Consider the following 115,343-nt stretch of genomic DNA (forward strand, 5'->3'; position numbering starts at 1 on the left):
GTCGATCCCGCCGAGCCGCTTCAGCGGGCCGGCCACCGGCGAGCGGGCGACCAGGTTGGCCGCGGCGGGCGCGAGCGCGACGGCGCGCAGCCAGAGCGGCAGCCAGCCCATCGAGTAGTGGGCGACGGGCCGCGGCCGGTGCCGGTAGTGCTGGTACAGGAACTCGGTCCGGTAGGTGGCCATGTCGACGTGGACCGGGCAGTCGCTCGCGCAGCCCTTGCAGCCGAGGCAGAGGTCCAGCGCCTCGCGGACCTCGGGCGAGCGCCAGCCGTCCGGGACGGCCTCGCCGCGCAGCATCTCGGCGAGCAGGCGGGCCCGGCCGCGGGTGGAGTGCCGCTCCTCGCCGGTGGCCATGTAGCTGGGGCACATCACCCCGGTGGCGGTGTCGACGCAGGCGGCCACGCCGACGCAGCGGCGCACCGCCCGGACCAGGCTGCCGCCGTCCTGTTCGTAGGGGAGGGCGAGGGGCAGTTCGCGCACCGGGCCGGCCTGGCGGAGGTCGGCGTCGAGCGGGCGCGGGTCGACCAGGGTGCCCGGGTTGAGCAGGTTCTCCGGATCCCAGATCCGCTTGAACTCGGTGAAAAGGCCGATGATGTCGGGCGGGTACATCCGGGGCAGCAGCTCGGCGCGGGCCTGCCCGTCACCGTGCTCGCCGGAGAGCGAACCGCCGTACGAGACCGCCAGATCGGCGGCCTGCTCCATGAACTCCCGGAACACCAGGACGCCTTGGGGTTCGGCGAGGGGAAAGTCGATCCGCAGGTGGATGCAGCCCTCGCCGAAGTGCCCGTACGGGACGCCGCGCAGGCTGTGGCGGCGCAGCAGGGCCCGCAGGTCGCGCAGGTAGTCGCCGAGCCGCTCGGGCGGGACGGCGGAGTCCTCCCAGCCGGGCCAGGCCTCGACGCCGCCCGCCCCGGCCGGCCCGCCCGCCTCGGCGGCGGCAAGGTCGGAAGCCGGTCCGGAGCCGGACCCGGTGCCCGCGTCGCCCGCCCCGGCCGGCAGACGGGTGACGATCCCCGCCCCCGCCTCGCGCACCGCCCAGAGCTGCCGCTGCTCGCCCGGGTCGGTGACCACGGCGACGGTGGCGGAGCGCTCGCGCCGGACGGCGTCCGCCAGCCCCCGGGCGGCGTCCAGGGCCTCGGCGGCGTTGTCGCCGCCGGCCTCCAGGAAGAGCCAGCAGGCACCCTCGGGCAGCCGGTCCAGCGCGGGCGGCCGAGGCCCGGCGGCCAGCAGGGCCGCGATCAGGTCGGCGGCCATTCCCTCGGCGGTGAGCGGGCGCAGCGGAAGCAGAGCAGGGACGGCGTCGGCGGCAGCGGTCTCGTCGGGGTAGCCGGCCACCACCAGGACGCGGGCGGCGGGCTCCGGGACCAGGCGGACGGTGGCGCCGAGTAGCAGCGCGCAGGTGCCCTCGGTGCCGGTGAGCGCCCGGGCCAGCTGGTGGCCGCGCTCGGGCAGCAGGGCGTCCAGCGGGTAGCCGGAGGTGCGACGGGGCAGCTCCGGCATGCCCCGGCGGATGGCGGCGAGGTTGCGGTCGGTGAAGTCCTGCAGCTCCCGGTGGAGCGCGCCCGCCCGCCCGGGGAGCTCGCGCAGGGCCGCGCGCTCGGCCGGCCCGAGCGGCCCGCCGACGGTCAGCTCGGTGCCGTCGGCGAGCAGCAGGTCGAGGGACTCGACGTTGTCGGCCGTCCGGCCCCAGGCCAGCGAGTGGGCACCGCAGGCGTCGTTGCCGATCATGCCGCCGAGCGTGCACCGGCTGTGCGTGGACGGGTCAGGTCCGAACCGCAGCCCGTACGGGCGGGCCGCCCGCTGCAGGTCGTCCAGCACGGCGCCGGGTTCGACCCGGGCGGTGCGGCGCTGTGGGTCGACGTCGAGCACCGCGCCCAGGTGGCGCCGGAAGTCCAGGACGACGGCGCCCGGGCCGACCGCCTGCCCGCCGATGCTGGTGCCGGCCCCGCGCGGCACCACCGGCACCCGGTACTGGCGGCAGAGCGCGAGGGCGGTGCGCACGTCGTCGAGGTCGGCCGGCTTGACCACGCCGAGCGGCAGGTGGCGGTAGTTGGAGGCGTCGTGGCTGTAGACGGTGCGCTCGGCGGCGCCGAAGCGGACGTCGCCGCGCAGGGTGGTGGCCAGCTCCCGGGCGAGGTCGGCGCCGGGCGTGGCGGACGGTCGGCTCACGTGGGTCCTCCCGGTACAGGGCGGGGCGAGCGTTGCGGGGCGAGCTCGGACGGGGCGAGCGCGGCGAGCGGGACCGGGCGGTGCTGCGCGGTGCCGCGTACCGCCGTGGTCCCGGCCGGTGCACCCCGCGATCATCGCAGCCGGGCGGGTCCGCGCGGTACCGGCACCCCGGTGTGCACCCGACGGGGCGTCATATGGCACGCTCGGCCGACATGACGATCACGAACCCGGCCGGCGGCTCCGCCGGAGCCGACTACGTCGCCGGCCTGCCGATCGGCGAGCGCCCGCCGTTCCCGGCCGACGGCGCGCCGTCCTGGGACATCTTCCCGTACGAGGGGGACCTGAAGGTCCGGGTGCTGCAGGCGCCCGAGCTGCCCGAGCCGCCGCGACAGGGCGAGGACGGAGCGGAGAGCTGCACCCAGTGCGCCCGCCCGGACGCGGACTTCCTCTGGACGGACGAGCACTGGCGGCTGAGCACCATGGACGAGCCGACCGGCCTGCCCGCCGTCGTGCTGCTCCAGCCGCGCGCCCACCACGACCTGCTCGACCTCCCGGCGGAGCGCTCCGCCGAGCTGGGCCCGATGCTGCAGCGGGTGGAGGCGGCGCTGCTGGCGCTCGGCGGCATCGGCCGGGTCCACGTGAACCGCTGGGGCGACGGCGCCGCGCACCTGCACCTGTGGCTGATCGCCCGGCCCGAGGGCATGGCGCAGCTGCGCGGCTCCACCCTGCCGCTGTGGATGGACGTCCTGCCGAAGCCCTCCGACGAGGCGTGGGCCGCGACGGCGAGCCGGATCGCCGCCGCGATGGCCGCCGACGGCGGCACGGCCCACGTCTGAGCGGCGGACGGACCCGGGCCCGGGCCCGGGGTCGGAACGGCGCCCGGCCCCGGATGCGCCGCCCCCGACGTCCGCGCGCCCGCGCCCGGCCGCGGCCGGGCGCCGGGGCCGTCTCCCTCAGGCAGAGGCCTTCCTCCGGGCCGAACCGGTGAGCGTGCCCTTGGCGATGTGGGAGAGCTTGGCCACCTCGAACGCCGGGTAGGCGCCGCCGGCCAGCAGCGAGAACTTCACGCCCTCGCGCCCGCCGGGCCGCCGGTGCCCGGCCGGCAGGAACCGGCGGTGGTGCTCGGCGGCGCGGTGGAAGAACTGCGGGCGCTCGGCGCGTGCCACGCACCCGGCGAGGTCGAAGACGAAGAGGTAGTGCCGGATCATCCGGGTGAACAGCGTGTCCCGGACGGCATCCGCGTCGGGGAGCTCCTCCAGCAGTGCGAAGCTCCGCTCGTACTGGTCGAAGATGTCGAACACGCCGCTGCCGGGCGAGCCGGTGGGGTGGACGGTCTCCCGGCGGCGCAGCTGGACGCAGGCGCGCGGCAGCGCGGCGATCCGCCGGGCCGTCAGCATCGCCGCGTGGACCACCGGGACCTCCTCGTACCGGCCGTCGGGGAAGGCCAGGCCCTGGGCTCGCCAGTGCTCGCGGCGGACCAGCCGGTCCCAGATCAGCGCGGGCGCGCCGAACACCTCCGGCCGCTCCAGCGGCCCGAACGGCTCCGGCCCGGTCTCGGCGAGCAGTGCCTCGGCGCCGCCCGGCCAGTCCCGTCCGCCGTGCCGGCGGGTGTGCCCGAACAGCAGCACGTCCACCGGCCCGGTCTGCCCGAGCCGGTCGGCGAGCGTCTGCAGGGCGTCCCGGGCGAGCAGGTGGTCGGCGTCCAGGAACAGCAGGTACTCGCCCGCGGCCCGCGCCGCGCCCGCGTTGCGGGCGACTCCGACCCCGACCGCCGCGTCCAGGTGGAGCGAGGAGACCTGGGGGTACCGGGCCGCGTAGGAATCCGCGATCCCGGCCGGGGAATCGGCGGAGCGGTCCGCGACGACGATCACCTCGAAGTCGCGGAAGGACTGGGCGAGCAGCGAGTTTAGGCACTCCGAGAGCTGTTTCTGCTGGTCATAGGCGGGGACCAGGACGCTGAGCAGGGGTGAGGGCATGAGGCCGGAGCGTAGGAGCGCTCGCCGGAGGTGGCAAAGCCTTGACAGCCCGTAATTCTGAGCAATACCCGTCAAATCGTACGGGCGTGCGCCATATCTTCACGTGTCGTTCCGGACGCGTCCACGTCAGTGCGGGTGTACGCACGGTCCCGACGTCGCCCCGCCGCCCTCGCCCCGCCGCCGTCGCCCGGCGCAGTGGCCGGGCGACGGCGGACGTCCGAGGAGGGGTGCCCCCGGCGCCCCCGGCGCCGCCGGCTCAGCGGTCGCCGGCCGAGGGCTGCGGCAGCTCGGCCACCACCCGTAGGTCGGCCGCCGGCTCGGCCGGCCCTCCCGCCGACCGCCGCAGCAGGACCGCCACGGCGGCGGCCGCCAGCAGCGCCGCGCCCGCGCCGGTCAGCAGCGTGACGTGCATGCCGTCCACGAACGCCGCACGGGCGTGCTCGGCCACCGGCCCGCCGAAGTGGGACGCCGCGGCGAGGGAGGACCGTGCCGCGTCGGCCACCTGCGGCGGCAGCCCGGTGACGTCGAGTCCGGCGCGGTAGCCGGCGCCGAGGACGCTGCCCAGGACGGCGATGCCGAGGGCACCGCCGAGCTCGCGGGAGAGGTCGTTCATCGCCGAGCCGACGTTCTGCAGGGACTGCGGCAGCGCGTCCGTGATCGCGGTGGTCGCGGGCGTCATGGCCAGCCCGGCCCCGGCGCCGAGCAGCAGCAGGCCGCCGGCGAACAGGGCGTACGGGCTGTCGGCGTCGAGCCCGCCGAACGCGGCCATCGCGGCGGCGATCAGCACCAGGCCCGTCACCCAGGGGCCACGGGCGCCGAACCGGTCGGTCAGCCGGGGGCTGAGACGGGACATCGGCACCATCGCGAGGGCCATCGGCAGCACGCTCACGGCCGCCACCAGGGCGGTGTCCCCGCGGACCAGCTGCAGGTACTGCATGATCACGAAGATGTAGCCGAAGAAGGCGAAGAACTGACAGGTGATCGAGAGCGAGCCGGCCGCGAACCGGCGGTTGCGGAACAGCCGCGGGTCCAGCAGCGGGTGACGCCGCCGCAGCTCCCAGCCGACGAAGCCGGCCAGCACGGCGAGCCCGACCGCGATCCCGCCGAGGGTGAGCGGATCGCCCCAGCCCCGGGTCGGGGCCTCGATCACCGCGTACACCAGCAGGCCCAGGCCGGTCGCGGCCAGCACGGCCCCGCCGACGTCCAGCCGCGGTGCGTCCCGATCGGCGGACTCGGGCACCACGAGCACCGTCCCGGCCAGCGCGACCACCGCGAGCAGCACGTTCAGCAGGAACACCGAGCGCCAGGACCACAGCTCCAGCAGCGTCCCCGAGGCCAGCAGCCCGACCACCGCACTGGCCCCCGCCACGGCCGCCCAGACGCTGACCGCCCTGGTCCGCTGCGCCCGCGGGAAGGTGCCGGTGATGGTCGACAGGGTGGCCGGCATGACCAGCGCCGCCCCCACGCCCAGCAGGCCGCGCAGCGCGATCAGCGCCGTGGCATCGGTGGTCAGCGCGGCCAGCCCCGACCCGGCGCCGAACAGCGCCAGACCGACGAGCAGCGCCCGGCGCCGGCCGAACCGGTCGCCGAGCGCCCCGGCGGGCAGCAGGAGGGCGGCGAACACCAGGCTGTAGGCGTCGATGATCCAGGAGAGCTCGGTCTGGCTGCCGTGGGTCGCCCGGGCGATCTCCGGCAGGGCCACGTTCAGCGAAGCCATCGCGGCGACCACGGTGGCCAGCGCCAGGCAGGTCACCAGGAGGACCAGGTTGTGGCGGCCGGCCGGCCCACCCGGCGCCGCGGATCCGGCGGACCCGCCGGCGCCCGGGGGCTCGGTGGCGGCTCGCGGTCCGGCGGCTCCCGGCGCGGCAGCGGCTCTGGGCCCGGCGGCTCTGGGCTCGGCGGCGGTCATGGCAGGCCTTCTCTCCCTCGCGTCCTCCCACCCGCCGCGGACCGGTCCGGCCGTCCGGGGGTGGCTCGATGCCGCCAGACTGGGCGCGCCGCCCCTAGGATTTCAACCATGATGAATAACCCGCCGCGCCGGGGCCGGCGGGCCGGCAGCCCGGACACCCGCGCCCAGATCCTCGACGTCGCCCGCCGCCGGTTCCTCGCCGAGGGCTACCAGGCCGTGACGATGCGCTCGATCGCCGCGGAGGCGGACGTCGACCTCGCCCTGATCAGCTACTTCTTCGGCTCCAAGAAGGGCCTCTTCGGTGCCGTGCTCGCCCTGGCCACCAACCCCGCCGAGCGCCTCGCCCTCGTCCTGGAGGGTGAGGTCGAGACCCTGCCGGACCGCATCCTGGCCGAGGTCCTCGACGTCTGGGGGAGCCCGGTGGCCGCCGACCCGCTGCGCGCCATGCTCGGCAGCGCCGCCCAGGACCCGGCGGTCGGCACCTTGGTGAGCGAGGTCCTGCAGCGGGAGATGGTCGACCGCATCGCGGCCCGGATCGGCGGCGCGGACGCCCGGCGCCGCGCCTGCGACTTCGCCGCCCACCTGGCCGGCCTGATCATGGCCCGCTACATCCTGCGCCTCGAACCGCTCGCCTCGCTGCCGCCCGATGAAATCGCGCGCACCCACCTCCCCCTGCTCCGCCTGGTCCTCCGCCCCCGCCCTGCCTCCCCCCGCCCGGGGAGATAGCCGGCCCTCGCCGTGCGGCCGGGTGCGGGGCTCCGGCCTCCGGTCCGAGGAGAGGGGGTCGGAAACGGCCGGAGGCCACCCGCGCGGTTTCGCGGGTGGCCTCGGACGAGTCCTGGAGCGCTCGGGGCGGCTTCAGGGACGGCTCAGTACCAGTGGTGGGCCTGCCAGAAGGACCAGGCGGCGCAGGGGCTGCCGTAGCGGGAGTTCATGTAGTCGAGGCCCCACTTGATCTGGGTGGCCGGGTTGGTGCGCCAGTCGGCGCCGGCCGAGGCCATCTTGGAGCCGGGGAGGGCCTGGACCAGGCCGTAGGCGCCGGAGGCGGCGTTGACGGCGCGCGGGTTCCAGCTGCTCTCGTGGGAGACGATGTTGCTGAAGCACTGCAGCTGCCCGGCCGGGACGATCTGGGCGGCGATCTCCCGCGGGCTGCCCGAGTAGCTGGGCTTGGCGTTGAGGGCGGACCGCTGCTGCGAGCGGGAGGCGGCGGCCTGCGCGTCGGCCTTCGCCTTGGCCTCGGCCTGGGCCTTCGCCGCGGCGTCGGCCTGCGCCTGGGCGGCCTGGGCCTGGGCGGCCGCAGCGGCCTCCGCGTCGGCCTGCGCCTGGGCGGCCTTCGCCGCGGCATCGGCCTGGGCGGCGGCAGCGGCCGCAGCGGCAGCGTCGGCCTGGGCCGCCTGATCGGCGACCGGCTGCCCGTCCACGGAGACCCCGGTGGTGCCGGTGACGCCGGCCACCGGGGCGGCGGCCTCGGCGACGCCGCCGCCCTGCGGGATGGCGAGGGCGGCGGTGGCCGCGCTCGCCACCACGAGGGTGGTGATGCCGGTGATCAGGGAGTTGCGGCGGGCATGGCTGAGCTGCATGGAGCGGGCAATCCTTTTCCGTCGGGGGCCGTGTCGGGAGCGCGGGGCATCCGGCACGCGGGGGCTCGGGTGAGCAGGCCCGCAATGCCGTCCTGGACGGCCATGGCACCCCGGCGGCGACGACGGGGCGGGCGGGATGCGCGGCGGGGGACAGGTCCGCAGCGCTGCCTGGCGACGGGCCATTCTTGGCAGGGCGCGGCACGGGCGGCAAAGCCGCCCGGTACTACGCGGGGTAGTGGGTCAGCGGGCGGAAACGACGAAGCGCCCGGCCGGAGCCGGGCGCTTTCGTCCGTTTTGTTCCATTTGTCCAATCGCTGGCCGGATCGGCCGTTCCGTCGACGAACGATCGGCCGCAACCCGCCGACGGCCTGCGTTCTTCCGGGTCGGCGGGGCCGTGGGCGCCTGCCGCGCCGCGGGCGCGGCCCTCGTCGCGGGCGAGCACGCGGGGGCGCCCGCCGCCCGTCCACTATCGAGGACAGTAGGACGAAAACCCCGTGTGGGCGGCTTCACATCCCGGCGGACGGGCAATGGACGCAGGGTGAACGGACGGTTACCTCCGCCGCCCCGTGTCAGGTGCGGTACGGGTTGTCCGCGTACGGGTTCTGCGCGTACTGCCCCTCGGGGGCGTGGACCCCGGGGTGCTGGCCTCCGGGGTACTGGCCCCCGGACTGCTGCCCCTCGGGGGTGTGGCCGGCCTTGGCGTAGGGGTTCTGCGCGTACGGGTTGCCGGGTACCGGCTGCGGGCCGCCGTGCGAGGGGTGTCCGGACTGCGACGGGTGGGAGGGGGCGCCCGGTGCGGCGGCGGACGCGTCCGCCGGCTCCGGTGCGTCGTCCTCGTCGGCCGGCTCCTCCTCGACCGGGACCAGGTCGCGGGCCAGCAGGGTCGCCCCGGCGACCGCGCCGGGCATGGCCAGGACGGTCACGAACGGGATCAGGAAGGCCAGGACCAGCGGCACGCCGAAGCCGAGCGCGAGGCCGAGCCGGGCGCGCAGCAGACGGATCCGCTCGCGCTGCGGCACCTCGCGCCGCTGCAGGGCGACGGCCGTCAGCTCGACCGCGAGGAAGAAGCCGGACACCAGGAACCCGGCCACCGGCACCAGGGTCTGCCCGACCACCGGGATGAAGCCGCAGGCGAACAGCAGGATGCCGAAGCCGGCCACCCGCACCAGCACGAAGAGGCTGTCGCGGGCCGAGACCACCAGCTCCCGCCAGAGCGGGACGTCCGGCGGGGTGGGTGCGCCGCCCTCGGACTCGTCCACCTTCTCGCAGAGCGACTCGTAGAACGGCTGGCCGACCAGCAGCGTGACCGCGGTGAAGGTGATCAGCGAGATCAGCAGACCGCCGCCGAAGACGATCGCGGCGAGCGCGGTGCGCAGCATGCCCTGCCAGGGCGAGCCCCAGTCGTCGGCGAACGGGGTGACCCAGGTGGCGAGGTCCTCCGACCAGCCCCCGAGGAACACCAGCGCCACCACGTATCCGATCAGGGTGATCAGCGCCGGGATCATCCCGAACGCCCACCAGCGGCCGTGCCGCGCCACCCACTTCTGGCCCTTGGCCAGGTACCCCGTCCCCGCCACAAGATCTCGCATAGGGGGAAGGGTAGGGGTTGGCCGTCAGCAGGTCATATCGGTGCCGTCGGGGTCCGGTAACCGGCCGCACGGAACCGCGCGGACGTGCGCGGACCCCGCCCGGGGACGCCGGACCGGGCCCGGCAGCGCGCGTGCGCCGGGCCCGGAAACGCCGCACCGGGCCCGGGAGCCTCCGCAATGGCTCCCGGGCCCGGCGTTCGCGGCCGGTGTGCCCCGGATCAGGCAGCCGGTTCCACCGCCGCGGCCCGCCGCCGTCGGCCCACCACGGCCGAGGCCGCCAGCACGATCGCTGCGGCGACCAGCGACAGGTACATCTGCTTCCGCCCGTCGGCGTCGGTGAACATGTACGCCACCACGAAGCCGATCATGCCGATCGCGGTCCAGGTGAGGTAGGGGTACAGCCACATCCGGACGGTCAGCCGCTCCGGCATCTCACGCTCGATGATCTTGCGCATCCGCAGCTGGGAGAAGCAGATCACCAGCCAGACGAAGAGCGCGACGGCGCCGGAGGAGTTGAGCAGGAAGGAGAAAACGGTGTCGGGAGAGGTGTAGTTGAAGAAGACGGCGATGAAGCCGAACACCACCGAGCACAGGATCGCGACCCGCGGGACGCCGCGATCGGTCACCGAGGCGAAGACCTTGGGGGCGTCGCCGCGCTGGCCGAGCGAGAAGGCCATCCGGGAGGCGGTGTACATCCCGGAGTTGAGGCAGGAGAGCACGGCGGTCAGCACGATGACGTCCATCACCTGGCCGGCGCCGGGGATGCCGATGTGCTCCAGCACGGCGACGTAAGGGCTGCCCTTGACGGCCGCGGAGTCCCACGGAAGCAGGGTGACCACGAGCAGGATCGAGCCCAGGTAGAAGACGCCGATGCGCCAGATCACGCTGTTGGTCGCCTTGCTGACCGCCTTCTCCGGGTCCTCCGACTCGCCGGCGGCCAGGGTGACGATCTCACTGCCCATGAAGGCGAAGACGACTGTCAGCATGCCGGTGAAGACCGCTCCCACGCCGTGCGGGAGGAAGCCGCCGTGACCGACGAGGTTCTCGGTGCCCACCGCGTGGGTGCCGGGCAGCAGGCCGAACGCGGCCAGGGTGCCGATCACCAGGAAGGCGGCGATCGCCACCACCTTGATCCCGGCGAACCAGAACTCGAACTCGCCGTAGGAGGCCACCGAGAACAGGTTGGTCGCGGTGAGCACCGCCATCACGATCAGTGCCCAGCCCCACTGCGGTACGCCGGGCACCCAGTGGTTGAGGATCTTCGCGCCGGCGGTGGCCTCGACGGCCAGCACCACGACCCAGAAGAACCAGTACAGCCAGCCGATCGTGAAGCCGGCCCAGCGGCCGAGCGCCCGGTCCGCGTACGCGGAGAAGGAGCCGCTCTGCGGGTCGGCCGCCGCCATCTCGCCGAGCATCCGCATCACCAGCACGACCAGCACGCCGGCGAGCGTGTAGGAGAGCAGGATGCCGGGGCCCGTGGAGGCGATGCCCGCACCGGAGCCGACGAACAGACCGGCGCCGATCACGCCGCCGATCGCGATCATCGACAGGTGGCGGTTCTTGAGCCCGGCCTTCAGGTGGCCGTCGCCACCGTGACCGGGCGCGCCGTGCTGGAGCTGCTGCTTGGTGGCGGCGTCGGCCGGGGGAGAGCCGGCCGACGTGGTGGTTTCCGCACTCATGGAGGGTGTCCTGTTGCCTTTCCGGCGCGGCCTGCCCCTCGGCTCGTTCGCCCGAGGGTGGGGGACGGACCCGCGCAATGCGGTGCAACTTAACTTCTACCTACGAGTATCGGAACAACGTCCCGGAAATCGTTCGCTGAGCGGACACGAAAGCCCAGGTCAGCGCGGGTGAAGAGCTGTCGTGGAAAGCTCAAATCTGACACATCGCCAGGCGTTTCCGGCACCTTCGAGGCGATCCCGCGGGCGCGTCCGACCCGGCGGCGGACGGGTCCGGCCGGGCGGACATACTGTCCGCGTGATGATCGTCCTCGTCCTGCTCGGCCTCCTCGCGGTGCTCGCCGTGCTGGCCCTCGCGCACTGGTACCTCTGGCGGCGCCTGGTGCGCGACGTGTCCGCGCCCGGCGGGTGGTGGCGCCGGACCGGCACCGTGCTCGCGGTGGTGCTGCCGCTGCTCTCGCTGGGGGCGCTACTCGGCGGGCGGAAGTTCCCGCTCTCCGTCGAGCGCTGGTTCGCCTGGCCCGGCTTCCTCTGGCTCGCGGTGCTGCTCTACCTGCTGCTGGCGCTCGCGGTCGGCGAGGCGGTCCGTCCGCTGCTGCTGCGGCTGCCGCGCCGGAAGGCGGCGGCTCCCGCCGCTCCCGCCGCCGAGAGCGGCGACCGGCCCGTGGCGGCGGTGCCGTCGCCCGAGCGCCGGCTCTTCGTCGCCCGGACGGTCGCGATCGGCGCCGCCGGCGCGGCGGCGGCCGTGGTCGGCAACGGCGCCTACGGCGTGCTGCGCGGACCGCGGCTGAAGCAGGTCACCGTGCCGCTGGCCAAGCTGCCCCGGCAGGCGCACGGCTACCGGATCGCCGTGGTCAGCGACATCCACCTCGGACCGATCCTCGGCCGCGCGCACACCCGGCGGATCGTGGACACCATCAACCGCACCCAGCCCGACCTGATCGCGATCGTGGGTGACCTGGTGGACGGGACGGTGCCCGAACTCGGCGCGGCCGCAGAGCCGTTGGCGGAGTTGCGGGCCCGCGACGGCGCCTTCTTCGTCACCGGCAACCACGAGTACTTCTCCGGCGCGGCGCCCTGGGTGGAGTTCGTCCGCGAGCTGGGCGTCCACCCGCTGCAGAACGCCCGGGTCGAGCTCTCCGGCTTCGACCTGGCCGGGGTGAACGACCTCGCCGGGACGGGCGAGGGCGACGGCCCGGACTTCGCCAAGGCGCTCGGCGACCGCGACCGGGCCCGCACCTCGGTGCTGCTCTCGCACCAGCCGGTCACCGTCCACGACGCCGTCCGGCACGGCGTCGACCTCCAGCTCTCCGGCCACACCCACGGCGGCCAGCTCTGGCCCGGCAACTACCTCGCCGAGCTGGCCAACCCGACCGTGGCCGGGCTGGAGCGCTACGGCGACACCCAGCTCTACGTGACGCGCGGCGCCGGGGCCTGGGGGCCGCCCGTCCGGGTCGGGGCGCCGTCCGACATCACCGTCGTCACGCTGGCCTCGCTCCAGGCCTGAGGCCTGAGGCCTGAGGCCCCGGGCCTGACGCCTGAGGTCGCGGCCGGGCAGGCGGCCGAGCCCGCCTCAGCGCTCGCGCACGTCGAGCAGGACGATCCGCCGCCCGTCGGCCGGGTTCCCGGTGAGGCGGGCGGCCAGGATGCGGGGGATGTCGCTCTCCTGCGAGTAGCCGGGCACCACCGCCACCTCGGCCCGGCGGACGGCTTGCTCCCCGGCCAGGGCGTACGCCACCCGGTACACCGTCCGCTCCGGCGGCGGGGCGGGCGGCGGTGCCGCCTCGGTCCTCGGCATGACGGCTCCTCCTCGGGTCCGCGCCCCCCGGGTCTCCCCGCCGCCCATTCTCCGCCGGTCGGGCCCGGACCGGATCCTGTGGCCGATCCGGGCAAACGCGGGCAGAGTGGGAATTCCCGGAGCGGGAGTCTCCGGACGGCGCGAACCCCGGGACGGCTCCGGAGAGGGGCGACCCCCATGCAGACCACCTGGAAGGGGACGATCAGCTTCGGGCTGGTCAGCATCCCCGTGCACCTGTACTCCGCCACCCAGGAGCACGACGTACCGCTGCACCAGGTGCACGCCAAGGACGGCGGCCGGGTGCGGATGAAGCGGTACTGCGAACGGGAGGAGCGGGAGGTCCCGTACGCCGAGATCGCCAAGGGCTACGAGTCGCCCGACGGCCGCACGGTCACCCTCACCGACGAGGACCTCGCCGACCTGCCGCTGCCCAGCAAGAAGATCATCGACGTGCTGGCCTTCGTCGACGCCGGCGAGATCGACCCGCTGATGTTCTCCAAGGCGTACTACGTCGGGGTGGCCGACAAGGCCGCCGCCAAGCCGTACGCGCTGCTGCGCGACGCGCTCACCGAGTCCGGCCAGATCGCGGTGACCAAGATCGCCCTGCGGACCAGGGAGTCCCCGGCGGTGCTGCGGGTGCACGACGGCACGCTGGTGCTGCAGACCTGCATCTGGCCCGACGAGGTGCGGTCGGCGGCCGGGATCGCGCCCGAGGAGGAGGTCGTCGTCCGGCCGCAGGAGCTGAAGATGGCGCGCTCGCTGATGGAGACGCTCTCCGAGGACTTCGACCTCGCCCAGCTCCACGACGACTACCAGCAGGCACTCCAGCAGGTCATCGAGGCCCGGCTGCAGGGCGTCGAACTGCCGCACGAGGAGGAGCCGGGCGAGGCGCCCGACAACGTCATCGACCTGATGGAGGCGCTGCGCAGCAGCCTCCGGGAGGCGAAGGGCTCCCGGCGCGGCCACCCGGGCGAACCGGTGGAGGACGCCCGGGAGGCGGCGGCCGAGCCGGAGGCGGCGAAGCCGGCGCCCCGCAGACGCGCCGCCGCGGCCGGGAAGGGCGCGACGGGCAGGACCGCCGCCAAGAAGGTCACCGCCAAGAGCCCGGCGACGAGCACCGCGAAGACCGCCGCGAAGACCACCGCGAAGGCCACCGCCGGCACCAAGACCGGCGCCAGGAAGTCCGCAGCTCCCCGCAAGGCCTCCTGAGGCCTCGTGAGCTGCTCACCGGCAGTCCCGACGACGTCCGGAGGCGATCACAGATGGACCTGCTCACCTACAAGGCACTCGACACCGGCCCCGGGGCCCCGCAGCACCCGAGCCTGGCGCACCGGGCCTGGCACGGCCTGCTCAGCATCACGCCCACGGCCGTGGTCTTCCTGGTCGGGCTCTCGCTCGGCCTCGGCGCGGTCGGTGCCCAGATCACCTCGCTGCCGTGGCTGATCGTCTTCAGCGTGATCTGGGGCATCACCCTGATCGTGCTGATGGGCATGGTCGCGCGCTGGGCGAAGCACGGCCAGGCCACGCAGCGGCTGGCCACCTGACCCGGCCGGGTGACGCGGCGGTTCGGCCCCGCGCTTGGCCGAACCGCCGCGCGGGGCCGAACCGCTCCGCTACGCGACCCAGACCGTGGTCACGTTGCAGAACTCCTTGATCCCGTGCCCCGACAGCTCCCGCCCGAAGCCGGAGCGCTTGACCCCGCCGAACGGCAGGGCGGGGTGCGAGGCGGTCATGCCGTTGAAGAAGACCCCGCCGGCCTCGATGTCCCGGACGAAGCGCTCCTGCTCGGCCGGGTCGTCGGTCCACACGTTGGAGCTGAGCCCGAACGGCGTGTCGTTGGCCAGCGCCACCGCCTCGTCCAGGTCGGCGACCCGGTAGACGGTGGCGACCGGGCCGAAGGTCTCCTCCTGGTGGATCCGCATCGCGGGGGTGATGCCGGTCAGCACCGTCGGCTCGTAGAACCAGCCGGCGTCGAAGCCCTCGGGGCGGCGGCCGCCGCACTCCACCCGGGCGCCGTGCTTCTTCGCGTCCTCGACCAGCTCCTCCAGGTCGTCCCGGCCCTGCCGGCTGGCCAGCGGGCCGACCTGGGTGGCCTCCTCCATCGGATCGCCGACCTTCAGCGCCCGCATCGCCGCGGCGAACGCGGCCGTGAACGGCTCGTACACGTCCGCGTGCACGATGAACCGCTTGGCTGCGATGCAGGACTGCCCGTTGTTCTGCGCCCGGGCGGTGACGGCCGTGCGCACGGCGGCGTCCACGTCGGCGCTGGGCAGGACCACGAAGGGGTCGCTGCCGCCCAGCTCCAGCACCGCCTTCTTCACCTCGTCGGCCGCGGTGGCGGCCACCGCGCGACCGGCCGGCTCGCTGCCGGTCAGGGTCACCGCGGCGACCCGGCGGTCGCGGATGACGCCGTCGACCGCGCGGGAGCCGATCAGCAGGGTCTGGAAGCAGCCCTCCGGGAACCCGGCCCGCACGAACAGCTCCTCCAGCGCCACGGCCGTCCGCGGCACGTTCGAGGCGTGCTTCAGCAGGCCCACGTTGCCCGCCATCAGGGCCGGCGCCGCGAACCGGATCACCTGCCAGAACGGGAAGTTCCACGGCATCACGGCGAGCACCGCGCCGATCGGGCGGTAGCGGACGTAGGCGCGGGCGGCGCCGGCGTCGGCGACGTCCGCGGGGTCGGGGTGCTCGTCGGCGAGCAGCGCCTCCGCGTTCTCGGCGTACCAGCGCATCGCCTTCGCGCACTTCGCGGCCTCGGCGCGGGCGGCCGTCAGCGGCTTGCCCATCTCCTGGGTCATCGTGCGGGCGACGGCCTCCCGGTCCTCGTCGAGCAGGTCGGCGGCGCGGCGCAGCAGCTGGGCGCGGTGGGCGAAGGAGGTGGTGCGGTAGGTGCGGAACGCGGCCTCGGCGCGGGCCAGCCGCTGCTCGATGCCGGCGGCGTCCAGCTCCTCGAAGGTCTCCAGGGTCTCGCCGGTCGCGGGGTTGACGCTTGCGATGGGCACGGTCGGGCCTCCCGGGGGTCCGTTGGGGTCGGGGTTGGGCTTCGGGGTCATGCTCGGGTCCTGCGTCGGGGTCATGCGTCGGGCTCTGCAGCGGTTCGGGCTTCGCGGGGTCGGGCTTCGGGCCGCGCGGTCGGATCCGAGGAGCGCGCTCCGGCGGCCCGACTCCACCCTGGCCGACGGCCCGGCCGCGGGCACGCCTCCACCGCCCGGCGTGTCCCGTCGGGCGGTGGACGAAACGGGGGACGCGACCTACTCCGGCAGCGACTCCACGCGGGCCGCCGCCTCCCGGGCGCGGGCGCCGGCCCTGGTCCGCCCGGCCGTGACCAGCCGGTTCGGGAACCGGTGCAGGTACTCCGCCTCCAGCTGCCCGGTGCGCAGGGTGTGCCGCTTCAGCGCCTCCTCCGACCCGTAGAGGAACGTCTCGTGCCGGGTCCGGTGCAGCTGCTCCAGCTCGTGTAGCAGTGTGTCGTTGCCGAGGGCGTGTGGCGAGATGCCCTCGGGCCTGATGTGCGGAGCGTCGGTCGGGTGCCGCATGTCCACTACCTCCTCGGCCGGTCCCCCCGTCTACCCGGTGCCCGGCCCCCGCCGCCGGTACACCCGTTCGAGTGCGGGGAGCTGTCCTCGCCGGCGGCCCTTCCGACCACCGACCGGTGATCGGATCGTACGACGCCCACCCCACCCCCGTCGCGACCAGAACGCACCCGGGGCGGAGCCCGGACCGGCGCCCCGGCCTGACCGGCTACGCGGGGACTGCGGCGTTCGCGGAGCTCACGGGTGTGCGGGCGTAGTGGAGGAGGACCACGCCGGTGGGGAAGGAGCGGGTCTCCAGAAGGGTGAGACCGGTGGACTCCGGGGTGGCGGGGAAGAGCAGCCGCCCGCGGCCGAGGCGGACCGGGTGGACGTAGAGCCGGTACTCGTCGACCAGGCCGAGGCGGAAGAAGGTCTCGGCGAGGTCCGCGCCGCCGAGTGCGAGGTCGCCGCCCTCGCCGGCGGTGAGCGCGGCGACGGCGGCCGGGGTCACCTCGGGGAGGACGGTCGTGTTCCAGTCCGCCCGGGTGAGGGTGCGGGAGAACACCGTCTTCGGCAGGTCGCGCCAGATCCGGGCGAACTCGACCACCGCGGGGCTCGCGTCCGGGTCCTGGTCGGCGGTCGGCCAGAAGTCGGCCATCAGTTCGTGGGTGACCCGGCCGCTGATCAGGCCGCCCAGCCGGGCGATCACGCGGTTGAGGTGGAGGTGCAGCCCCTCGTCGACGCGGCTCCAGCTGATGTCGCGGTCCGGGCCCTCGAAGTAGCCGTCGACGGACACGGACATGAAGAGGACGACCTTGCGCATGGTGGCCTCGCCGGGGGGTCGGGCGGCGCCGCCCCCGCGCCGCCGGGGTGCGGGGGCGGCGAGCCGGTCAGATCAGCGTGCTCCAGTAGTACCAGAACCGTTTGAGGATCAGCAGCAGGATCACCGCGTACCAGAGGGCGGGAACCACCCAGTGGTAGCGGGCGGCCTCCCGGACGACCGGGCGCAGCCGGCGCCCCACCGGGATCACCCCGGAGCGCAGGTTGTGCAGGGTGGTGTACCAGAACAGGGGGATCATGGCCGCCCAGACCACCATGCAGTACGGGCAGAGCGCGCCGATCCGGTACAGCGCCTGGTACATCAGCCAGGTCACGAAGCCGATCCCGAAGACCGTCCCGGCCTGCAGGCCGAGCCAGAACCAGCGCCGGTAGGAGGCCCCGGCCAGCAGTCCGGCGCCGACCGCGATCACCACGGCGAAGCCGACCAGGCCGAGCAGTGAGTTGGGGAAGCCGAAGGCCTCGGCCTGGTCGCTGCGCATGATCGAGCCGCAGCTGATGATCGGGTTGATGTTGCAGTTGGGGACGTACGACGGGTCCTTGAGCAGCCGGATCTTGTCCAGCGTGAGGACGACCGAGGCGAAGAGCCCGACCGCGCCGCCGATCACCAGCAGCAGGGCGAACGGCCGGCTCGCGCCGTGGCTGCGGGCACGGGGGGCCTCGGGGGAGGCCTCTCGGGAGGCGGGGGAGGCGGTGGTCATCCGGTCACCTGCTTGACCATCGCCGTGAACTGCTCGGGCGTGACGGGAGCGCCGTTGGTGAACACGTCGAGCTTCTGCCCGTCCAGCTTCACCGTCGGGGTGCCGGTGACGCCGCTCTTGTCGAAGGCCTTGTTCACCTGCTCGGCCCAGGGCAGGTAGGTGCCGTCCTGGACGGCCTTGACGAAGCCGTCCGTCTTCAGCCCGGGGACCTGGCCGGCCAGGTCGAGCAGGTGGTTGACGTCGGCGAAGCCGTCCTCTCGCTCGTCCGGCTGGTTGGCGTAGAGGACGTCGTGGAACTGCTTGAACTTGTCCACGCCCTCGTTGAGCGCGGCGCCCGCGGCGGCCAGCGCGGTGCGCGAGCCCTTGCCGCCGAGGCCCTGGTCCAGGAAGGTCGCCAGGTGGTACTCGACCTTGTAGGTGCCGGCGTCCGCCAGCTGCTGGACGGTCTTGCCGGTGGTCGTCTCCAGCCGCTCGCAGTACGGGCAGCGGAAGTCCTCGTAGACCTCCAGCGTGTGCGGGGCGTCGGCCTTGCCGTAGGTGACGACGGTGCCGTCGGCGCCGCTCGCGTTGGCGGGGACGACCAGCGGTCCGCCGGCGCCGCCGGAGCCGGACCCGCCGCCGACCGCGAAGGCGACGCCCGCGGCGAGGGCGAGGACGGCGGCGCTCGCGGCGCCGACGACGGTCCGGCGGCGGATCCGGGCCGAGCGCTCGGTGCGCTCGCGCTCCTCGCGCATCCGCTCGGTGGCGGCGCGGGAGGCGGCGTTCCCGGTGGGGCGGGGGGAGTGGGGCTTCTTGCTCATGGGGGTGTCGTCCTGTGCTCTCGATCGGGTGCTCGGGGCGCGGGGCAGCGGGTGCCCGTCGGCGCGGAGCGGGGCGGGCGCGCAGGGGCGCGCGGCGGGACGACCGGCGGAGAGGCCGCGGATGCGGGGAGCGGGGGTTCTCAGCAGGCCGGTGCGGGCACCGGCGGGCCGCGCCGGACGGCGGGGCTGAGCAGGACGTCCTCGACCGGGACGCGGATCCGACTGGCGCGCGGGAACGGCACCCGGGCCACCGGACGGGCCGGGACGGGCGCGGTGAGCAGGCGCAGCAGCCGGCGGCCGGCCGCGGCGGGGAGACGCCGGGCGAAGTCGGCGAGGATGCCCGCCGACCGGGCCAGGCCGGTCAGGGCGGCGTCGGCGCGGCGCAGCCAGAAGGCCGCCGCCAGCGCGATCGCGGTGTGCAGGGCCAGCAGCACGAGCACCCCGGTGGAGCGTGCGAGGCCGTGGCCCGCCAGCAGGCCGCCGAGCGAGCCGCCGCCGCAGAGCAGCGGTTCGAAGCCGTGGCCGGAGCCCGGCGGGAGGGTGGGACAGGTGCTCTGGGCGAGATCGAACAGCGCGCTCAGCCCGAGCTCCAGCGGCAGGAAGACCGCCGCGATCGCGGGGTAGCCGCGCTCGGAGCCGGCGAGGGCGAAGGCCACCGCGAAGACGGCGGCGCCGGCCACGGCCAGCGTGCCGAGCGGCAGCGGTCGGCCGGTGACCAGTACCTGGCCGAGCCCGGCGAGCAGCACGACCAGCGCGGCGAAGATCGCCGCGCGGAGCGTCCTGGGGGCCGGGTCGGTGGTCACAGCATCCGAGTCTGCCACAGGTTGAATCGTGGACGACCAACCCGGCGGCTCGCTGTGAAGATCCTCACCACCCGCTCTGACCTGCGCTTATGTGGTGCTTACGCGGCCCGCGCGGGAATGGCCCCGGGTGCCGTACGGCGGTCGGGCGGGGGTGTCGGGCCGGGGTGGTCAGGCCGATTCTCCGGCGTCCTCCGGCTCCTCCGGACCCGGGTCGGCGGCCCGCACCCGGGCCTCCACCAGCTCCCGGAAGTGCGCGAGGTCCGCCCGCACGGTCCGCTCGACGGCCCCCGCGAGCGCGAAGCCGCGCGGCCCGCCGAACGCCTCGTGGACCGTCTCCGGGTCGTACTCGACCCGGATCTGCACCCGGGTGTGCTCCCGGTCGAGCGGCAGCAGCGCGAACGCGCCGTGCAGCTGCGGGCCGTCCAGCGTCCGCCAGGCCATCACCCGGCCCCGCCCCCGGTCGGTGATCTCGGCCTCGACCTCCCACCGGACCCCGTCGACCTCCACGGCGAGGTGCGCGAGGTTGCGGCCGTGCGGCTGGGCGCTGCGCACCCCGTCGACGAAGGACGGGTAGTCGTGGACCCGGTGCAACTGCTCCCATGCCGCCAGCACGGGGGCGTCGACGTCGATCTGTTCCTCAAGCGTGCTCATGGCGGGGCCGGACCTCCTCGGACGGCCTGGAGCCGGACGTGTCGCGGCTCCCTCCAGCCTGCGCCCCGGGGCGCGCCCGGGCAATGGGCCGGCGGCCCGGCACCGGCGCCGGCGCCGTTCCCGGCCCCGGCAGGGACGGTGGGCGGAAGCGGCCGGGCTGCGCGAGACTGGGCGCATGCCGGAGCTGCCCGAGGTCGAGGCCCTCACTGCCTTCCTGTCCGAGCGGCTGTCCGGGCGGGAGATCGCCCGGGTGCAGCCGGTGGCGATCAGCGCGCTCAAGACCTACGACCCGCCGGTGACGGCGCTCGAAGGCCGCGTGGTCGGCCCGGTCACCCGGCACGGCAAGTTCCTGGACATCGAGGCCGGCGGCCTGCACCTGGTCGTCCACCTGGCCCGGGCCGGCTGGCTGCGCTGGAAGGACCACCTGCCCGAGGAGCCGCCGCGGCCGAGCGCGAAGAACCCGCTCGCCCTGCGGGTGCGGCTGGCCGGGGAGGCGGGTGACGGATTCGACCTCACCGAGGCCGGGACCAAGAAGGGTCTGGCCGTGTACGTGGTGCAGGACGCGGGGCAGGTGCCCGGCGTCGCCCGGCTCGGTCCGGACCCGCTCGACCCGGGGTTCACCCTCGCCGACTTCGCCGCCCTGCTGGAGGGCGAGCGGCGTCGCCTCAAAGGGGTGCTGCGGGACCAGAGCGTGCTGGCCGGGGTCGGCAACGCCTACTCGGACGAGGTGCTGCACGCGGCGCGGATGTCCCCGTACAAGCTGGCGTCGAGCCTGACCGAGGACGAGACGGCCCGGCTGTACGAGGCGCTGGGCGGCACGCTGCGCGAGGCGGTCGAGCGCTCCCGCGGGCTCGCGGCGGGGGAGCTGAAGGCGGAGAAGAAGCTCGGGCTGCGGGTGCACGGCCGCACCGGGCAGCCGTGCCCGGTCTGCGGGGACACCGTGCGCGAGGTGTCCTTCGCCGACTCCTCGCTGCAGTACTGCCCGACCTGTCAGACCGGCGGCAAGCCGCTGGCCGACCGCCGGCTCTCCCGGCTGCTGAAGTAGCGCGCCGGGCCGCGGACCGAGTCCCCCGCCCGGCCCGCGGGGCACGCCCGGGCCCTACGGCTTCCGGGCGACGGCGCCCCAGTAGTACGCGGCGTGCGGGTCGGCCGGCGGCTCGCCCTCCGGGTGCCAGGCCATCACCGGGGCGACGCCGGGCTCGATGAACTCCCAGCCGTCGAAGAACCGCTCGACCTCCTCGCGGGTGCGCGGCACCAGCGTCATCCCGCCGGCCCGGGCGGCCGCGGTGACCTTGGCGACGCTCTCCGGGTCGAAGTCCTGGGTGGGGTGGGTCAGCGCGAGGAAGCTGCCGGAGGGCAGCGCGTCGCGCAGGGCGGCGACCTTGCCCCACGGGTCGTCCTCGTCCGCGATCAGCATCAGAACGGCGATCATCAACAGGCCGACCGGCCGGTCGAGGTCCAGGGTGGCGGTGAGCGCCGGGTCGCCGAGCAGCTCCTCGGGCTTGCCCAGGTCGGCGTGGATGTAGGTGGTGCGGGCGGCCGGCGAGGAGACCATCAGGGCCCGGGCGTGGGCCAGCACGATCGGGTCGTTGTCCACGTAGACCACACGGGTGCCGGGGCTGACCGACTCGGCGATCTCGTGGGTGTTCGGCGAGGTGGGGATGCCGGTGCCGAGGTCGAGGAACTGGCGGACGCCGTACTCCTGAGCCAGGTGGCGCACGGCGCGCTTCTGGAACGCCCGGTTCTCCCCGGCCATTGCCTTGATGCTGGGGACGGCCTCCTCGATGGCCAGGGCCATGGCGCGGTCCGGCGGGAAGTTGGTCTTGCCGCCGAGCCAGAAGTCGTACACGCGGGCCGAGTGGGGGGTGGTGGTGTCGACGCCGAAGCGCTCCCACCGGCTCGGCTCGGCCTCCTGGTCGGCGGGACCGGCGGGGAAGTCCTGACTCGTCGTCATGGCCACGTCCTCTGGGCGCAGATCATCACATTGGGGATGGTCAGCGTAGCGGTCCGGGTCGGAGCGCGGTCACCGGGCGTGCGGGCGGGCCTGGCCGCTCGGGCGCCCGCGGCTGCCCGGTGTGGGCCGTCGGAGTGACGCTGAGGGCCGTCGGGGTTGCCCGTGGGAGGCGCGGAGCCGGACGGGGGAAGCATCGAAGATGTTGTCTGATCGTCAGATTACTTCGCGCAGGTTGCTGCTGGTCGCGGCCGGAATGTCGCTGTTGGGCGTCGCCGGCTGCCGGGGGGTCCAGGACGGGGACGGGGGTGGAGCGCCGGAGGCCGGGGCCGCGGGCACTCCGGAGACGCCCGGTGCCGCTCCCGGCCCGGCCTCGGGGCCACCGTCGCCGGCCGGTTCACCGCCGGCCGGCTCGTCGCCGGCCGGCTCACCGTCGGCGTCCGCACCCGCGTCCGCCCCGGTGTCGTCCGCCGCCTCGGCGCCGCCCGCCGCGGTGGGCGCGCCGGTGGCGGCGCCGCGGGTGCTGACGGCGGCCGAGTCCAAGCCGGTGTACGAGCTCGACGGCCAGAAGCGGGTGGTCGCGCTCACCATCGACGACGGTCCGGACCCGCGGCACACCCCGACCGTGCTCTCCCTGCTGGAGCAGTACGGGATCCGGGCCACCTTCTTCCTGGTCGGCGAGAACGCCGCCCAGCACCCCGACCTGGTGCGGGAGATCGCCGCCCGGGGCCACCACATCGCGAACCACACGTGGACCCACCCGGACCTTCGGCAGCTCACCGAGGGCAAGGTCCGCGACGAGCTGGAGCGCACCTCGGACCTGCTGCACCGCACGACCGGGAGGCAGCCGACGTGGTTCCGGGCCCCGGGCGGGGACTGGTCCTCGGCGTCGCTCAAGGTGGCCGCCGACCTCGGGATGCGGAACATGGCCTGGTCGGTGGACCCGCGCGACTGGGCCCGGCCGGGCACGGTCGTGATCACCGACCGGGTCCTCAAGGACGTGCGGCCGGGCGCGATCGTGCTCAACCACGACGGCGGCGGGGACCGTTCGCAGACGGTGGCGGCGCTGAAGGCGTACCTGCCGGTGCTGATCGACGAGGGGTACTACTTCACGGCGCCGCCGAACTGACGGTGCGTGAGGGGTGAGTGCGGTGGGTAGCGGGATTCAGGGCTAAACCACTCGAACGAGTGGATTGGAAGAACCGTTTCTGCGGTTTTTGGGCTTCTAGGGTGATCTCGCACCAATTCCACCGGTGCCGCTGAGCACCGCCCCGAAAGGCCCCTCCCCCATGCGTCTCCGCAACGCCACGATCGCCGCCGCCAGCGCGGTCGCCCTCGTCCTCGCCGTGCCCACCTCCGCGACCGCGGCGACCGGTGACTTCCTCTACAAGGTCGGCCCCGGTGTGCCGGCCGGCATCGCCGACCCGGCGAGCGGCGAGTGCATCAACCTGCCGTTCACCACCGAGGACGCGCCCGGCTTCGCTCCGCAGAACCTCACCGGCTCGACGGCCACCGTCTTCCTCGACTTCGATTGCAACGGCGACGTCTTCTACGTGATGAACCCGGGCAAGATCCTCGGTGACCGGCTCAAGCTGCGCTCCGTGGTCTTCTCCTGAGGCGAGCTCAGGAACAATTCCGGCGAAGCGCGGGACAGTTCGGCGATTGGTTGAGACCATTCCGGTGACTCGACACCGGGAGCGGCCTTGCCCTCACCAGTCGCCGGGCTGCCCGCCCGGGTGAGCAGACCGCTGATCCTGCGGCCCCCGGCCTGCGGCGTGCCCGGGCCGGGGCGGCGGCGTAGCGTGACGAGGGGAGGGTTCGTGAAGGTCCCGCCGGCGGAGGAGGCGCGATGTCCGTTCGGGAACCGGACCCGGCGAAACAGGAGGAGTTCGCGGGTCGCACGGTGCAGGTGCTCAACGACGCCTGCCTGGGATTCATGACGAGCATCGGCCATCAGACCGGGCTCTTCGACACCATGGCCGGGCTCGCACCGTCGACCAGCACGGAGATTGCCGACGCCGCCGGGCTGAACGAGCGCTACGTCCGCGAGTGGCTGGGCGGGATGGTCGTCGGCGGCTTCGTCGAGTACGACCCCGACGGGGCCCGCTACCGGCTGCCGCCCGAGCACGCGGCCTCGCTCACCCGGGCCGCAGGCCCCGAGAACATGGCCGGCCTGATGCAGTACCTCGCGCTGATGGGCGAGGTGGAGCAGCAGATCGTCCAGGCGTTCCGCAAGGGCGGCGGCCTGCCGTACTCGGCGTACCCGCGGTTCCAGGCCCTGCAGGCCGAGGAGAGCGCCCGGGTCTACGACATGGCGCTGGTGGACGGGATCGTCCCGCTGGTGCCCGGGCTGGCCGACCGGCTGCGCGCCGGCATCGACGCGCTGGACATCGGCACCGGCGAGGGGCACGCCGTCAACGTCCTGGCCCGGGCCTTCCCGGCCAGCCGGTTCACCGGCGTCGACATCTCGGAGCAGGGCATCGGCGCGGCCAAGGCCGAGGCCGCCCGGCGCGGCATCGACAACGCCCGCTTCGAGGTCGTCGACTCGGCCGGGCTGACCGGCGCCTACGACCTGGTGACGGCCTTCGACGTCATCCACGACCTGGCCCGCCCGGCCGAGACGCTGGCCGCGATCGCGGGCGTGCTGCGGCCCGACGGCGTCTTCCTGATGGGCGACATCGCCGCCAGCAGCCGGCTGGAGGAGAACGTCGACCACCCGCTGGGACCGGCGCTCTACACCTTCTCGACCTTCTACTGCATGACGGTCTCGCTCGGTGAGGGCGGCGCGGGGCTGGGGACGGTCTGGGGCGAGCAGACCGCTCGGCGGATGCTGGCCGAGGCCGGGTTCGGCTCGGTGGACGTCACGCAGGTGGAGGGGGACGTGCTCAACATGTACTACCTGGCGCGGCTGGACGGCTCCGCGGCGTGACCGATGCGGGGCGGCGGTGGCGGCGGCCGGGGGGCCGGTTCGGGGGCCGGCGCCGGAGGCCCGGCCCGGCGTGCCCGCGGGTGGCCCCGTCGGACGGTCGGACGTAGGTTCGAAGGTGTCCGAGCTCCGCGCGCGAAGGAGGGCGGCGATGACCGGCAGCGGCTACGCACACCCCGAGGCCCTGGTCCCCACCGAGTGGCTGGCCCACCACCTGGACGACGGGACGATCCGCGTCGTCGAGGTGGACGAGGACACCACCGCGTACGAGCAGGGACACGTCCCCGGCGCGGTCGGCTGGAACTGGACCACCGACCTGCACAGCCGGGTGGGGCGCGACTACACCGACCGCGACGGCGTGCAGCACCTGCTGCGCGCGGCCGGCGTGGAGGACGACACCACGGTGGTGCTCTACGGCGGCAACAACAACTGGTTCGCGGCCTACGCCTACTGGCTGCTGCGGCTGCGCGGCTTCGAGCCGGTGAAGCTGCTCGACGGCGGCCGGAAGAAGTGGGAGCTGGAGGGCCGCGAGCTCACCGAGGAGGTGATGGACTACCAGCACAGCGCCTACCGGTTGGAGGGGCCGGAGCACCCCGAGGTGCGGGCGCTGCGCGACGAGGTGCTGGCCAAGGCGGAGGTTTTCGCCAAACCCGGCTCGGACGCGGTGCTGGTGGACGTCCGCTCGCCGGCCGAGTTCCGGGGCGAGGCGCTGGCGCCCCCGCACCTCCCGCAGGAGCAGGCGCAGGTGCCGGGGCACATCCCCGGCGCGGTGAACATCCCCTGGTCGCAGGCGGCCAACGACGACGGAACGTTCCGCTCGGCCGACGAGCTGCGGGCGCTGTACGGCGGGCAGGGCGTGGAGTCCGAGCGCGAGGTGATCGCCTACTGCCGGATCGGCGAGCGCTCCGCCCACACCTGGTTCGCCCTGACCGAGCTGCTCGGGTTCCCGCACGTCAAGAACTACGACGGCTCGTGGACGGAGTACGGCTCGCTGGTGCGGGCGCCGGTGGCGCTCGGCGCCTGACGCGGGGCGCGCAGGCCCGGCGCGGGCCGTCGGGGCCCGGCATCGTGTGGCGGGCGGGCGGCCGCGCCATTTCGGCCTGTTTCTTCGCATGAACATTTCAGAAGACAGGAGTGCGCCCGGGCTCACCGGGACAGGGATCGTTGCGACCCACTGACCCAGTGACCCTGGAGGACCACCGTGCGCAAGAGGCTGATCGTCTCTGCTGCCGCCAGCGCTCTCGCTCTGCTGCTCGCCGTCCCCGCCTCCGCCGCCCAGGCCGGACCGGGCGCGGCGGGCATCGGCGACGCCTACTACCCGAACGCCGGCAACGGCGGGTACGACGTCTCGCACTACGACCTGCGCCTCAAGTACCAGCCCGCCACCGACGAGCTGGAGGGCACGGCGACCATCCTGGCCACCGCGACCCAGGACCTCACTCGGTTCAACCTCGACTTCGTGCTCGGGGTGAAGGAGGTCCTGGTCAACGGGCGCACCGCCAAGTTCGCGAGCACCGGTGAGCAGGAGCTGGAGATCACCCCGGCCCGGACGCTCACCCGGGGCAGCGCGGTCACCGTGGTGGTCCGCTACGCCGGCAAGCCCGGCGAGGTGGAGCGCGGCGGCTACTCCGCCTGGCTGCGCACCCCCGACGGCGGCGTCGCGGCGAACGAGCCGGAGGGCTCGGCCTGGTGGTTCCCGAGCAACGACCACCCCACCGACAAGGCCACCTACGATGTCTCCGTCCTGGTGCCCGACGGTACCCAGGCGATCAGCAACGGCCGCCTGGTCGGCCAGAGCTCCAAGGCCGGCTGGACCCGCTACAACTGGCGCGAGACCGACCCGCAGGCGACCTATCTGGCCACCCTGGCGATCGGCAGGTTCGACATCCGCACCGACACCACCCCGAGCGGGCTGCCGGTCACCACCGCCTACAGCAAGGACCTCGGCGACAACGACGGCGCGGCGCGGGCCAGCGTCGAGCGCACCGGCGAGCTGGTGGACTGGCTCAGCGAGTACTTCGGCCCGTACCCGTTCAAGTCGGCCGGCGGCTACGTGCCCAACGTGCCCACCCGCTACGCCCTGGAGACGCAGACCCGGGTCTTCTACAGCCCGGCCCAGTTCGCCGGCGGCTCCAACACCTCGGTGGTGGTCCACGAGCTCGCCCACCAGTGGTACGGCGACAGCGTCTCCGTCCAGCGCTGGAGCGACATCTGGCTCAACGAGGGCTTCGCCCGCTACTCGCAGTGGCTCTGGTCCGAGCACGAGAACGAGGGCACGGCGCAGGAGCTCGCCGACTACGTCTACTCCTCCTACCCGGCCGGCGACGCCTTCTGGACCGTCAAGCCGGGCGACCCGGGCGCGGACCACCAGTTCGCTGGCGCCGTCTACGACCGGGGCGCGGTGGCCGTGCAGGCGCTGCGCAACGCCGTCGGCGACGAGAAGTTCTTCCGGATCCTCAAGGGCTGGCCGGCCGAACGCCGCTTCGGCAACGCCACCATCCAGCAGTTCCAGGCGTACGCCGAGCGGATCTCCGGCAAGCCGCTCGCGGATCTGTTCCAGACCTGGCTGTTCACGCCCGCGAAGCCGCCCGTCTCCTCCGCGGGCGTCCCGGCGGCCGTCGCGGCCGGGGCGCCGGGTGCGGCGGGCCTGGCGCCTGGCGCCGGGGAGCAGCCGCGCGAGCCGAAGTCGTGGAAGAAGATCCAGGAGACCAACTCGGTGCACGAGCACGGGCACTGACCGGGTGACGGGTGCGGGGCGCCCCGCCCCGCATGCCCAGGGCTCGGACAGGCCTAGGGCGTGTCTGACAATTCCCGCCGGGCGTGCGACGCCGGGGCACGCACCTCGCGGCGTTGTCGTCGGTCGCCGATGGCCCCCAGCCTTCGGCCGGGAGGTGCCCCCACCGCATGGACTCCCTCCTCCGCCTTGCGATGCACGCACCCCGACGCCGCACGCTGATCCGACGCGAATTGTCAGACACGCCCTAGAAGGAGCGGGCCTCGGTGACGATCAGGTCCTCGATCCCGTAGAGGAAGCGCTCCATCGCGGTCCGGGGCAGCACCGAGCCGTCGGCGGTGAGCGCCAGCCGCAGCGCGTCCGCGGTCCGCAGGGCGTCCAGGGCGTAGGTGAGCCCGGGGCGTGGCTCGAACTCCCGGGGCCAGTCGAGGGTGGTCCGGGTGAGCGCCTCGGCCAGGGTCTCGCCGGCGGCCGCGTCCCCGGTGGGGGCGGCCTGGGCTGTCGGGAGCAGGTCGCGGGTGTCGTTGACGATGCACGAGCGGTCGGCGAGCGGGCCGTGCTCGGCGGTCAGCCGGGCGATCTCCTCGTCCAGCAGGCGCTTGTCGAAGTAGGCGTAGCGGTAGGTGGCGATGGTGGCGGCGTGCGTCCGCCGGACCAGTGCGCCGAACTCCTCCCCGGCGTCGGGGAGGTGGAGCAGGCCGTCGCCGGCCACCACGCTCACCGCGTGGGTGAGGCCGGGCAGGAAGCGGTTGTCGACGATGACCTGGAGGACGGCGTCCGACGACCCGGACAGGCGTGCCGTCATCGCCGCGACCGCGGCGAGCAGGACGGAGGAGCCGCTCACCCGGTGGCCGGCCGCGACGAGGTCGACGGCGCGCAGCAGCGCCGGCGAGTCGAGCACGGCGTTCGGGAAGGGCAGCGCCGCGTCGTCCGGGGCCGGCGGGAAGAGCCGCGGCGGGCCCGAGCGCAGCTTGCGCACCGCGTGCGCGCGGGCGTTGGCGTCGCGCTTCAGACCGCGCGGGGAGGTCTGGAACGCGGCCTCCTCCAGTGGCTGCTGGGTCGGCCGGCGGTCGCGGATCGCGGCCGGCGGCACACCCAGCGAGAGCTCGGTGAGGTCCGCCACCAGCAGGCCCATCCCGGCGCCGTCCACCGCGGTGTGGGAGAGCACGAGGGAGATGTGCAGGACGGCGCCGTCCTGCTCGACCAGGCCGACCCGGATCGGCCACTCCCGGGCGCAGTCGAACGGCAGCGCCGCCAGCTCGTCGTGCAGTACGGCGCCGGCCGCGGCCGCCCCGTCGGCGCCGCCGTCCGCGTGGCGCAGGTGCACCGCCAGCCGGCCCGCCGGGTCGACGGTCTGCCGCAGCCGGCCGTCCGCGTCCGGGTGGAGCCGGGTGTGCAGGGAGTCGTGCAGGTGGAGCAGGTGCTCCAGGGCGCCGAGCACCACCGGGAGCGGCAGGCCCGGCTCCAGCGGGGCGGCGGTGGTGATGTTGTAGCGCGGCGCGTCGGTGGGGGCGAGCCGGTGGACGGCGTCCCAGACGGCCTGCTGGCCCCAGGTGGCCGGCCCGGTGCCGGACCGGCCGGACGAGAAGGTGATCTCCAGCTGCTGACTCGTGGTCACGTGTGCTCTCCGATGTGCGGTTCTGGGCGCGTTCGGTGCCGGTGCGTGGGGAGCGCAGGTGTCGTCGGGGAAGAGTCTGGCGCACCACCCGCCCGGGCGTCGAGAGCGTTGCCGGCCCGCCCGCGGTCAGAGCCAGCCGCGCTCCTTCGCGCGCAGCGCGGCCTGGAACCGGGTGGCGGCGCCGAGCCGGCCCATCAGCTCGGCCACGTGGGCCCGGTACTTGCGCAGCGACATGTTCAGCGCCCGGGCCGCGTTCTCGTCCTTGTCCTCCTCGGCGAGCGTGCGCAGGACCTGTGCCTCGGTCGCGCTGAGGCCGAGCCCGTCGAGGTCGGCGGCGCGCGCCCACATCCGCTCGAACAGGTCGACGAGCATCGACACGATCCCGGGCTGGCGGATCATCAGGGCCGCCGTCTGGTCCGGCTCCAGCCGGACGAACGCCACCCGGCGGTCGACGACCAGCAGCGGGGAGAACGACTCCGCCGTCACCCGGTGCAGGTCGCCGAGCCCGTGCCAGTGCCGGGCGTAGGCCAGCTGGTCGGGCAGGTCCAGGGCCGCCGTGCCGACCAGCGTCCGGCTGACCATGCCGCCGGCCAGCAGCCGGCGGTAACGGCGCTCCCAGCCCTCCTCGTTCACGGGGCTGCGCGGCAGGAGCTTGGCGTTCATCGTCTCGGTGCGGTCGATCATCGCATTGACCAGCCGGTTCACCTCCAGACCGTTCTCGATGCGCTCGACGAGCTCGACCGGCCTCCCGCGGCGCGCCTCCTCGGCCAGGTCGCGCACGACGTCGAAGGCCGCGTCGATCCGGGCCAGTTCGCGGGTGGTGTGCTCCACCCGGCGGCGGACCAGCAGGTCGACGGCGGCCACCGGCGGCAGCGGGAGGCCGTCGGCGTCGACCACGCCCAGTGCCTGCAGCTCGGCCAGCGCCGCGCGCAGCACCTGCGCCGGCAGGCCGAGTTCGGCCGCCGCCGTGGGGGAGGCTGCGCCCGGTGTGCGCAACAGGTAGCGGTAGAGGCGTTCCTGGCTGTGCGTCAGCCCGAGGTGCTCCAGGCTCATCGATCCCCCGATCCGTGCAGTTTCCTGCACGGAGTCTTGCACCTTCTCCCCCTGCCGGGCGGCCCTGCGGGACCGCGACGATGGGGGACGGCACGCCGGGCCGGACGCCGTCCGGGCCCGTTGCCGGACAGCGCCGGGTCGCTCCGACCCCGAACGTACGTACAGCAGAGGAAGCACCGCCCATGGGTTACATCCGCAGCTTCGTCCCGTGGATCGCCGTCGCCGTGCTCACCGGCACGGTCGACATCCGCTGGGCCGCCCTCACCGGCCTCGTCCTGGCCGTCGGCCTCGTCGTGGTCCAGCGCCGGGCGGGCCGCGGCTGGGACGCCCAGGTGATCGAGGTCAGTGCCGTCGTCTACCTCGCCGGCTTCACCGCCGCGGCCGTCCTCGCGCCGCACTCCGCGGCCGTGGCCCACTACGGGTCGGCGCTCTCCTCCCTCTGGCTCGCCGCCACCGCCTGGGGATCGCTCGCCGTCGGCCGTCCGTTCACGCTCGGCATCGCCCGCACCCAGGTGCCCGAGCAGCTGTGGCGCAGTCCGCTGTTCCTCCAGGTCAACCGGACCATCACGGCCGTGTGGGCGGTCGCCTTCACGCTCTCCGGCGCCGGCGCCGCGCTGCTGCGCCACTACCGGCCGGACGACTCCTCGGCCCGGACGCTGCTGACGATCGCCGCGTTCGTCCTCCCGGTGATGTTCACCATGCGCTACCCCGAGATCGCCCGCACCCGCCACGCGGCCGGCCGCGGAGCCGCCGCGAAGTGACCCGCCCGGCGGGGGGGATTCAGCCCCGGTCGGCAGCCTCAGCCCCGGTCGGCCGTGACCAGGTGGTAGTCGATCAGGCCGTCCTTCCAGGCCGTCAGGAAGTGGCGGGTCCAGTGGCCGGGCGGGACGGTGTCCTCCAGGTAGCGGTCGAGGCCGGGCCAGACGTCGGCGCCGATGGATTCGGCGGTGACGCCGGTGAACCCGGCCGCGGCGAGGTCGGCGGTGAAGGGGCCGAGCGGGTGGGCGACGTCCAGGCCGTCGGCGAAGCTGCCGAGCAGGATGGCCAGCCGCTCGGCGGCGTCGGGGCCCTCGGCGGTGAAGAAGGTGGTGACGACCAGGCGGCCGCCCGGGCGCAGGACCCGGGCGGCTTCGTGGGCGAAGCCGGTGAGTTCGCGGAAGTGCTGGGCCGCCTCGACGGAGTGGAGGCCGTCGAGGGCGGCGTCGGGGAAGGGGAGTTCGTCGGCGGCGCCGAGGGCGTAGGCGAGCCGGTCGGGGTAGGTGGCCAGGGCCTTGGCGTTGACGGCCCGGGCGCGCTCGATCTGGTCCGGGTGGATGTCCACGCCGGTCACCGCGGCGAAGCGGAACTCCCGCAGCGCCAGGGCGGCGCCGAGCCCGCGGCCGCAGCCGACCTCGGCCAGTCGCAGCCGTTCGTGGGGCTCCGGGAAGCTCCGCAGCACCCGCCGGTAGAGCTGCTCCTGGCTGTGCACCCGGTCCTCGGGGCCGGGCGAGGTGAGGTCGATGCCGCTCCAGTCGCCGAAGTTGATGAAACCGCCGGCGAAGCTGGCCGCCTTGGACAGGTCGTCCACGCCGTAGGTGCGGCGCACGGCTGCGGGAATGCGGTCCTGGTTCATGGGCTGCTCGGCTTCCTCGTCGGTCGGTGCCCGGCCCCCGGGCGATGACGTACGTACCCAAACCGGTGCGCGTCCGAACACGTCCTGTGACGGGTGGGGTGCGAGCGGCGGGGTCAGCCGGCCGACCGGGCCGGTGGTGTCGGGGTTCCGGGGGTTCCGGGGGTGCGGGGGGTGTGCGGGGTGCGCGCGGTGCGCGAGGTGCGGGCCACGACGAGGAGGAAGAGTCCGCAGACCGCCACGAGCAGCCAGCCGGGGCGGGAGGCCCGGGCGAGGTCGGCCGGATCGGTGCCGGCGACCAGGGCGCCGGCGACGGCGATCCCGACCGCCGAGCCGAGCTGGCGCGCGGTCGAGGTGATCGCCCCGGCCACGCCCGCACGGGACGGCGGGAGGCCGCCGACCGCGGTGTTGGTGATCGGCGCGTTGGCGAAGCCGAAGCCGACGCCGATCAGCAGCAGGGCGAGCACCAGCAGCGGGGTGGCGGTGTCCGGGCCGAGGACGGCGAGGCCGAGCCCGCCCGCGGTGGTGAAGGCGCCGGCGAGCAGCAGCGGCAGCCTGGGGCCGTGCCGCCCCACCAGGGTGCCGGACCACGGGGCGCAGACGGTGGCCCCGAGGGCCATCGGCAGGGTGGCCAGGCCGGTGGCGAGGGGCGTCCAGCCGCGGGCGTGCTGGAGGTAGAGGGTGTTGAGCAGCAGGGCCGCGCTCAGCGCCGTGAACACGGCCACCGCGCCGAGCGCGGCTGCGGCGAACGGCGGCCGCCGGAACAGCCCGAGGTCCATCAGGGGTTCGTCGCGGCGCAGTTCGACCCGGACGAACCCGGCCGTCGCCAGTGCCGCGAGGGCGTAGCCGGCCACCGCCCAGGGCGAGGCCCACCCGAGCCGCGGGCCCTCGATGAGCAGGCCGACGACGGTGCACAGGGCCACGGTGAGGAGCGCCTGCCCGGGCAGGTCGAGCCGCCGGGAGCGCTGGCCGTGGGACTCCGGCACGTACAGCGCGACCAGCACGAGGGCGGCGACGACGACCGGGGCGTTGATCCAGAACACCGACCGCCAGCCGAGCGCCGCGATCAGCGCGCCGCCGGTGACCGGGCCGGCCGCCAGGCTCAGCCCGAACACCGAGGCCCAGATGCCGATCGCCCGGGCCCGCTCCTTGGGGTCGGGCAGCGCGGCCACCACGATCGCCAGGGCCACCGGGCTCAGCATCGAGGCCCCGATGCCCTGGACGGCCCGGGCCGCGACCAGGACGCCGAGCGACGGGGCGACCGCGCAGACCAGGGACGCGGCGCCGAAGACCAGCAGCCCGCACCGGAACACCCGGCGCCGCCCGAAGCGGTCGGCCAGCGCGCCGGAGACGATCAGCAGGCTGGCCAGGACCACCGTGTAGGCGTCCACGACCCACTCCAGGCCGCGGGTGCCGGTGCCCAGGCCCGCCCCGATCGCGGGCAGGCCGACGTTGACGATGGTGGTGTCCAGGCCCACCAGGAACATGCTGAGTGCGCAGACGGCCAGCACCGTCCAGCGCCGGCGTGCGTCCGATGCCGGTGGCGCAGCCGCGATCGTCGTGGTCAAGGGTGGTCCTCCGGTCCGTGACGGGGTGTCGCCCCATGCTCGGACGGTCCGGCGGCGTGGGCCCAGAAAGTTTGCCGCGGCAGCAAATCGGCTTCCTGGAACCGGGACCTCACGCGCCGCCGGCCACCGCGCCCGGCCGGGGCGGTCGGTCCGGCGGCCGGGCGGTCAGCAGAGGGCGTCCCAGTGGTGCAGGGCGGCGAAGGCGGCGGTGCGCTGGGCGGCCGTGGTGCTCCCGGGGGCGGCGGTCAGCAGGTAGTCGGCGACCGGGGTGAGCAGCACGGTGGCGTCGGGAGTGGGCAGCAGCTGCGCCTCGTCCCAGTCGTGGCGGATGACCGTGCGCCGCAGCAGGCTGCCGTGCCGGGCGAGTCCGCGGGGGGCGACGGCGGCCTCCGCGCGGCGGCGGTGCTCGGGGGCCAGCTCGGCCTCCAGGGCGGCGCGGACCGGGGCGAGCCGGCCGAGCGGGGTGTGGGCGGCGGCGAGGTCCAGCAGCGCGGCGGCCTCGGGGGCGACGCGGTAGGCGGCGATGACGGCGGCGGTCTCGTCCGGCTCGAAGGGCTGCCCGGCGAGCGCGGCGACGTCGACCACGTCGTCCGGGCGGAACGCCCGGGTGAGGCCCTCCTCGGCGAGCGCGATCAGGCACTCGACGTGGTCGTCGGCGACCAGGTACGGGCGGACCGGTACGCCGGCGCCGTCGCCGGCCAGCGCGGCGGTGACCAGGCGGACCCGGTACCACGGGTCGACCAGCGGGTCGTCGGCGGGCCACTGGACGGTGACGGCGGTGTGGTGCGGGCGGTCGCCGAGCAGGGTGACCTCGATCCGCTCCACGGGGTGCTCGGTGACCAGCCGGATCACCGCCTGCCAGAGCGCGGCCTCGCCGGGGGCGACGAGGTCGAGGTCGTTCTGCGGGCGGAGCAGGCCGGGCGGGTAGTACCCGGCGAGCGGCAGCCCGCGGATGGCGCGGATGCCGGTGGCGCGGGCGAGGTCGCGGGCGAGCCGGGCGTAGTGGTCGGCGCGGGCGCGGGCGCGGCGGAGCTCGGCGCGGGCGGGCTCGCCCATCCGGACGTCGTCGCGGGCGAGGGAGGAGAGCACCAGGTAGGGCAGGCGGCGGCTGGCGCGGGCGCGGCGGAGCAGTTCGGCCGGCCCGTCGGCCGGGTCGACGTCGAGCAGGTGGTACAGCAGTGCGGTGTTCACGGACGTCCGCCTCCGAAGATCTCGTCATGGCCCGATGCCACCGGCGGCCGACGGCGGGGCGGGCGGATCCGGGGCGCGGGCCCCCGGCCGTCAGGGCGGCGGCCGGGGCGGGGTGTGCCGACCCGCGGCGCAGCAGCCTTGGGCGGTGGGGGAGTTCGGGGCGCGGAGGTTCTCCCCGCGCCGGGGGTCAGGGCGGTGCCGGGGCCGGGCCGGACCGTCCCCGGCGGCCCCCGGCACGGTTCGATTCTGCCGGGTGGGGTTCAACGTCCGGTCACCGCACGCTCAACGGTGTCTCGACACCGGGCGTGACGCTGTGATTAATAGGTGGCACAAATGTGACGTGTGCACGAGCGGGGCGGGCACAGTCCGGGGTGGCTGGGGGCTGGATTTGGGCGATCTCCGTTTTTCGTTACTCGGTCTGATGCGCGCTCACCGCGGCGCGGCGGTGCTCAAGGTGGGCAGTCCGCAGCAGCAGGCCATGCTGGCCGTGCTGCTGTTGCGGCCCGGGCATGCGGCGAGTGCCACCGATCTGATCGCCGCGCTGTGGGGCGAGGAGCCGCCGAACGCGGCGATGACCACCGTGCGCACCTACGCCTGGCGTTGGCGCAAGATCCTCGACGAGGGCACCGAGGGCGGTGCCGGCGGGGAGGACCGGGCCGCGCCGAGCGTGCTGGTCTCGATGGGCGACGGCTACCGGCTGCTGCTGCCGAAGCTCGCGGTGGACGCGGCGCAGGCCGAGTCGCTGGCCGCCGAGGCCGAGCGGACCGCGGCGGCCGGGCAGCCGCTGCGCGCCCGCGACCTGCTCAACCAGGCCCTCGACCTCTGGCAGGGCGAGCCGCTGGCGGGCATCCCGGGGCCGTTCGCGGAGCGGCACCGGCAGCGGTTGGAGGAGCTGCGGCTGACCCTCCTGGAGGAGCGGATCGGCCTGGACCTCGGGCTCGGCCGGTACTCGCGCTGCATCCCCGAGCTGACCGCGCTCACCACCGAGCACCCGCTGCACGAGCGGGCGTACGGGCTGCTGATGCGCGCGCTCTACCAGGCCGGACGGCAGGCGGACGCGCTGGCGGTGTTCCGCGGCGTGCGGCAGCTGTTCCTGGCCGAGCTGGGCGTCGGGCCGGGCGCCGAACTGGAGCTGCTGCACCGGCGGATCCTGGAGGGCGACCCGTCGCTGGCCGCGCCCGAGCAGGTGCGCGCCGAGTCCGCGGCGGCGCGGAGCGCGGGGCCGCAGGCGCCCGCCACCGAGGCGGAGGGGCCGGCGGAGGCCGCGGCGGAGCCGGAGGGGGCCGGCCGGGCAGCCCGGCCGGCCGCCGTGCCCAGACCCGCCCAACTCCCGCCCGATGCGGCGGACTTCACCGGCCGGACGGTGACCGTCCGGGTGCTGGACGAGGCGCTCGGCACGCCCTCGGCGCAGGCCCTGGTGGTGGCCACCGTGGTCGGCATGGGCGGCGTCGGCAAGACGGCGCTGGCCCTGCACGTCGCGCACCGCGTCCGGGACGCCTACCCGGACGGTCAGTTGTACGTGGACCTGCGCGGCTCGGACCCCGTCCCGGCCGATCCGGAGGCGGTGCTGAGCGGGTTCCTGGTGGCGCTCGGTGTGGCCGCGGACGCGGTGCCGGACGGGCTGGACGCCCGCTCCGCGCTGTTCCGCTCGGTGGTGGACGGGCGGCGGCTGCTGATCGTCCTCGACAACGCCAAGGACGCCGCACAGATCCGGCCGCTGCTGCCGGGCGCGGTGGGCTGCGCGGTGCTGACCACCGGCCGCACCCGGCCGGCCGGGCTGCCCGCAACCGTCCAGGTCGACCTGGACGTCTTCCAGCCCGACGAGGCGCTGGACCTGCTCGGCCGCACCATCGGGGCGGAGCGGCTGGCCGCCGAGCCCGAGGCGGCGCTGGAGCTGGTGGTGGCCTGCGGGCACCTGCCGCTGGCGGTGCGGATCGTGGCCGCCCGGCTGGCGGCCCGGCCGGGCTGGACGGTGGCGACGCTCAGCCGCCGCCTGCAGGTGGAGCGGCGGCGGATCGACGAGCTGCGGATCGGCGATCTCGCGGTGGCCGCGGCCTTCGAACTGAGCTACCGCCAGCTGACCGCCGACCAGGCCAGGGCCTTCCGGCTGGTCGCCTCGGTGGACGGGCCGGACATCGGCCTGCCTGCCGCCGCCGCGCTGCTCGACCTCGACGAGTACGACGCGGAGGACCTGTTGGAGGCGCTGGTGGACGTGGCGATGGTGGAGTCGCCGTTCCCGGGCCGCTACCGCTACCACGACCTGCTGCGGGCGTTCGCGCGGCGGCGGCCGGCCGAGGGGGCCGGTCCGGCGGACGGCGAGGCGGAGGCGCCGGCCGCCCGGGACCGGCTGCTGGACCACCTGCTGGCCACCGCGTGCACCGCGTTCCAGCACGCCGTGCCGGGCGACCCGGCGGCCGGGGCGCTCGGGCCGGCCCGGTCGGCGGGTGTGCCGCTGGCCGGCCGGGAGGCGGCGCGCGAGTGGGCGGCGGCGGAGGGCGCGGGTGCGGTGGCGCTCGCGGCCCAGGTCGCGGCGCTCGCCGGTGGCCCGCCGGCGGCAGCTCCGCCGGCCGGGGCCGGGCAGGCCGGCGCAGCGGCGCCGGAGCAGGCCGGGCCGGGCGGCGCCGACGGGCGGGCACTGCGGGCGGCGATCGACCTGCTGATCGCGCTCACCCCGTTCGTGCTCACCCCGCCGAGCCGTCAACTGGCCGCCACGGTCGAGGCGCTGGCCGCGGCGGCGGCCGGGAACCAGGACGCGCGCGCCGAGGGGCGGGCGCACTTCCTGCGCGGCAACGTCGCGCTGGCCGCGACCCGGCTGGACGCCGCCGAGGCGGCCTCCCGGCAGGCGGCCGAACGGGCGCGGGCCGCGGGGGACACCGTGATCCTGCGGCAGGCGCTCAACGACCTGGGCCTGATCTGCCAGTTCCTCAGCCGCTTCGACGAGGCCGTGGACCACTACGACGAGGCGCTGCTGCTGGCCAACCGGCTGGGGCACCGGTCGGGTGCGCTGGTGACGACGGTGAACGCCGCGCTGGCCAGGGTCCGCAGCGGCCGGGCGGATGAGGCGGTGGCGATCTGCCACGAGGTGCTGGCCGAGCTGCGCACCCGGCAGGACGATCCGGGCCGGGCGTACACGCTGTACGTCCTGGGGCTGGCGCTGCACGGGCTGGGCCGGCACGAGGAGGCGGTCACCTGGTTCGGCGAGTGCCTGGCGGTGGCGGTGGCGGCCGGCCTGCGGGACCGGGCCGCGCACGCCCGCTACCGGCTGGCGGACAGTCTGCGCTCGCTCGGGCGGGCGGAGGAGGCGCTGGAGCAGGCGGGGCAGGCGCTGGAGCTCTGCGAGGAGCTGGGGGCGGAGCGGGACCAGGCGCAGGCGCTGGTGGTGCTGGGCCGCTCGCTGGCCGAGCTCGGGCGCGGGGCCGAGGCGGGGGCGCGGTTGCGGCAGGCGTTCGAGATCTTCCGCCGGCTGGGGCTGCCCGAGGCGGCCGAGGTGGCCGGGCTGCTGCGGGAGCCGGCGTTCGCGCTGGCCGATCCGTAGCGGCCGCACTGCTGGAGGGCGGACTGCGGACGGCGGACCGGGACGGGACGGACCTCGACGTGACGGACCGGGACGGCGCCGGGGCTCAGGACCCGGTGCTGTTCCAGTCCCCGTGGCCACCGCCGGTGCCCGGGTCGGTGGTGCCGGTGCCGGTGGACCCGGTGCCCGTCGAACCGGTGCCGGTGCTGCCGGTGGTCGTGGTCGTGGTCGTCGTGGTGGTCCGGCCGGTGCCGGTGGTGTCGTCCGCCGCCGCGGTGCCGGCGGCGCCGAGGGCGATCACCAGGCCGAGGCCGGCGGCGGCCAGGCGGATCCGGGTGCTGCCGAGGACCGAGTGCTTCGCCATGACGTCTCCCTAAGGTGTCTTCCCTGGTGGGAAGGGGTCTTCCGGGCTGATGGGACCAGCATGGCAAGGGGCGTTCAACGGCCGATCGACGCACGAGCACCGTGCGTCGATCGGTCTCGTTGATCGGCCCGTCGGCCGCCTGCCGAGGTGTCGGGCCAGGTGACCGGCGACCGGCCCGGCGCGCCCTCGCGGGGCCGGGCTACTCGCGGATCTCCAGCGTGCAGCACTTCACGCTGCCACCGCCCTTGAGCAGCTCGGAGAGGTCCGTCGCGATCGGCCGGAAGCCCCGCTCGCGCAGCCGGGCGGCCACCCCGGTGGCCGGCTCCGGGTGGATGACGTGCAGGCCGTCGCTGACCACGTTGAGCCCGAACGCCTCCGCGTCCGCCTCGTCCACCAGCACCGCGTCCGGGAAGAGCTGCTGCAGCACCCGCCGGCTGCCCGCGGAGAACGCGCCCGGGTAGTACATGATCTCCTCGCCGTCCAGCACGCTGAGCGCGGTGTCGAGGTGGTAGAAGCGCGGGTCGACGAGGTCCAGGCCGATCACCGGCCGGCCGAGGAACTCCTGCGCCTCGGCGTGCCCGGCGGAGACGCTGCGGAAGCCGCGCCCGGCGAGCAGGTAGCGGCCGGTCAGCAGGATGTCGCCCTCGCCCTCGTTGACGTGCGCCGGGTCGTGGGTGGCGAACCCCCGGGCGCGGAACCACTCCAGGTACGCCGGCCCCTCGGCGGCCCGCTCGGCGTTGCGGAACCGGGCGCCGAGCACCCGGCCGTCGACGACGGTGGCGCCGTTCGCCGCGTAGACCATGTCGGGCAGGCCGGGCAGCGGGTCGATCAGGTCCACGCGGTGGCCCAGCTCGCGGAAGAGCCGGTACAGCCGCTCCCACTGGGCCACCGCGAGGTCGGTGTCCACCGGCTCGGCCGGGTCCATCCACGGGTTGATCGCGTAGCTGACCTCGAAGTGGGTCGGACGGCACATCAGGTACCGGCGCGGGCGGGCGGCGCGGGCACCGGCGGCGGGAGCACCGGAGGCGGAGGCGTCGGTGCCGGCGTTCGAGCCGGGACGGGTCAGCGTGGTGGCGGTCATGGCAGGCTCCGGAGGACGAGGGTGGGAGGGGGTCAGGAGGAGGCGGGGCGCTCGGGGAAGTTCCGCAGGCCGCGCAGCGGGCTGGCCAGCAGCACCCCGCCGGCCGACATGAGCACGCCGGCCATGATCCAGATGGTGGTCCGGGCACCGAGCACCTCGCCCAGCCAGCCGCCGAGCAGGGCGCCCAGCGGGATCGCACTGAAGTTGACGGTCGAGGCGCTGGCCCGGATCCGGCCGATCATGGCGGGCGGGCAGTACGCCTGGTAGAAGCTGCCGGCGATGACGTTCCCGGCGATCACACCGCAGACCGCGACCGACCAGGCGACCGCGCTGACCGGCAGCGGCAGCCGCTCGCCGGCCAGCGGCAGCAGGAAGATGAACGGCGCCACCACCAGCTCGCAGAGCAGCAGTCCGCGCGCCGTGCCCAGCCGGCGGGCGATCCGCCCGGCGAGGGCGGCCCCGGCCAGACCGCCGATCGACACCACCGCGAAGACCGCGCCGACGCCGCCGGGCGTCACGCCCACGCTGCGGACCAGGAAGACGGTCTGCACCGCCTGGATGCCGTTCAGGCCGAGGTTGCCGACCGCGGCGAAGGAGGCGAGCGTGCGCAGGTACGGGTCGCGGACCAGGAACCGGACGCCCTCGCCGATCTCGCGCAGGATGCCGCGCCGCTCGGAGGCCGGCGGCGGCTTCTCCTCGGTCTCGATGGTGGCCACGCAGAGCGCGGAGACCAGGTAGGTGACCGCGTCGGCGAGCAGCCCGCTGGCCGCACCGAACGCCTGGGAGAGCAGGCCCGCCACACCGGGCCCGGCGATCTCGGCCGCGGACTCCCCGGAGCGCAGCTTGACGTTGGCCTCCAGCAGGTCGGGCTTGGCGACCAGCGAGGGCAGGGCGGCGCTGTACGCGGTGGAGAAGAACACCTTCACCGAGCCGGCCAGCACCGCCACCGCGATCAGGTGGGCCATCGTCAGGGCGTCGAACCAGCCGGCCACCGGCACGCTGCCGAACAGCACCAGCAGCAGCAGGTCGCAGACCAGCATCACCTTCAGCCGGGGCCAGCGGTCCACCCAGGCGCCGGCCAGCAGGCCGAGGAAGAGCCAGGGCACCCAGGCGGAGGCGGTCAGCACGCCGACCATGAACGGGCTGGCGTCCAGGGTGACGACGGCGACGAGGGCGAGCGCGACGTTGCCGACGGCGGTGCCGAGGCCGCTGGTGGTCTCACCGATCCAGAGCTTGCGGAAGTCGCTGTGCGCCCAGAGGCCCCAGCGGCTCTTCGGCCGGTCCTTCTGCGGGGGCGGCTCGACGGAGACAGTGGTCATGGCGGGCTACGCTCCAAGCTTCTCGGCGAGCACGGCGGCGATCCGTGCGACGGGCTCCGGCTGGGTCATCGCGCCGTGCTCGCACGCGACGCGGTGGTGCTCGATGCGGCCGTCGATGTAGGGCCGCCAGGCCTCCTCGTAGGGCCAGTCCGCGGGCTTGCCGACGGTGGCGCCGAAGAAGACGGCGTCCCCCCGGTAGCGGTCCGGCACGTGCTCGGCCATCAGCTTGCGGTGGTGCTCGAAGACGTCGGGCAGGACGGCGGCGGCCTCGCCGAGCAGGGCGGTGAGGTCGGCCTGGCCGCGCCCGTCCTCCGGGTCGTAGCCGAGCGAGGCGAGCAGCTCGGCGAGGGTGTCCACGGGCTCGTCGGAGGGCGCGGCGGGGAGGGCGGGCCGGGCGGCCGGTGCGCCGTCCAGCAGGGCCAGCAGGGCGACCTCGCCGCCCTCGGCCTGGAGCCGGACGGCCATCGCCTGGGCGACCACCGCGCCGAAGGACCAGCCGAGCAGGTGGTAGGGCCCGTCCGGCTGGACGGCCCGGATCTGCCGCACGTAGTCCTCGGCGATCTCGGCGACGTCGGCGGGGGAACCGCCGTGCAGGCCGCGGGCCTGGAGCCCGTAGACCGGCCGGTCGGCGCCGAGGTGGCGCAGCAGCCCGGAGTAGACCCAGCTGATGCCGGCGGCCGGGTGGACGCAGAACAGCGGGGCCTTGCCGCCGGTGCCGTCACCGCGGTGCGGTGCGCCGGTGCGCAGCGGGAGCAGGACGTCCAGGGCGTCGGCCGCCGGGCCGGCGGCGTCGAGACGGCGGGCCAGGCCGGCCACGGTGGGGGCCTCGAAGAGCGCCCGCATCCCGAGGTCGGCGCCGAGTGCGGCGCGGATCCGGCCGAGCAGCTTCATCGCCAGCAGCGAGTGGCCGCCGAGGTCGAAGAAGCCGTCGTCGACGGAGACCGCGGGCAGGCCGAGGACCTCGGCGAAGAGTCCGCAGAGCAGTTCCTCGCGGGCGGTCCGCGGGGCCCGCCCGGCCGGCGCGGCGGTGAAGTCCGGTGCGGGCAGGGCGCGGTGGTCGACCTTGCCGCTCGCGGTCAGCGGCAGGGCGGCGAGCGGGACGAACGCGGCCGGGAGCATGTACCCGGGCAGCGACTCGGCCGCGAAGGCGCGCAGGTCGGCCGGGTCGAGCGGGCCGTCGGCGACCACGTAGGCGACCAGCCGGGGGCCGGCCGTGCCGTCCTCGCGGGCCACCACGGTGGCGGCCCGGACCAGCTGATGGCCGGTCAGCACGTGCTCGATCTCGCCGGGTTCGATCCGGAAGCCGCGGATCTTGACCTGGTGGTCGGTGCGGCCCAGGTACTCCAGCCCGCCCGCACGGGTGCGGCGGACCAGGTCGCCGGTGCGGTACATCCGGGTGCCGGCCGCGAACGGGTTCGCGACGAAGCGCTCGGCGGTCAGGCCGGGGCGGCCGAGGTAGCCGCGGGCCAGGCCGGCGCCGCTCAGGTAGAGCTCGCCGGGGACACCGGCCGGGACGGGGTTCAGGTGCTCGTCCAGGACGAGGGCGCGGGTGCCGGGCACGGGCCGGCCGAGCGAGGGCCGCTCGGTGTCCGCGAACGGCTGGGTGAGGGCGTCGACGGTGGACTCGGTGGGCCCGTAGAGGTTGTGGCCGGCGGTGTGCGGGGCCTCGCGCAGCCGGGTCCAGAGTGCCTGGCCGACGGCCTCGCCGCCGAGCAGCACCAGCTGCGGCGCGGGGGTGTTCAACAGGCCCTCTTCCAGTAGCAGTTCGGCGTAGGAGGGGGTGACCTCCAGGACGCCGATCCGCTCCGTGCGGATGTGCCCGACCAGTGCGGCGGCGTCGCGGCGGACGTCGTCGGCGACCAGGTGCAGCTCGTGGCCGGCGATCATCCAGAGCAGGCCGTCCCAGGAGGCGTCGAAGCAGAGCGAGGCGGTGAGGGCGACCTTGAGCCGGCCGTGGGCGCGTTCTGCGGCCCCGATCGGGCCGGCCCGGTGCGCGGCGAGCAGCGCGGCGATCGAGCCGTGGGCCACCACCACGCCCTTGGGGCGGCCGGTGGAGCCGGAGGTGTAGATCACGTAGGCGGCGTCGGCCGCGGTGGCGCGCGGGGCCGGGTCGGCCGTCGCGCTCCCGGAGTCGGCGGAGCGGCCGTGGTCGGCGGGGTGGCCGGCGTCGGCGGGGTGGCCGGTGCCGGCCCGGTCGAGGCGGTGGACGGGCAGGCCGTCCAGCAGCTCGGGCAGCGGCCAGCGGTCGTCGGTGAGGACGAGGGCGGGCGCGGCGTCCGCCAGCATGGCGGCGGTCCGGTCGGCCGGGTACTCGGCGTCCAGCGGGAGCGAGGCGGCACCCGCCTTGAGCACCGCGAGCAGGGCGACCACGGTCTCGGCGGAGCGCGGCAGCGCCAGGGCGACCACCGCGTCCGGGCCGGCGCCCGCCGCGATCAGGCGGTGGGCGAGGCGGTTGGCGCGGGCGTTCAGCTCGGCGTAGGTCAGCGCGGCCGGGCCGGCGACCAGCGCGACGGCGTCCGGGGTGCGGACGGCCTGCGCCTCGAAGGCGGCGGGCAGCAGCGGCAGTCCATCCGGCAGGCCGGCCCCGGGGGCCAGCAGCTCGGCACGCTCGTCCTCGGCGAGCAGGTCGGCCCGGCCGATCGGCTGCGCCGGGTCGGCGGCCACCGCGGCGAGCAGGCGGCCGTAGCGGACGGCGATGGACTCGGCGGTCTCCCGGTCGAACAGGTCGGTGGCGAAGTCGATCGCGCACTCCAGGCCGGCGGGGGCGCCGTCGGCGTCGAAGGACTCGCCCATGCCGATGGAGAGGTCGAACTTGGCCGCGTAGCCGCCGACCGGTTCGACCTCGGCGCGCAGGCCGGCCAGGTCGAGCGGTTCGCCGCCGGTGCCGCCCTGGAGCAGCAGCATCACCTGGAAGAGCGGGTGGCGGGCCAGCGAGCGGGCCGGGTTGAGCTCCTCGACGAGACGCTCGAACGGCACGTCCTGGTGGGCGTGGGCGTCCAGCTGGGTCTCCCGGACCCGGCGCAGCAGTTCGGCGAAGGTCGGGTCGCCGGAGGTGTCGGTGCGCAGCACCAGGGTGTTGACGAAGAAGCCGACCAGGTCGTCCAGCGCTTCGTCGGAGCGGCCGGCGACCACCGAGCCGATCGGCACGTCGGTGCCGGCGCCGAGCCGGGTGAGCAGCGCGGCCAGGCCGGCCTGCAGCGTCATGAACATCGTCACCCGGTGCTCGCGGGCCAACTCGACCAGCGCGCGGTGGAGTTCGGCGCCGAGCGGGACGACCACCCGGTCCCCGCGGTGGCCACTGTCGGCGCGCCGGGGACGGTCCACCGGGAGCGCCAGCTCCTCGGGGAGACCGGCCAGCGCCTCGCGCCAGTGGGCGAGCTGGCGAGCGATCAGGCTCTCCGGGTCGGCCTCGTCGCCGAGCAGGTCGCGCTGCCAGAGTGCGTAGTCGGCGTACTGGACCGGCAGCGGCTGCCAGGCCGGCGGCTCGCCGCCGAGGCGCGCGGCGTAGGCCTCGGCGAGGTCGGCGATCAGCGGGCCCATCGACCAGCCGTCGCCGGCGCTGTGGTGCAGTACCAGGAGCAGCAGGTGCTCGTCGGCGGCGAGCGGGAGCAGGTGGGCCCGGACCGGCAGTTCGGCGGCCAGGTCGAACGGGAGGCCGGCGCAGGCGGCCAGGGCGGCGGCGAGGTCGGCCGGCGCCTCGGTGCGGCGCTCGAACGGGACGCGGGCCGCGGCGGGTTCGACGACCTGCTGGTAGGGCTCGCCGTCGTGCTCGGCGATCACGGTGCGCAGGCTCTCGTGCCGGGCGGCCAGGTCGTCCAGGGCGGCGGCCAGCGCGTCCGTGTCGAGGGCGCCGGTCAGGCGCAGGGCGAGCGGGAGGTTGTAGAGGGCGCTCGGGCCCTCCATCCGGTCGATCAGCCAGAGCCGCCGCTGGGCGAAGGAGAGCGGTACCCGCTCGGGGCGCTCGGCGGCCGCGGTGAGCGGGAGGCGGGCCCCGGCGCCGTCCAGCCGCTGGGCCAGGCCGGCCACCGTCGGTGCCTCGAAGACGTCCCGGATGTCCAGCTCGGAGCCCAGGGCGGTGCGGACCCGGCTGACCAGCTTGATGGCGAGCAGCGAGTGGCCGCCGAGGGTGAAGAAGTCGTCGTCGATGCCGACCGCGGTCAGGCCGAGGACCTCGGCGAAGAGGCCGCAGAGCAGTTCCTCGCGGGCGGTGCGGGCGGCCCGGCCGCCGGCGAAGAGCCCGAAGTCCGGGGCGGGCAGGGCCCGCCGGTCGACCTTGCCGCTGCCGGTCAGCGGCAGTGCGGCGAGGGTGACCACGGCGGCCGGGACCATGTGGCCGGGCAGCGTCTCGGCAGCGAACCGCCGCAGTTCGAGCGCGAGTTCGGGGCTCGGCGCGGCCGTCGCGCAGTAGCCGACGAGCCGGCGGTCGCCGTCGGCCTCGTGCAGCACGACCACCGTCTGGCGGACGGCCTCGTGGCGGGTCAGCACCTGCTCGATCTCGCCCGGCTCGATCCGGAAGCCGCGCACCTTGACCTGGTGGTCGGTGCGGCCGAGGTAGTCGAGGCCGCCGCCGCGGGTGCGCCGGACCAGGTCGCCGGTGCGGTACATCCGGGTGCCGGCCGCGAACGGGTTCGCGACGAAGCGCTCGGCGGTCAGGCCGGGGCGGCCGAGGTAGCCGCGGGCCAGGCTGTCCCCGGCCAGGTAGAGCTCGCCGGGGACGCCGACGGGGACGGGGTTCAGGTGCTCGTCCAGGACGTGGGCGCGGGTGCCGAGCACGGTGTGGCCGAGGGACGGCCGCTCGGAGCCGGCGTAGGCCTGGAGCAGGGTGTCGACGGTGCACTCGGTGGGCCCGTACAGGTTGTGGCCGGTGGTGTGCGGGGCCTCGCGCAGGCGGGTCCAGAGCGCCCGGCCGATCGGCTCCCCGCCGAGCAGCACCACGCGCGGTGCGGGCGCGTCCAGCAGGCCCTCGGCGATGAGCTGTTCGGCGTAGGACGGGGTGAGGTTGAGGGCGTCGACGCCGACCGCCCGCAGGTGCCGGACCAGGGCCGCCGGATCCCGGCGCAGGTCGTTGCCGATCAGGTGCAGCTCGTGGCCGGCGACCATCCAGAGCAGGCTGTTCCAGGAGGCGTCGAAGCAGAGCGAGGCGGTCAGCGCGGCGCGGAGCCGGCCGTGCATCCGCTCGGGCTCGCCGAACGTCTCGGCCTGGTGCGCGGCCAGCAGCCCGGCGATCGAACCGTGGCTCACCACCACGCCCTTGGGCAGGCCGGTGGAGCCGGAGGTGTAGATCACGTAGGCGGCGTGCGCCGGGCCGACCCGGACGGGGAGTGCGTCGGCGGGCTGCGCCGCCCACAGCTCCTCGTCGGTGCGCAGCACGCGCAGGCCGTCCAGGACGTCGGGCAGCGGCCAGCCGTCGGTGGTGAGCACCGCGGCCGGGCGGGCGTCGGCGAGCATGTGGGCGGTGCGCTCGCGCGGGTACTCGGCGTCCAGCGGGAGGAAGGCGGCGCCGGCCTTGAGCACCGCCAGCTGGGCGACCACGGTGTCCACCGAGCGGGGCAGGGCGAGCGCGACCACCGACTCCGGGCCGACCCCGGCGGCCGCCAGGCCGTGCGCCAGCCGGTTGGCCCGGGCGTCCAGCCGGGCGTAGGTCAGCCGGGTGCCCTCGAAGACCAGGGCGGTCAGGTCGGGGGTCTGCGCGACGCGCTCGGCGAAGGCTGCCGGGACCAGCGGCAGGCCGGCCGGCAGCGGCCGGTGGCCGCCCAGCAGGCCGGCGCGCTCGTCCTCGGCGAGCAGGTCGACCCGGCCGATCCGGCGCCCGGGCGCGGCGGCCACGGCGGTGAGCAGGCGCCCGAAGCGGGCCGCCAGCGACTCGGCGGTCTCCCGGTCGAACAGGTCGGTGGCGAAGTCGATCGCGCAGTCCAGCCCGGCGGGGGCGCCGTCGGGCCCGAAGAACTCCTCCAGGGTCACGTTGAGGTCGAACTTGGCGACCCCGGTGCCGGCCGGCAGCGCCTCGGCGCGCAGCCCGGCCAGCTCCAACTCGGCCTCGGCGTTGGACTGCAGGACCATCGCCACCTGGAAGAGCGGGTGCCGGGCGAGCGATCGGGCCGGGTTGAGCTCCTCGACCAGCCGCTCGAACGGCACGTCCTGGTGGGCGTAGGCGCCGAGGCCGGTCTCCCGGACCCGGCCGAGCAGTTCGGCGAAGGTCGGGTCGCCGGAGGTGTCGGTGCGCAGCACCAGGGTGTTGATGAAGAAGCCGACCAGGTCGTCCAGCGCTTCGTCGGAGCGGCCGGCGACCACCGAGCCGATCGGCACGTCGGTGCCGGCGCCGAGCCGGGTGAGCAGTGCGGCCAGCGCGGCCTGGAAGGTCATGAACAGGGTGACCCGGTGCTCGCGTGACAGCTCGACGAGGCGGCGGTGCAGTTCGGCGTCGATCGGCAGGGCCACCCGGTCGCCGCGGTGGTCGGAGCGGGTGCCGCGCGGGCGGTCCACCGGGAGCGCGAGCTCCTCGGGGAGATCGGCCAGCGTCTCGCGCCAGTAGGTGAGCTGACGTGAGATCAGGCTCTCCGGGTCGCTCTCGTCGCCGAGCAGGTCGCGCTGCCAGAGTGCGTAGTCGGCGTACTGGACCGGCAGCGGCTGCCGGGCGGGGCGCTCGCCGCCGAGGCGGAGCGTGTAGGCCTCGGCGAGGTCGGTGAGCAGCGGGCCCATCGACCAGCCGTCGCCGGCGATGTGGTGCAGGGCGACCACCAGCACGTGGTCCTCGGGCGCGATCCGGAGCAGGGTGGCGCGGATCGGGGCCTCGGCGGCCAGGTCGAACGGGCGCCGGGCGAGCCGGTCGACCTCGGCGTCCACCGACTCCGGTGCGCAGTCCAGCAGTTCGAGCGGCAGCTTCGCGGCGGGCGGCAGGATGAGCTGGTGCGGCTCGCCGTCGTGCTCGGCTATCACCGTGCGCAGGACCTCGTGCCGGCCGGCCAGGTCGCCGAGGGCGGTGGCCAGCGCGTCGGTGTCGAGTCCGCCGGTCAGGCGCAGGGCGAGCGGCATGTTGTAGAGCGCGCTCGGGCCCTCCATCCGGTCGATCAGCCAGAGCCGCTGCTGGGCGAAGGAGAGCGGCACCAGCTCCGGCCGGGCCCGGCCGGCGGTGAGCGGGAGGCGGGCCTCGGCGCCGTCCAGCCGCTGGGCGAGGCCGGCCACGGTCGGTGCCTCGAAGACGTCCCGGATGCCCAACTCGGCTCCGAGGGCGGCGCGGACCCGGCTCAGCAGCTTGGTGGCGAGCAGCGAGTGGCCGCCGAGGGCGAAGAAGTCGTCGTCGACGGTGACGCCCTCGACGCCGAGGAGTTCGCCGAAGAGCCCGCAGAGGATCTCCTCGCGCGCCGTGCGGGGGGCCCGGCCGCCGGCGGTCGCGGTGAAGTCGGGGGCCGGCAGCGCGGCCCGGTCCAGCTTGCCGTTGACGGTGAGCGGCAGCTCGGCCAGCGTCACCACGGCGGCCGGCACCATGTAGTCGGGCAGGGCGGCGCCGGCGTGGGCGCGCAGCGCGGCCGGGTCGAGGTCCGGGGCGCCGACCGCATAGGCGACCAGCCGGGTGCCGGCGGTGCCGTCCTCGTACGGCAGCACGGCGGCCCGCAGGACGTCCGGGTGGGCGGTGAGGACGGCCTCGATCTCGCCGAGCTCGATCCGGAAGCCGCGCACCTTGACCTGGTGGTCGGTGCGGCCCAGGAACTCGATCTCGCCGTCGGCGCGGCGGCGGACCAGGTCGCCGGTGCGGTACATCCTCCCTCCTTGCCCGCCGCCGGGCAGGAGGGGCCCAGTTCCCGGCGTGTGCGGGTTCGCGACGAAGCGCTCGGCGGTCAGGCCGGGGCGGCCGAGGTATCCGCGGGCCAGGCCGGCGCCGCTCAGGTAGAGCTCGCCGGGGACACCGGCGGGCACCGGCCGCAGGGCCGCGTCCAGGACGTGGGCGCGCAGGTTGGGAAGCGGGCGGCCGATCAGCGGGCGCTCGGCGCCGTCCAGCCGGTGGAACACCGCGTCGACGGTGCACTCGGTGGGGCCGTACATGTTGAGCGCCACGGTGTCCGGGGCGGCGGTCAGGGCGGTCCACAGGGCCTGGCCGACGGCCTCGCCGCCGACCATCACCAGCGCGGGCCGGCAGCGGGTCAGCAGGCCCTCCTCGACCAGCCGCTCGGCGTGGCCGGGGGTGAGGTCGAAGACGTCGACGCCGGCCTGCTCGGCGTGGCGCACGACGGCGGAGGCGTCGCGGCGCAGCTCGTCGTCGAGCAGGTGGAGCTCGTGCCCGGCGACCATCCAGAGCAGCGATTCGAGTGCGGTGTCGAAGGAGAGCGAGCCGACCTGGGCGAACCTGAACCGGCGGCCCGGGTGGGCCCGTTCGGCGGCGCCGACGGTCTCGGCGCGGTGGAAGGCGAGCAGGTTGGCCAGGCCGCCGTGGCGGACCACGACGCCCTTGGGGCGGCCGGTGGAGCCGGAGGTGTAGATGACGTAGGCGGCGTGGTCGGGGCCGATCCGCACCGGCGGGGCGCCGGCGGGCCGGTCGGCCCGGTCGTCGGCCCGGGCCGCGTCGTCGGCCAGGATGACCGGCAGGCCGTCCAGGACGTCGGGCAGCGGCCAGCCGTCGGTGGTGAGCACGGCGGCCGGGCGGGCGTCGGCCAGCATGTGGGCGATCCGGTCCCGCGGGTAGTCGGCGTCCAGCGGCAGGAAGGCGGCGCCGGCCTTCAGCACGGCGAGCACCGCGACCACCGACTCGGCGGAGCGGGGCAGCGCCAGGGCGACCACCGCGTCCGGGCCGACCCCGGCGGCCGCCAGGTCGTGCGCCAGCCGGTCGGCCCGGGCGTCCAGCTCGGCGTAGCTGAGCCGGGTCTCCCCGAAGACCAGGGCGACGGCGTCGGGCGTGGCCGCGGCCTGGGCGGCGAAGGCGGCCGGGACGAGGGTGTCGGCGCCCGGCCGGTTGGTGTCGTGCCAGCGGGCCAGGGCGGCCCGGCCGTCCTCGTCCAGCACCTCCAGGTCGGCGACCGGGCGGTGCGGGTCGGCGGCGACCTGGCGCAGGATCAGGGCGAGCGCGGCGGCGAGCCGCTCGGCGGTGCTCCGCTCGAACAGGTCGGTGGCGAACTCCAGGCCGCCGTCCAGGCCGGCCGGGGAGCCGTCCGGGTGGTGTCGCTCGGAGAGGTTGAGGGTGAGGTCGAAGGCGGTGGTGGGCAGGCCCAGCGGCTCGTACGCGGCGCGGGTGCCGGGGAACTCCGGGCCGCCGCCGGCGGTGTTGTCGAAGGCGATCATCACCTGGAAGAGCGGGTGCCGGGCCAGCGTGCGGGCCGGGTTGAGCTCCTCGACCAGCCGCTCGAACGGCACGTCCTGGTGCGCGTAGGCAGCCAGGTCGGCCTCCCGGACCCGGCCCAGCAGCTCGGCGAAGGCCGGCCGGCCGGAGAGGTCGGTGCGCAGCACCAGGGTGTTGGCGAAGAAGCCGACCAGCTCGTCCAGCGCCTGGTCCAGACGGCCGGCCAGCGGGGTGCCGATCGGCAGGTCCTCACCGGCGCCGAAGCGGTGCAGCAGGGTGGCGAAGGCGGCCTGGAGCACCATGAACAGCGTCGCCCCGTGTTCGGCGGCCAGCGCGGCCAGCCGGGCGTGCAGGGCCTCGTCCAGCTCCAGCGGGACGACGTCGCCGCGGTGCGAGGCGACCGGCGGCCGGGGGCGGTCCAGCGGGAGCGCCAGCTCGTCCGGCAGGCCGGCCAGGGCCTCGCGCCAGTGGGCGAGCTGGCCGCCGAGCAGGCTCTGCGGGTCGGAGTCCGCGCCGAGCAGCCGGTGCTGCCAGAGGGTGTAGTCGGCGTACTGCACCGGCAGCGGCTGCCACACCGGCCGCTCGCCGCCCAGCCGGGCCGTGTAGGCCTCGGCGAGGTCGCGGAAGAGCGGGCGCAGCGACCAGCCGTCGCTGGCGATGTGGTGCATGACCAGGAGCAGGACGTGCTCGTCCGGGCCGGCCGGGCGCAGGTAGGCGTGCAGCGGGACGTCGACGGCCAGGTCGAAGGTGTGGCCGACCAGCTCCTCGGCCGGGCGGTCGGTGACGGTGAGCAGCGGCGCGGGCGGGGCGGCCAGCACCCGCTGGTGGGGCACGCCGTCGTGGGCGCCGAAGACGGTGCGCAGGCTCTCGTGCCGCTCGGCCACGTCGCCGAGGGCGCGTTCGAGGGCGGCGGCGTCGAGCGGGCCGGTCAGCCGCAGCGCGAGCGAGACGTTGTAGGTCGCGGCGGGGCCCTCGGCCTGGCCGAGGAACCAGAGCCGGCGCTGGGCGAAGGAGAGCGGCAGCCGCTCGGGCCGGGGCTCGGGGCGCAGCGCCGGGCGGGCCGGCCCGGTGGACAGCCGGGCGGTGAGGGCGGCGACGGTCGGTGCCTGGAAGAGGTCGGCGATGGCCAGCTCGGCGCCGAGTTCGGCGCGGGCCCGGCCGACCAGGCGGGTGGCGAGCAGGGAGTGGCCGCCCAGCTCGAAGAAGTCGTCGTCGATGGTGATGCCCTCGATGCCGAGGATCTCGCCGAACAGCTCGCACAGGGCGCGCTCGCGCTCGTCGCGCGGGGCGCGGCCGGTCGAGTCGCCGCCGAGGTCGGGGGCGGGCAGGGCGCGGCGGTCGACCTTGCCGTTGGCGTTGAGCGGCAGCGCCGGCAGCACCAGCACGGCGGCGGGGACCATGTAGCCGGGAAGCGTGCGGGCGGCGAACTGCCGCAGCTCGGCGGCGAGTTCGGGGTCGTCGTCCGCTGCCGCGCAGTAGCCGACCAGCCGGGTGTCGCCGGGGCGGTCCTCGCGGGCGACGACGATGACCTGGCGGACGGCCGGGTGGCCGGAGAGGGCGGCCTCGATCTCGCCGAGCTCGATCCGGAAGCCGCGCACCTTGACCTGGCCGTCGATCCGGCCGAGGAACTCGATCGCGCCGTCCGCGCGGCGGCGCACCAGGTCGCCGGTGCGGTACATACGGACGCCGGGCGTGTACGGGTCGGCGACGAAGCGCTCGGCGGTCAGCCCCGGGCGGCGCCAGTAGCCGCGCGCCAGGCCCGCTCCGGCGACGTACAGCTCGCCGGGCACGCCGGGCGGCACCGGCCGCAGCCGGGCGTCCAGGACGTACGCGCGCATGTTGTCGAGCGGGCCGCCGATCGGGGCCCGGGCGCCGGCCAGGTCGGCCGGGACGAGGTGGTGGTGGGTGGCGAAGGTGGTGGCCTCGGTGGGGCCGTAGACGTGGGCGAGCAGCAGGTCGGGGCAGTGGTCGAGGACCCGCTGCATCAGGGTGCCGGAGGCGGCCTCGCCGCCGGTCAGCACCACCCGCAGGGCGCGGAAGGTCTCCGGCGCCTGCTCGGCGACCAGGTCGAAGAGCGCCTTGGTGAGGAAGACCGCGGTGACGCCGTGCCGGGTGGCGACGGCGTGCAGCGCGGCGGCGTCCAGCCCGCCGGGCGGGGCGACCACCACGCTGTCGCCGGCGAGCAGCGGCGTCCACAGCTCGTAGGTGGCGGCGTCGAAGGCGTGCGGGGAGTGCAGCAGGATCCGCTCGTGCCGGCCGTCCTGCCAGCGGCGGTCTGCGGCCAGGTCGACCACGTCCCGGTGCCGGACGGCGACGCCCTTGGGGGTGCCGGTGGAGCCGGAGGTGAACATCACGTAGGCGAGCCGGTCGGGGTGGACGGGCAGGCCGGGGTCGTGCTCGGGCGCGCCCGCCTCGTCGCCGGGGCGGACCACGGCGGCGGTGTGCGGGAAGCCCGGGTCGGCCCGGTCGGTGAGCAGCACGGGTGCGCCGGTGTCGGCGAGCAGCGCGGCCATCCGCTCGGGCGGCAGGCTCGCGTGCATCGGGACGTAGCAGCCGCCGGCCTTGAGCACCGCGAGGGTGGCGACGACCAGCTCGACCGAGCGCTCCATCAGCAGCGCGACCGGGCTCTCCGGGCCGACGCCGCAGGCGATCAGGTGATGCGCGAGCCGGTTGGCGCGGGTGTTGAGCTCGGCGTAGCCGACCGTGCCGCCGTCGTGGACCAGCGCGGTCGCGTCCGGGGTGCGGGCCGCCTGCGCCTCGAACAGCTCGGGCAGCGAGCCGGGGCGCACGGGCGCCGCGGTGGCGTTCCAGTCGTCCAGGATCCGGGCCCGCTCCTCGGCGCCGAGCACGTCCAGGGCGCCGATCGGGGCCTGCGGGTCGGCGGCCGCGGCCGCCAGCAGCCGGCCGAGCCGATCGAACAGGGTGGTGACGGTGGCCCGGTCGTACAGGTCGGCCGCGTACTCGACCGAGCCGGTGAGACCGGCCGGGGCGCCGTCGGCGGCGCGCTGCTCGGTGATGCCGATGTTCAGGTCGAACTTGGCGACCCGCAGGCCCAGCGGCTCGGACTCCGACTCCAGCCCGGGCAGGCCGAGTTCGCCCTCCTCGTGGTTCTGCAGCACGAGCAGGGTCTGGAACAGCGGGTGGCGGCCGAGCGCACGGGCCGGGTTGACCTCCTCGACCAGCCGCTCGAACGGCACGTCCTGGTGGGCGAAGGCGTCCAGCTGCGCCTCCCGGACCCGGTCGACGAGTTCGGCGAAGGACGGGTCGCCCGAGGTGTCGGTGCGCAGCACCAGGGTGTTGACGAAGAAGCCGACCAGGTCGTTCAGCGCCTCGTCCGAGCGGCCCGCCACACCGGTGCCGAGCGGGATGTCGGTACCGGCGCCGAGCCGGGTGAACAGGGCGGCCAGGCCGGCCTGGAGGACGGCGAACAGGGTGGAGCGGTGCCGGCGGGCCAGGCCGAGCAGGGCGGCGTGCAGCTCCGGTCCGTACGCGAAGGCGACGGCGTCCGCGGCGCCGGTCGGGGCGGGCGGCCGGGGGCGGTCCGCCGGCAGCTCCAGCTCCTCCGGGACTCCTGCCAGGGCTCCTCTCCAGTAGTCGAGTTGACGGCTCATCAGGCTGTCCGGGTCGGTCTCGTCGCCGAGCAGGTCGCGCTGCCAGAGCGCGTAGTCGGCGTACTGGACCGGCAGCGGCTCCCAGTCGGGGGCGGTGCCGGCCAGCCGGGCCCGGTAGGCGGTGGCGAGGTCGCGCAGCAGCGGGCCGAGCGACCAGCCGTCGCCGGCGATGTGGTGGAGCACGACGAGCAGCACGTGCTCGGTCGGTGCGAGCGAGAAGACCGTGACCCGGATGGGCAGTTCGGCGCTCAGGTCGAAGGTGCCGGCGGCGGCCCGGTCCCGCAGGGCGGGGTAGTCCGCCGGCGTGCAGTCCACCGTCTCGAAGGAGGGCTGCGCCTGCGCGCTCGGCAGGATCCGCTGCACCGGGACGCCCCCGTCCACCGGGAACACCGTGCGCAGGGCCTCGTGCCGGTCGACCACGTCCGCCGTCGCTGCGCGCAGCGCGGCGGTGTCGAGCGAGCCGCGCAGGCGGACCGCGAACGGCAGGTTGTAGAGCGCGGTCGGTCCTTCGATCTGGTCGATCAGCCAGAGACGCTGTTGTGCGTACGAAACCGGGATCACGGTGCTTCCTCTGCTCACGTCATGGCGCGGTTGGTGGTGGGGCGTCAGGCGGGCACTGCCGTGGGCAGCACGGTGGGGCGGCAGTCCAGGACGTCGACCGGGCGGCCCATCGCGACGGCGATCTTCCGGTCGCCGCGGTAGGGGTCGCGGCCGTGCGCGCAGAGCACGTTGTCGACCAGCATCACGTCGCCGACCTGCCAGGTCTCGCGGACGGTGGCGGCCTCGTAGGCGGCGTTCAGCGCGTCCACGTCCTCCCGGGAGAGCGGCTCGCCGTCCCCGAAGCCGGTGTTGAACGGCAGGCCGTCCGGGCCGAACTCGTCGACCATGGCCTCCCGGATGTCCGGGTCCAGCGACCACTCGTTCCAGAAGGCGAGGTGGTTGAACCAGACCTCCTCGCCGGTGTGCGGGTGGTGGACGGTGGCCGGCCGCAGCTGGCTGGTGCGCAGGTTGCCGTCCGGCTGCCACTGCCAGGAGATGCCGTTCTCCTTGCAGTACAGCTCCACCTCGGCGTGGTCCTCGGTGCCGAAGGCGGTCCGCCAGCCGAGCGAGACGTAGTCCGAGTAGTTGCGGGTGAGCGTCCAGCCGGACGACCGGCCGCGGGCCGCCAGGTGCTCCGGCAGGTGGGCCAGGACCTTGCGGACGTCGGCGGTCGGGGTGGCGCCGCCCTCCTCGGGGGCGGTCAGGCAGGCGAAGAGCAGCCGGCCGGGGAAGGTCAGGGTGTAGCTGTTCTCGTTGTGCATCCGGATCGACTGGGCCGGCGGCAGGTCGGTGGACGAGAAGACGCCGTCGCCGAAGTCGCTGCGCGGGGTGGCCTTCTCCCGGTACGGGGTGGGCTCGGGGATCAGCACGTCGCGGACGGCGGCGACGTCCTCGGTGGAGGCCACCGGCAGGCCGCGCAGGAAGATCGTGCCGTGCTCGTGCAGCGCGGCGGTCAGCTCGGCCTCGTTCTCCCGCAGCCAGGCGCAGCCCTCGGCGAGGCCGGCGCCGGCCGGCACCCGGGTGAGGGCGGGGCGGCCGGGGGTCAGCTCCCAGGTCGGCATCGTGCGCTCACCGGTCCAGGGTGGCCAGCAGGCCGGCCGGGCGGATGTCGGTCCAGTTGGTCTCGATCCAGTCGAGGCACTCCTGGCGGGACGCCTCCCCGTGGACGCTCGTCCAGCCGGCCGGCACGTCGATCCAGACCGGCCAGAGCGAGTGCTGGTTCTCGTCGTTGACCAGCACCAGGTAGCCGGCGTTGTCGTCCTCGAACGGGTTCGTCATGGTGCTCTCCTCGGTGGGGTGTGGACCGGTGGGGCGCGGCCCCCGGTGTGTTTCGAAGCTATCGGCGGCGCGGCGGCCGGAGCGGCACAAGGCCCGGCAGGTGGGCGGCAGTTAGCGCCTGCCGGTGCGCGCGGTCAGCGCGGGGTGAGGCGGACCGGGAAGCGGTCCAGACCGAAGTTGATGATCGAGCGGTTGTACTCGACCGGACCGGCCGGCTCGATGGCGGCGGCCTTCTCCAGCGCCGCCGAGTACAGCGCGCCGAGCTCGGCCTTGGCCAGCGGCGCGCCGATGCAGTAGTGGGCGCCGAGCCCGAGCGCCAGGTGCTTGTTGGGCGAGCGGTCGAGCAGGATCTCCTCGGGCCGCTCGAAGGCCTCCGGGTCCCGGTTGGCCGACCAGACCCAGACCGCGACCCGGTCGCCGCGGCGGATCTGCCGCCCGGCCAGCTCGACGTCCCGGCTGGCGGTGCGCAGCGTGTGCAGGCCGACCGAGGTCCACCGCAGCAGCTCGTCCACGGCGGAGTCCATGTCGACCTCGCCCTGCTGGAGGCTGCGCCACAGGTCCGGGCGCTGGACGAGGGTGTGCAGGCCCATCGCGGCGGTGTGGCGGACCGTCTGGACGCCGCCGACCACGATGTTGTCCAGGTTGAGCACGACGTCCTCGACCGGCAGCAGCCGGCCGTTGACCTTGTAGGTCGCCATCATCGAGATCAGGTCGTCGCGCGGGTCGCTGCGGCGCAGCATCACCTGGTGCAGCAGGTACGGGATGAGCTGCTGGTGGCCGGCCCGGCGCTCCTCGGGGGTGCGGCCGAGGAAGGCCACGTCGCAGACCCGGACCACCATGTCGCGGTCCTTCTCGGGGACGTCCAGCAGGTCGCACATGACCGCCAGCGGCAGCGCGGAGACCACGTCGACGAGGTCCACCTCGCCCTGCTCGACGGCCCGGTCGAAGAGCTCGCCGGCCCGCTCGGCGATCGAGCGGGCGGCGCCGCGCACCCCGCCCTTGGAGAAGAACGGGTTGGCGGGGGCGCGCAGTTCGCGATGCCGGGGCGGGTCGGTGAGGGCCATCATCCGGCCCGAGCCGACCGGCACCTTGCCCTGGCCCGAGCCCAGCAGCGAGCCGGACTCCGAGCTGAACACGGTGGCGTTGCGCAGCACGTCCGCGGACTCGCGGTAGGTCAGCACCGACCAGACCGGGCCGTCGTCCACGGTCTCGGTGCGGTGCACGGGGGCGGTCCGGCGCAGCTCGGCGACCAGCGCCGGGGTGTCGGGGCTGGCCCACAGGGCCGGGTCGGTGAGGTCGACGGAGGTGGTGGTGGTCGTCAAGACTGCTCCCTGGGGGCGGCCTCGGGCCCGCGCCCGAGGGTCAAAGTGGGCGGGGTGGGGCGGGGCCGGGTGCGGTCGGCCCTCATGGTCGGGGCCGGACGGCGGGCCGCAGCGGCGGCCGGGCCGGCGCCGGGGCGCGGACCCGGTCGGCCGCGGGCCGGGCCGGTGCGGCGGCCAGCAGCGAGGACAGCAGGGCCACCGGGCCGGGCCGGTCGACGGTGGCCAGCAGGTGCCCGCCGGGCAGGACGTGGTGGCCGAACGCGCCGCCGGTGAAGGCGGCCCAGCCGGTGAGGTCGGTGGTGCCGAGCATCGGGTCGTCGGCGCCGGCCAGCGCGTACAGCGCGGAGCCGATCGGCGGGTGCGGGCGGTGGCGGAAGGTGGCGCTCACCGCGAGGTCGGTGCGGATGCCGGACAGGGCCAGCTCGACCAGGTCCGGGTCGGCCCGGACCAACTCCTCCAGGCCGGTGAGGCGCAGGAGTTCGGTGGCGTCGAGATCCTTGCTCTCCCGCTCGGCCCACTCCGCGGGGCAGGGTGCGCCGGCGGCGACCACCAGGTCGGGGCGCCGGTCGGCGGGCAGCGCGCGGGCCACCTCGTAGGCCAGCAGGGCACCGAAGCTCTGCCCGTAGAAGCCGAACCGGCCGCCGGTCAGGTGCGGGGTGATCGCCTCGACGACCGCCGCCACCAGGGCGGCGAAGTCCGGCGGCATCCGGTCCCGGCTGCGGCCGCCGCGGGCCGGCGGGCGCAGCGCCCAGACCTCGGCGGCGGGCGCGAGCGCCCGGGCCAGCGGGGTGAAGGCGGTGGCGTCGCCGCCGGCGTGCGGGAAGCAGAACAGCCGTAGCGGTCGGTGGGGTTGGGGCGCGGGGACGAGGAACCAGTCGCCCTCGGTCCGCGGCCGCGCGGCCGCCGCGCTCATCGGGCGGCCCGGCGGGCGGTCAGGGCGGGGCGCGGCGCGGCCGGGCCGGCCTCGGCGGCCCGGCGGACGGCGGCGGTGAACGCGGCCAGGTCGGCGGCGTCCAGCAGGTGCCGCAGCTGGAGCTCGACGTTCAGCCTGCGGCGCAGCAGGTGGACGACGCGCAGCGCGGCGAGCGAGTGGCCGCCGAGCGAGAGGAAGTCGTCGGTGGGCTCGACCGCGGGGACGCCCAGCACGGTCCGCCAGACCTCGGCGACCTGCTCGTCGATGCCGCCGGCCGGCGCGGCCTCCTCGGCGGCGGCCGGGGCGGGCAGCGCGCGGTGGTCGACCTTGCCGTTGGGGGTGAGCGGGAGGGCGTCCAGCACGGTGACGGTGGCCGGCACCAGGTGGGCGGGCAGGGTCCGGCGCAGCGCGGCGAGCAGGGCGGCGGCGTCGGTCCCGGCTCCGGCGGTGGTGACGGCGTATCCGGCCAGCCGGAGGTCGCCGGGCGCGGCCTCGTGCACGGTGACCGCCGCGGCGGACACCCCGTCCAGGGCGGCCAGGGCGTGCTCCACCTCGCCCGGCTCGATCCGGAAGCCGCGCAGCTTGACCTGGCGGTCGACCCGGCCGACGTACTCCAGCAGGCCGTCCGCGGTGCGGCGGACCTGGTCGCCGGTGCGGTACATCCGGGTGCCCGGCGTGAACGGGTCGGCCACGAAGCGGCCGGCGGTCAGCCCCGGGTGGCCCGGGTAGCCGTGCGCCACGCCGGGGCCGGACAGGTACAGCTCGCCGACCGCGCCGGGCGCGGTGACCGGGGCCAGCCGGTCGTCCAGCAGGTGGGCGCGGACGCCGGGCAGCGGCTCGCCCAGGTGCGGGCCGGGGCCGGTGACCGGGGCAGTGATCGCGTCGACGGTGCACTCGGTGGGCCCGTACAGGTTGAACGCGTCGATGCCGCCGTCGGCCAGCTCGCGCCAGGTCCGCTCGGGGACCGGCTCGCCGCCCATGAACAGGCGCGGCACCCGGGCGCCGGCCAGCGGCTCGCGGAGCAGCTGCCAGTGCGAGGGGGTCAGGTCGAGGTCGGTGACGCCGTGCTCGGCCAGCAGGACGGCCAGGCGGGCCGGGTCGGCCCGGCGGGCGTCGTCGATCAGCACCAGGGTGTCGCCCCGGCAGATCCGGACCCACTGCTGGACGGAGGCGTCGAAGGAGACGCTGGCGTTCCAGCCGACCACGGCGGGCTCGGGGCGGTAGGCGCCGCTGCGCTCCAGCGCGGTGGCCAGGTGGGCGACGGCGCCGTGCGGCACCTCGACGCCCTTGGGGCGGCCGGTGGAGCCGGAGGTGTAGATGACGTAGGCGGAGTCGAGCGGGTCCGGGGTGAAGTCCGCCGCGGCGTCCGCGGCCTCGCCGTCCGGGGTGTCCGCCGCCGCGGCGTCCGGGCGGAGCACCGGGACGCCGGCCGGGACGGGCGGCGCGGCGTCGGTGCTGACCACGGCCGCGAGGCCGGCGTCGGCGGCCATGAAGGCGATCCGCTCGGCCGGGTAGGCCGGGTCGAGCGGGACGTACGCGGCGCCGGCCCGCCAGGCGGCGAGCAGCGCGACCGGCAGGTCGGCGGTGCGGGTCAGGTGGATGCCGACCCGGTCGCCGCGCCGCACGCCCCGGGCGCGCAGGGCGCGGGCCAGGTCGGCGGTCCGCCGGTCCAGGGCGGCGAAGTCGAGGCTGCCGTCGACGGCGTGCACGGCGACCCGGTCGGGGTGGGCGGCGACGGCGGCGCGCAGGCGGGCGAGCAGGTCGGCGGGGGCGGCCGCGGGGGCGGTGGGGCGGACGGTGGCGGCCGGTTCGGCGGTGGTGGTCATGCGGGGGTGCTCCTCGGTCGGGGTGAGTGGTGGCGCGTCGGGGCCGACGCGGTCGTACGGGGCCGCGGTGTGCGGCCGGGGAAGCGGGGCGGTCGGCCGGGCGCCCGGGGCGGGGGCCGACCCGGGCGGCCCGGCGTCAGACCGACGCCGCCAGGGCCGCCAGGGCCGCCGCGTAGGCGTCGATGAACTCCTCGGCGGTGGCGTCGTCCACCACCGCCCGCTGGTGGTCCACGGCCAGCAGCACCCGGTCCGAGACCGGGTCCTGGATCAGCGAGGCGCCGAAGGCGAAGCTGTTGGGCTCGTGCCGCAGGGTGGGCTCGCAGCCGATCCGGCCGTCCTCGATCCGCGCCGAGCTCAGCCGGCCCAGGGCGTGGAACCGCAGGTAGCCGAACTGGCTGTCGAGCGCGGTGTCGGCCATCAGCCGGGCCAGCCGGGCGAACGGCACCCGGCGGTGCGGCATCATGTCCAGCTCCTCCCGGTGCACGTGCCGGACCAGCGCGGCGAGGTCCGCCCCCGGTTCGGCCACCAGCGGGACGGTGTTGAGGAAGAGCCCGTAGACGTCGGTGCCGCCGAGCCGCTCCAGCCGGCCGTTCATCGCCAGGCCGGTGGTGACCCGCTCCCGCCCGGTGATCCGGGCCAGGGCGTGCAGGTGGGCGGCGAGCGCGACGGACTTGACCGGCACGGCGAGCGCGTCGGCGACGCCGCGCAGCTGCCGGGGGGCGTCCGGCAGCACCCGCTCGACCGTGCGCGGCAGGTCGTGGACGTCCTCGCTGCCGGGCCAGAGCTGGCCGGTGGCGCCGTCCAGCCGGTCGCGCCAGAAGGCCAGCGACGCCGGCTCCCCGGCCGCCGCCCGCTCCACGGCGACGAAGTCGCGGAAGGCGGTGCGCGGCGGCGGGGTCGGCGCGGACGCCGGGTCGGCGGCCAGTGCGGAGTGCCGTTCGAGGAGTTCGGTGAGCAGCGAGGTGAAGCTCCAGCCGTCCAGGATCGCGTGGTGCTCGGAGATGGTCAGCTGGAAGGCGCTCGCCCCGAGCCGCTGCACGGTGATCCGGAACAGTGGCGGCTCGGCGAGGTCGAACGGCCGGTCCCGGTGGTCGGCGAAGACGGCCCGGACGGCCGCGTCCTGCGCCTGCTCGTCCGCGCCGCGCAGGTCGGCGAACTCGACCGGGGCGGGCAGCGTGCCGTGCACCAGCTGGAGCGGTTCGCCGTAGCCGGAGATGTCGAGGCCGGTGCGGAGCACGGCGTGCCGGGTCATCGCCTCGTTGACCGACCGGACGAAGGCGGTCTCGTCCAGGTCGCCGGAGATCCGGTAGGAGTTGACGTTGTGGTAGCTGTCGGTGCCGCCGGCCACCTCCATGTGGAAGACCATGGACAGCTGCATCGAGACCATCGGGTAGGCGTCGACCACCTCGGCCGGCAGCTCGGCCCGGTCCTCCTCGGCGATCAGCGCGAACGGCCGGTCCGCCCCGGGGTCCGCCGCCACCGGGCGGGCCGCCGGCAGCAGCGCGGCGACGGTGGGGGCGTTGAAGACGTCCCGCAGGCTGACCTGCCAGCCGCGGTCGTGCAGCACCCCGGCCAGCTGGACGGCGCGGATGGAGTCCCCGCCGAGGTGGAAGAAGTCGTCGTGGACGCCGATCCCGGGCAGGCCGAGCACCTCCGACCAGACGGCGGCGAACAGCTCCTCCTCCGGGGTGCGGGGCTCGACGTGCCGGCCGGGGGCGGGCGTGGCGCGGCCGGGCGCGGGCAGCGCCGCCCGGTTGACCTTGCCGTTGACGGTCAGCGGCAGCGCGTCCAGCACGGTGACGCTCGCCGGGATCATGTACTCGGGCAGCGCGCGGCCCAGGAAGGCCCGCAGGTCGGCGGGCTCCCGCCCGGTGACGTACGCGGCGAGCCGGTCGTCGTGCACGGTGACCACGCAGGCGTCCACGTCCGGGTGGGCGGCCACGGCGTTCTCGATCTCGCCGAGCTCGATCCGGAAGCCGCGCAGCTTGACCTGGAAGTCCGCCCGGCCGACGTACTCCAGCCCGCCGCCGGGCAGCCGCCTGGCGACGTCGCCGGTCCGGTAGAGCCGGGCGCCGGGCGGGCCGTACGGGTCGGCCACGAAGCGGCCGGCGGTGAGGCCGGGGCGGCCCCAGTAGCCGTGCGCGAGGCTACCGCCGCCGATGTACAGCTCGCCGGGGACGCCGGCCGGGCAGGGGCGCAGCCAGTCGTCCAGGACCGCCGCGGTGAGGTGCGGCATCGGCTCGCCGATCAGGCTCCGCCCGAAGCCCTCGCCGCCGTCGGCGACGTCGTGGACGGTGACGTGGACGGTGGTCTCGGTGATGCCGTAGAGGTTGCAGAGCCGGGCGGGCGGCAGCGGGTCGAGGCCGAACCAGCGCTGCACCACACCGGGGTCGAGCGCCTCGCCGCCGAGCATGATCCAGCGCAGCTCGGGCAGGGCTCGCGGGTGGCGGCGCATCGCCGGTTCGAGCTGGCGCAGCGCGGACGGGGTGAGGCAGAGGTGGGTGACCCGCTCCCGGTCGACGAGTTCGGCGAACTCGTCGGGCGAACGGCTGGTCAGGTAGGGCACGACGACCAGGCGGGCGCCGTGCAGCAGGGCGCCCCAGAGCTCCCAGACCGTCCAGTCGAAGGCGTAGCTGTGGAAGAGCGTCCAGACCGCGTCCGGGCCGAAGCCGAAGTGCGGGCGGCCGGAGTCGAGCAGCCGGCTGACGTGCTCGTGGGCGACGGCCACGCCCTTGGGCCGGCCGGTGGAGCCGGAGGTGAAGATGAGGTAGGCGACGTCGCCGGGGCGCCCGGCGGCCGGCGGCCGGGTGTCGGGCAGGGCGGCGAGCTCCTCGGCGCGGGCCACCAGGTCGAGGGTCTGCCAGGGGCCGTCCGGGGCACGGTCGGGCCGGTCGGTGACCACCACGGTGACGGCGGTGTCGCCGAAGACCAGGGCGGCCCGGTCGGCCGGGGCGGCCAGGTCGACCGGCACGTAGGCGGCGCCGGTCTTGAGCACGCCGAGGATCGCCGCGGGTACGGCCGCGGTGCGCTCCAGCAGCAGGCCGACCCGGTCGCCGGGGCGGACCCCGCGGGCGCGCAGCGCGTGCGCCACCCGGTTGGCGCGGCGGTCGAGTTCGGCGTAGTCGAGGGTGCCGTCCGGATCGCTGACGGCGGGCCGGTCGCCGTGTGCGTCGGCGGCCTGCTCGAAGAGGTGGTGCAGGCAGTGGCCCGGGTCGAGCCGGGCCGGGCGGTGCGGCGCACCGGCGGAGGTGAGCCGGAGCACGGTGGCGTCCGGATCGGCGAGCGCGGCGTCCAGCAGGCCGGCGTAGTCCGCGGCGAGCCGGCGGACGGTGCCGGGGTCGAAGAGGTCGCTGCTGTACTCGGCCTCGCCGCGCAGCTCGGCGCCCTCGCCGCCGTCGAAGAGCGACCAGGTGAGGTCGAACTTGCTGGTGCCGTTGGAGCGGACGGTCCGCTCGGCGGTGGCCGCACCGAGGGCGAGCGGGGCGCGGTCCTCGGCGTGGGCGCCGAACACCACCTGGACCAGCGGCGGGTGCTGGGCGGTGCGGGCGGTGCCGAGCCGGTCGACCAGCTGGTCGAAGGGCACGTCGAGGTAGCCGAAGGCGTCGAAGGCGGCGTCCTGGACGTGCTCCAGCAGCTCACGGAAGCCCGCGCCGGGCGAGAGCCGGATCCGCAGCGGCAGCAGGTTGACGAAGTAGCCGATCAGATCGGCGAGTTCGGGCCTGTTGCGGGTGGTCACCGGGGTGCCGACGAGCAGGTCGTCGGCGCCGGTCCAGCGCCCGATCAGCAGTGCGAAGGCGGCCAGCTGGACGGTGAACGGGGTGACGCCCTCCTGCTCGGCGAGCGCCCGGACCCGGGCCGCGGTGCCGGGGGAGAGGTCGAACGGCTCGGTGGCGCCGCGCTGCCCGCGCTCGGCCGGGCGGGGCCGGTCGGTGGGCAGCTCCAGCAGCGCGGGGGCGCCGTCGAGACGGTCCTTCCAGTAGGCCAGGTGCTCCTCGTAGGAGGTGTGCTGCTCCTCCAGCGCCCAGTCGGCGTATTGGGCGGAGAGTTCCGGCAGCCGGGGCTCCCGCCGCTCGGCCAGGGCGCCGTACAGCTCGACGAGTTCGCGCTCGAAGAGGTCGGCCGACCAGCCGTCCCAGACGATGTGGTGGACCACCAGCAGCAGGGTGGTGCGCTCGTCGGCGAGCCGGACGGCCTCGGCGCGCAGCAGCGGGCCGGCGGCCAGGTCGAACGGCTCGGTGGCCCGCTCGGCGAACAACCGGGCGGCGTGGTCGGGCCGTTCGGCCTCGGGCAGGCCACGCAGGTCGGTGACGGCGAGCGGGACGGCGAGCCCGTGGTGGACGGCCTGGCGGGGGCCGTCGGAGTGCAGCGCGAAGGTGGTGCGCAGCGCCTCGTGCCGGGCCACCACGCCGTCCAGCGCCCGCTGCAGCAGGTCGAGGTCGAGCGGGCCGGTGACGTCGTACGTCCAGGGGGTGGTGTAGGTGGCGGCCTCCGGGTTCAACCGGTCGAGGAACCAGAGGCCGCGCTGCAGCCCCGACACGGGGGCGGTGCGGGCCGGGTCGGCGGACGGGCTCACGGCCATGTTCCCTTCGTTCGGGCGGTCGGTCTGACGGTCCGTCATCGTGCGCCCAGCCGTTCCGCGATGGCGCCGACGGTCTTGCCGCGGAACACCACGTGCGGCGGGACTCGGGTGCCGGTCTGCTGGGAGAGCCGCATGGCGACCCGCACGGCGGCCAGTGAATTGCCGCCGACCCGGAAGAAGTTGGCGTCCGGCCCGAGGTCGTCGGTCAGCTCCAGGACGGCGCGGACGGCGTCGGCGACCAGCCGCTGGTCCGGGGTGAGCGGGTCGGCCGGTGCGGCGGCCCGGCGCTCGGCGGGTGCGGGCAGGGCGCGCCGGTCGACCTTGCCGTTGGGGTTGAGCGGCAGGGCGTCCAGCACGTCGAGGGTGGCGGGCACCATGTGCTCGGGCAGCAGCGCGGCCAGGTGGTCCAGCAGGGCGTCCGGCCCGGGCGCGTCCGGCCCGGTGGTGACGTAGGCGGCCAGTCGCCGGTCGCCCGGGGCGGGTTCGTGGACGGCGACGGCGGCCTCCCGGACGGCGGGGTGGCGGGTGAGCGCGTCCTCGATCTCGCCGGGCTCGACCCGGAAGCCACGGATCTTGACCTGGTCGTCGATCCGGCCGGTGATCTCCAGTACGCCCCCGGCGCCGCGGTGCCCGAGGTCGCCGGTGCGGTAGAGGCGCTCGCCCGGTGCGCCGAACGGCGAGGCGACGAAGCGCTCGGCGGTCAGCCCGGCCCGGCCGACGTAGCCGTACGCCAGCCCGCCGCCGGCCGCGTACAGCTCGCCGGTGGTGCCGTCCGGGACGGGGCGCAGCTGCTCGTCCAGGACGTGGACCGCCTTGCCGTGCAGCGGGTGGCCGATCGGGATGGAGGCGCCGGCGGCGTCCTGGGGGGTGGCGCGGTGGCAGGTGGTGAGGCCGAGGCTCTCGACCGGGCCGTAGCCGTTGGCGACGATCAGCTGCGGGTACTGCTCCAGCGCCTTGCCGACGTGGGTGACGGAGGCCCGCTCGCCCGCGGTGAACGCCACCTTGAGGTCGTCGTAGGTGTCCGGGAACTCCTCCAGCAGGAAGTTGAAGAGACTGGCGGAGAGCTGGAGCTGGGTGACGCCGTGGCGGCGGGTGAGCTCGGCGACGGCCTGCGGGTCGGGCCGCTGGCCGGGCTGCAGGACGCAGACGCCGCCGAAGGCCAGCGCGCCGTAGAGCTCCAGCGCGAAGGCGTCCCAGGAGACCGGGGAGCACTGCAGCCAGACCTCGTCGGGGCCGAACCGGGCGTAGTCCTGGCCGAGGTAGGTGGTGGTCAGGGCGCGGTGCGGGATGGCGACGCCTTTGGGGCGGCCGGTGGAGCCGGAGGTGAACATCACGCAGGCGAGGTCGGCGCCGGCGACCGGCAGCCCCGGGTCGTGGGCCGGCCGGGCGGCGACGGCGGCGGCCTCCGCGTCGAGGTCCAGGTGGTCCGCGACGGGGAACGGCGGGCTCGCGTGCCGGTGCGTGACCAGCAGGGCGGCGCCGCTGTCGGTAACCGCGCCGGCCAGCCGCTCGGCCGGGAAGTCGGGGTCGAGCAGGGTGTAGGCGGCGCCGGCCTTGAGCGCGGCGAGCAGGGCGGTCACGAGGTCCGGCCCGCGCTCGACCAGGACGGCGACGGTGTCGCCCCGGCCGATGCCCCGGGCGGCCAGGTGGTGCGCGAGCCGGTTCGCCGCGGTGTTCAACTCGCCGTAGGTGACGCGCTGTTCGCCGGAGACCAGGGCCGGGGCGGCCGGCTCCCGGTCGGCCCGGGCCTCGACCAGGGCGTGCACCGGTACCTCGACCGCGGCGGCCAGGGTGCCCAGCCAGTCCTCGCAGAGACCCGCCATGGTGGCGGCCTCGAACAGGTCGGAGTCGTACTCGAAGCGGCCGGTGAAGTCGGTGCCGCGGTCGTCGACGGAGATCGACAGGTCGAAGCGGGAGACCGGGTTGGAGTGGAGCTCGCGGGTGACCACGGCGGCGCCGACGGTCAGCGGCCGGGTGTCCAGCGGGTGCAGCTCCAGCAGCACCTGGCAGAGCGGGTTGCGGTTCTCCGCGCGGTCGTCCGGGCGGTCCTCCAGCACCGTGGTGGCGATGTCGTCGAACGGCGCCTCCTGGTGGCGGTAGCCGTCGATCGCCACCTCGCGCACGTGCCGGACGAGTTCGCGGAAGTCCGCGCCCTCGTCGAGGCGCACCCGCAGCGGCAGCAGGTTGACGAAGTAGCCGATCAGCGCGTCGAGTTCGGCCCGGCCGCGGACGCTCACCGGGGAGCCGAGCACCAGGTCGCGCTGCCCGGTGCGCCGTTGCAGGGTGAGCGCCAGCCCGGCCAGCAGCACCATGTACGGGGTGGCGTCCTCGCTGCGGGCCAGCGCCCGGACGGCCTCGGCGACCGGGCGCGGCATGGCGAAGCGGTGGAAGGCGCCGCGGAAGGCCTGCACCTCGGGCCGGGGGTGGTCGGTGGGCAGGGCGGGCTCGGTCGGCGCGTCGCGCAGGTGCTCGCGCCAGTGGTCGAGGTGGCGTGCGGCCGCGGCCGCGTTGTCCTCCCGGTGCTGCCAGGTGCTGTAGTCGGCGTACTGCACCGGCAGTTCGGGCAGCGCGGGGGCCCGGCCGGCGGCCAGCGCCTCGTACAGCTCGGCCAGTTCGGCCTCCAGGACGGGCAGCGAGCCCTCGTCCCAGACGATGTGGTGGCAGAGCAGCAGCAGGGTGGACGTCCCGCCGGTGCGGTAGAGGTGTGCGCGCAGCAGCGGGCCGGTCTCCAGGTCGAACGGGACCAGCGCGGCCTCCGCCAGCAGCTCGCCGACCTGTTCGGGCGCGGTCTCCACCACGGTGAACGGCAGCTCGACGGACGGGTGGACCACTTGCCGGGGGCCGTCCTCGCCGAACGCGAAGGTGGTGCGCAGGCTCTCGTGCCGCGCCACCACTCCGGCCAGCGCCCGCCGCAGCAGCTCCGGGTCGACCTCGCCGGCGAAGCGGAACACCCACGGCACGATGTACGTCGGCGCGCCGGGGTTCCACTGGTCGAGGAACCAGAGCCCGCGCTGGAAGGTGGCGAGCGGGGCCTCGGCGGCGCCGGAGCGGGTCAGCTCCGGGCGTTCGCCGCCCGCGGAGGCGGTGACGGCGGCCGCGAACCCGGCCAGCGTGGGCGCGTCGAAGATGGTGTACGGGGAGATCATGCCGAACACGTCGAAGACCCGGCCGACCACCCGGACGGCGGTGAGCGAGTCCCCGCCGAGGTGGAAGAAGTTGTCGTCGGCGCCGACCTCGGGCACGCCGAGCACGTCCGCCCAGACGGCGGCGATCAGCTGCTCGGCCGGGGTGCGCGGCGGGCGCCGGCCGCTCGGCGCGGCGGCGGGCGCCGCCTGCGGCTCGGGCAGCGCGGAACGGTCCACCTTGCCGCCGGCGGTCAGCGGGAAGGCGGCCAGCGGGGTGACGGTGGCCGGGACCATGTGCTCGGGCAGCCGGTCGGCCAGGAAGGCGCGCAGCTCGGCGTAGTCCGGAGCGGCGCCGGTGACGTAGGCGGCGAGCTTGCCCTCGTGCGCGACCACGACCGCACCGGCCACACCCGGGTGGCCCGCCAGCACCTGCTCGATCTCGCCGGGCTCGACCCGGAAGCCGCGGATCTTCACCTGGTGGTCGGTACGGCCGACGAACTCCAGCGCGCTGCCCCCGGCGCCCGCCCGTACCACGTCGCCGGTGCGGTACATCCGGGCGCCCGGCTCGGCCGCGAAGGGGTCGGCGACGAACCGGCCCGCCGTCAGGCCGGCCCGGCCGTGATAGCCGAGGGCCAGCAGCGGCCCGCCGAGGTAGAGCTCGCCGGGCTCGCCGGGCGCCACCGGCCGCAGCCGGTCGTCCAGTACGTAGGCCCGGCGGTCGCCGAGCGGGCTGCCGATCGGCACCGCGCCGGCGTCCGCGGCGGTCCGCTCGGCCCGGTGGACGGTGGCGGTGACCACCGTCTCGGTCGGCCCGTAGGCGTTGAGCAGCGGCACCCCGGTGGCGGCCCACCAGCCGGCGGCGGCGTCCGGGTGGAGCCGGTCGCTGCCGGAGATCATCAGACGCAGGGTGCGCGGGGCGCGGCCGCGCTCGCGGACGGCCGTCACCACCTCCTGGAAGTACCCGGCGGCCACGTTGGCCACGGTGACGCCCTCGGCGTCCAGCAGGTCCAGCAGGGCGGCGGGTGCGACCAGCTGCTGGTCGGGGATCACCAGGCAGGCGCCGGCCGAGAGGGCGGTGAGCACCTGCTCGACGGCCACGTCCACGGTCGGGCGGGCGAAGTGCAGCACCACGTCCTCGGGGGTGAGGGCGAAGCCCTCGGTGGCGGCGGCCAGGTGGCCGGCCAGCGCGGCCAGCGGCACGTGCACGCCCTTGGGGCGGCCGGTGGTGCCGGAGGTGTAGACGAGGTAGCCGGCGGAGAGCGGCAGGGTGTCGGCATCGGCGTCGTCTTTGGCGTCGGCGTCACCCGGGGCGGTTGCGGCTTCGGTTCCGGCGGCTCCGGCTCCGGCTCCGGTTCCGGCGGTCTCGGCGCCGGCGGTCTCGGCGCCGTCCGGCGCGCCGAGGCGGACGAGCTCGCCGTCGAGGTAGCCGAGGGTGGCGCCGGCGTCCTCGCGGATCCAGCGGTTGCGCTCCTCGGGGGCCTCCCGGTCCAGCGGCAGGTACGTGGCGCCGGCCCGCAGGGCGGCGAGCAGGCCGACCACGTGGTCGAGCCGGTCGCGGCCGGCGACGGCCACGGTGCGCCCGGGGGCGAGCCGGGCGGCGAGCGCGCCGCTCAGCTCGTCCAGCTCCCGGTAGCGGACCGTCCGCCCGCCCAGCCGGACGGCCGGCCGCTCCGGGAACCGGTGCGCGACGGATATGAAGGGGAAACCGCGTGATTCCATCATTAAACCCCGATGAATGAGCGACGCTGGTGGCAGTGGTTTCGACGATAGGGCGGCTTCTCCGGCCCGATCGGCAGAATGTCCGGAAGACCATCGGCAGTTTCAACTGCCGCTTGGGTCAAGTGACTTGAGTGAAACGCAACAGCCCGCCGGGCGGCCTGGCGGCGCCCCGGCGGGCTGAAATCGGAAAGCGGTGGAACGGTGGCGGAACGGCCGGACAGGGCCTACGGCAATTCCGCCGGCGCGGCCTCCGGAACGACAAGTCGGCCGTCCGCCGACCACACGTCGGAAGGGTCCAGTGCGGCCGGCGTGTACTTCCCGAGCGCGCTGATCAGGAGCCGCAGCTCCAGGGCGAGGCACTCCGCGAACCGGACCAGCCCGGCCTCCGGATCCTCGGCCGAGGCCAGCACGGCCGCCCGGCCCAGGCCCACCGCGCGGGCCCCGAGCGCCAGGGCCTTGACCGCCCGGGCGCCCTCCCAGATCCGCCCGGAGGCCAGCAGGCAGGGCGGCCGTCCGGCGACCGCCAGCCGGCGCAGGCACTCCGCCAGCGGCAGGCCGACCTGCGCGGGGAAGGCGTCCGGCGCCCAGCCGGTGCCGCCCTCCGCGCCGTCCACCGTGACGGCGTCCGCCCCGGCCTCGGCCGCCACCCGGGCGGCCTCGGCGACGTCCCGGCCGGGGTGCAGCTTCACCCAGACCCGGGCCCGCGGGAAGTTGTTGCGCATCAGCCGGACCTGCTGGCGCAGGATCTCCGCGGTGAAGGTGCCGGGCGTGCTGGAGCGGAGTACCCGGCCGTCGCCGAACACCGGGTCCAGCCCGTACCGGTCGCCGAGCCGGGCGGCCGCCCCGGCGTCCAGCACGGTCATCCCGCCCAGTCCGGGCTTGGCGCCCTGGCCGACCTTCAACTCGAAGGCCAGGCGCCCGGATTCGAGCAGTGGCAGGGCGGCCGGGTCGCTGTAGACGAGGTTCCACACCTCGGCGTCCGCGTCCTCGGTGGACTGCTGGACGGCGACCCCGCCGAGCCCGTCCGGCAGCTCCGCGGCGTAGGCCCGCAGCCGGCCGAGCAGGGCGTGGTCGGCGGCCTCGCCGAGCCTGCCGTAGCCGTTCACCGGGACGACGTTCTCGCCGATCACCATCGGGACGCCGAGCGCCCCGGCCTGGCGGGAGAGTGCCTGCCCCAGGTCGCCGCCGGCCGCCCGGGTGGAGCCGAGCGCGGACACGTACACCGGCAGGGCGGAGGTGAACCCGCCGATCCCGGTGGTGAGTTCGACGTCCCGGTAGTCGGGCTCGCGGCCCAGGTCGATCAGCCGGGCCAGCCGCTGCGGCATGAAGACCGGCGGCACCAGGCGCAGCGCGTCCAGCGGGTCCCGGACGTCGGTGGAGCCGTCGGGGCGTTCGGCGCCGAACAGCACCCGGCCGTACTCGCCCGGCGGCGGGAACGCCGCGGCCACGCCGGCCCGGGCCCGCCGGCGGACCTCCTCCTCCGGGAACCCCGGTGCGGACAGGTCGCTCATACGGCCACCCCGCTCCGGCCGTTGCCCGCGCCGCTGGCGGTGCCGTCGCCGCCGGCGCCCGGCACAGCCCGTTCGTCCCACCCGGTCACGGCGACACCACCCCGGCCAGCTTCGGGAACGCGCTGGCCTGCCAGACCGCGTCCAGCCCGGCGACGTAGCGGGTCAGCCGCTCGACGCCGATGCCGAAGCCGGCGCTGCCGGGCACGCCCTCGCGGACCAGGTCCAGGTACCAGCGGTACTTCTGCGGGTTCTCGCCGGTCTCCCGCATCCGGGTGACGATCTCCGCGTAGTCGTTGGTGCGCTGGCTGCCGCTGCACAGCTCGCCGTAGCCCTCGGCCGCGATCAGGTCGAAGTTCCGCAGCAGGCCGGGATCCTCCGGGTTCTCCCGGTCGTAGAAGCCGCGCGAGCCCTTCGGGTAGTCGGTGACGAAGAACGGCCGGTCCCGCTGGGCGGAGAGCAACGCCTCGCCGGCCCAGTCGAGTTCGGCGTCCGGGCTCTGCGGGTGGCCGAGCCCCTGCAGCTCGGAGACGGCCTCCGCGTGCCGCATCCGGCCGAACGAGCCCTTCAGCAGCTCGGTGAACGCGGCCACGTCCCGGCCGAGTTCGGCGAAGTCCTTGGGCAGCTCGCGGACCGCGTTGTCGACCATGTGGACCACCAGCTCCTCGACCAGTTGGACGGCGTCGTCCCGGGTCGCGCCGGCCACCTCCACGTCGAGCTGGTGGAACTCGGCCAGGTGGCGGCTGGTCCCGGCGGTCTCCAGCGGCTCCAGCCGGACGTTCGGCGCGATGCAGAAGATCTTGTCGAAGGCCAGCAACGAGGCCTGCTTGTAGAGGATCGCGCTGGTCATCAGCTTGTAGCGGTGGCCGTAGAAGTCGACGTCGACCTGCTTGGAGCCGCGCGCACCCGGGTCGGTGACCGGGCCGATGATCGGCGGAAGCAGCTCGGTGAACCCCCGCCCGCGCAGGAACTCGCGGGCAGCGGTGAGGAGTTGGTGCTGGATCCGGAGGGCGCTGCGGGTGGTCGGCGCGGTCAGGTGCCGCCCCGGGTCCACCGGCGCGGGGGCGGTGGTGGTGGTGTCGGCGGCTTCGGTGGCGGCCGGGGTGGTGGCGGCCGGTGCGGTGAGCCCGTCGTCGGTCATGACGCGTTGAGTCCCATCTCTCGTCGTGGGGCGGGGGTTCGGGGCGGTACGGGGGCGGCGGCGCGGGCGTCGTACGTCCGCTGGACGTGCGAGAGCGCGGTGAGCAGCTCGGCCGAGCCGAGGATCGGCGGGCGCGCTCCCCCCGAGAGGCCGGCGATCGGCATCGAGCCGACGCTCGACCAGTGCAGCCGGCCGTCCGGCCCCAGCGAGCTGCGCGCCCGGCCGGCGTTGTCGGGGTGCAGGCAGTACGGGACGTCCAGGTAGCCGGCCGCGAAGGCCCGCACCAGCGCCCGTCCCACGTCGGAGTCCAGCTCCAGCACCGCGCCGATCAGCGCCCGTGCCTCCGCCTCGATGCCGGTGTCGGGCACCGCGGTGAGCGGTGGCCGGTCGCGCTCGTCGGCCGCCGCCGCGGCGGCCGTCTCCAGCGCCCGGACGTTCTCGCCGACGGTCGGGATCCGGTGCGCCTCGGCCGTGGTCTTGACGATCAGCCGGGCCGCCCCGGTCCGCACGGCCAGCCGGGCCGCCTCGGTCAGCAGCAGGCGGGCGCCGCCGGGCGTCCGCGGGTACACGCCCATGTAGGCGTAGAGGACGAGGTGCCGGTCGACGTCCGGCAGCAGCTCGTCGGCCAGCCGGCCGAGGACGGTGAGCGCCTCCTCGTCCTGCCGCAGGTCGGCCTGCTGGGCGTAGCTGAGCGAGACGCTGCGCAGCCCGTGCTGCCGGAAGAACAGCGCCTCCAGGACGCTGACCGCGATCAGCAGGCTGGGCGGGCAGAGCTGCCCCATCAGGCAGCCGCCGAACGTCTCCAGGTGCGGCTCGGCGCCGAACTCCTGGATCGACGCGAGCACTTCGCAGCTGCGCTGCCAGGCGGCCACCGCCTCGTGCAGCGGCGTCCGGCTGTAGGGCAGGCAGTACGAGACCGGGCCGCCCTCGGTGGCGTCCAGGCCGACCGCCAGCAGCGCCCGGATGATGTGCTCCGGCGACGCCGAGCCGTGCCGGACCTGCACCGGGAATCCCGCGTCGGCGACCCCGCGCAGCACCGCGCGGGTGACGTCGGCCGGGTGGGTGGCGATCGGGTAGCCGTTCAGGCCGGCGCCCTCGGCCAGCGCGCGCCGGGCGGCGGCGAGATCGCCGGTCCGGGTGTAGCTGTCCAGGGTGATCGTGCCCACCGTGACGGCGGTCGCGTCCCGGGTGGCGATCAGGCCGTCGCGCTGGCGCAGCGGATCGGCCATGCCCATCCGGGGCTGGACGACCAGGGCGCCGGCGGCTCTGGCCTGGGCGACGAAGGTCCCGAAGCCGGTCACAGCAGCACCCCGGCGGAGAGCGACCTGACGAAGGCGCGGAACTCCGTCACGGCGCCGGAGTCCTCGAAGACCCCGTCGAAGCCGGCGGCCAGCAGCACCTGCTCCCGGGTCGGGTCGTCGGAGCCGGCGATGCCCAGCTTGCCGCCGATCACGGTCGGCGTGCGGCGCAGCTCCGGGCAGGCGCGCAGGGCGGCGATCACCCGCAGGCCCTCCTGCTGGCCGTGCCCGTTGACGCTGCTCAGCACGATCAGGTCGGGCTCGATCCGGCGGCACTCGGCGACCAGGAGTTCGTCGGGCACACAGGCGCCCAGGTTGGTGACCCGGTGGCCGAGCTCCTCCAGCAGCAGCTGGAGGAAGACCAGGTTCCAGGTGTGCGAGTCCGAGGCCATGGTCGTGACCACGACCTCCAGTCCGGCCGGCTCGGCCTTTCCATGCTGCTCCAGCTGCTCCACGGCATGCTGCTCCACGGCGCAAACCCTCTGTGTCGGTTGGTGGTGGGGAGTCCCGGCCGGTGGTGGTGGGTGTCCGGGGCAGTGGGTCTCGGGATTCCGGCTCGCCCGGCCGTGGACAGAACGCTAGGGAGGATCCGCTCGCCGGACCGGCAGCTTGCCCGGCAAGTGACGGGCAGTATCGGTGCGGACCAGGTCGGGGCGGTGCAGGCCGGGACGGGACGGGGCGGTCCGGGCCAGGGCGGACGGGGACGGGTGTCGGAGGGCCGGGCCGGGCGTCGGAGGGGCGGTCGGCCGGGCGGTCAGCCGTCGGTCAGCCGGCCGCCGCCAGCACCGGCTGGGCGTCGCAGAGCCGCCGGCACAGGTTGAGCACGGAGAACCGGACCCCGTCGCGGGCCGGGACGCTGCGGATCAGGCCGCTGGCCAGCAGCTCGTGCAGCGCCAGCAGGCACTCCTGCGGCGGCCGCCCGCTCAGCGCCACGGCGTCCTCGCCCGACCAGTCGCCGGGCTGGGCGGCGAGCCGCTCCAGCAGGTAGCGCTGGCTCAGCGTCAGCCGCTCCAGCGCCGCGCCCAGCGCCGCGCCGACGTCCCCGCGCCCGCCGAACCCGGCCGGCGGCGTCAGGTGGAACGGTCCGTCCGCCAGCCGGGCCACCAGCTGCCCCGGCGACAGCACCGTGGACCAGCCGGCCGCGAGCTCCAAGGCCCCCGGCAGGCCGTCCAGTTGGCGGCAGAGTGCGGCCACCGCCGGCGCCTCGTCGCGCTCCAGCCGGTAGCCCGGGCGCAGCCGGCGCAGGTGCGAGAGCAGCAGCCGGACAGCGCCCACCTCGGCCAGCGCGCCGGGGTCGTGGTCGAGTTCGGGACCGGGCGTGGGCAGCGGGGCGAGCGGGATCACCTGGCCGCCGGGCAGCGGCTGCGCCACCCGCGCGGTGATCAGCACCCGCAGGCCGGGGCAGCGCTGGAAGAGCTCGTCCAGCAGGGCGGTGTCCACCCGGCCGTCGGCGCCGTCCAGCACCAGCAGGGTGGGCCGGTCGCCGATGGCGCGGGCGAGGTCGGCGCGGCCGTCGCGGGCGCGGCCGAGGTCGCTCCGGCCGCCGTCGGTGCGGCCGAGGTCGATGAGGGTCGGACCGGAGCGGGCCGGCTCGGGGTGGTACTGGGTGCCGACCGCCACCGAGCTGGCGCAGTCGATCCAGCGCACCGACCAGCGGGCGGCCAGGTGCAGCCGCCGGGCCACCTCCAGCACCAACCGGGTCTTGCCGACCCCGCCCAGGCCGGTCACCGTGACCAGCCGGTCGCCGTGGACGGCCAGCGCCTCGGCCAGCACCTCGACCTCCAGCTCCCGGCCGACGATCGCGCCCCGGGCCACCGGCGGCGCGATGGGCTCGTCGCGCGGCTCGTCGGCGAGCGCCTGCCGGCGCGCGGCCGCCTCGAACGCCGAGCGGTTGCGGCCCTCCAGCCGCAGCGCGTCGGCCAGCAGCCTGACCGTCTCCTGCCGGGGGCGCTGCACCCTGCCGCTCTCCATGTCCCGGATCGCCCGCACGCTCAGGGTCGCGTGATCGGCGAGCACCTGCTGGGTCAGGCCGACCCGTTCGCGCCTGATCCTGAGCAGCTCTCCGAAGCCCACCGCCGTCTGCAGCGACTGACCGCTGTCCATGTCTCGTCCGCCTTCCGTGGGTTGGCCAACTACCGGGGACCGGATCGGGTCCGTGCGGCCGCCGGCACGCCGGGGGCGGCGCGGACCGGCTGTGGCCGTCGAACCGTGTTCCCCCCGCTGCCGATGGTCCACGGCCCTGCTCTACGGGCGATCAACGGTCGATCACCGTAGGTTCACGAAGCCTCCGCATCGTCCACGAAGTGTCCTCCGATGGTTGTGGCGGCGGTCGCGGGGCGCCCGGCGGCGGCGCCCCCGGTGCCGGGTCAGCCGATGTCGACCACGCGGGCCCAGGCGGGCGGCCCGGCCGGGACGTAGTCCGGGTCCTCCTCGCGCCACGACTGACGGCTCCGACGCCGGGGGAAGAGACCGATCACCGTCCGGCACGGCGGCTGGGCGCTCGGCCAGGGCGTCTGGCCGTCGGTCAGCGCCACGACGACGTCCGGCCGGGGCCGCTCGCGCAGCGCCCGGGCGAAGCCGCTGCGCAGGTCGGTGCCCCCGCCGCCCAGCAGGGGGATGCCCTCGGCCCGGCACAGCGGGTGGACGACCCGCGTGGCGGCGTCGCAGGACAGCACGGTGACCAGGTCGCGGCGGCCGCCCACCGCGCGGGAGATCGCCGCCACTTCGAGCAGCGCACTGCCCAGTTCGGCGTCGCTGACCGAACCCGAGGTGTCGATCACCACGGAGACCCGCGGCGGCCGCCGCCGCAGGCTCGGCAGCACCGTGCCGGGCACGGCGGCCGAGCGCCGGGACGGCCGGCCGTAGGCGTAGTCGTCGCCCGTGCCGGCGGCCGAGGCGGCCGAGCGGACCGCCGCCCCCAGCAGGTCCCGCCACTGCTGCGGCGGGTGGAACGCCTCCTCGGCCCAGCGCTGCCACCCCTCCGAGGCCGTCCCCGGGCGGCCGGTGATGCCCTGCGCCACCCGGAACCGGACCAGGTCGCGCTCCTGCGGGCCGAGGCCGTGCGCGCCGTCGGGGCCCTCGTCCCACGGCCGGTCCAGGCCGTCGGCGCCGCTGCCGCAGTCCAGCCAGGCCAGGTCGTCGGTGAACGGCCCGAGCCCGAACTGCCGCAGGTAGTCCTCCAGGAGCTCCCCGGTCGGCAGGCCCAGGTCCTCCGGCAGAACGGCGCCCCGGGGCTGGACCAGCCCCTCCCCGTAGACGTCGTCGTTGATCTCCAGGTCCGCGGCGATGTTCATCCGCAGCCGGTCCCCGCGGCCGGTCAGCCCGCGCCGGCGGGCGACCCGGTCGCTGCGCCCGTGGTGGTCGCGCAGCAGGTGCGAGACCTCGTGCACCCAGACGCCGGCCAGCTCCTCCACCGGCGTGCGGTCCACGAACGCGGGGGAGGCGTAGCACCGCCAGTGCGCGTCCACGGCCATGGTCGGGACCAGCCGCGACTCCACCGGGTGCAGGGCGAACAGCGCCGTGGCCAGGTACGGGCGGACGCGGACGGCGTGCAGACGGGCGGCGAGCAGCTTGTCGAGGTCCAGCGTCCCCGGTGCGGCCGCGCTCACCGGCGGGCCCCGGCGGGGACGGCGGTGCCGGAGCCGAGGCCGAGCGCGGCCCGGTCCGCCCGCCGGGACAGGTCCACCGCGCCGGCCAGCCGCTCGATGGTGTCCGGGACGTCCCACTCGTCGCGGCGCAGCGCGGCGAGCGTGGTCGCCGGGACGACCACCACGTCCGGCGGCCCGGTCTCCGCCGCGCGGGCCAGCAGCGTCCACGCGGCGTCCCAGCGGCCCCGCTCCGGCCGGGCGCGGACCGCCGCCACCACGCCGTCCAGCACGGCCTGGCGCAGGTCGCCCCGCTCGGGCAGGACGGCGGCGGCCGGCTCGGCGAGCAGCGTCTCGGGGTCCGGCAGGTCCATCCGGTCGAGGCTCGCCAGCAGCTCCAGCCCCGGCCCGTCGCCCACCGTTCCGCGGACCAGCAGGGAGAGGACGTCGCGCGAGGAACCGGCCGCGGTGGCGAACGCGATCAGGTGCAGCGTCATCTCCCAGCTGCGGGGCGACGGCCAGGCACCGCCGCGGCGGCTCTCGCCGGCGGGCAGCCGGTGGACCAGCTCCGGCCGGGCGGCCAGCAGTCCGCAGACCGCACGGCGGGCGTGCGCCACGGCCTCCGGGAGCCGGTCCCGGTCGAGCCGCGGCAGCGTCGCCCGCGGCCAGGTGCCGCCGAGCCCGCGGACCACCACCTCGTGGTCGTGCACCCACTGCAGGTGGACGAACCGGTTGGCCAGCGGCGGGCTCAGCTCCCAGCCGTCGGCCGCCGAGGCGCGCGGGTTGGCGGCGGCCACGATCCGGATACCGGGCGGCAGTTGCAGGGCGCCGACCCGGCGTTCCAGGACCAGGCGCAGCAGGGCGGCCTGGACGGCGGGCGGGGCGGTGGAGAGCTCGTCCAGGAACAGCAGCCCCCGGCCGGCCCGGACCAGGCGCACCGCCCAGTCCGGCGGTGCCATCGGCACGCCCTGCTGCGCCGGGTCGTCGCCGAGGACCGGCAGACCCGAGAAGTCGGAGGGTTCGTGGACGCTCGCGATGACCGTGGTCAGCGGGAGGTCCAGGGACTCGGCCAGCTGGGTCAGGGCCGCGGTCTTGCCGATGCCGGGCTCGCCCCAGAGGAGGACGGGCAGGTCGGCGGCGACGGCGAGGGTGAGGGCCTCCAGCTGGATGTCGGGGCGCGGCTCGGTGCCGGCGTCGCGGAGCAGGGCCAACAGCTCACCGGCGACGTCGAGTTGGGCGGGGGCGAGGGCGGAGATGGGGGCGGAGATGGGGTTGGCGGAGGGCATGGCGGGGGGCATGGGTGATCACCTTTGGTCTCGTGGGCTGCGTGGGTGCGTGGGTGTGCACGGACGTGCGGGTGTGCGTGGGGCGCGCGCCGGTGCTCGGGCGCGGGTCAGCGCCCGGCGGCGCGGCGGGGGCGGGAGAGACGGCCGCGCGGGCAGGGTGGCGGCGCGGGGCGGCGGTCGGGCGCCGGGCCGGCCAGGCCCGACCGGAACAGCCCGTACGCGATCCGGCGCTGGGCCGCCGCCTCCAGCTCGTCCCGCAGCGGGCCGTCGCGCAGCACCGCGGCGGGGCCCAGCAGGCCCTCGACGACGGCCAGCGCGCCGGCGATGTCGCCGTGGTCCAGGCGTTCGCGGACGCCGGTGAGGCCGTCCGGTCGGCGGTGGGCCTCGTCGATCGCCCGCAGGCAGGGGAGCGGCGTTCCGGTCAGGGCGACCAGCAGCTCCTCCCGGCGGAGTTGGGCCGGGTCGTGGTCCAGCGCGGAGAGGACGCCGTCGACCAGGCCGATCCGGTGCCGGGCGCCGCGGCACTCGACGATGCGGGCCTGCCCCGGCGCGTCCGGAACCGCCGCCGGACCGGCCGGGACGTGGCCCGGCACCAGGGCCGCGGCGACCAGTGGGTGCAGCCGGTCCGGCCCGATCCGGCCGCTCCGGAGCAGGTCGAGGTCGGGCAGCACCCAGGTCGCCGCATCGGGCAGGACGGGCAGGGTGGTGACGCTGCCGTCGGTCGGCGCGGCCGTGATCCGCAGTTCGGGCGGGCCGGCGCCGTCCGGCGCCGTGGCCAGGTCGAGGAGCAGCCGGCGCCCCGTCCCGAGCCGGACCAGGACCGACCCGGTGACCGGCGCGTCGTCCGCACGACACGCTTCGCTGCCTGCCCCGTCTGCCCCGTGGCCGCCGTCGGCAGCGGCGGCCCGGAGCAGGATCTCGGCCTCGGCCGCCCACCGGTCGACGGCGCAGCGCAGCTCGGGCGGGACCAGCCCGGGTGGGAGCGGCGTCGGCGGCAGCGGACCCGCCGGCACCGGCGGTCCCGTGCGGCCCGCGTCGGCCGTCGCCGCGTCCGCCCACGGCCGGTCGGCCCCGGAGCGGACCCGCAGTTCGTCGGCCCGGCGCGCGTCCCAGAGGTGACGGTGCAGGTCGAGGCGGAACCGCCGGTCGGGCCGGAGGTGCGGGTGGTGGGCGGCGTCGGCGCCGCGGGAGCCGGCCCCCGTGCGGGAGCCGTCCCAGAGCCCGAGGCTGATCCGCTGTCCGCCGTCCGCCCAGGCGGGAGGAGTGCGGACCACCAGGTGCAGCGGCCCCGGGCCACCGGGCTCCGGCGTGCCGTACCGCGCCAGCGAGACGGTCAGGCCCGGGCGCAGCAGCCCGTCCGGGGCGATCCTGGGCAGATGCCAGCGCAGCAGGTCGGGCGCCAGGTGGCGCAGGTCGGCCCGGATCCGGGCGGCGAGCTCCCGGCCGTGGGTGCGTGCCACGGACCGCAGGTCGAGATCGGTGTCGACGCCTGCGGCTGCGCAGGCCCCGGCCCAGTCCCCGACGCGCCGGCGGGCGGTCGCGGTCTCGATCACGCGGGGCGGCACGGCGAACTCGCGTACGCGCAGCCAGAAGGAGGAGCGGGTGATTCCGTTCGCGATGTGAGGTGCCATCAGCACTCACCTTGCGCGGACGGGACCCCCGATCTGATGGAGGAGGAGTGAGTCGTCATCGCCGGGAGCATAGCGCGCCCCCTCCGTGATCGGCCAGGTGTTTCGGAGGTCTCCCGGCGGGCGCCCGCCGACGGTGCCGGGGCGGGAACACGGTCGGTCCGGCAGTGCTCGAGCATGCGCGGCACCTCGCTTCGCTCGGGGAGTGGGTCGTCCGGCCGGGCGGAACGGCCGGGGGCCGCGCGGCCGGTGACGCTCCGCAGCGCGGGCGGCGCGGCCCGTGGCTCCGCCGACGAACCGCTCCGGCCGGGAGCGGACGGATTGTGCGGTAGCGGGCAGTTCACGGGACGCCGCCACCACCGAGCGGACCCTGCTGCTCGGCGAGGTCTACCGCCGCGGCGGCTCCTGGCGCTTCCGCGCGGTCGGCCAGGGCTTCGACCACGGCCTCGACGCGCTGGCCCGTGGATACGGGGTGGACATCGAGGAGTGAGGGGCAGTAGTGGTACGGGGACGGACGGCGCCACGGGGGCGCCGCCACGGACCACGGGGAGACGCATCACCATGACGGCCACCGAACGGATCGCGCCGCCGCTGACCGGCGGCGAGCGCGAGATGCTGCGCGCCTTCCTGGACTTCCACCGGGCCACCCTGGCCATGAAGTGCGACGGGCTGACCGACGAGGAGCTCCGGCTGCAGTCCAGCCCGCCGTCCACGCTCTCCCTGCTCGGCCTGGTGCGGCACATGGCCGAGGTGGAGCGGACGTGGTTCCGCCGGGTGATCAACAAGGAGGACGTCCCCTTCGTCTGGTCCCCCGAGGGCGACTTCCAGACCGCCTACGACGCCCGCGAGGCCGACCGGGCGGAGGCGTTCGCCGCCTGGGAGGCCGAGGTCGAACACGCCCGCCGGATCGAACGGGAGGCGGAGTCGCTCGACGTGACGGGCTACATGCCGAGGTGGGAGTCGGACGTCTCGCTCCGGCTGGTGATGCTGCACCTGATCCACGAGTACGCCCGCCACAACGGCCACGCCGACTTCCTCCGCGAGTCGATCGACGGCGAGGTGGGTGCCTGAGCTCGGCAGCCGCCGCGCGCCGACGCCCCCGACCTGCAGATTCGTCGCGGAACCGGTGAACCGCGCCGGTGGTGCCGTCCGTATCCCTCAGTGGCGGCACCGCCGACCGGCGCCCGGATCCCCCGTACGGGCGCCGGTACCCCGCTCCTGGTCGGCCACGGTCGTCCGGGAGCCGATCCGGTGGACGGCTCGCGGCCGTGGAACGCGCAGCGAGCGGCCGGATCCCTTCGAACCCCGGCTCCCCAGCCCTGACGGGAACCGGGTAGCACGGCGCCCCGGCGGTCGATCTTGTGGGAGAGCGACTGCCGGGGCGCACTGTGTCGACAGGCCGTCGGGCCGTCACCGGCCCCACCCGGCCGTCACCAGCCGAGCAGGAACGTCCCCCGGGACAGGCCGGTCAGCACGGTGGCGGCGGTCGAGGCCGGGTCGGCCGCTCCGGCGCCCTCGTCGGTAGCGGCGGGGGCGCCCACGACGTGGCGCTCCGGCGCCCCCAGGTCGGCGGGCGCGCCCGGTGCGCGCAGGACCACGTAGTGCAGGGCCGCGCCGGTCGCCCGGCTCTCGCGGCGGAAGGCGTCCAGGGCCGACGGCGCGACCGCGGCCTCCACGATCACCTGGTACCCGCCTGTCGCGAAGGCGAAAGCGGCCTGGGCCGCGGCCGCCAGGGCCGTCGCGTTCTGCCGCCGTGCCTCCGGCAGGTGCTCCGGCACGAAGCCCTGCCGCACGGCCCGCCGGAAGTCGTCCGCCCGCAGGTGGACGCTCGGGTGGAGCGCGTCCGCCAGCAGGGGCGCGACCGTGCGGCTCCCGGCCCCGGCCGGGTCGGCGAGGACGACGACGCCGCCGGCGCCCCGCCCGCCACCGATCTCCGGCCCACCTACGGTCGTACGGTTCACGGCTGCTGATCCCTTCGCGGGCCGGGGACGGACGGGGCGCCGGGGCGGGGCCGGCCGGCGTCTGGGGACGGCCGGACCCGGGTACGGACAGCCGAGCGCCTCGTCCCGACGAGTGACTGCTGTCGGAGATCAACCTAGTCCACGGTGGTGCTCCGAGTCGTCCCCCACCCGTTCCCGGCTCTCGCCCCCGCGGGCCGCCCCCGGTCCCGGCCCCTGGTGGCAGCCCCGAGAGGACCGGGGCGGCGGCCCCCGGTGGCCGGCCCTTCACGGTTCGTCCCCGGGCCTCCCGCAAGTCGCCCCGCCTACTGCTCGTCTCCGGGGCCGGCCGCCGCGGCCCGCTCCGCCGTGCGCAGCACGATCGGGTTGGTCAGCGCCGCCATCGGGCCCCACGGCAGGTCCGGCCCCATCGCGTTGCCCCGGCCCGGCGAGCCGTCCGCCTTCGGGTGCCGGACCTCGGCCCGGACGAACGCGGCCAGCGAGGCCGTCGTGCGCCAGGCCACCGTGCCCGCGCCGTCGGCGGGCAGCGACTCCTGGTGCAGCTGGCCCTCGTCGGTCAGGAACCGGACCGTCCCGCCGGGCACGCCGGAGACCACGAGCCGGACGTCCACCGGAGCGTCCGCCGGGACGGTCAGCCGCTCGCCGATGCCCGCCTGGCGGCCGTGGCCGGTGGCGGTGAACTCCAGTTGAACGCCCGCCGATTCGGCCAACCAGCTGCGCCCGGTGCGGAGGCCGGCGAGGACCGCGTCCCGGGTGAGGTCCTCGGCGAGGACCACGGTGTGCGGCGAGCCGATCACCTGCGGGGCGCTGTGCGCGTCGCTGTTGCCGACGGCCGGCAGCCAGGAGCGCCCCTCCCGCAGGGCGACGGTGAGCTGGGCGTCCCAGGTGTCCACGGCCGACTCGTCGTCGTACGTCCACGGACCGTTCCACACCTCGACGGCGTCGGCGTCCGCGTAGCCGAACTTCCACTGGCAGGCCACGTACGGGCAGTACGGGTGCGCGGGCACCACCAGGCCGCCCTGTCGGCGGACCTGCCGGGCGAAGCGTGGGATCGCCTCGTCGCGGGCGCGGTAGCGCCAGTCGACGAACTGGCCCGCCTGCAGGCCCAGGGCGAGCCAGTGGCCGTTCCGGGTGGTGACCTCCTCGCCCGGCAGGATCAGCAGGTCCGGGCCGGCCAGCGGGCCCCAGACGGCGTGCGAGGAGGTGGTGTTGTGGTCGGTCGAGACGATGAAGTCCAGTCCGGCCGCCCGGGCGCCGGCCGCCACCTCGGCGGGCAGCCGGCGGCCGTCGGAGTGCACGGTGTGGAGGTGGCAGTCGCCCCGGTACCAGGCACGGCCGCGCCCGCGGGCCCGCTCCGGCGGGTAGGACGGCGTGAACTCCGGCCCCGGCGTGCCGAATCGGAGGGTGATCTCGACGTGGTAGTCCAGCCCCTGCGGCGCGACCTGGTAGGGGCCGAGGACGACGTGCCAGGTGCCCGGCCGGATCGGCCCCGGCAGGTAGCCGGGGGTCGCCTGGTCGCGGGCGACCGTGAACTCGGTGCGGAAGCCGCCGGACCAGCCGCGGAACCCGCGCCCGCCGAGGTCGGTGCCGCGTTCGTCGAACAGGCCGATGTCGCAGGAGTTGCCTGGGGTGCCGGCCGGGACGGGCGGTTTGTCGTAGCCGTAGGAGACGGCGATCTCCCGTACGCCGTCCGGGACTTCGAAGGGGAGGTAGACGAAGTCGGGTGCGCCGGTGGGGAGATGGCCGGTGAGGGTGAGCCGCCGCTCGGGTGCGGACGCGGGCGCGGGTGCGTCCTGGGCGGCGGCGGTGCCGGTGGCCGCCAGACCGAGCGCGGTGGCGGCGCCGGTGGCCAGGCCGGTGCGGAGCAGGTCGCGGCGGGCCGGCCGCGGCGACCGTCCGGGCTGCGGGTCCGGCGGCGATTCCGGCCGGTGGTCCGACTTCGGGTCCGGCTGCCGGGCCGGCTGCGGGTCCGGCTGCGCGTCGGTGGGGTCGTTCATCGGGTCCTCCGGTCTCGGGCGGCGGACGCCGGCGACGGGCGGACTCCCGGCCGGCTCGCGGCCTCCCTACCCGCTGCGGTGAACCCGCGGTGAGCCGGGCCCCACCGGGGCGGGGCGGGTCGGTGAAGGCGCCCGGGCGGCCATCGTCGGCACCCGGGGGCAGGGGGCCTGCAGCAGCTCACCGGACGCACCTCACGGGACGCGGGTGAACGCACGGCGGTAGGAGCGGGGCGGCACCCCGCGGCGGCGGACGAACTGCTCGCGCAGGACGGCCGCGCTGCCGTAGCCCACCAGCCGGGCGACCTCCTCGATCGGCAGGTCCGTGGTCTCCAGCAGCTCCTCGGCCCGGCCGAGGCGCAGCCCGAGCAGCCAGGCGTGCGGGGTGGTGCCGGTCGCGGCCGAGAACCGGCGGGCGAAGGTGCGCCGGCTCATCAGCGCGCGCTGGGCGAGCTCGGTGACCGGCAGCGGCCGGTCGAGGTGCTCGCGGGCCCAGGCCAGCACGCCGGCCAGGCGCTCGTCCTCGCAGTCCTCGGGAACGGGCGCGGCCAGGTACTGGGCCTGGCCGCCGTCGCGGTGCGGGGGCAGCACGAGGTCCCGGGCGACGGCGTTGGCCGCCGCGGCCCCGTACTCGCGCCGCAGGAGGTGCAGGCAGAGGTCGAAGCCGGCCGCCGCACCCGCGCCGGTGACGACCCGGCCCTCGTCGACGTACAGGGCGTCGGGCTCCACGGCGACGTCCGGGTGGCGCTCGGCGAGCAGCCCGGCGAACCGCCAGTGGGTGGTGGCCCGGCGCCCCGCGAGCAGCCCGGCGGCGGCGAGCGCGAACGCGCCGACGCAGTGCGCCGCGACGACCGCGCCACGCTCGTGGGCCGCCGCCAGCGCGTCGAGCACGGCGGCCGGCGGGGGCGTCCGGAAGCCGGCCCACGGCAGGGCGAGGACGAGGTCGGCGGCGGCCAGCCGGTCCAGCCCGTGGTCGACGGTCAGCGGCACGCCGAGATCGGTGGGCACCCGGCCGGGCCGGTCGGTGCAGAGCGCGAAGTCGAAGCGGGGCAGGCCGGGCGCGACGCCGCTGAACACCTCGGCGACCACACCGACCGCGAGCATCCCGACGCCGGGCGGGGCGTAGGCGGCGACGGTCGTGAAGGGCGGCATGGCGGCATTGTGGCACGATTCCTGCGATCGGTGGCAGATGGGCCACTCGTGGGCCGGGGGCCGGTTCGCGAGGATTGCCGGTATGAACGACGCACCGCACGGCCGCAGCGCCGACTGGACGATCCTGACCACCGGTTACACCCTCTCCACCGGCCCCGGAGTGGCCGCCACCGTCTCCTTCGTCTCCGACGGGGACCGGCGGGTGATCGTCGACCCGGGCATGGTGGCCGGCCGTGACCGCATCCTCGGCCCGCTCCGGGAGCTGGGCTTCGGCCCGGAGGACATCACGGACGTGGTCCTCAGCCACCACCACCCGGACAACATCATGAACGTCGGGCTCTTCGGCGAGGCGGTCGTCCACGACCACAAGGCCGAGTACCGGCACGACCAGTGGACGAGCCGGGACGCCGAGGGCTACGAGCTGACCTCGTCCCTGCGGCTGATCCGCACCCCGGGCCACAGCCGCGAGGACATCACCCTGCTGGCCGGCACCGCCACCGGTGTGACGGCCTTCGTCGGCGACCTGTGGTGGCGCCCGGACGGCCCGGAGGAGGACCCGGTGTCGCCGGACCGCGAGCTGCTGCGCGCGTCGCGGCTGCGGGTGCTCAAGGCCGCCGACCTGATCGTCCCCGGTCACGGGCCCGCCTTTCCGGCCGACGACCGCGCACCCCGGTAGGGGCGTCCGGCCCTGCCTTCCCCCTGACCTGAAGTTGCGGCCGACGGCTGATCAGGGTTCATAGAGGTGATGGGCAGATGATCGGACGAGCATGGAGGCGGGCGTGTCGCTGAGTCGGCGGAGGCTGCTGCTGGTGGCCGCGGGAGGCGCGCTGGCGGGCTGTCAGACGGCGGCACAGCGCGGCGGGGCCCGCCCCCTCCCGACCGGCGAGCCGTCGGCCACGCCGTCCGCGGCGCTCTCCCCGGCGCTCTCCCCGGCGGTCTCCCCGGCGGTCTCCCCGGCGCCCTCCGCTCGGCCGTTCGAGTCACCTGCCGAGTCGCCGCCCGCACCGCCCGCACCAGTGGCTTCAGCGGCGCCGGTCGCCCAGGAGGCCGCCCCGGCCGGCCGAGCCGTGGCCGCCCGCTACGCCGGCGTCGAACCCACCACCTGGGGCCTGGACGTCCCGGGAGTGATCACCGCGCTCCCGGACGGCACCCGGGCCACCGCCCTCACCTTCGACGCGTGCGGAGGGCCGGGCGGCTCCGGCTACGACGCCGCGCTGATCGGGCTCCTGCGCACCCACGGCGTGCCGGCCACCCTCTTCCTCAACGCCCGCTGGATCGACGCCAACCCGGCCGAGTTCGAGCAGCTCGCCGCCGACCCGCTCTTCGAGATCGCCAACCACGGCACTGCCCACCGCCCGCTCTCCGTCACCGGCCGCTCCGCCTACGGCATCGCGGGCACCCGGGACCCGGGCGAGGTCTACGACGAGATCGCCGGCAACACCGCCAAACTCACCGCCCTCCTCGGCCGCCCGCCCCGCTTCTTCCGCTCGGGCACCGCCCACTACGACGACGTCGCCACCCGCATCGCCGCCGACCTGCACACCCGCGTGGCCGGCTTCACGGTCAACGCCGACGGCGGCGCCACCTTCACCGCCGCCCAGGTCCGCGCCGAGGTCGCCGCGGCCCCACCGGGTGCCATCCTCATCGCCCACATGAACCACCCCGCCTCCGGCACCGCCCCCGGCTTCGCCGCCGCCCTCCCGCCCCTCCTCAGCGCCGGCCACACCTTCACCCGTCTCTCCGACGCCCTCCACTGAGCGCGGCGCCGTCACCCCCTCAGCGCCCACCGGCACAGATGCCCCGGACCGATCCCGGTCCGGGGCATTCCCACCTCAGGCCCACGTCGGCAGCGCGCCGACGTGGTCAGGGGAGGGCGACGTAGGCGGTGTGGATGACCCGCGCCTTGCTGTCGCACCAGACGGTGGACTTGCCGCCGCGGGGGTCGGCCCAGGCGGGTTGGCCGTCGTGGCGGTACTCGTAGCCGTTGTCGATGCGCTTGCAGGTGACGGCGGCCTGGAAGCGGGAGGTGCCGTCGCCCTTGCAGGTGACCGTGGCGCCCTTGTTGTACTCGGTGCTGATGAGCTTGTAGGTGCAGCCGGTGATGGTCGCGTCGGCGGGTGTGGCGAGGGTGATCGCGGCGGTCATGCCCATGGCCGAGACGGCGGCCGCGGTGATGAGACGCTGTCGCATGCGCACAGGGAGTACTCCTGTCGTCGAGGCGTTTGCAGTCCTTGACGCAAGCATGACAGTCAATGAGTCGCCGCGGACCGGAACGCGGCAAGCGAGAGCCTGCGCTCCGGTCGGGCCGTCAGGGCAGGACGGTGATGGCCGTCGCCAGGTGGCCGTCGCGGACGATCCACCGGCCGGTGAAGGCCTGGAGCCGGCGGCCGTCGACCTCGGGGCCGGGGACCTGGAGCTCGGCGTGGAAGGTGCCGTTCGGGTCGAGGGTGATGTCGGCGCCGTCGAAGTCGAGGAAGACCCCGGTGAGCGGGAACCAGGTCTTGTAGACCGACTCCTTGGCGCTGAAGAGCAGCCGGTCCCAGGGGACTTCCGGGTGCTCGGCGAGCAGCTCGGCGTTGCGCTTCTGCTCGCCGGGCAGGGCGATGGTGTCGAGCACGCCCTCGGGCAGGACGTCGGCCGGCTCGGCGTCGATGCCGAGCGAGACGACGTCGCCGGCGCGGGCGACGGCTGCGCCGCGGAAGCCCGCGCAATGGGTCAGGCTGCCGACCACGCCGTCCGGCCAGCTCGGGGCGCCGCGCAGGCCCGGCACCAGCGGGCGGTAGGGGACGCCGAGCCGGGCGAGCGCGAGCCGGGCGCAGTGGCGGACGGTGGTGTACTCGCGACGGCGGCCGTCGACGGCGCGGGCGACGGCCGGCTCCTCGGCCGGCTCCAGCCGGGCCTCCGGCGGATCGTCGTACGCGACCTCCACCATGACTGCGGCGGGCAGCAGTTCGCCGATCACAGGTTCCCCCCTGTCGATGTCTGTCTCGGTGCACCGAGGCGCGCTCGGTGCGACGTGCGGACCGGGCGAGCCTAACCCGAGCGGCCCCGGCCCCGCCGCGAAGGGCGGGAACCGGGGCGGGCCGGGCGGAAACCGGGCTGGAACCGCCGGGAGCTACTCGAAGGCCGCCGCGGCGTCCCGGAGCGCCTGGGCGACCGTCTCCGGGTCGTACGGCGCCGGCTCGCCGGGGACGTAGGTGACGGCCCGTAGGCCGCCGGTGTACCGGAAGGAGCGGTGGCGCTGGTGGACCGGCCAGGAGACCGGGGACTTGCGGTCGACGCCGACGCTGATGCCCTGGAAGGGTGCCATGCCGATCAGCTGGTGGACCGGGCCCAGCCGGCCGCCCTCGGTGCCGTCCACGAGGAGCCGGAACTCCCACTTGAGGTCCGCCACCGCCGTCGCCTCCAGGGTGATCCGGCGGGCGCCGGGGGCGAGCCGGCCGCCGTCGGCCTCCAGCAGGTCGCCGTACTGGTTGTAGGCGAAGCGCAGCCGGCCGTCCTCGACGTAGAGGCTGTAGCCGCCGCCCTGGTCGCCGTGCGAGACCAGGACGCCCTGGTCGGCGGCCCCGTGCGCGTCGAGTTCGACCTCGACGGCGAAGGAGCGGAAGGAGATCAGCCGGGACGAGCGGTACCGCTCCAGCTCGGGGGTGCCGGGGAGAATCGTGACGGGGCGGCGCAGCCGCTCGGCCTCGGGGCCGCGCAGGGCGAGGGCGCCGCTGCCGTCGGCGAGCGGGAAGACGCCGTTGCGCCACGCGGCGGCCTCCCAGGCGGCCGACAACTCCTTGACGAGGTCCGGGTGTTCGGAGCTGACGTCGTGGATCTCGGTCGGGTCGGTGCGCAGGTCGTACAGCGCCCACTCGCCGTCGTCGTACGGTGCGCCGAAGCGGTGCAGGGTGACCAGCTTCCAACCGTCGCGGTAGTAGCTGCGGTTGCCGGTCATCTCGCAGTACTGCTCGGTGTGGGACGAGGCGGCCTCGGGGGAGCGGAGGACGGGGACGAAACTGACACCGTCGAGCGACTGGACCGGCTGCCCCTCTCCCGGGCCGCGCTGCAGCGGCCGCTCGACACCCGCGAGTTCGAGCAGGGTTGGGAGGATGTCGGTGACGTACTGGTACTGCGTCCGCACTCCGGGGTCGTCCTCGGTGCGGGGCAGTCCGGCGGGCCAGGAGAGCACGAACGGCACCCGGACGCCGCCGGCGTAGGTCTGGCCCTTGTAGAAGCGGAACGGGGTGTTGGAGGCCATGCCCCAGCCGCGCGGGTAGTGGACCAGGGACTGCGGGCCGCCGATGAGTTCGATCTCCCGTGCCACGTCGGGGTTCCAGTCGGCGGGCAGGGCGGGGTGGTGGACGAAACGGCTGAAGTAGCTGCGGGTGCCCTCGGCACCGCCCTCGCCGGTGCCACCGTTGTCGGAGGTGAACACGATGATGGTGTTGTCGAGTTCGCCGAGCGCCGCGAGGGTGTCGGTGAGGCGGCCGAGGTTCTGGTCGACGTTGTCGACCATCGCCGCGTACACCTCCATGTAGCGGGCGTACAACTTCTGCTGCACATCGCCGAGTTCGGCCCACGGGCCGACGTCGTGGCCGGGTTCTACGTTGCGCTCGGGAAGTTCGGTGCCGGGCGGGAAGTGGCCGGCGGCCAGCTGGCGGGCGAACCGCGCGGTGCGCAGCTCGTCCCAGCCGCCGTCGTAGCGGCCCCGGTGGCGGGCCAAGTCCTCGGGCTTGGCCTGGAGCGGGCCGTGCACGGCGTTGTGCGCGAGGTAGAGGAAGAACGGCTTGTCGGCGTCGTGGGCGCGCAGCGACTTGACCATGGCGATGGCCTGGTCGGTGATGTCGTCGGTGTAGTAGTAGTCGTCGGGGAATTCGACGATGTCCAGCGGGCTGTTGTCGCGGACGAGTTGGTGCGGGTGGAAGAGGCTGGTGAGGCCCTCCAGGACGCCGTAGTACTGGTCGAAGCCCTTCTGCAGCGGCCAGTTGGCGCGGTTGTCGGCCGCGTTGGAGGCGGAGTCGCGGGTGAGGTGCCACTTGCCGACGGCGTAGGTGGCGTAGCCGGCGTCGTGCAGCAGTTCGGCGAGGGTCGGGATGTCGCCGGCCACCTCCATGCCGTAGCCGGGGAAGCCGGGGTCGGCGTTGGCGACGAAGGAGTAGCCGACCCGGTGCGGGTTGAGGCCGGTGAGCAGGGCCGCACGGGCGGGGGAGCAGAGCGGCATGGTGTGGTAGTTGGCCAGCTTGACGCCGGTCGCCGCGAGCCGGTCCAGGGTGGGCGTCGGGATCTCGGAGCCGAACGGGCCGATGTCGCTGTAGCCCATGTCGTCGATCAGCACGACGATGATGTTGGGGGCGCCTTCGCGGGGTCGGAGCCGGGCCGGCCAGGCCGGTGTCGAGGCGCCGAAGGTGCGGCCGACGGTGCCGGGGAAGCCTTCGTAGGGGTCGCGCCGCTGGGGATCGCGGTCGTGCGGGCCGTGGTCGTGGGTCGCGGGCGTGGTGCTCATCGGGTGCTCCGGAGGACGGGGAGGACGGGGAGGACGGCGGTCTTCGACGGCGACGAGGCCTCGTCCGGCAGGACGGCCGCCGGTCGCGGGGTGGCTTCCAACCGGGGTACGGCGGCGAGGAGTTCAGCGGTGTACGGGTGCTCGGGTGCGGTGACGACCCGGTCCGCCGGGCCGGTCTCGACGATCCGGCCGCGGTGCATGACGGCGATCCGGTGGCTGACCTGCCGGACCACCGCGAGGTCGTGCGCGATGAAGAGGACGGCGAGTCCGAGCTCGCGCTGGAGCCGGGCGAGCAGCTCGATCACCTGGGCCTGGACCGAGACGTCCAGCGCGGAGACCGGCTCGTCGCAGATCAGCACGCTCGGCCCGGGCGCCAGCGCCCGGGCGATGCCGATGCGTTGGCGTTGGCCGCCGGAGAAGGAGCGCGGGTGCCGGTCGGCCCAGGAGGGATCCAGCCCGACCTGCTCCAGCAGCTCGGCGACCCGGCGCTCACGGGCGGCGCGGTCGCCGAGGCCGTGCGCGATCAACGGCTCGGCGATGATCTGGCCGGCGGTCAGCCGCGGGTTGAGCGAGGAGTACGGGTCCTGGAAGACCATCTGGATCTCCCGCCGGGCCGCCCGCCCGGAGGCGTCCCGCCCACGGCCGCGCCGGACCCCGAACTCCTCGCCCCGGAAGCGGATCGAGCCGGCCGAGGGCGCGTGCACCTGCACCAGTGCACGGGCCAGGGTGGACTTGCCCGAGCCGGACTCGCCGACCAGCCCGAGCGTCTCGCCCGGGTGCAGCTCCAGGTCGACGTCGGCGAGCGCCGTGACCGGCCGCCGCCGCGGCCCGTACGTCTTCCCCAGCCCGCGGACGGTGAGCAGCGGCTCCTCGCCCGGGGTGCTGTTGGCCGCCGCCCTGGAGGGCGCCTCCAGCCGCGGTACGGCGGCCAGCAGCTGCTTGGTGTAGGGGTGCCGAGGCGCGGCGAGGACGTCGGTGGTCTCGCCGTGCTCGACCACCCGGCCACCGCGCATGACCAGGATCCGGCGGCAGGTCCGGGCGATCACGCCGAGGTCGTGGCTGATCACCACGAGCGCCGTGCCGGTCTCCCGGTTGATCCGGGCGAGCAGGCGCAGGATCTGCTGCTGGACCGTCGGGTCCAGCGCGGTGGTGGGCTCGTCGGCGACCAGCACCTCGGCGTCGTGGGCGAGGGCCAGCGCGATCATGATCCGCTGGCGCTGGCCGCCGGAGAACTGGTGCGGGTGGTCGCGCAGCCGCCCGGCGGCGTCCGGGATGCCCACCAGATCGAGCAGTTCGGCCGCGCGGGCGGCCCGTTCGGTCCTGGGGGCGTCGCCGTGGGCCCGCAGTGCCTCGTCGAGCTGCCGGCCGACGGTGAGGACGGGGTTGAGCGAGGACATCGGGTCCTGGAAGACCATGGCGATCCGGCGGCCGCGCAGACCGCGCAGGGCCGGTTCGGTCAGGGAGGCGAGGTCCTGGCCGTCCAGCCCGACCGAGCCGCCGGTGATCCGTCCACCGGCCGGCAGCATGCGCAGCAGGGCCAGCGCGGTGGTGGACTTTCCGGATCCGGACTCACCGACCAGCCCGAGGCTGTCCCCGGCGGCCAGTTCGAAGCGGACGCCGTCGACGGCGCGGGTGCCGGCGAACTCGACGGTGAGGTCGTGGACCTGGAGGAGTGGGCGGTGGCTCATCGGCGGATCCCCCGGTTCAGGGCCTCGGCGATCAGGGTGAAGCCGAGCACCAGTGCGGTGGTCGCGGCCAGCGGTACGGCCGCGAAGGAGGGATTGGTGGAGAGGTAGGCGACGGACTGGCTGAGGATGGAGCCCAGAGTGGGCTCCGGGGGCCGGACGCCCAGGCCGAGGAAGCTCATCGCGCCCTCGATGAAGACGCCGACGGAGAGGGCGACGGCGGTCTGCACGATCAGCGGGTCGGCGGCGTTGGGGACGACGTGGCGCAGCAGCACCCGCAGCCGGGAGGCGCCGCCGACGCGGGCGGCCAGCGCGTACTCGCGCTCCCGCTGGACCAGGATGCCGGCCCGCAACTGGCGGCCGAAGCCCGGTATTTCGGCGAGGGCGATGACGATCAGCACGGGCCAGCGGCCGGGTCCGAGGACGGCCGTGACGGCCAGCGCCAGGATGATCCCGGGGAAGGCGAGCAGCAGGTCGAAGACCCGCTGCACCCCGAGGTCGGCCCACCGGGACGAGGCGGCGAGCAGTGCGAAGGAGCAGCCGAGCAGTGCGCCGACCGGTACGGCGGTGAGGGTGATCGAGAGGTCGGTGGCGATCCCGTGCAGTACCCGGCTGAACAGGTCGCGGCCCATGTCGTCGGTGCCGAAGGGGTGTTCGGCGCTGGGGCCGGCCAGGGCGAGCGGGCCCTGGGCGTTCGGGTCGAGGTCGGTGAGCAGCGGGGCGAGCAGGCCGGCCAGGGCGAGGGTGCCGACCAGGGCCACGCCGGTCAGGCCGCGGCCGGTGAGGAGCCCGGCCAGGTAGCGGTTGCGGCGCCGGACGCCGGTGGCGGGCGCTCGGTCGGCGGTGATGGCGGTCATCGGTTCACTCCCACCGGATCCGGGGGTCCAGCCACGCGTACACCAGGTCGGTGAGCAGCTGGACGGCGACGTAGACGGCGACGATGAGCAGGAGGAGGTCCTGGACGACCGGGTAGTCCCGGCGGACCACGCCCTGCTCGATCAGCTGGCCCAGCCCGGGCCAGGCGAAGATGCGCTCCACCAGGACGGCGCCGGCGATCAGTTGGCCGACCTGGAGGCCGAGCACGGTGACGGCGGACGGCAGCGCGTTGGGCAGAGCGTGCTGCCAGACGATCCGCCGGCGGGAGACGCCGAGGGCGGTCGCGGTGCGGACGTAGTCCTCGGCGAGGGCCCGCTCGATCCCGTCCTTGAGGTAGCGGGCGAGGACGGCGGCGCTCGGCAGGGCGAGGCAGACGGCGGGCAACAGGAGGTACTGGACGGCCAGGTCGGGCTGGTCGAGCAGTGACTCGTGGCCGCCGGCCGGCAGCAGACCGAGGGTGACCGCGAAGACCAGCACCAGCAGGACGCCGGTGACGAACGGGGGCACCGCGAGGACGGCCGTGGTGAAGGCGTTCACGGCGGCGGAGACCGGCCGGCGCCGGGTGGTGGCTCCGGCCACGCCGAGCGGCAGCGCGATCAGGACCACCAGCAGCAGGGCGCCGAGGGTGAGTTGGACGGTGGCCCCGAGGCCGTTGCCGATCAGGTCGGCGACCTGGCCGCCGATTGCGTAGCTGGGCCCGAGGTCCCCGGTCGCGAGTTGGCCGATCCAGCCGACGTACTGGGTGAGGAGCGGCCGGTCGAGGCCGAGCCGGGCGCGGACGGCGGCGACGGCCTCCGGCCCGGCGTCCGGCCCGGCCAGCGACGTGGCCGGGTCGCCCGGGATCAGCCGGAGGATGAGGAAGACCAGGAAGGAGGCCAGGGCGAGGACGAGCAGCCCGGAGGGCAGGCGTTTGAACAGGAAGGTGCGCATCGGTCAGGCCGTCAGGTAGGCGTCGTCGAGGTTGAGGTAGCTGAACTTGTTGAGGTCTGCGCCGCGGACCTTGCCGCCGGCGACCTCCACCAGGCCGCCGACGGCGAGGTCGATCACGAACTCCTCGTCCAGCAGCAGGTCGGTGATCTGCTGGTAGAGCGCCTTGGCCTCGGCGCTGTCGCTGTCCGGGCGCTTCCACGCCTGCTGCACGACGTCGGTGTAGGCGGGGGAGGAGAAGCGCGAGCTGTTCCTGGCCTCGTTGAACGGGTAGGCGCTGACCGCGAGGGTGGCCGGGTGGAGCTGGGCGAAGCCGTGGCCGAGCGTCCAGAGGGCGGGCATGCTCTGCGCGATGAGCTGCTTCTGCATGGTCGGCGAGTCGGTGGGCTGGAGCACCGTCTCGATGCCGACCTGCTTGAGGTCGTACTGCAGGATCTGGGCAATCGCGGTGGAGCCGGGGTCGTTGGAGTGGGCGAACGGGAGGGTGACGGTGGTGAGGCCGGCCTCCTTGAGCAGGGCCCGCGCCTTGTCGGGGTCGTGGCGGTAGCGGGCGGCGTTCGCCTCGCTGTACGCGGGCGAGGACTTGGGCCACGGCACCGCCGAGACCGTGCCGTACCCGCCGAGCGCCTGCTGCACCAGCCGGTCGCGGTCGACGGCCCAGGCGATGGCCTGCCGCACCCGCTTGTCGCCGACGTGCTCGGCGGAGAGGTTGACGCCGATGTAGTGGGCGCCGGAGCCGGTGTCGTACTCCTTGATCCGGAACTGCGGGTCGCTCTTGAGGGTGGCGACGTCCTTGCCCCGGACCCGGTAGGAGAGGTGGGTCTGGCCGGTCCTGAGCGAGGAGAGCAGCGACTCGGCCTGCGGGATGACGCGGATCTCGACGCCGTCCAGGTGGGGGCGGCCCGGATTCCAGTACTTCTCGTTGCGGGCGAAGGTGATCGAGCTGCCGGGCTTGCGGTCGGTGAGGGTGAACGGGCCGGTGCCGATCAGCCTGGTGCCGGCGACGGCGTCCTCGACGCTGGCCGAATCCGGGATGATCATGAACTCGAAGAGGTCGAAGAGATTGCTGACCGGGTGGGCGAGGACGAGCGTCAGCTCGAAGTCACCGTTCTTGCGGAAGTCGGTGACGGCGGCCGCGGTCGAGCGCAGCTGGGCGGAACGGGCCGGGTTCTGCAGGTTCTTGACGGCGAAGACGACGTCGTCGGCGGTGAACCTGCGGCCGCTGTGGAAGGTGACGTCCTCGCGCAGCTTGAGCGTGACGGTGGTGCCGTCCGCGCCGAGCTGCCAGGAGGTGGCCAGTTCGGGCTGTGGCTGGAGCCGGTCGTCGTATCTGGTGAGGGTGTTGAAGACCAGGCGCTGGACCAGGGTGTTGGCGCTCTGGGCGAAGAGCAGGCTGGGCGTGAAGTCGACGTCGGTGCCCACCGTGAGGACGCCGCCCCGGCGGGGGCCCGCCGAGCCGGTCGCGGCGGAGGTGGCGGTGTCCGCCGCCGAGCGGCAGGCCGCCAGCGCCAGCAGGCCGGCACCGGCGAGGCTCCCGCGCAGCAGGGCGCGGCGGGAGGGGCCGGACACGGAGGGGGCGGTGAACGCGGTCATGGCAGGTCCTTCGGGAGGGGGCGGTTCGGGTCGGCGGGAGGGGACGGCCGCCGGGTCGGGTGGTCGGGGTGGTGGGCGTGCGGAACGCGGTCAGAGTGGCCGGGCCTCCGCTGCGAGGGGGAGGGCGGCGGGGGCGGTCGCGGCCGGGACCGCTGTCGCGGCCGTGGCCTGGAGCGGCCGGGCGTACAGCGCACCGAAGGCTGCGGCGCCGGCCGCCACGGCGAGCGCGTCCGCCCCGCGCCGCTGGGCCACCAGCAGGTCGGCGTCCCGGCGCAGGTGCGAGCGGAGGGTGAACTCGGTACGGACCACGTCGAGGTAGGACGGGTCGAGCACCGCGAAGGTCTCGGTGAGCACCAGCAGGTCCGGGTTGACCACGTCCGCGAGCAGCGCGAGTGCGCGCCCGACGATCGCGGCCCGGCGGCGGACGAGCCGGTCGGCCCGTGGATCCCCGGCCCGCACCGCGGCGATCAGCTCGGCGCGGTCGGCGCGGGCGGTGATCCCTGCGGCGGCCGCCGCCTCGAACAGCGTGGTGTCCGAGGCGGCGACCGCGAGACAGCCGACGCGTCCGCAGTGGCAGAGCGCGTCGCTGTCCGGCACCGGCAGGTGGGCGACGTCCCCGGTGGCCGACGCGGGGCCTAGGTGGACCACGCCGGCCACCGCCAGTGCCGCGTCCACCACATGGCCCACGAAGAGCTGGACCATGCTGCGGCGCGCGGCCGGATGGCCGAAGAGGATCTCGGCCTGGGTGAGCGCCCGGGCGTGGTTGTCCACCTGGACCGGCAGCCCGCAGGCCCGGCCCAGCAGTTCGGCGAGCGGCACGTCCCGCCACTCCAGCGGATCGTGGCGGACCACGACGCCGGGGTCCGGATCGACCGTCCCCCCGCTCACCGCGCCGAGGCCGACCACGGTGCGGCCGCCCGGCACGGCGGCCAGCAGCCGGGGCAGCCGCTCCAGCAGGGCCCGGAGGAGGGCGTTCCCCGTGCGGCCCCGGTTGCTCGACTCCTGCCGGTGGAGCACGTTTCCGCGCAGGTCCAGCAGGGCGAAGGTGGTGTACGGCACGCCGATGTGCAGTCCGGCCACGGCCAGCCGGTGGGTGTCGATGTCGACCGGGAGCTGGGGTCGGCCGACCGCGCCCGCCCCCGTCCCGCTCAACTCCGGCCGCTCGTGCAGGAGTCCGAGCCGGCCGAGGTCGACCACCTGCCGGGACACCGCGGAGGCGCTGAGCCCCGTGAGTGCGGCGACCCGGCTACGGGCGATCGGCCCGTGGTCGAGCACGGTCCGCAACACGGCGGCGGCGTTGACGTCCCGCCGGTCGTCCCCGATCCGCAGGGCGGGGCGGGACAGGGGATCGGACATCGGGACCTCTCGGGGGACGGGACGGGACGGACGTCCCGGGTGGACAGCGGTGGGTCGTCGAACTCACACCGCCCGGTCGGCCTCCAGCTCCTCGGCCGGGACCAGCCCGGCCACCCGCGGCGGCTCGGTCGGCTCCAGCAGGCGGCTCGGGGTGCCGTCCACGCCGACCGGCAGGTCGCCGTCCAGGGTGATCCGGCGGACCAGGCGCGGCTCGTCGCCGTAGTCGTTGACGGCGTAGTGCTGGGTCGCCCGGTTGTCCCAGATCGCGACGTCGCCCACCTGCCACTCCCAGCGCACGGTGTTCTCCAGGCGCTCGACGTAGCGCTGGAACAGCGCGATCAGGGCGCGGCTGTCGGCGCCGGACACGCCCTGGATGCGCTGCGCGAACGCGCCGAGCAGCAGCGTCTTCTCACCGGTGACCGGGTGGACCCGGACCACCGGGTGCTCCGTCTTGAACGCGGTGGAGACGAAGACCTTGCGGAACAGCTCGGCGATCTCGGCGTTGTCGGCCAGCTCCGGGCGCAGGGCCAGGCTGGCGGCGTAGTCGTAGTCGTTGGTGTGGACGGCGCGCAGGCTCTCGGCGAGCACCTTCAGCGGCTCCGGAAGGTCCTGGTAGGCGGCGACGGTGTTGGCCCAGACGGTGGAGCCGCCGGCCGGGGGGAGTTCGAGCGAGCGGAGGACGGACGCCTTCGGGTAGGACGGGACGAAGGTGACGTCGGTGTGCCAGTTGTTGGCGCGCACGCCCTTGGTGGCGTCCAGTTCGAAGATGTAGCGGCCGTCGGCGCTGGGCACGGTCGGGTGGCCGACCGGCTGTCCCAGCAGCCGGGCGAACGCCTCGTGCTCGGCGTCGTCGAGGTGCTCCTGGCCGCGGAAGAACAGCACCTTGTGCTCGTACAGGGCGGCCTCGACGGCGGCGACGGTCTCGGCCGAAAGGTCGCCGCCGAGGCGGAGGTCGTGCACGACGGCGCCGATCCGGCCGGCGGCGGGGGTGAGGCGGAGCTCGGTGAGAGGGGCGGTGGTCACGGTGGTTCCTCGGCTTTCGTCGGAGGGCGAGGCGAACGGGGGTACGTCGGACCGCGGTCGGTGAGTGCGGCAGGACGGTGCGCCGCGGCACGGCACGGATGCGGGCCGTAGGGCGCGGTGACGCGGTACGGGAAGGGGCGGTGACACGACGGCGGTGCGTGCGGCCGACCGCGTCGGGGGCGGGCGGAGTCACGACCGGGTGGCGGTGCGGGCCGAGCGGACAGCGCCGGGCGTTCGGGCACGGCGCAGCACACCCGACGGGCGAACGTCAGGGGCGCGCGCTCAGCCGGAACACGAGCGGGAGCGGGCGTTCAGCGACAACAGCGGCTGCGGCCGCAGCAGGGGCGGGTGGAGGCGGGGCGGTGGCCCCGGCGAACAGCGGTGGTCATCGGCCCTCCTTCCGGCGTGCTGCGAGTGGGCTCGGCGCTCATCGTGCTGAAGACCGGGGCCCGCTGTCAATCGCCGTTCTGCCTGCTGAGCAGGGGTGTTGCGGCTCTGTGTCGTCCCGTTGCGGCCGGTGGCCGGGCGATGACGGGCGTGCGTCGGGGCGGCATTCGACCTTGTTGCGGGCCCGGCGGGGTTATTAACTCTCGGAGCGGAAGAAACCGCATTCCTCCGGCCGGCCGGATGCTCGCCACCGCGGAGGTTCCGGTTCCGCAGTGCGACGGCACGCGGGGGCGGGCCGGACCCCGCCGTGCCCTGCATCACCACGGCCCGGTCCGGCGGACACCCGCTCTCCGGAGCGCTGTTCGCCGCTGCCGCGGCCGGGGCGGCAGCCACGGCTTGAGCCGGATTCGAGGGCCGCCGTGGAGACTCGGCCGACCGTGGATCGGTGGTGTGTCGGACGGCGCGGGTGCGGCCGGGATGGGTGGGCGGCGATGAGGTGGTACTGGACGGGCTGGTTCGAGCAGGTGATCCCGGGGCTGAGCGCGCTCGCGTACGGGTGGGGCTACGGGGTCTGTCCACCCGCGGGCGCCGATCCGGACCCGGTGGCTCTCCCGCCCGCCGTCCGGCCTGCCCGGCTTCGCGCGCTGCCCCGCGCCCATCCGGAGCGCCCCGCCGGGCACATCCCCCTGACCCCTGCCGAGCGCGAGCTCTGGTCCCAACTCGCGGACGTGGGCCGGTAGTACCGGGCGGCCGACCCAGGCGTCCGGATCAGGCTGCGGATGCGCGGCCCGGAAGCCGGGGCCGGTTCACTGCCCCAGGATGCGGGCGAAGTCGAGGCCGAGGGTGGCGAGGACGGGGAGGGCGCCCAGGTCGGTGATGCCGCCGACGGGGATGCTGTGGCCCTGGTTCACCTCGCGGGGCTGGGCGGAGGCGGGGGCTACGGTGCCGGTGAGCGCGGCGACGGCGAGCAGGGTGCTGGTCGCGGCAGTGGTCAGGACGGTGACGGCGGTGCGGAGTGCGGTGCGCACGAGGCCTCCTGGGGGCGCGGATCGGGCGAGTTGACAACGCCCGATCCTGCTCCGCGGTCACGCATCGTCCCGCTTTCGGACGCGTTCGTAAAGCATGTTGCCTTGTGTTCATGACAACACATCAAAGGTCTGGACCTCGCTCCCGCGCCCGGCATAGCGTCCCTCCGAGGCGAACCGGACGTGCCCGAACTCCACGCCAGGGGTGGTGACTTGACCTCCCGCGAGGCGCGGCGGTGCGGGCTCCGGTCCACGCCTGTGCTCGGTCATGCCGTCCGTCTATCGAACCGGAGGGAACCATGCGAGTCGTCAAGAACCTCAGGATCCTGGCCGGCGCGCCGCTCGCGGCCGCCGCGTTGATCGCCCTGACCGCGGGCTCGGCGAGTGCCGCGATCCCGATCAACAAGCCGATGAGCGGGAAGGCGACGTACTACAACGACGCCGGCTTCGGCGCCTGCGGCACCCAGATCAACGCCGCCAACCAGATGCTGGTGGCCGTCTCGCACGCCTGGTGGACCGCCGCCAACCCCAACAACGACCCGCTCTGCAAGGGCATTTCGGTGAAGGTCACGTACCAGGGCAAGACCGTCACGGTGCCCGTGAAGGACAAGTGCCCGTCCTGCGACTCCACCCACATCGACCTGAGCCAGCCCGCCTTCGCCCGGCTCGCGCCGCTCGGCAAGGGCGTGATCACCGGTCTCACCTGGCAGTTCGTCAAGACCGGTCTGGCCGGCCGGAGCATCCCGCTGTCCGAGCCGATCGAGGGCTCGACGATCGGCTAGCCGGCACCCGGACACCCGGGGATCCGAAAGTCAGGGACCCGGAAGCCGGGGATCCGAAGGCCGGGGACCCGGACACCCGAACGCCCGGAGACCGCGGATCCCCCAAGTACCGCGGACACCGCGGCAACCCCCGACCCCCGGAACCGCCGCCCGCCGCCCGCCGCCCCCGTGCGGGCGGCGGGCGGCACCCGGCGGCGGTTCACGCCACCGTCGCCCGCAGGCCCTCCCGGTGGTCGGCGTGGGCCGGGGTCCAGCCCAGCTCGCGCTCCGCCTTCGCGCCGGAGACCCGCAGGCTGGTGTCCAGCATCATCGTGCCAAGGTAGGGAACCGCCAGCCGCAGCAGTCGGCCCGGGACGCGCAGCGGGCGGCGGTCCCGGGCGGCGGCCGTCGCGGCGGCGAGCTCGCCCCAGGTCGACGGCCGGCCGTCCACGATGTTGTACGCCTCACCGCCGCGGCCGCGCTCCAGCGCCGCCACGGTGGCGTCCGCCGCGTCGGCCACGTGCACCCACGACGTCAGACCGCCCCCGCTCCGGGGCACCGGCATCGGCATCGGCCGGGTCGCGGGCGCCGGGTCGAACCAGGTGCCGGGCCCGTAGAACACGCCGAACCGCAGCGCGATGCCGTCCAGCCCCTCGGCGGCGAAGACCTGCTCCTCGGTCGACCGGAGCCCGTCGACCACGACGTCGCCGAGATTGCCGAGCCGGACGCCGAAGGGGTCGGCCTCGGTGAGCATCCGGGCGCCGTGGTCGGTGTAGCCGTAACCGAAGACCAGCGACTGGGTCACGAACCGGCCGGCCCCGAGCACGCGGGCGGCGGCCAGCAGGTTCGCCGTGCCCTCGATGCGCAGCCGGGTGCTGGGCTCGGTCTCGTCGACGGTGCGCCGGGGCTTCTTCAACGCGGTGAGCTGGTGCACGACGGCGTCGGCGCGCAGCCCGCGGACGGCGGCGATCAGACCGTCGCGGTCCATCGCGTCCGCGCGGACCGGCCGGGCGCCGAGGCCGGCGACCACATGCTCGGCCTCCGCGCTGCGGGCGAGCCCGAGCACCTCGTGGCCGGCCGCGAGCAGCAGGCGGGTCAGCGGTCGGCCGATCGCGCCGGTGGCGCCGGCAAGCAGGACGATCATGGTGCACACTCCCGGGTCGGAATCCGTGGCTACGCAGGTCGGACGACGTGGCGCGGCGTCTTGTGACACCCGGAGGCTGTGAGCCGCGCCACGCCTTCGGCCGAGCGGCGCCGCCTCCACCACACCGACCCCTGACACTCTGCAGGGGACGGGCGGCGGAACCTGGCAGCGTGCGGGTGGTTCCGGCGGGCGGGCGCGGCGTAGCGTCCGGGGAGATCACCGAGCGAAGGCAGGTTCCCGTGGACCGCAACGGCGAAGCGTCCCCGGCCGTCAACGGCGGCGTCTCCTTCTGGTACGCGGCGAACGGGCTGCCGGAGCCCCGGCCCGCGCTGCCGGGCGACGCCGACGCGGACGTCTGCATCGTCGGTGGCGGCTACACCGGCCTCTGGGCGGCGTACTACCTGAAGAAGGCCGACCCCGGGCTGCGCGTCACCGTGCTGGAGCAGCGCTTCTGCGGCTACGGCGCGTCCGGGCGAAACGGCGGGTGGCTGTACAACGGCTTCGCCGGCCGGTCCGCGTTCGCCCGCCGGTACGGGCCGGAGCGCGCCGCCGCGATGCAGCGGGAGATGGACCGATCGGTCGGCGAGGTGGCCGACACGGCCGCCGCCGAGGGCATCGAGGCGGACATCGTGCGCGGCGGCGTCCTGGAGGTCGCCCGGACGCCGGCGCAGCTGGTCCGGCTGCAGGCCTTCGCCGAGGCCGAGGCCGCCTACGGGGCCGACCGCGTCCACCTGCTCTCGGCGGGCGAGACCGCCGACCGGATCCGGGTCGCGGGCGCGCTCGGCGGCACCTGGAGCCCGTACGGCGCGCGGATCCAGCCGGCCGGGCTGGCGCGCGGACTGGCCCGGGTGGTGGCCGGGCTCGGGGTCCGGATCCACGAGCGGACGGCCGTCACCGAGATCCACCCGGCCGGGCCGGGCGGCCGCGCCCGGGCCGTCACCCCGCACGGCACCGTCACCGCCGACGTGGTGCTGCGCGCCACGGAGGGCTTCACCGCCGCGCTGCGCGGGGAGCGGCGCACCTGGCTGCCGATGAACTCGGCGATGATCGCCACCGAGCCGCTGCCGGCCTCGTTCTGGGCCTCGGCCGGCTGGGAGGGCCGCGAGGTCCTGGGCGACTTCGCGCACGCCTACATGTACGCGCAGCGCACCGCCGACGACCGGATCGCCCTCGGCGGGCGCGGCGTCCCCTACCGCTTCGGCTCGCGCACCGACGCGGACGGCACCACCCAGCCGGCCACCGTCCGCCAGCTCCGCGCGATCCTCGACAGCTTCTTCCCCGGCGCCGCGGGCGCCCGGATCGACCACGCGTGGGCGGGCGTCCTCGGGGTGCCCCGGGACTGGTGCGCCACGGTCGAGCTCGACCGCCGCACCGGCCTCGGCTGGGCCGGCGGCTACGTGGGCAGCGGCGTCACCACGGCGAACCTGGCCGGCCGGACCCTGCGCGACCTGGTGCTCGGCCGGGACACCGAGCTGACCCGGCTGCCCTGGGTCGGCCACACCGTGCGCCGCTGGGAGCCGGAGCCGTTCCGCTGGCTGGGCGTCCACGCCCTGTACGCCGCGTACCACGGCGCCGACCGGCAGGAGGCCACCGGGCGCGGCACCACCTCACCGCTCGCCCGCCTCGCCGACGCGGTCGCCGGGCGGCACTGAGCCTGCGAAGGAGGACGCGCCGGCCGTTCGGGAGTGCGTGCGCCTCCGGACGGGCCGGCGTTCCCGAACGCCGGCGCGTCCCGCAGTCCCCTGCCGCGCCACTGCCACCGTCCCTCGAACACCTGACCCGCCGTCACGCGGAGTGACCGGTCGTGGAGGCGCGCGGTGCGCATTCGGCTGATGCGGCAGATTTTATGCCCCGCCAAACTACTCCAATGGTGGGCAGTTTCCCGTGGGCCATCGCAAACCGGTCGCGTGCTGCCCCGGCTGGGATAGCGTCCTTTCTGCCGGGGGGTGCGCGAACTGTGGCCGGACCGCCCCGGCGTATTCGAACGCATATGACCATGCCGTCTCTGATTCGGGAGATAACCGTGCGCAATTGCCTTTCGGAAATCCGGTCGGGTGCCGTCGACGAGCTGCGGCTCGCGGTGGACTCGCTCGCGTCGTTCCCGGCCCGCGGCGGGGCGGACGGGGCCGACGTCGCCGTGCCCGAGCGCCTGGCCGCCGTGGCCGAGCTGTGCCGGGCGGTCGACGGCGTGCTCGACAGCCTGGTGGTGCAGGCCGCCGCCGAGGCCGCCGAGGAGGGCTGGACCGCCGCCCGGATGGCATCCGAACACGCCGTCTACTACGCCCGGTTGCAGCGGGCGCTGCTGCCCGCCGGCGCCGGCGGCCAGGGCGACGCCGGGCTGAAGAAGCGGTGAGCGCGGCGCACCTCAACGCACACGTCCTGTCCTGCCCGACCCGGTGGAGCGACGTCGACGAGAACGGGCACATCAACAACGCCCGGCTGGTCTCCTACGTCCAGGAGGGCATCTACGACCTGTTCTGCCACCACCGGACCGCCGTGCAGGAATCCCTTTTCCCGTCCGGATTCCTGATCGCACGGCACGAGATCGATTACCTGGAGCAGTTGCACCACCACCCCGACCCATTGCTGGTGCGGCTCACCGTGGAGCGGCTCGGGCGGAGTTCCGCGCATGTCGTGGTGAATGTCTGCCGCGATCCCCGCACGTATATGCGAGCGCGCACCGTGGTGGTCGCCCGGGACCGCGAATCCGGCCGTTCCCGCAAACTCAGCCAGAACGAGCGGCGGTTTCTCTCGGCATTCCTGCCGGGCGAGCGCCCGGGCGAGTCGCTGCCCACGGCAGAGCCGCCCGCCGGCCCGCCGCAGTGGCTGTCGGTGAAGGCTGCGCGAGTCGCGGGCCCGGCCGTTCCGGCGGTCGCGGCGCACCGTCGGCGCCGCCGCTGTCGCGCCTCGTCCCGCTGACCGCGCCGACGGGCCGGTCCGGCCGACCGCGCCGGGGCAACGGAGCCCCGGCGTCCCGTGGCCCGGGCGGCGCCCCGCGGGGCGCGGGGACGCCGTGAGCCCGGGCGGGCCGTGAGCCCGGACAGACGGTGAGCCCGGACAGACGGTGAGGTCCGCCGGACGGTGACGTCGGGCAGACGGTGAGGTCGGGCCGACCGGCCCCCGAAGGTCCGCACGTGGACGACGGCGCTCAGGTGCGGACCCGGAGCGGCAGCCCCTGCGGTGGTCACGGACCACGGGGGCGGGCCCTCCGCCCCCCCGGCTGCGCCTCCCCCGTAGGCGCAGCCGGGCACCGGTCAGAGCTGCTCGTCGTCCACCGCCCCGGGGGCCAGTGCGGGAGCCGGGAAGGCGTGCCGGGCCTCACCGCCGGACCACCAGATGCCGATCGCGAGCACGGCCGCCGACTCCAGCAGGCCGGCCCGCGCGAGGCCGCCGCAGGGCAGCGGCGTACAGCCCATGGAGGAGACGAGCTCGGTCACGAGAGCGGCGGCCGCCGGGTCGTCCGTGCAGAACGGGACGGCGAGCGGCGCGCCGTCGAAGGCCGGCCGGTCGAGGGTCCAGATGCTCTCGTGGCAGATGCCGAAGACCTTGGCCACCCGGGCCCCGGGCGCCGCCGCGGCGAGCCGTGCCGCGACGGAATCGGGGCCGCCCGACGTGGTCACCACGGGCCCGTCCGGGCCCGGAGCCATCGGGACCGTGCAGTCCAGCACGGTCCGCCCGGTGAGTTCCGCGGCCAGCGCGCCGACCACCCGGCTCGCCGCGCCGGCCGGCACCGCGACCAGGACAGCCTCGCCGAACTCCGCCGCATCCGCCAGGGTGCCGCTGCGCGCGGCGCCGGCGGCGGCCGCCGCCCGGGCCGCGGCCCCGGGATCGCGGCCGCCCACCAGGACTTCGTGTCCGGCCCTGACCCAGGCCCCGCCGAGGGTGGTGGCCATCGCCCCGGTACCGAGAATGCCGATCCGCATCGTCTGCTCCTCATCACGTCATGGACGGCGAACTGCCGTGCCGAGGACGGTAGGCGGTCCGAAACACACCGTCCGGTAGGCATCGGCCGGGGCAGGATGTCCCCGTGGAGGAGAGCGATGCGATGGGTGGGGACGTGTTCGCGGCCGACTGCCGTGCCCGGATCGGGTTCGAGGTGCTCGCCAACCGCTGGGACAGCGTGATCGTGTACGTCCTCGGGGAGCGCGGCCCGATGCGGCCGCGGGCGATGCTGGCCCGGATCGGCGGGATCAGCCCGAAGGTGCTCAACGAGGCGCTGCGGCGGCTGGAGTACAACGGCCTGGTCGAGCGCCGCCGGTACGCCGAGGCCCCGCCCCGTGTGGACTACGCGCTCACCGGGGCGGGCACGGCCCTCCTCGAACCGATCCGTGCGCTCGGGGCCTGGGCCGCCACCCACGGCGACGCCGTCCTCGCGGCCCAGGAAGCGTTCGACCGGGGGTAGGAGGGCGTCGCCTGCGGCGGGCGGCCGCCCCGGGAGCCGGGGCGTCGCCCGGGTGCCCCGGCTCCACGGCCGGGACACCCGGGCAGTGTGTGACGGCCTCAGCCGGCCGCCGGCGTCAGGCGCAGGGTGACCAGCTCGAACGGCCGCAGTGCCAGCGACACGCCGTCACCGTCCGCCGTCACCTCGCCGCGGGTGCCGTCCCAGGGGCGCTCCAGCAGGTCGCAGGGCACCGCCGCGGCGAGCGGGAAGGAGGTGGCGAGCCGGCCCCGGGCGCGGCCGCCGTGGGCCTCGTAGACGCGGACGACCAGGTCGCCGCTGCCGTCGTCGGCCAGCTTGACCGCACTGACCACCAGGGCGTCGTGGTCCGGCTCCACCAGCGGCCGGACCGCCTCCGCCGAGCCGGTCACCCGCCGCTCCGGCAGGCTGATCCGGTAGCCCTCGCGGACCGCGTCGGCGATGCCGGCGCCCGGCACCAGGGCGTGCCGGAACCGGTGCAGGCCCTGGTCGGTGCGCGGGTCGGGGAAGCGCGGTGCGCGCAGCAGCGAGAACCGGACCGTCGTGGTCGTGCCGCCGTCGGTGTCGCGCACCGTGCGGGTGACGTCGTGGCCGTACGTGGAGGCGGTGACCAGCGCCACGCCCCAGCCGGGCTCCTCCAGGTGGACGAAGCGGTGGTTGCAGGCCTCGAACTTGGCCGCCTCCCAGCTGGTGTTGGTGTGGGTCGGCCGGTGGAGGTAGCCGAACTGGGTCTCGGCGGCGTAGCGCTCGGTGTGCAGATCGAGCGGGAAGGCCGCCTTGAGGAACTTTTCGGTCTCGTGCCAGTCCACCTCGGTGTCGATGTCCAGCCGCCGGTCGCCCGCTCGCAGGGTCAGCGTCTGCACCGCGGTGGACGAGCCGAAGGAGCGGGCCACCCGGACCGTGACGGCGTCGTCCGATTCGTGGACCACCGCGACCTCGTCGGCCTCGGTCAGGTCGGTGACGGTGTTGCGGTAGAACTGGTCCACGTCCCAGGCGTCCCACATGTTGGGGAAGTCCGGGTGCAGTTGGAGCAGGTTGGCGCGGGTGCCGGGGGCGACGGCCTCCCGGCCGTTCGCGGTGTCCACCACCGAGGTCACCAGGCCGTCGGCGTCCACGGTGACCGAGAGCAGGCCGTTGGCGAGCACGAAGCCGCCCTCGGGCCGGGCCGCCACCGTGCAGCCGGAGCCGGATCCGGCAGAGCCGGGAAGCGCGGCGGTCGGCGCCGCGGCCCCGCCGGCCGGCACCGAGGAACGGGCGTGCGGCGCCGCGTTGAAGACCAGGTCGCGCCCGCCCGCCGCGTCCCCGGCCAGCGCCCGCTGGGCCCGGGCGATCAGGGCCTCCAGCTCCGCGGCCAGCCCCGCGTAGGTGGCCTCCGCCTCGCGGTGCACCCAGGCGATGGACGAGCCGGGCAGGATGTCGTGGAACTGGTGCAGCAGCACCGTCTTCCAGATCCGGTCCAACTCCCGGTACGGGTAGGGCAGTCCGGTGCGCAGCGCGGCGGTGGCGGACCAGAGTTCGGCCTCCCGGAGCAGGTTCTCGCTGCGCCGGTTGCCCTGCTTGGTCCTGGCCTGGCTGGTCAGGGTGGCCCGGTGCAGCTCCAGGTAGAGCTCGCCGACCCAGACCGGCGGGTGCGCGTACTCGGCCTCGGCCTTCTCGAAGAAGGCGGCCGGGCGCTCCCAGCGCACCGTGGCCGAGCCCTCCAGGTCCCGCAGCCGGGCTGCCTTGGCGACCATCTCGCGGGTGGTGCCGCCGCCGCCGTCGCCCCAGCCGGTCGGGGCGATCGAGTGCCGGGCGACGCCCTTGTCCTTGAAGTTCCGGGCGGCGTGGGCGATCTCGCTGCCCTTCATGGAGCAGTTGTAGGTGTCGACGGGCGGGAAGTGGGTGAAGATCCGCGTCCCGTCGATGCCCTCCCAGAGGAAGGTGTGGTGCGGGAACTTGTTGATCTGGCTCCACGAGATCTTCTGGGTCAGCAGCCACTTGGAGCCCGCGTTGCGGATGATCTGCGGCAGGCCGCCGGTGAAGCCGAAGGTGTCCGGCAGCCACGCCTCCTGGTTCTCGACCCCGAACTCCTCCAGGAAGAACCGCTTGCCGTGCACGAACTGACGGGCCATCGCTTCCGAGGAGGGCATGTTGGTGTCGGACTCCACCCACATGCCGCCGGCGGGGACGAACCGGCCCTCGGCCACGGCCTTCTTCACCCGCGCGTACACCTCGGGGCGGTGCTCCTTGATCCAGGCGTACTGCTGCGCCTGGGACATGGTGTAGACGAAGTCGGGCTCGTCCTCCAGCAGCGCGGTCATGTTGGCGGTGGTGCGGGCCACCTTGCGGACGGTCTCGCGCAGCGGCCAGAGCCAGGCGGAGTCGATGTGGGCGTGGCCGACCGCACTGATCCGGTGCGCCGACGGCGCGGCCGGCGCGGCCAGCACCCCGGCCAGCTGCGAACGGGCCGCCGCGGCCGTGCCGTTGACGTCCTGGAGGTCGATCGCGTCCAGCGCCCGCTCGACGGCGCGCAGCACCTCCCAGCGGCGGGCTCCGTCGGCCGGCAGCTCGGCCATCAGCTCGCCCAGCACCTCCAGGTCCATGACGAGCTGCCAGACCGTCTCGTCGAAGACCGCCAGGTCCATCCGCTCCAGCCGGTACTGCGGCTCGCTCCCGGCGGTCTCCCGGTCGCCCAACTCGGTCGGCAGGAAGGGGTGGTAGTCGAGGATGACCGGGTTGGAGGCGGCCTCGACGTGCAGCAGCACCTGCTCCCCGCCGGCCGCCGGGGCGGCGATCCGGACCCACTGGTTCCGCGGGTTGAGGCCCTTCACCGGGGTGCCGTCGGGCCGGTAGACCAGGCCCTCGCACTGGAAACCGGGCATGTTGGCGTCGAAGCCGAGGTCGATCAGCGCCTCGACGGTCCGCCCGGCCCACGCCTCGGGAACGGTGCCGGCGACGGTCAGCCAGCTGGTGCCCCACGGTGCGCCCCAGGCGTCGCCGGCGGCGATCGGGGTGCGCGGCGCGGCCAGGCCCTCGGCGACCGGCACGGGCTCGCCGGGCGCCGTCCAGATCGAGACCTCCAGCGGGACGGACTCGGGGTACACGGCCGGGCGGATGCGCTCGTCCAGGACGCGCTTGAGGCGGGATTCGACCAGGCTGCGGTCATCGTGCATGTCAGCGGGCTCCGTTGCGTTACCGAAGGGGTGGATCACAGGGAGGGTCGGACGTCGTCAGCGTACGTCGTCGGGGTGGACGGTCTCGGTGATGCCGCGGGCGGCCAGGTGGGCGGCGTCGCCGGCGCGTTCGGCCAGAACGGTGGTGGGCCGGGCACCGTCCGCGGTGAGGCGCATGAACGCCTCGAAGACGGGCCCGCCGGGGCCGCAGACCGACCGCTTGGGCGCGGTGACCGCGTCGCCGGTGGCGACCACCACGGCGGTGGTGCGCGGCTGCGGGGGGCACCGCTCGGCCCGCGCCGCGCGGACCGCCTCGGCGAGCCGGGCGCCGGCCGGCTTGACCCGGCGGCCGGTGGTGAGCAGGCCGAGGCCGTACTCCAGCTCGGGGAAGTCGGCCAGTGAGCGGTCCACGTCGTGCGAGCACCACCAGGTGACGCCCCAGAGGTCCGGGCAGTCCAGCACGGCCGCGAGCGTGTCGCCGGTGAACCGGGCGGCGTCCTCGGCGGGGATGTGCGGGGCCGGTGCGCCCACCTCCTGGAGCCAGACCGGGCGGTGCGGGTCGTCCGCCCAGGCCTTGGCGAGCTCGACCAGGTAGGCGGCGTGCTGGGCGGCGGCGGTGGAACGGGCGCCGTAGCGCTGCGCGGTGCCGTTGAACACCCAGGAGTGCACGGCGGTCGCGGCGCCGATCCGGGCCGAGTGCCAGGGCGTGAACGGGTGCTCGTCCAGGTACCAGGCGGCGTCGTAGGAGGCGTGCAGGTGGAGCCGGCCGGGCGCGCCCCGCTCGCAGGCGTCGACCATCCGGCGCAGCCAGGCGTCGACCTGCTCGGGCGTGGCCCGGTCCGGATCGGGGTGCGGCTCGCCCGAGAACTGGTTGACCTCGTTGCCGACCGTCATGCCGAGGAAGTTGCCGCGGCCGTGCAGCGCCTCGGCGAGGGTGTGCAGGTAGGCGGCCTGGCCGGCCACCACGTCGGGGTCGGTGAACATGTTCCGCCGGTGCCAGGTCCGCGTCCACGAGGGCTGGAAGTCGAAGCTGGACAGGTGGCCCTGGAGGCCGTCGACGGCGACGTCCAGCCCGCGCTCGCCGGCGACGTCCACCAGGGCGGCGAGCTGTTCGACGGCGCGCGGGCGGATCAGTGTGCGGTTGGGCTGGAACACCGGCCAGAGCGGGAAGACCCGGACGTGGTCCAGGCCGAGGCCGGCGATCGAGTCGAGGTCGGCGCGGACGGTGTCGAGGTCGAAGTCGAGCCAGTGGTGGAACCACCCGGCGGTCGGGGTGTAGTTGACGCCGAAGCGCGGGGCGGCGGCCGGCGGGCGGGCGGGGGCGGCGGTCATGCGGCGGTGGCCTCCTCGGTCGGTGCGGCCGTCGCGGTCGCGGCGGCGGGGCGGTCGGGTCCGGCAGGTGGGGCCGGGCGGGCGGGTCCGGCGGTCGTCACCCCTTGACGGCTCCCTCCTCCACGCCCTTGAAGAAGAAGCGCTGGCAGACGGCGAACACCAGCACGATCGGCAGGAAGGCGATCATGGTGCCGGCCGCGATCAGCCGCGGATTGGCGGAGAAGGTCCCGTTGAGGTACTGGAGACCGACGGTGAGCGTGTACTTCTGCGGGTCGTTGAGCACGATCAGCGGCCAGAGGAAGTCGTCCCAGGCGCCGATGAAGGTGAAGATGACGATCACGCTGAGCATGCCGCGCACGTTCGGCAGGCCGACGTGCCACAGCCGCTGCCAGACGTTGGCACCGTCCACCAGGGCGGCCTGGTCGAGCTCCGGCGGGACGGCCGCGAAGGCGGTGCGCATCAGCAGCACGTTGAGCATCGCGAGCGCGCCGGGCAGCGCGACGCCGACCAGTGAGTCGGCCAGACCGAGGCTGCGCACCGTCACGTACTGGGAGACGATGGTGGCCTCGCCGGGCAGGATCAGGGTGGCCAGGAAGAGGCCGAAGACCAACCGGGCGCCGCGGAACCGCAGTTTGGCGAGGGCGTAGCCGGCCAGGGTGCAGCCGACCACGTTGCCGAGGATCGCGATCGCGGCCACGACCAGCGAGTTGGCGGCGTAGGTCCAGACCGGGATGGTGTCGGCGACCTTCGCGTAGTTGGCGAGGGTCGGGCTCTCCGGGAGGAAGTGCGGGGTCGCGGTGTAGACGTCCTCGTCCGCGCTCTTCAGCGAGGTGGAGAGCTGCCAGAGGAAGGGGCCGATCACCAGGAGCAGGACGGCCAGCAGGAGCAGGTAGCGCAGCGCGGTCCGGGCGGGGGTGGCGGAGCCGAAGGTCCGGGACCGGCGGCGGGGCGGTGCGGCGGCCCGGTCGGGTGCGGCGGTCCGGGGCGGGGCGGCGGTCGGGGTCACGGGTCAGGCCGCCTTCCGGTTCAGGCGCGTCAGCAGCAGCATCGGGCCGAGGGTGAGGAAGAACAGCAGCAGGCTCAGCGCGGAGGCGTAGCCGAGGTGGCCGGTGAAGCCGCGGCTGTACATCTGGATCAGCATCACCACCGACATGTCCCGGCCGCCGGGGCCGCCGGTGCCGTTGGAGAGCACGTACAGCTCGGAGAAGACGCGCAGCGCGGAGACCGAGATCAGCACCGACACCAGCACCATGGTGGGCCGCACCCCGGGCAGGGTGACGTGCCAGAACCGGCGGACGGCGCTCGCACCGTCCACGGCGGCGGCCTCGTGCAGGTCGCGGCCGACGTTGGCCAGGGCGGAGAGGTAGATCACCATGTAGTAGCCGAGCCCCTTCCAGGTGGTCAGGGCGATCGCGCTGAGCAGCAGCAGCCAGCGGTCGGTGAGGAAGGAGACCGGGGAGTCGGTGAGGCCGCTCTGCCGGAGCACCCCGTTGACCAGGCCGCGGTCGTCCAGCGCCCAGCCCCAGATCAGCGCGACCACGACCGCGGAGGCGACGACCGGGGTGTAGAAGGCGGTGCGGAAGAAGGTGATGCCGGGGAGCCGGCGCTGGACCAGCAGGGCCAGCAGGAGCGGCAGCAGGGTCAGCAGGGGCAGGCAGACCAGCAGGTAGACGACGGAGTTGAGGAGCGCGTCGGCCAGCTGGTCGTCGTCGAGGATCCGCCGGTAGTTGGCCAGGCCGGTGAACCGCCCGCCGCCCAGGGGCTTGGCGCTGGTGAACGAGAGGATCACCGTGTTGACGGCCGGCCAGAGGTTGAAAACGGCCAGCCAGAGGAGCGCGGGCCCGGCCAGCAGCCAGGGGGTGAACCAACGCCGGTGGGTCATGCCATGCCTTCCTGGGGGCGGTGCGGGTCGTCCCGGGCGGTACGGGCCGGTCCCCGGGGGTGCGGGTCGTCCCGGCGGGCGGCGGCCCGGGGGCCACGGGGGTGCCGCCGCGCCACCGGTACGGGCGGCCGGTGCCGTCAGCCCTTGAGCAGCTGGTTGCACCGCTCGACGGCGGTGTCCAGGGCCTGCTTCGAGCTGGTGTCGCCGCTGATCGCCAGGGCGATCTGCTGCTTGATGACGGTGCTCATCGCGTCGTCGACCTGGACCGGCTGGAGGATCTTCGCCTTGGCCAGCGAGGTGAACGCGACCACCTTGGCGTCGCCGGCGTTGCTGCCGTCGCCCTTGCTGAAGAAGGGGTCGTTCGCGGACGCCTTGGTGGACGGGAAGATGCTGGTGAGGTGGGCGAACTTGGCCTGGTTCTCCGGGCTGGTGACCCAGCGGGCCAGGGCCACCGCGGCGGCCGGGTTCTTGCTGCTCTTCGGGATGGACAGGCCCTGCACGTAGAGCGGCGGGGTGCCCATCGCGGGGGAAGGGACGATCTTCGGGGCGAGGGTGGGGTTGTCGGTGCCGACACCGGTGATGAAGTTGGCGCCGCCGGTGGTCCAGGCCGCCGTACCGGCGTTGAAGAGCTTGGAGTTGCCGGCGTAGGTGTCGGTCAGCACGTCCTTCGGGAGCAGGCCCTCCTTGAACGCGGCGCGGTACTTGTCCAGCAGCGCGGCGGCCTCGGGGGTGTTGAAGGTGAAGGACCTGCCGTCGTCGGCCATCACCTTGACCCCGGCGTCGACCAGGTCCCCGAGGCCGGGCTTGCGGCTCATCAGGTAGCTGTCGCCGCCGGCCTTCTCCTTGAACACCCGGGCCTGGGCGATCAGTTCGTCCAGGGTGGTGGGGAGCTTCTTCGGGTCCAGGCCGTTCTTGGCCAGCAGGTCCGCGTTCCAGTAGTTGACGTCGGTGTTCAGGTACCAGGGGTAGCCGAAGGTGCCGTCCCGGCCGGTGAAGCGGTACGCGTCGACGCCGCCGGCCACGTACTCGTCGGCGAGCTTCGGGTCGGCCTTGGCGACGTCCAGCAGCAGGTTCTGCTTGGCCAGCGGGAGGGCGAAGTCCGGCGGGAGGTTGACCACGTCCGGGAGGGTGCCGGCGGCGGCCTGGCTGAGCACCTTGTCCGAGTAGCCCTCGCCGGGTTGGTCCAGCCACTCGACCTCGACGCCCGGGTACTTCTGCTTGAAGCCGTCGATCACGCCCTGGACGTAGTCGGTGAACTTCGGCTTGAGCGCCCAGGTCTGCAGCGAGACCTTGCCCTTGACGTCGCCGGTGGCGGCCGCGCTCGCCACGGTGTCGTCGCTCTTGGTGTCGGAGCTCATTCCGCAGCCGGTGAGTGCGGTGGCGGTGATGGCCGCCGTCGTCAGTGCCGCCCAGATTCTTCGCATGAGGGTCTCCCGGTCCAGGTGGGTGGGTGGGGGATGGTGCGCGTTCCGGAACTGGTGGGTGCCGCTGGGGTGCCGTGGCGGGTGTTGCGGTGGGTGTCGCCGTCGGTGTCGCTGTCGCATGCGCGGTCGGTGCCGCGGTCGGTGCCGCGGTCGGGTACGCCGTGGGGTCGAGCCGGGTCGAGCAGTGGGTTTCGCCGTGCATCGGGAGGTGGGATCCGCGCTGGGGGACGCGGTGGGTTCCGCGGGGCTTTCGCAACCTGCTGTACTAAACCGGTCTAGCTATGGCAGGGACTATGCTCCGGCCTAAACTTGGCTGTCAAGAGAGGAGTCGGGTTCTGTGGGCAGACCGACCATCGCCGACATCGCGCGCCGGGCCGGGGTCTCCAAGGGCGCGGTGTCGTTCGCGCTCAACGGACGCCCCGGGGTGAGCGAGGCGACCAGGGCCCGGATCCTGCGGGTCGCCGACGAGATGAACTGGCGGCCGCACAGCGCCGCCCGCGCCCTGGGCGGCGCCCGGGCCGACGCCGTCGGCCTGGTGATCGCCCGCCCCGCCCGCACCATCGGCGTCGAGCCGTTCTTCAGCCAGCTGCTCTCCGGCCTGCAGGCGGTGCTCTCCGCGCACTCCGTCGCGCTGCACCTGATGGTCGTCGAGGACACCGCCGCCGAGATCGGGGTCTACCGGAACTGGGCCTCCGAGCACCGGGTGGACGGCTTCATCGTGGTCGACCTGCAGGTCCGCGACCCGCGGCTGGAGGTGCTGGAGGAGCTCGCCCTGCCCGCCGTCGTCCTCGGCGGCCCCGGCCGGGGCGGCGGCGGCCCGCTGCGGATCTGGGCCGACGACCGGGAGGCGATGCTCTCGATCGTCGACTACCTGGCGGCGATCGGCCACCGCCGGATCGCCCACCTGGCCGGTCTGCCGCACTTCCAGCACACCCAGCGGCGGATCCGCGCGCTGCGCGACGCCTCCCGCCGGCTCGGCCTGGAGGAGGCGGTCTCGGTGCCGACCGACTTCAGCGACGCCGAGGGCGCCGCTGCCACCCGGACGCTGCTCTCCCGACCCCGGCGGCCCACCGCGATCGTCTACGACAGCGACGTGATGGCCGTGGCCGGGCTCGGGGTGGCCGGGGAGATGGGCGTCGCGGTGCCGGGCGAGCTCTCCATCGTCTCGTTCGACGACTCGGTGCTCGCCCGGATCGTCCACCCGCCGCTGACCGCGCTCAGCCGGGACACCTTCGCGCTGGGCGAGCAGGTCGCCCGCAGCCTGCTGGCGGTGATCGACGAGACCGGGCCGGGGCGTGACCTGCAGATGCCCACGCCGCGCCTGACCGTGCGCGAGTCCACCTCCCCGCCGGCCGCCGGCTCACCCGTCCGGGCGGCCGTTGCGCCGACCGTTGACAGCGGGTCTGAACCGGTTTAGCCTCGCAGCGCCGAGCGGGCCCGGCCGTGCCCGCAGCTCCGCCGGATCCGCGCGCCGGCACCGGGCAACAGGCACTGCGCAACCGGCACCGCGCAACAGCACCGCGTTCAGAGCCCCGGGTTGCGGAGCGTCGTTCTCGCCCTCGCAGCCTGCCCAGGGCCCACCCTGCCAACGCCTCCGCCACGCCCCTGCCACGCCCCCGCACCCGTACAGCGCCACGCCGCATGCACCCGGGCCGCGCCCCCACCGGGCCGGCCCGCCCCCACCCTCCTCCGCTCGATCGGAGCCACCGCATGTCACGACGCCTCCCGCTGTTGCTGAGCGCCGCCCTCGGGGCCGCCGTCCTGGGCGCCGCCCCGGCCGCCCACGCGCAACCCCCGGCCGCCCCAGTCCCGCAGACCGCCACGGCGGCCCCGGGCACCCAGCCCTACGCCTCGTACTGGTACCCGAACACCATCCTGGGCTGGGACCCGGCCACCGATCCCGACGCGCGCTTCAACCGCTCCCGCGTCCCGCTCCAGCCCCGCAGCAGCGACCCGGCCCTCAAGGCCAACCCCAACGCCCGCGCGGGCGAGGGGAAGGTCGCCTCCCTGGTCTCGTTCGGGCCGACCTCCAACAACCCCTCCCAGGGCTCTGCCGACCCCAACTACTACGCCTTCGGCTACTGGCAGTACGTCGACAAGCTGGTCTTCTGGGGCGGCTCGGCCGGCGAGGGGCTGATCCTCGCCCCCAACCCGACCGTCATCGACGCCGCCCACCGCAACGGCGTCAAGGTCTACGGCACCGTCTTCTTCC

The 115,343-nt window shown here is 75.2% G+C and carries 83 protein-coding genes and 2 pseudogenes (2 of these 85 running past the window's edge); 25 read left to right on the plus strand and 60 right to left on the minus strand.

The features are described 5' to 3' along the window. Positions 1-2,169 carry the 5' portion of an FAD-binding and (Fe-S)-binding domain-containing protein gene (locus ACIPSC_RS12620; RefSeq protein ID WP_400825195.1) on the minus strand. Its footprint begins 810 nt before the window's first position, so 2,169 of the gene's 2,979 nt are visible here — the first part of the coding sequence; its start codon is at positions 2,167-2,169; its stop codon lies beyond the left edge, outside the window. Positions 2,170-2,381: 212 nt separating this feature from the next. On the opposite strand from ACIPSC_RS12620, the gene ACIPSC_RS12625 reads away from it, so the two are divergent. Then, entirely contained in the window at positions 2,382-3,005 is a 624-nt protein-coding gene (locus tag ACIPSC_RS12625; protein WP_400825196.1) for a hypothetical protein, read from the plus strand. Positions 3,006-3,122: 117 nt separating this feature from the next. Here the strand turns inward: ACIPSC_RS12625 and ACIPSC_RS12630 are convergent, their stop codons facing one another. Both ACIPSC_RS12630 and ACIPSC_RS12635 read right to left on the minus strand, forming a co-directional pair. Beyond that, a complete protein-coding gene (locus tag ACIPSC_RS12630) occupies positions 3,123-4,145 on the minus strand; it encodes a glycosyltransferase family 2 protein (protein WP_400825198.1) in 1,023 nt (340 codons plus the stop codon). Positions 4,146-4,401: 256 nt separating this feature from the next. Continuing rightward, positions 4,402-6,054 carry an MFS transporter gene (locus ACIPSC_RS12635; protein ID WP_400825200.1) on the minus strand — a complete coding sequence of 551 codons (1,653 nt, stop codon included), beginning with the start codon at positions 6,052-6,054 and terminating at the stop codon, positions 4,402-4,404. A 108-nt stretch (positions 6,055-6,162) separates the two neighbouring features. On the opposite strand from ACIPSC_RS12635, the gene ACIPSC_RS12640 reads away from it, so the two are divergent. Further along, entirely contained in the window at positions 6,163-6,780 is a 618-nt protein-coding gene (locus ACIPSC_RS12640; RefSeq protein ID WP_400825202.1) for a TetR family transcriptional regulator, read from the plus strand. A 143-nt stretch (positions 6,781-6,923) separates the two neighbouring features. On the opposite strand, the gene ACIPSC_RS12645 is transcribed toward ACIPSC_RS12640, so the two are convergent. The 3 genes and pseudogenes from ACIPSC_RS12645 to ACIPSC_RS12655 form a co-directional block, all read right to left on the minus strand. Next, positions 6,924-7,634: a transglycosylase SLT domain-containing protein gene (locus tag ACIPSC_RS12645; RefSeq protein ID WP_400825204.1), complete on the minus strand. Its 711-nt coding sequence runs from the start codon at positions 7,632-7,634 to the stop codon at positions 6,924-6,926. Positions 7,635-8,416: 782 nt separating this feature from the next. Further along, positions 8,417-9,223 (minus strand): annotated as a pseudogene (locus ACIPSC_RS12650) (EI24 domain-containing protein); the annotation flags it as partial. Between the two features lie 218 nt (positions 9,224-9,441). Beyond that, positions 9,442-10,902, minus strand: coding sequence for an amino acid permease (locus ACIPSC_RS12655; protein WP_400825206.1), 1,461 nt, complete (start codon positions 10,900-10,902; stop codon positions 9,442-9,444). 298 nt (positions 10,903-11,200) lie between these two features. Here ACIPSC_RS12655 and ACIPSC_RS12660 point away from each other — a divergent pair, with 298 nt between their 5' ends. Next, on the plus strand, positions 11,201-12,406 hold the full coding sequence (locus ACIPSC_RS12660) for a metallophosphoesterase (RefSeq protein WP_400825208.1): 1,206 nt from the start codon (positions 11,201-11,203) through the stop codon (positions 12,404-12,406). A gap of 66 nt (positions 12,407-12,472) precedes the next feature. Here ACIPSC_RS12660 and ACIPSC_RS12665 read toward each other — a convergent pair whose 3' ends face one another. Then, positions 12,473-12,697, minus strand: coding sequence for a hypothetical protein (locus ACIPSC_RS12665; RefSeq protein WP_400825210.1), 225 nt, complete (start codon positions 12,695-12,697; stop codon positions 12,473-12,475). Positions 12,698-12,874: 177 nt separating this feature from the next. On the opposite strand from ACIPSC_RS12665, the gene ACIPSC_RS12670 reads away from it, so the two are divergent. Further along, positions 12,875-13,906, plus strand: coding sequence for a Ku protein (locus ACIPSC_RS12670; RefSeq protein ID WP_400825211.1), 1,032 nt, complete (start codon positions 12,875-12,877; stop codon positions 13,904-13,906). 53 nt (positions 13,907-13,959) lie between these two features. Continuing rightward, positions 13,960-14,241: a hypothetical protein gene (locus ACIPSC_RS12675; RefSeq protein ID WP_400825212.1), complete on the plus strand. Its 282-nt coding sequence runs from the start codon at positions 13,960-13,962 to the stop codon at positions 14,239-14,241. 69 nt (positions 14,242-14,310) lie between these two features. Here ACIPSC_RS12675 and ACIPSC_RS12680 read toward each other — a convergent pair whose 3' ends face one another. From ACIPSC_RS12680 to ACIPSC_RS12710, 7 genes are all read right to left on the minus strand, one after another. Then, positions 14,311-15,699 (minus strand): NADP-dependent succinic semialdehyde dehydrogenase, encoded by a 1,389-nt coding sequence (locus ACIPSC_RS12680; RefSeq protein ID WP_400825214.1) that lies wholly within the window; start codon positions 15,697-15,699, stop codon positions 14,311-14,313. 249 nt (positions 15,700-15,948) lie between these two features. Next, a complete protein-coding gene (locus ACIPSC_RS12685) occupies positions 15,949-16,233 on the minus strand; it encodes a DUF6158 family protein (RefSeq protein ID WP_313762655.1) in 285 nt (94 codons plus the stop codon). 205 nt (positions 16,234-16,438) lie between these two features. Continuing rightward, a complete protein-coding gene (locus ACIPSC_RS12690) occupies positions 16,439-17,032 on the minus strand; it encodes a dihydrofolate reductase family protein (protein WP_400825216.1) in 594 nt (197 codons plus the stop codon). Between the two features lie 67 nt (positions 17,033-17,099). Then, on the minus strand, positions 17,100-17,747 hold the full coding sequence (locus ACIPSC_RS12695) for a vitamin K epoxide reductase family protein (RefSeq protein ID WP_400825218.1): 648 nt from the start codon (positions 17,745-17,747) through the stop codon (positions 17,100-17,102). Then, the gene (locus tag ACIPSC_RS12700; protein ID WP_400825219.1) at positions 17,744-18,547 is read right to left on the minus strand and encodes a DsbA family protein; all 804 of its coding nucleotides are present in this window, start codon (positions 18,545-18,547) and stop codon (positions 17,744-17,746) included. The genes ACIPSC_RS12695 and ACIPSC_RS12700 overlap by 4 nt, the downstream gene beginning before the upstream one ends. A gap of 140 nt (positions 18,548-18,687) precedes the next feature. Further along, complete coding sequence (locus ACIPSC_RS12705; RefSeq protein WP_400825221.1) at positions 18,688-19,368, minus strand: hypothetical protein; 681 nt, start codon at positions 19,366-19,368, stop codon at positions 18,688-18,690. A gap of 150 nt (positions 19,369-19,518) precedes the next feature. Then, positions 19,519-20,001, minus strand: a complete 483-nt coding sequence (locus tag ACIPSC_RS12710; RefSeq protein ID WP_400825224.1) for an SRPBCC family protein — start codon at positions 19,999-20,001, stop codon at positions 19,519-19,521. Between the two features lie 175 nt (positions 20,002-20,176). On the opposite strand from ACIPSC_RS12710, the gene ACIPSC_RS12715 reads away from it, so the two are divergent. Next, complete coding sequence (locus ACIPSC_RS12715; protein WP_400825226.1) at positions 20,177-21,046, plus strand: Fpg/Nei family DNA glycosylase; 870 nt, start codon at positions 20,177-20,179, stop codon at positions 21,044-21,046. A 54-nt stretch (positions 21,047-21,100) separates the two neighbouring features. On the opposite strand, the gene ACIPSC_RS12720 is transcribed toward ACIPSC_RS12715, so the two are convergent. Next, positions 21,101-21,955 carry an SAM-dependent methyltransferase gene (locus tag ACIPSC_RS12720; RefSeq protein ID WP_400825228.1) on the minus strand — a complete coding sequence of 285 codons (855 nt, stop codon included), beginning with the start codon at positions 21,953-21,955 and terminating at the stop codon, positions 21,101-21,103. 213 nt (positions 21,956-22,168) lie between these two features. Further along, positions 22,169-22,495, minus strand: a complete 327-nt coding sequence (locus ACIPSC_RS12725; RefSeq protein WP_400825230.1) for a hypothetical protein — start codon at positions 22,493-22,495, stop codon at positions 22,169-22,171. A gap of 4 nt (positions 22,496-22,499) precedes the next feature. On the opposite strand from ACIPSC_RS12725, the gene ACIPSC_RS12730 reads away from it, so the two are divergent. The 5 genes from ACIPSC_RS12730 to ACIPSC_RS12750 all read left to right on the plus strand — a co-directional run bounded on the left by ACIPSC_RS12730 (position 22,500) and on the right by ACIPSC_RS12750 (position 27,615). Continuing rightward, complete coding sequence (locus ACIPSC_RS12730; RefSeq protein ID WP_400825233.1) at positions 22,500-23,081, plus strand: polysaccharide deacetylase family protein; 582 nt, start codon at positions 22,500-22,502, stop codon at positions 23,079-23,081. 160 nt (positions 23,082-23,241) lie between these two features. Beyond that, a complete protein-coding gene (locus tag ACIPSC_RS12735; protein WP_400825235.1) occupies positions 23,242-23,568 on the plus strand; it encodes a hypothetical protein in 327 nt (108 codons plus the stop codon). Positions 23,569-23,801: 233 nt separating this feature from the next. Further along, positions 23,802-24,881 carry a class I SAM-dependent methyltransferase gene (locus ACIPSC_RS12740; RefSeq protein ID WP_400825236.1) on the plus strand — a complete coding sequence of 360 codons (1,080 nt, stop codon included), beginning with the start codon at positions 23,802-23,804 and terminating at the stop codon, positions 24,879-24,881. Between the two features lie 148 nt (positions 24,882-25,029). After that, positions 25,030-25,902, plus strand: a complete 873-nt coding sequence (locus ACIPSC_RS12745; RefSeq protein WP_400825238.1) for a sulfurtransferase — start codon at positions 25,030-25,032, stop codon at positions 25,900-25,902. 177 nt (positions 25,903-26,079) lie between these two features. After that, entirely contained in the window at positions 26,080-27,615 is a 1,536-nt protein-coding gene (locus ACIPSC_RS12750) for a M1 family metallopeptidase (protein ID WP_400825241.1), read from the plus strand. Between the two features lie 244 nt (positions 27,616-27,859). Here the strand turns inward: ACIPSC_RS12750 and ACIPSC_RS12755 are convergent, their stop codons facing one another. Next, positions 27,860-29,230 carry a condensation domain-containing protein gene (locus ACIPSC_RS12755; protein WP_400825244.1) on the minus strand — a complete coding sequence of 457 codons (1,371 nt, stop codon included), beginning with the start codon at positions 29,228-29,230 and terminating at the stop codon, positions 27,860-27,862. 126 nt (positions 29,231-29,356) lie between these two features. After that, the gene (locus tag ACIPSC_RS12760; RefSeq protein WP_400825246.1) at positions 29,357-30,313 is read right to left on the minus strand and encodes a hypothetical protein; all 957 of its coding nucleotides are present in this window, start codon (positions 30,311-30,313) and stop codon (positions 29,357-29,359) included. 152 nt (positions 30,314-30,465) lie between these two features. Here ACIPSC_RS12760 and ACIPSC_RS12765 point away from each other — a divergent pair, with 152 nt between their 5' ends. Further along, entirely contained in the window at positions 30,466-31,044 is a 579-nt protein-coding gene (locus tag ACIPSC_RS12765) for a hypothetical protein (RefSeq protein ID WP_400825248.1), read from the plus strand. Positions 31,045-31,082: 38 nt separating this feature from the next. Here the strand turns inward: ACIPSC_RS12765 and ACIPSC_RS12770 are convergent, their stop codons facing one another. From ACIPSC_RS12770 to ACIPSC_RS12780, 3 genes are all read right to left on the minus strand, one after another. Continuing rightward, on the minus strand, positions 31,083-31,895 hold the full coding sequence (locus ACIPSC_RS12770; RefSeq protein WP_400825250.1) for a class I SAM-dependent methyltransferase: 813 nt from the start codon (positions 31,893-31,895) through the stop codon (positions 31,083-31,085). 113 nt (positions 31,896-32,008) lie between these two features. After that, positions 32,009-33,460, minus strand: coding sequence for an MFS transporter (locus ACIPSC_RS12775; protein WP_400825252.1), 1,452 nt, complete (start codon positions 33,458-33,460; stop codon positions 32,009-32,011). Between the two features lie 165 nt (positions 33,461-33,625). Beyond that, positions 33,626-34,651, minus strand: coding sequence for a hypothetical protein (locus ACIPSC_RS12780; RefSeq protein ID WP_400825253.1), 1,026 nt, complete (start codon positions 34,649-34,651; stop codon positions 33,626-33,628). A gap of 421 nt (positions 34,652-35,072) precedes the next feature. Between ACIPSC_RS12780 and ACIPSC_RS12785 the strand changes: the two genes are divergently transcribed. After that, complete coding sequence (locus ACIPSC_RS12785; protein WP_400825255.1) at positions 35,073-38,186, plus strand: AfsR/SARP family transcriptional regulator; 3,114 nt, start codon at positions 35,073-35,075, stop codon at positions 38,184-38,186. A gap of 85 nt (positions 38,187-38,271) precedes the next feature. Here ACIPSC_RS12785 and ACIPSC_RS12790 read toward each other — a convergent pair whose 3' ends face one another. The 19 genes from ACIPSC_RS12790 to ACIPSC_RS12880 form a co-directional block, all read right to left on the minus strand. Further along, a complete protein-coding gene (locus ACIPSC_RS12790; RefSeq protein ID WP_400825257.1) occupies positions 38,272-38,529 on the minus strand; it encodes a hypothetical protein in 258 nt (85 codons plus the stop codon). A gap of 199 nt (positions 38,530-38,728) precedes the next feature. Further along, positions 38,729-39,610 carry a dimethylargininase gene (gene ddaH / locus ACIPSC_RS12795; RefSeq protein ID WP_400825260.1) on the minus strand — a complete coding sequence of 294 codons (882 nt, stop codon included), beginning with the start codon at positions 39,608-39,610 and terminating at the stop codon, positions 38,729-38,731. A gap of 32 nt (positions 39,611-39,642) precedes the next feature. Further along, on the minus strand, positions 39,643-40,929 hold the full coding sequence (locus tag ACIPSC_RS12800) for an MFS transporter (protein ID WP_400825263.1): 1,287 nt from the start codon (positions 40,927-40,929) through the stop codon (positions 39,643-39,645). A gap of 6 nt (positions 40,930-40,935) precedes the next feature. Next, complete coding sequence (locus tag ACIPSC_RS12805; RefSeq protein WP_400825265.1) at positions 40,936-54,369, minus strand: amino acid adenylation domain-containing protein; 13,434 nt, start codon at positions 54,367-54,369, stop codon at positions 40,936-40,938. A gap of 44 nt (positions 54,370-54,413) precedes the next feature. Further along, positions 54,414-55,409 (minus strand): TauD/TfdA family dioxygenase, encoded by a 996-nt coding sequence (locus ACIPSC_RS12810; RefSeq protein ID WP_400825266.1) that lies wholly within the window; start codon positions 55,407-55,409, stop codon positions 54,414-54,416. A 7-nt stretch (positions 55,410-55,416) separates the two neighbouring features. Then, positions 55,417-55,626, minus strand: a complete 210-nt coding sequence (locus ACIPSC_RS12815; RefSeq protein ID WP_238861905.1) for an MbtH family protein — start codon at positions 55,624-55,626, stop codon at positions 55,417-55,419. Between the two features lie 134 nt (positions 55,627-55,760). Beyond that, positions 55,761-56,948 (minus strand): cytochrome P450, encoded by a 1,188-nt coding sequence (locus ACIPSC_RS12820; RefSeq protein WP_400825267.1) that lies wholly within the window; start codon positions 56,946-56,948, stop codon positions 55,761-55,763. Positions 56,949-57,030: 82 nt separating this feature from the next. Next, complete coding sequence (locus ACIPSC_RS12825; RefSeq protein ID WP_400825269.1) at positions 57,031-57,861, minus strand: thioesterase II family protein; 831 nt, start codon at positions 57,859-57,861, stop codon at positions 57,031-57,033. Beyond that, complete coding sequence (locus tag ACIPSC_RS12830) at positions 57,858-59,687, minus strand: non-ribosomal peptide synthetase (RefSeq protein WP_400825270.1); 1,830 nt, start codon at positions 59,685-59,687, stop codon at positions 57,858-57,860. Before ACIPSC_RS12830 ends, ACIPSC_RS12825 begins: the two co-directional genes overlap by 4 nt. A gap of 136 nt (positions 59,688-59,823) precedes the next feature. Next, on the minus strand, positions 59,824-64,260 hold the full coding sequence (locus ACIPSC_RS12835) for an amino acid adenylation domain-containing protein (RefSeq protein WP_400825273.1): 4,437 nt from the start codon (positions 64,258-64,260) through the stop codon (positions 59,824-59,826). Positions 64,261-64,301: 41 nt separating this feature from the next. Beyond that, on the minus strand, positions 64,302-69,113 hold the full coding sequence (locus tag ACIPSC_RS12840) for an amino acid adenylation domain-containing protein (protein WP_400825274.1): 4,812 nt from the start codon (positions 69,111-69,113) through the stop codon (positions 64,302-64,304). A 221-nt stretch (positions 69,114-69,334) separates the two neighbouring features. Further along, positions 69,335-70,621 carry a glutamate synthase-related protein gene (locus tag ACIPSC_RS12845; protein ID WP_400825276.1) on the minus strand — a complete coding sequence of 429 codons (1,287 nt, stop codon included), beginning with the start codon at positions 70,619-70,621 and terminating at the stop codon, positions 69,335-69,337. 85 nt (positions 70,622-70,706) lie between these two features. Then, entirely contained in the window at positions 70,707-71,759 is a 1,053-nt protein-coding gene (locus ACIPSC_RS12850) for an asparagine synthetase A (protein ID WP_400825277.1), read from the minus strand. Continuing rightward, positions 71,756-73,060 carry a methylaspartate mutase gene (locus tag ACIPSC_RS12855; RefSeq protein WP_400825278.1) on the minus strand — a complete coding sequence of 435 codons (1,305 nt, stop codon included), beginning with the start codon at positions 73,058-73,060 and terminating at the stop codon, positions 71,756-71,758. The genes ACIPSC_RS12850 and ACIPSC_RS12855 overlap by 4 nt, the downstream gene beginning before the upstream one ends. Further along, entirely contained in the window at positions 73,057-73,449 is a 393-nt protein-coding gene (locus ACIPSC_RS12860; protein WP_400825528.1) for a cobalamin B12-binding domain-containing protein, read from the minus strand. Before ACIPSC_RS12860 ends, ACIPSC_RS12855 begins: the two co-directional genes overlap by 4 nt. Positions 73,450-73,822: 373 nt before the next feature. Next, on the minus strand, positions 73,823-75,160 hold the full coding sequence (locus ACIPSC_RS12865) for a helix-turn-helix domain-containing protein (protein WP_400825279.1): 1,338 nt from the start codon (positions 75,158-75,160) through the stop codon (positions 73,823-73,825). A 263-nt stretch (positions 75,161-75,423) separates the two neighbouring features. Then, complete coding sequence (locus ACIPSC_RS12870) at positions 75,424-76,665, minus strand: VWA-like domain-containing protein (protein ID WP_400825281.1); 1,242 nt, start codon at positions 76,663-76,665, stop codon at positions 75,424-75,426. Next, the gene (locus ACIPSC_RS12875; protein WP_400825530.1) at positions 76,662-77,927 is read right to left on the minus strand and encodes an AAA family ATPase; all 1,266 of its coding nucleotides are present in this window, start codon (positions 77,925-77,927) and stop codon (positions 76,662-76,664) included. Before ACIPSC_RS12875 ends, ACIPSC_RS12870 begins: the two co-directional genes overlap by 4 nt. Before the next feature lie 107 nt (positions 77,928-78,034). After that, entirely contained in the window at positions 78,035-79,558 is a 1,524-nt protein-coding gene (locus tag ACIPSC_RS12880; RefSeq protein WP_400825283.1) for a hypothetical protein, read from the minus strand. A 337-nt stretch (positions 79,559-79,895) separates the two neighbouring features. On the opposite strand from ACIPSC_RS12880, the pseudogene ACIPSC_RS12885 reads away from it, so the two are divergent. Both ACIPSC_RS12885 and ACIPSC_RS12890 read left to right on the plus strand, forming a co-directional pair. Beyond that, a pseudogene (locus ACIPSC_RS12885) lies at positions 79,896-80,045 on the plus strand (TerD family protein); the annotation flags it as partial. A 71-nt stretch (positions 80,046-80,116) separates the two neighbouring features. Then, on the plus strand, positions 80,117-80,626 hold the full coding sequence (locus ACIPSC_RS12890) for a DinB family protein (protein WP_400825284.1): 510 nt from the start codon (positions 80,117-80,119) through the stop codon (positions 80,624-80,626). A gap of 359 nt (positions 80,627-80,985) precedes the next feature. On the opposite strand, the gene ACIPSC_RS12895 is transcribed toward ACIPSC_RS12890, so the two are convergent. From ACIPSC_RS12895 to ACIPSC_RS12905, 3 genes are all read right to left on the minus strand, one after another. Further along, positions 80,986-81,516, minus strand: a complete 531-nt coding sequence (locus tag ACIPSC_RS12895) for a hypothetical protein (protein WP_400825286.1) — start codon at positions 81,514-81,516, stop codon at positions 80,986-80,988. Positions 81,517-81,818: 302 nt separating this feature from the next. Then, the gene (locus tag ACIPSC_RS12900; RefSeq protein ID WP_400825287.1) at positions 81,819-83,510 is read right to left on the minus strand and encodes a CehA/McbA family metallohydrolase; all 1,692 of its coding nucleotides are present in this window, start codon (positions 83,508-83,510) and stop codon (positions 81,819-81,821) included. A 192-nt stretch (positions 83,511-83,702) separates the two neighbouring features. Then, positions 83,703-84,659, minus strand: coding sequence for a GlxA family transcriptional regulator (locus ACIPSC_RS12905; protein WP_400825289.1), 957 nt, complete (start codon positions 84,657-84,659; stop codon positions 83,703-83,705). Between the two features lie 82 nt (positions 84,660-84,741). Here ACIPSC_RS12905 and ACIPSC_RS12910 point away from each other — a divergent pair, with 82 nt between their 5' ends. Further along, entirely contained in the window at positions 84,742-85,335 is a 594-nt protein-coding gene (locus ACIPSC_RS12910) for an MBL fold metallo-hydrolase (protein WP_313762594.1), read from the plus strand. 103 nt (positions 85,336-85,438) lie between these two features. After that, positions 85,439-86,416 carry a polysaccharide deacetylase family protein gene (locus tag ACIPSC_RS12915; RefSeq protein ID WP_400825291.1) on the plus strand — a complete coding sequence of 326 codons (978 nt, stop codon included), beginning with the start codon at positions 85,439-85,441 and terminating at the stop codon, positions 86,414-86,416. 106 nt (positions 86,417-86,522) lie between these two features. Here the strand turns inward: ACIPSC_RS12915 and ACIPSC_RS12920 are convergent, their stop codons facing one another. The 9 genes from ACIPSC_RS12920 to ACIPSC_RS12960 form a co-directional block, all read right to left on the minus strand. Further along, positions 86,523-86,849, minus strand: a complete 327-nt coding sequence (locus ACIPSC_RS12920; protein WP_400825293.1) for a hypothetical protein — start codon at positions 86,847-86,849, stop codon at positions 86,523-86,525. 118 nt (positions 86,850-86,967) lie between these two features. Then, positions 86,968-87,621 (minus strand): 4'-phosphopantetheinyl transferase, encoded by a 654-nt coding sequence (locus tag ACIPSC_RS12925; RefSeq protein ID WP_400825295.1) that lies wholly within the window; start codon positions 87,619-87,621, stop codon positions 86,968-86,970. Positions 87,622-87,774: 153 nt separating this feature from the next. Next, positions 87,775-90,147 (minus strand): arylsulfatase, encoded by a 2,373-nt coding sequence (locus tag ACIPSC_RS12930; RefSeq protein WP_400825296.1) that lies wholly within the window; start codon positions 90,145-90,147, stop codon positions 87,775-87,777. Beyond that, positions 90,144-91,835 carry an ABC transporter ATP-binding protein gene (locus ACIPSC_RS12935; protein WP_400825298.1) on the minus strand — a complete coding sequence of 564 codons (1,692 nt, stop codon included), beginning with the start codon at positions 91,833-91,835 and terminating at the stop codon, positions 90,144-90,146. The genes ACIPSC_RS12930 and ACIPSC_RS12935 overlap by 4 nt, the downstream gene beginning before the upstream one ends. Beyond that, positions 91,832-92,689, minus strand: coding sequence for an ABC transporter permease (locus ACIPSC_RS12940; protein WP_400825300.1), 858 nt, complete (start codon positions 92,687-92,689; stop codon positions 91,832-91,834). The genes ACIPSC_RS12935 and ACIPSC_RS12940 overlap by 4 nt, the downstream gene beginning before the upstream one ends. Positions 92,690-92,693: 4 nt before the next feature. After that, on the minus strand, positions 92,694-93,638 hold the full coding sequence (locus ACIPSC_RS12945; protein WP_400825301.1) for an ABC transporter permease: 945 nt from the start codon (positions 93,636-93,638) through the stop codon (positions 92,694-92,696). Between the two features lie 3 nt (positions 93,639-93,641). Further along, on the minus strand, positions 93,642-95,228 hold the full coding sequence (locus ACIPSC_RS12950) for an ABC transporter substrate-binding protein (RefSeq protein WP_400825302.1): 1,587 nt from the start codon (positions 95,226-95,228) through the stop codon (positions 93,642-93,644). A 90-nt stretch (positions 95,229-95,318) separates the two neighbouring features. Beyond that, positions 95,319-96,584 carry an ROK family protein gene (locus tag ACIPSC_RS12955; protein ID WP_400825303.1) on the minus strand — a complete coding sequence of 422 codons (1,266 nt, stop codon included), beginning with the start codon at positions 96,582-96,584 and terminating at the stop codon, positions 95,319-95,321. Positions 96,585-96,647: 63 nt separating this feature from the next. Then, the gene (locus ACIPSC_RS12960) at positions 96,648-97,607 is read right to left on the minus strand and encodes a TauD/TfdA dioxygenase family protein (protein WP_400825305.1); all 960 of its coding nucleotides are present in this window, start codon (positions 97,605-97,607) and stop codon (positions 96,648-96,650) included. Between the two features lie 878 nt (positions 97,608-98,485). On the opposite strand from ACIPSC_RS12960, the gene ACIPSC_RS12965 reads away from it, so the two are divergent. Continuing rightward, positions 98,486-98,734 (plus strand): DUF6059 family protein, encoded by a 249-nt coding sequence (locus ACIPSC_RS12965; RefSeq protein WP_400825306.1) that lies wholly within the window; start codon positions 98,486-98,488, stop codon positions 98,732-98,734. Positions 98,735-98,800: 66 nt separating this feature from the next. On the opposite strand, the gene ACIPSC_RS12970 is transcribed toward ACIPSC_RS12965, so the two are convergent. Continuing rightward, complete coding sequence (locus ACIPSC_RS12970; RefSeq protein ID WP_400825308.1) at positions 98,801-99,022, minus strand: hypothetical protein; 222 nt, start codon at positions 99,020-99,022, stop codon at positions 98,801-98,803. Between the two features lie 296 nt (positions 99,023-99,318). Here ACIPSC_RS12970 and ACIPSC_RS12975 point away from each other — a divergent pair, with 296 nt between their 5' ends. Next, entirely contained in the window at positions 99,319-99,801 is a 483-nt protein-coding gene (locus tag ACIPSC_RS12975) for a cysteine/serine endopeptidase inhibitor (RefSeq protein WP_400825309.1), read from the plus strand. A gap of 199 nt (positions 99,802-100,000) precedes the next feature. On the opposite strand, the gene ACIPSC_RS12980 is transcribed toward ACIPSC_RS12975, so the two are convergent. Then, positions 100,001-100,924 carry an NAD-dependent epimerase/dehydratase family protein gene (locus ACIPSC_RS12980; protein ID WP_400825310.1) on the minus strand — a complete coding sequence of 308 codons (924 nt, stop codon included), beginning with the start codon at positions 100,922-100,924 and terminating at the stop codon, positions 100,001-100,003. Positions 100,925-101,163: 239 nt separating this feature from the next. Between ACIPSC_RS12980 and ACIPSC_RS12985 the strand changes: the two genes are divergently transcribed. The 3 genes from ACIPSC_RS12985 (at position 101,164) to ACIPSC_RS12995 (ending at position 103,843) form a co-directional block, all read left to right on the plus strand. Next, positions 101,164-102,576, plus strand: a complete 1,413-nt coding sequence (locus ACIPSC_RS12985) for an NAD(P)/FAD-dependent oxidoreductase (protein ID WP_400825312.1) — start codon at positions 101,164-101,166, stop codon at positions 102,574-102,576. 371 nt (positions 102,577-102,947) lie between these two features. Then, positions 102,948-103,277: a hypothetical protein gene (locus ACIPSC_RS12990; RefSeq protein WP_400825313.1), complete on the plus strand. Its 330-nt coding sequence runs from the start codon at positions 102,948-102,950 to the stop codon at positions 103,275-103,277. After that, positions 103,274-103,843 (plus strand): acyl-CoA thioesterase, encoded by a 570-nt coding sequence (locus tag ACIPSC_RS12995; protein ID WP_400825314.1) that lies wholly within the window; start codon positions 103,274-103,276, stop codon positions 103,841-103,843. The genes ACIPSC_RS12990 and ACIPSC_RS12995 overlap by 4 nt, the downstream gene beginning before the upstream one ends. A gap of 335 nt (positions 103,844-104,178) precedes the next feature. Here ACIPSC_RS12995 and ACIPSC_RS13000 read toward each other — a convergent pair whose 3' ends face one another. Continuing rightward, a complete protein-coding gene (locus ACIPSC_RS13000; RefSeq protein ID WP_400825316.1) occupies positions 104,179-104,847 on the minus strand; it encodes an NADPH-dependent F420 reductase in 669 nt (222 codons plus the stop codon). Positions 104,848-104,969: 122 nt separating this feature from the next. On the opposite strand from ACIPSC_RS13000, the gene ACIPSC_RS13005 reads away from it, so the two are divergent. Beyond that, positions 104,970-105,326 (plus strand): winged helix-turn-helix transcriptional regulator, encoded by a 357-nt coding sequence (locus tag ACIPSC_RS13005; protein WP_400825531.1) that lies wholly within the window; start codon positions 104,970-104,972, stop codon positions 105,324-105,326. Positions 105,327-105,424: 98 nt separating this feature from the next. On the opposite strand, the gene ACIPSC_RS13010 is transcribed toward ACIPSC_RS13005, so the two are convergent. From ACIPSC_RS13010 to ACIPSC_RS13030, 5 genes are all read right to left on the minus strand, one after another. After that, complete coding sequence (locus ACIPSC_RS13010; protein ID WP_400825319.1) at positions 105,425-108,493, minus strand: alpha-mannosidase; 3,069 nt, start codon at positions 108,491-108,493, stop codon at positions 105,425-105,427. 57 nt (positions 108,494-108,550) lie between these two features. Beyond that, positions 108,551-109,825, minus strand: coding sequence for a glycosyl hydrolase (locus ACIPSC_RS13015; protein ID WP_400825320.1), 1,275 nt, complete (start codon positions 109,823-109,825; stop codon positions 108,551-108,553). A 97-nt stretch (positions 109,826-109,922) separates the two neighbouring features. Further along, positions 109,923-110,831 (minus strand): carbohydrate ABC transporter permease, encoded by a 909-nt coding sequence (locus tag ACIPSC_RS13020; RefSeq protein ID WP_400825322.1) that lies wholly within the window; start codon positions 110,829-110,831, stop codon positions 109,923-109,925. A 3-nt stretch (positions 110,832-110,834) separates the two neighbouring features. Beyond that, positions 110,835-111,707, minus strand: coding sequence for a carbohydrate ABC transporter permease (locus ACIPSC_RS13025; RefSeq protein ID WP_400825324.1), 873 nt, complete (start codon positions 111,705-111,707; stop codon positions 110,835-110,837). A 137-nt stretch (positions 111,708-111,844) separates the two neighbouring features. Then, positions 111,845-113,131 (minus strand): ABC transporter substrate-binding protein, encoded by a 1,287-nt coding sequence (locus ACIPSC_RS13030; protein ID WP_400825326.1) that lies wholly within the window; start codon positions 113,129-113,131, stop codon positions 111,845-111,847. A 337-nt stretch (positions 113,132-113,468) separates the two neighbouring features. On the opposite strand from ACIPSC_RS13030, the gene ACIPSC_RS13035 reads away from it, so the two are divergent. Further along, entirely contained in the window at positions 113,469-114,548 is a 1,080-nt protein-coding gene (locus tag ACIPSC_RS13035) for a LacI family DNA-binding transcriptional regulator (RefSeq protein WP_400825328.1), read from the plus strand. Positions 114,549-114,841: 293 nt separating this feature from the next. Next, positions 114,842-115,343, plus strand: the 5' portion of a protein-coding gene (locus tag ACIPSC_RS13040) for a discoidin domain-containing protein (protein WP_400825329.1). 1,949 nt of this gene lie beyond the right edge of the window; 502 of the gene's 2,451 nt are visible here — the first part of the coding sequence; it begins with the start codon at positions 114,842-114,844; the stop codon falls past the right edge of the window.

The sequence above is a fragment of the Kitasatospora sp. NPDC090091 genome (genome assembly GCF_044747365.1).
In the GTDB taxonomy this organism is placed as follows: Bacteria; Actinomycetota; Actinomycetes; order Streptomycetales; family Streptomycetaceae; genus Kitasatospora.

Excerpts from the sequence above, each read along its gene's own strand:
- ACIPSC_RS12965 (WP_400825306.1), top strand. The coding sequence starts at position 98,486 with ATGAGGTGGTACTGGACGGGCTGGTTCGAGCAGGTGATCCCGGGGCTG.
- ACIPSC_RS12720 (WP_400825228.1), bottom strand. The coding sequence starts at position 21,955 with ATGACGACGAGTCAGGACTTCCCCGCCGGTCCCGCCGACCAGGAGGCC.
- ACIPSC_RS12670 (WP_400825211.1), top strand. The coding sequence starts at position 12,875 with ATGCAGACCACCTGGAAGGGGACGATCAGCTTCGGGCTGGTCAGCATC.
- ACIPSC_RS12975 (WP_400825309.1), top strand. The coding sequence starts at position 99,319 with ATGCGAGTCGTCAAGAACCTCAGGATCCTGGCCGGCGCGCCGCTCGCG.
- ACIPSC_RS12745 (WP_400825238.1), top strand. The coding sequence starts at position 25,030 with ATGACCGGCAGCGGCTACGCACACCCCGAGGCCCTGGTCCCCACCGAG.
- ACIPSC_RS12800 (WP_400825263.1), bottom strand. The coding sequence starts at position 40,929 with ATGACCACTGTCTCCGTCGAGCCGCCCCCGCAGAAGGACCGGCCGAAG.
- ACIPSC_RS12945 (WP_400825301.1), bottom strand. The coding sequence starts at position 93,638 with ATGCGCACCTTCCTGTTCAAACGCCTGCCCTCCGGGCTGCTCGTCCTC.
- ACIPSC_RS12935 (WP_400825298.1), bottom strand. The coding sequence starts at position 91,835 with ATGAGCCACCGCCCACTCCTCCAGGTCCACGACCTCACCGTCGAGTTC.
- ACIPSC_RS12830 (WP_400825270.1), bottom strand. The coding sequence starts at position 59,687 with ATGACCACCACCGCCGAACCGGCCGCCACCGTCCGCCCCACCGCCCCC.
- ACIPSC_RS12640 (WP_400825202.1), top strand. The coding sequence starts at position 6,163 with ATGATGAATAACCCGCCGCGCCGGGGCCGGCGGGCCGGCAGCCCGGAC.
- ACIPSC_RS12825 (WP_400825269.1), bottom strand. The coding sequence starts at position 57,861 with ATGAGCGCGGCGGCCGCGCGGCCGCGGACCGAGGGCGACTGGTTCCTC.
- ACIPSC_RS12865 (WP_400825279.1), bottom strand. The coding sequence starts at position 75,160 with ATGGACAGCGGTCAGTCGCTGCAGACGGCGGTGGGCTTCGGAGAGCTG.
- ACIPSC_RS13015 (WP_400825320.1), bottom strand. The coding sequence starts at position 109,825 with ATGACCGCCGCCCCCGCCCGCCCGCCGGCCGCCGCCCCGCGCTTCGGC.
- ACIPSC_RS12860 (WP_400825528.1), bottom strand. The coding sequence starts at position 73,449 with ATGGCCTCGGACTCGCACACCTGGAACCTGGTCTTCCTCCAGCTGCTG.
- ACIPSC_RS13000 (WP_400825316.1), bottom strand. The coding sequence starts at position 104,847 with ATGCGGATCGGCATTCTCGGTACCGGGGCGATGGCCACCACCCTCGGC.
- ACIPSC_RS12655 (WP_400825206.1), bottom strand. The coding sequence starts at position 10,902 with ATGAGTGCGGAAACCACCACGTCGGCCGGCTCTCCCCCGGCCGACGCC.
- ACIPSC_RS12630 (WP_400825198.1), bottom strand. The coding sequence starts at position 4,145 with ATGCCCTCACCCCTGCTCAGCGTCCTGGTCCCCGCCTATGACCAGCAG.
- ACIPSC_RS12645 (WP_400825204.1), bottom strand. The coding sequence starts at position 7,634 with ATGCAGCTCAGCCATGCCCGCCGCAACTCCCTGATCACCGGCATCACC.
- ACIPSC_RS12735 (WP_400825235.1), top strand. The coding sequence starts at position 23,242 with ATGCGTCTCCGCAACGCCACGATCGCCGCCGCCAGCGCGGTCGCCCTC.
- ACIPSC_RS12625 (WP_400825196.1), top strand. The coding sequence starts at position 2,382 with ATGACGATCACGAACCCGGCCGGCGGCTCCGCCGGAGCCGACTACGTC.
- ACIPSC_RS12840 (WP_400825274.1), bottom strand. The coding sequence starts at position 69,113 with ATGATGGAATCACGCGGTTTCCCCTTCATATCCGTCGCGCACCGGTTC.
- ACIPSC_RS13010 (WP_400825319.1), bottom strand. The coding sequence starts at position 108,493 with ATGCACGATGACCGCAGCCTGGTCGAATCCCGCCTCAAGCGCGTCCTG.
- ACIPSC_RS12765 (WP_400825248.1), top strand. The coding sequence starts at position 30,466 with ATGGGTTACATCCGCAGCTTCGTCCCGTGGATCGCCGTCGCCGTGCTC.
- ACIPSC_RS12785 (WP_400825255.1), top strand. The coding sequence starts at position 35,073 with ATGCGCGCTCACCGCGGCGCGGCGGTGCTCAAGGTGGGCAGTCCGCAG.
- ACIPSC_RS12815 (WP_238861905.1), bottom strand. The coding sequence starts at position 55,626 with ATGACGAACCCGTTCGAGGACGACAACGCCGGCTACCTGGTGCTGGTC.
- ACIPSC_RS12930 (WP_400825296.1), bottom strand. The coding sequence starts at position 90,147 with ATGAGCACCACGCCCGCGACCCACGACCACGGCCCGCACGACCGCGAT.
- ACIPSC_RS12890 (WP_400825284.1), top strand. The coding sequence starts at position 80,117 with ATGACGGCCACCGAACGGATCGCGCCGCCGCTGACCGGCGGCGAGCGC.
- ACIPSC_RS12905 (WP_400825289.1), bottom strand. The coding sequence starts at position 84,659 with ATGCCGCCCTTCACGACCGTCGCCGCCTACGCCCCGCCCGGCGTCGGG.
- ACIPSC_RS13005 (WP_400825531.1), top strand. The coding sequence starts at position 104,970 with ATGGGTGGGGACGTGTTCGCGGCCGACTGCCGTGCCCGGATCGGGTTC.
- ACIPSC_RS12660 (WP_400825208.1), top strand. The coding sequence starts at position 11,201 with ATGATCGTCCTCGTCCTGCTCGGCCTCCTCGCGGTGCTCGCCGTGCTG.
- ddaH (WP_400825260.1), bottom strand. The coding sequence starts at position 39,610 with ATGACCGCCACCACGCTGACCCGTCCCGGCTCGAACGCCGGCACCGAC.
- ACIPSC_RS12685 (WP_313762655.1), bottom strand. The coding sequence starts at position 16,233 with ATGCGGCACCCGACCGACGCTCCGCACATCAGGCCCGAGGGCATCTCG.
- ACIPSC_RS12690 (WP_400825216.1), bottom strand. The coding sequence starts at position 17,032 with ATGCGCAAGGTCGTCCTCTTCATGTCCGTGTCCGTCGACGGCTACTTC.
- ACIPSC_RS13030 (WP_400825326.1), bottom strand. The coding sequence starts at position 113,131 with ATGCGAAGAATCTGGGCGGCACTGACGACGGCGGCCATCACCGCCACC.
- ACIPSC_RS12675 (WP_400825212.1), top strand. The coding sequence starts at position 13,960 with ATGGACCTGCTCACCTACAAGGCACTCGACACCGGCCCCGGGGCCCCG.
- ACIPSC_RS12770 (WP_400825250.1), bottom strand. The coding sequence starts at position 31,895 with ATGAACCAGGACCGCATTCCCGCAGCCGTGCGCCGCACCTACGGCGTG.
- ACIPSC_RS12700 (WP_400825219.1), bottom strand. The coding sequence starts at position 18,547 with ATGAGCAAGAAGCCCCACTCCCCCCGCCCCACCGGGAACGCCGCCTCC.
- ACIPSC_RS12875 (WP_400825530.1), bottom strand. The coding sequence starts at position 77,927 with ATGCCCTCCGCCAACCCCATCTCCGCCCCCATCTCCGCCCTCGCCCCC.
- ACIPSC_RS12695 (WP_400825218.1), bottom strand. The coding sequence starts at position 17,747 with ATGACCACCGCCTCCCCCGCCTCCCGAGAGGCCTCCCCCGAGGCCCCC.
- ACIPSC_RS12850 (WP_400825277.1), bottom strand. The coding sequence starts at position 71,759 with ATGACCGACGACGGGCTCACCGCACCGGCCGCCACCACCCCGGCCGCC.
- ACIPSC_RS13025 (WP_400825324.1), bottom strand. The coding sequence starts at position 111,707 with ATGACCCACCGGCGTTGGTTCACCCCCTGGCTGCTGGCCGGGCCCGCG.
- ACIPSC_RS12980 (WP_400825310.1), bottom strand. The coding sequence starts at position 100,924 with ATGATCGTCCTGCTTGCCGGCGCCACCGGCGCGATCGGCCGACCGCTG.
- ACIPSC_RS12845 (WP_400825276.1), bottom strand. The coding sequence starts at position 70,621 with ATGAGCGACCTGTCCGCACCGGGGTTCCCGGAGGAGGAGGTCCGCCGG.
- ACIPSC_RS12810 (WP_400825266.1), bottom strand. The coding sequence starts at position 55,409 with ATGCCGACCTGGGAGCTGACCCCCGGCCGCCCCGCCCTCACCCGGGTG.
- ACIPSC_RS12940 (WP_400825300.1), bottom strand. The coding sequence starts at position 92,689 with ATGACCGCCATCACCGCCGACCGAGCGCCCGCCACCGGCGTCCGGCGC.
- ACIPSC_RS12740 (WP_400825236.1), top strand. The coding sequence starts at position 23,802 with ATGTCCGTTCGGGAACCGGACCCGGCGAAACAGGAGGAGTTCGCGGGT.
- ACIPSC_RS12880 (WP_400825283.1), bottom strand. The coding sequence starts at position 79,558 with ATGGCACCTCACATCGCGAACGGAATCACCCGCTCCTCCTTCTGGCTG.
- ACIPSC_RS12715 (WP_400825226.1), top strand. The coding sequence starts at position 20,177 with ATGCCGGAGCTGCCCGAGGTCGAGGCCCTCACTGCCTTCCTGTCCGAG.
- ACIPSC_RS12955 (WP_400825303.1), bottom strand. The coding sequence starts at position 96,584 with ATGTCCGATCCCCTGTCCCGCCCCGCCCTGCGGATCGGGGACGACCGG.
- ACIPSC_RS12665 (WP_400825210.1), bottom strand. The coding sequence starts at position 12,697 with ATGCCGAGGACCGAGGCGGCACCGCCGCCCGCCCCGCCGCCGGAGCGG.
- ACIPSC_RS12790 (WP_400825257.1), bottom strand. The coding sequence starts at position 38,529 with ATGGCGAAGCACTCGGTCCTCGGCAGCACCCGGATCCGCCTGGCCGCC.
- ACIPSC_RS12920 (WP_400825293.1), bottom strand. The coding sequence starts at position 86,849 with ATGCGACAGCGTCTCATCACCGCGGCCGCCGTCTCGGCCATGGGCATG.
- ACIPSC_RS12635 (WP_400825200.1), bottom strand. The coding sequence starts at position 6,054 with ATGACCGCCGCCGAGCCCAGAGCCGCCGGGCCCAGAGCCGCTGCCGCG.
- ACIPSC_RS12900 (WP_400825287.1), bottom strand. The coding sequence starts at position 83,510 with ATGAACGACCCCACCGACGCGCAGCCGGACCCGCAGCCGGCCCGGCAG.
- ACIPSC_RS12950 (WP_400825302.1), bottom strand. The coding sequence starts at position 95,228 with ATGACCGCGTTCACCGCCCCCTCCGTGTCCGGCCCCTCCCGCCGCGCC.
- ACIPSC_RS12910 (WP_313762594.1), top strand. The coding sequence starts at position 84,742 with ATGAACGACGCACCGCACGGCCGCAGCGCCGACTGGACGATCCTGACC.
- ACIPSC_RS12710 (WP_400825224.1), bottom strand. The coding sequence starts at position 20,001 with ATGAGCACGCTTGAGGAACAGATCGACGTCGACGCCCCCGTGCTGGCG.